This window comes from Pseudomonas sp. NPDC089428, assembly GCF_044749325.1.
In the GTDB taxonomy this organism is placed as follows: Bacteria; Pseudomonadota; Gammaproteobacteria; order Pseudomonadales; family Pseudomonadaceae; genus Aquipseudomonas.
The window spans coordinates 1-112,137 of record NZ_JBIVHT010000005.1 but is presented as its reverse complement, the minus strand read 5'-3'; the positions used below and the strand labels follow the sequence as shown (position 1 = coordinate 112,137).

Sequence of the window (112,137 nt, the reverse complement as noted above, 5' to 3'; positions counted from 1 at the left end):
GCGTGGCGCGAACTTTCAGGTCACGGTTGGTCATCACCGAGAAATCGACAGTGGCCATTCCTTCCTTCAACGCGTACTCCGGCTTCAGGCCATGCAGGTGCATGGTGGCGTCCGGTGGGCTGCCTTCGAAGCTGAACTCGTAGTTGGAAACGCCACTTTCCTGCTTGGCGAAGATGATGTTCGAACCCTGGACCGGCTCGATGTTGCCTTCAGCGTCCTTCTGCCCGGCACTCACCAAAACCTGGGTGTCATTGATCTGCCTGGCGAGCTTGTGCGACCAGTTCGGCGCTGCACCCTCTTCTACGGTGTCGATGGTGACGCTGGCGCTGTACTGCTCGGACTCGGAGCCGCTGATGAAAGCCCTGGCCTTGACCTTGTCGCCCACTTTCAGATCGCGATGTGGGTTGATGGTGCCAACCTGGCGCCATTCGGGCGCAGGGCCACCATCGGCCTGGATATCAACGTCGACGGCTTTGTGGAAGGCCATTGGCGTGTCGTCGACCGTCCAGATACCAAGGATCACGTGATGACCGGAGCGGTCGCTTGGGATCGCACAATTGTGCTTGGGCTGCGACGCATCATCAGCCCTGACCCCGCGTCCCTCTACAGTACAGAATGGCGTGTTATCAAAGGATGAGCGCGCGAGTGCAGCGTTCGGATTCCAGTCCCTTTGGGTGATGAAATACTCCCATTTGGTAGTTCTGTGGGCCTCTGTGTAAGCCCATTTGAACTCGATCTCGTGTTTGTCGAGCGGGATCAGGTGCCATCGGTTAGCGCTTTGCTCATCAAGTACAGGAAAAATGTGGCCGCCGATTATTTTTCCATCAGCAGGGCCACTGGCTGGGAACCCTTTCGGAAACTCACCGGCACTCGGTGGCCAGTCCACACCATTCTGACAGTCGGTGTTTTGACCGATCTTGCACAACTGGTCCCGCGATGGCGGATCCTGGATGTAGCCGTGGGCACTGGCTAACTGCGGCATCAACGCCGCGCCAGCGATCGCAGCGTAGATGCCGCCCGCCAAGAGTCCTTTTCGTAGAACTGCTTGTTTCATACAAAAACCTCCAGACACATCTCATGGCTCTTTGCCTGCCCAGACCGAATTGACGGAGATGCAGTGGCAAAAGGAAGACCGGAGACTAAAGAAGTGCCTGGAGGTGGGCTGTAGGGAAGGTCCTACTCAATACTGGGTTTTCATGGCAACAATTGTCAGGCCCGAAGCCCATTGCGGGCCCGGACCTTCATCACGGCTCACTCAAGCGTGGTATTGAGCCGACAATTCATGAACGGCGTTGATGAACACGCCAGCGTGCTCCGGGTCGACCTCCGGGGTAATGCCATGGCCCAGGTTGAACACATGACCAGTGCCCTGGCCATAGCTGGCAAGGATGCGCGCGACTTCCTGGCGGATGGCTTCGGGCTTGGCGTACAACACGGTCGGGTCCATGTTGCCTTGCAGTGCCACCTTGTCACCGACGCGGCGGCGGGCATCGCCGATCTCGCAGGTCCAGTCCAGGCCCAGCGCATCGGCGCCGGCTTCGGCGATGCTTTCCAGCCACAGGCCGCCATTCTTGGTGAACAGGATCACCGGTACCTTGCGCCCTTCGTGTTCGCGGATCAGGCCGCTGACGATCTTGCGCATGTAGGCCAGAGAGAACTCCTGGTAGGCCGCCGCCGACAGGTTGCCGCCCCAGGTGTCGAAGATCTGCACGGCCTGGGCGCCGGCAAGGATCTGGCCGTTGAGGTAGCTGGTGACCGACTGGGCCAGCTTGTCCAGCAGCAGGTGCAAGGCTTGCGGGTTGTCGTAGGCCATGGCCTTGGTCTTGCGGAAGTCCTTCGACGAGCCGCCTTCGACCATGTAGGTGGCCAGCGTCCAGGGGCTGCCGGAGAAGCCGATCAACGGGACGCGGCCATTGAGCTCGCGGCGGATGGTGCTGACCGCGTCCATCACGTAGCCGAGGTCCTTCTGCGGGTCAGGGATCGGCAGCGCTTCGATATCGGCCGGGGTGCTGATGACCTTCTTGAAACGCGGGCCTTCGCCGGTTTCGAAGTACAGGCCCAGGCCCATGGCGTCAGGGATAGTGAGGATGTCCGAGAACAGGATCGCCGCGTCCAGCGGGTAGCGGTCCAGCGGCTGCAGGGTAACCTCGCAGGCGAACTGGGGGTTCATGCACAGGCTCATGAAATCACCGGCCTTGGCGCGGCTGGCGCGGTACTCCGGCAGGTAACGGCCGGCCTGGCGCATCATCCAGACAGGGGTAACGTCTACGGGTTGCTTGAGCAGTGCACGCAGGAAACGATCGTTCTTCAGGGCAGTCATGTCGGCATCCGGAAAAATAGTGCGGGCATTTTCTCAGACGCCAGCGCAAAAGGCACGGTCAAGACCATGCGTTTTGTCTATTGGGTGCCACAGATCAAACGATTTTGTATACAAAAAAGCTTCGCGGGCAAGCCCCGCTCCCACAGGATATGCACATCATCCTGTGGGAGCGGGGCTTGCCCGCGAATGCGATGGATCAGACTTCGAGGTAGTCCAGGATGCCTTCGGCTGCGTTACGGCCTTCGAAGATCGCCGTCACCACCAGGTCCGAACCGCGCACCATGTCGCCACCGGCGAACACTTTCGGGTTGCTGGTCTGGTGCTTGAACTTGGCTTTCTCTGGTGCCACCACGCGGCCCTGGCTGTCCAGCTGGATGCCATGCTGCTCGAACCACGGTGCCGGGCTCGGGCGGAAGCCGAAGGCGATCACCACGGCGTCGGCCGGCAGGATCTCTTCGGAGCCCGGGATCGGCTCGGGGCTGCGACGGCCACGGGCATCCGGCTCGCCGAGACGGGTCTCGACCACCTTCACGCCTTCGACCTTGTCCTCGCCGACGATTGCGATGGGCTGGCGGTTATAGAGGAACTTCACGCCCTCTTCCTTGGCGTTCTTCACCTCTTTGCGCGAACCCGGCATGTTGGCTTCGTCACGGCGATAGGCGCAGGTCACCGACTTGGCGCCCTGGCGGATCGAGGTGCGGTTGCAGTCCATCGCAGTGTCGCCACCGCCCAGCACCACGACCTTCTTGCCCTGCATGTCGACGAAGTCTTCCGGCGACTTCTCGAAGCCGAGGTTGCGATTGACGTTGGCGATCAGGAAATCCAGCGCGTCGTGCACACCTGGCAGGTCCTCACCCGGGAAACCGCCCTTCATGTAGGTGTAGGTGCCCATGCCCATGAACACCGCGTCGTACTCGGCGAGCAGTTGTTCCATGGTGATGTCCTTGCCCACCTCGGTGTTCAGACGGAACTCGATGCCCATGCCGGTGAAGACTTCGCGACGGTTGCTCAGCACGGTCTTTTCCAGCTTGAACTCGGGGATGCCAAAGGTCAGCAGGCCGCCGATTTCCGGGTTCTTGTCGAACACCACCGGGGTTACGCCACCACGCACCAGCACGTCAGCACAGCCCAGGCCAGCCGGGCCAGCGCCGATGATGGCGACGCGCTTGCCGGTTGGCTTGACCTTGGACATGTCCGGGCGCCAGCCCATGGCGAAGGCGGTGTCGGTGATGTACTTCTCGACCGAGCCGATGGTCACCGCGCCGAAACCGTCGTTCAGGGTGCATGCACCCTCGCACAGACGGTCCTGCGGGCACACGCGGCCGCACACTTCCGGCAGGGTGTTGGTCTGGTGCGACAGTTCGGCCGCCGCCAGGATGTTGCCTTCGGAGACCAGCTTCAGCCAGTTGGGGATGAAGTTGTGTACCGGGCACTTCCATTCGCAGTACGGGTTACCGCAGCCCAGGCAGCGGTGCGCCTGTTCCACGGACTGCTGCGGCTTGAACGGCTCGTAGATTTCCACGAACTCCTTCTTGCGCTGGCGCAGCAGCTTTTTCTTCGGGTCCTTGCGGCCCACTTCGATGAACTGGAAGTCGTTGTTCAGACGTTCAGCCATTTTTCAAAACCTCTTTACCGCAGTTGCCAGCCTCGGGCTGCAAGCTGCAAGACGATCACTTGAGCACGACGGGCCCCGCGCACGGGGCCGTCACTTGCAGCTGTTCTTACTGCGGGTTGGCACGGGTGCTGGACAGCAGTTGCTTGAGGTTGGCCGCCTTCGGCTTGACCAGCCAGAAGCGCCGCACGTAGTCGTCCAGGTTCTCGAAGAGCTCACGCCCCCACTCGCTGCCGGTCTCTTCCACGTATTCGCCAAGGACCCGCGCCAGATGGCTGCGGTAGGCTTCCATCGCCTCACCACTGATGCGCTGGATTTCCACCAGCTCGTGGTTGAGTTTGTCGACGAAGCTGTTGTCCATGTCGAGCACGTAGGCGAAGCCGCCAGTCATGCCAGAACCGAAGTTGTAACCGGTCTTGCCCAGAACGCAGACAAAGCCGCCGGTCATGTATTCACAGCAGTGATCGCCAGTACCCTCGACAACAGCGTGGGCGCCGGAGTTACGCACAGCGAAGCGTTCGCCCGCAGTACCAGCGGCGAACAGCTTGCCACCGGTGGCGCCGTACAGGCAGGTGTTGCCGACGATGGCACTGTGCTGGGTTGCAAACGGGCTGCCGGCTGGCGGCACGATGGTGACCTTGCCACCGGTCATGCCTTTGCCGACGTAGTCGTTGGCGTCGCCTTCCAGATGCAGGTTCAGGCCACCGGCGTTCCATACGCCGAAGCTCTGCCCGGCAGTACCCTTGAAGCGGAAGGTGACCGGCTTGTCAGCCATGCCCTGGTTGCCGTACAGCTTGGCGATTTCGCCAGAGATACGGGCACCGATGGAACGGTCGCAGTTGCAGATGTCGAGGCTGAACTCGCCACCGGCCTGGTCGCGGATCGCCGGCAGGGCCATCTCGACCATCTTCTCGGCCAGCTCGCCCTTGTCGAACGGCGGGTTCTTGTCGACTTCGCAGAACTGCGGCTTGTCGGCCGGGATGTGCGAGCTGCCCAGCAGCGGCGTCAGGTCCAGGTACTGCTGGCGCTCGGTGTCGCCTGGCAGCACGTCGAGCAGGTCGGTACGGCCGATCAGCTCGCCGAGGCTGCGCACGCCCAGCTTGGCCAGCCATTCACGGGTCTCGCTGGCGACGAAGGTGAAGAAGTTGATCACCATGTCGACGGTGCCGATGTAGTGGTCCTTGCGCAGCTTGTCGTTCTGGGTAGCCACGCCGGTGGCGCAGTTGTTCAGGTGGCAGATGCGCAGGTACTTGCAGCCCAGGGCGATCATCGGCGCGGTGCCGAAGCCGAAGCTCTCGGCGCCGAGGATGGCCGCCTTGATCACGTCCAGGCCGGTCTTCAGGCCGCCGTCGGTCTGTACCCGCACCTTGCCGCGCAGGTCGTTGCCGCGCAGGGTCTGGTGGGTTTCGGCCAGGCCCAGTTCCCACGGGGCGCCGGCGTACTTGATCGAGGTCAGCGGTGAAGCGCCGGTGCCACCGTCGTAGCCAGAGATGGTGATCAGGTCAGCATAGGCCTTGGCCACACCTGCGGCGATGGTGCCAACACCCGCCTCAGCCACCAGCTTGACCGACACCAGGGCCTGCGGGTTGACCTGCTTGAGGTCGTAGATCAGCTGGGCCAGGTCTTCGATCGAGTAGATGTCGTGGTGCGGCGGTGGCGAAATCAGGGTCACGCCCGGTACCGCATAGCGCAGCTTGGCGATCAGGCCGTTGACCTTGCCGCCTGGCAGCTGGCCGCCCTCGCCAGGCTTGGCGCCTTGGGCAACCTTGATCTGCAGCACTTCGGCGTTGACCAGGTATTCCGGGGTCACGCCAAAGCGGCCGGTAGCCACCTGCTTGATCTTCGAGCTCTTGATGGTGCCGTAGCGCGACGGGTCTTCACCGCCCTCACCGGAGTTGGAGCGTGCGCCCAGGCGGTTCATCGCCTCGGCCAGGGCTTCGTGTGCTTCCGGCGACAGTGCGCCCAGCGAGATACCGGCGGAGTCGAAGCGCTTGAGGATGGCCTCCAGCGGCTCGATCTGATCCAGCGGCAGGGGCTCGTCGGCCACCTTCACTTTCAGCAGGTCGCGAATCATCGACACCGGGCGCTGGTCAACCAGCGTGGTGTATTCCTTGAACTTGGCGTAGTCGCCCTGCTGTACGGCGGCCTGCAGGGTGTTGACCACATCCGGGTTGTAGGCGTGGTATTCGCCACCGTGGACGAACTTCAGCAGGCCACCTTGCTGGATCGGCTTGCGCGCGCTCCAGGCTTCGGCTGCCAGCAGCTTCTGGTCGCCTTCGAGGTCGACGAAACGCGCACCCTTGATGCGGCTGGACACGCCCTTGAAGCTCAGGCCGACCACTTCCTCGGACAGGCCCACGGCTTCGAACAGCTGGGCGCCACGGTACGAGGCGATGGTGGAGATACCCATCTTCGACAGGATCTTCAGCAGGCCCTTGGAAATACCTTTGCGGTAGTACTTGAAGACTTCGTCCAGATCGCCCAGCACTTCACCGGTACGGATCAGGTCGGCCAGCACTTCGTAGGCCAGGTACGGATACACGGCAGAGGCCCCGAAGCCCAGAAGCACGGCGAAGTGGTGCGGGTCACGGGCAGTAGCAGTCTCGACCAGGATGTTGCTGTCGCAACGCAGGCCCTGCTCGGTCAGGCGGTGGTGCACGGCACCCACGGCCAGCGAAGCGTGCACAGGCAGTTTGCCCGGAGCGATGTAGCGATCGCTCAGCACCAGCTGGGTCTTGCCGCCGCGCACGGCTTCTTCAGCCTGGTCGGCGATGTTGCGGATGGCCGCTTCCAGGCCGACACTCTCGTCATAGTTGAGGTCGATCAGCTGGCGGTCGAAACCTTCACGCTCCAGGTTCATCAGCGAACGCCACTTGGCGGGCGAGATGACCGGCGAGCTGAGGATCACCCGCGAAGCGTGCTCCGGGGATTCCTGGAAGATGTTGCGCTCGGCGCCCAGGCAGATTTCCAGGGACATGACGATCGCTTCGCGCAGTGGGTCGATCGGTGGGTTGGTCACCTGGGCGAACTGCTGGCGGAAGAAGTCGTACGGCGAACGCACGCGCTGCGAAAGCACGGCCATCGGCGTGTCGTCACCCATCGAGCCGACCGCTTCCTGGCCCTGCTCGCCGAGTGGGCGCAGCACCTGGTCACGCTCTTCGAAGGTGACCTGGAACATCTTCATGTACTGCTTGAGCTGGTCAGCGTCGTAGCTGGCCACGCCCTGGTCGTCGGTCAAGGTCGCCTGGATGCGCAGGGCGTGCTGACGCAGCCAGCGCTTGTACGGGTGGCGCGACTTCAGACGGTTGTCGATGGCATCTGTATCGAGGATCTGGCCGGTCTCGGTGTCCACGGCGAGGATCTGGCCCGGGCCGACACGGCCCTTGGCCAGGACTTCCTCAGGCTGGTAGCCCCACACGCCGATTTCCGAGGCAATGGTGATGTAGCCATTGGTGGTCGTCACCCAGCGCGCCGGGCGCAGGCCGTTACGGTCGAGCAGGCACACCGCGTGGCGACCTTCGGTCATGACGATACCGGCCGGGCCATCCCACGGTTCCATGTGCATGGAGTTGTATTCGTAGAAGGCGCGCAGGTCGGCATCCATGGTCTCGACGTTCTGCCAGGCTGGCGGTACCAGCATGCGCACACCGCGGAACAGGTCGATGCCGCCGGTGACCATCAGCTCCAGCATGTTGTCCATGCTCGAGGAGTCGGAACCGACGCGGTTGACCAGCGGGCCGAGCTCTTCGAGGTCGGGGATCAGGTCGTTGGCAAACTTGGTGCGACGGGCCATGGCCCAGTTGCGGTTGCCGGTGATGGTGTTGATCTCGCCGTTGTGGGCGAGGAAGCGGAATGGCTGCGCCAGCGGCCATTTCGGCAGGGTGTTGGTGGAGAAGCGCTGGTGGAACACGCAGATCGCGGTTTGCAGGCGCTCGTCACCGAGGTCTGGATAGAACGCCGCGAGATCGCGCGGCATCATCAGGCCTTTGTAGATGATGGTCTTGTGCGAGAAGCTGCAGATGTAGTGGTCGGCGTCGTGGGCGTTGGCCACGGACGAACGGCGACGGGCACTGAACAGCTTGATGGCGAATTCCTGATCGCTCAGGCCTTCACCGCCGATGAACACCTGCTCGATCTGCGGCAGGCGCTCAAGGGCCAGGCGACCGAGCACGCTGGTGTCGATCGGGACCTTGCGCCAGCCGACCAGCTTCAGGCCGGCGGCGACGATTTCGCGGTCCATGTTGGCACGGGCAGCTTCGGCTTTGACCGGGTCCTGGTTGAAGAACACCATGCCGACGGCGTACTGCTTGGGCAGCTCGACGGCGAAGTGTTCCTGGGCCACGGCACGCAGGAATTGATCAGGCTTCTGCATGAGCAGACCGCAACCGTCACCGGTCTTGCCGTCGGCGTTGATGCCGCCGCGGTGGGTCATGCAGGTCAGTGCCTGCATGGCGGTTTGCAGAAGGTGGTGGCTCGGTTCGCCCGTCATATGGGCGATCAGGCCAAAACCACAGTTGTCCTTGAATTCTTCGGGATGGTACAGACCTGTTTTCATAGACACTTTCTCACCAGGTTCACCTCTCAACCGGAGGTAAATCTCTTTTATGTACAACCACTTACCATCCACGCCGATCAAACGCCAGCTTTTTTGCGGTGGCCATGGAAAACCATTGTTGCACAGCGACAGTCATACCCACAAATTTTCATGTCTCACCATTGAAAATTTATGTCGCAATTTTGAATGTTTTTGCGCCATCCGCCGTGATATCGGCTTGGCTCGAGTCTGAAGCGTTTCAGCCATGACTGCAACAGAGGCTTGTGGCCGGCAGTCTGGGACAGAAAAGCCTGCCGCGTTCAGGCGCAGCAGGCTATTCGAATGTCGTTAATCGCTCAGCAACTGGGCGGCGGGGGTGATGCCGCCCGGCAGGTATCAGCGGGCCGAAGCCAGCTCTTGTTGGACGCTGGCAACGGTACGTGGCCAAGGTTTACCAGCCTGGACCTTCGCTGGCAAGTTCTTGATTGCCGCAACCGCTGCGTCGCGGTTGGCAAAGTTGCCGTAGGTGACCACGTAGAGTGGCTTGCCCTGCAGGTTTTTCTTGAAGTAGCGATAGTCGCCACCCTGCGCCTTGACGAAGGCCTGGGCCGACGCCTCGGAACTGGTGCCGAGAATCTGCACCACATAGTTGCCTGGCTTCTGGCCAGAGTACCAGCTACTGCTGCCGGTGCCGCCGGCTGCCGGTTTTTCCAACGGTTTGGCGGCTGGCTTGGCGGTAGCGACCTGAGTCGGTGCCGGTGCCGGCTTGGCAGGCGCAACCGGTTTGGCAGGCTGGGTAGCGACAGGCTTCGGTGCTGGCGCAACCGGCTGCACTGGCGCGGTAGCCTGGGCCATGCTCGGCGCCGGGCCGGCAGGCACGCCCTGCGGCGGCGCGATGGTGGTCACGGTAGGCGGGTTGCCAGGCTGCAAGGCGGTATTGCCGGCCGGGCCACCCTCTTCGCCGTCACTCATGCCGGCAGCTTGCGCCAGAGGCTCGCGCATGACCGGCTGGGACTGGCCCACCAGCGGCAGTGGCATCGGCTGCGACTGGCCGGAGAACTCGATGGCCGGGTTGCCATTGTTCGATTGGGCGCCGCCTGGCTGGCCCTCGCCCAACGGCAACTGAGCCTGGGCCACAGGCGCCTCGGCAGGGGCCTTGTCGCCTTTCTTTGGCATCAGCACCGCAGCACCTACGGCTACCACGACGACAGCGGACAGCGCGAGCACGTGTTTCTTAGGCATTTTGAACCCCATGGATGGTCGCTTGACCGTGGTACGGCTGGCGATCATGGCTTCGATCAAAGTATCGCGGGCGACCTGGTTGATGTTGCCAGGCCATCCGTCGGAGTTTTCATGAATATCGACTAGCTGTTCACGGCTGAACACCTCGATGCCCCGACCAGCGCCTTCCAGGCGTTGCTCCAGGTACTCGCGGGTTTCTTCCTCGCTGTACGGGGCGAGCTCTATGACGTGGAAGCGCTCTTCCTCGACCTGGATCTCGTCCAACCCGGCAATCAGCGACGGCTCGCCGAACAGGAACACGTGCGGGCGCCCTTCCGGTAGCCCAGCCGCCAGTTCCAGCAACGCTTGGAGTGCCGACTCGTCGAGTTGTTCCGCATCGTCTACCAGCAAATAGACTTCCTGCCCGGTCAGTGCCAGCTGCACCACCTTGTTCAGGATCGCCTGTACCTCAGGCTGGGCCACTTCCAGCGTTTGCGCCACCTGGCCAAGCACACTGGCGGCGTCGCTGGCGCCGCGGGCAGACACCACCACGCTCAGCACCGACTGCTTGTTGGTGCTGGCCACCAGGGCCTGGCGCAACAGGGTCTTGCCGCTGCCCACAGGGCCAGTGACCACCAGCATCAGCTGGCTGTAGCGGGCCAGGTGATGCAACTGGCCCAGTACCGGCTTGCGCTGGGCGGGGAAGAACTTGAAGCCGGGCACACGCGGCGCGAACGGATCGTGGCTCAACTGGTAATGTTCGAGGAACGCCTCATCGGCATGCAAACTGGTCATTACGCTGTCACAACCTCAAAGCTGGGCCACGATCGCGCGGTAATCCGCCGACAGCGTGGCCTGAAGAATCTCTTTCGGATAGTCGTCGGTGATCACGGCCTCGCCCAGCTGGCGCAGCAGCACCAACCGCAGGCGGCCATCGAGCACCTTCTTGTCGACCGCCATATGCTCCATGAAATGCGCCGGGGTCATTTCCTGTGGTGGCACCACCGGCAAACCTGCGTCCTGCAGCAGGCGGATTGCGCGATCACGCTCGGCCTGGTCGATCCAGCCCAGGCGCATGGACATTTCCAGGGCCATTACCGTGCCCGCGGCCACGGCTTCGCCGTGCAGCCATACACCGTAGCCCATGTGGGTTTCGATGGCGTGGCCAAAGGTATGGCCCAGGTTCAGCGTGGCACGCACGCCGGACTCACGTTCGTCGGCGCCGACCACGGCAGCCTTGGCAGCGCAGGAGCGGCTGATCGCTTCGGTCAGCGCAGCGGGCTCCAGGGCACGAAGGGCCTGCATATTGTCTTCGAGCCAGGCCAGGAACGGCTTGTCGCAGATCAGGCCGTACTTGATCACTTCAGCCAGGCCTGCCGACAGCTCGCGCGCGGGCAGGGTCTTGAGGCTGGTGGTGTCGATCAGCACCGCGTTGGGCTGGTAGAAGGCACCGACCATGTTCTTGCCCAACGGGTGGTTGATGCCGGTCTTGCCGCCGACCGAGGAGTCGACCTGGGACAACAGGGTGGTCGGCACCTGGATGAAGTCGACACCACGCTGGTAGCAAGCGGCCGCAAAGCCGGCCATGTCGCCGATCACGCCGCCACCGAGGGCCACCACGGTGGTACGGCGGTCATGCCGCGCCGTCAGCAGGCCGTCGAAGATCAGTTGCAGGGTTTCCCAGTTTTTGTGGGCTTCGCCGTCCGGCAGGATCACCGGCAGCACCGAGTAGGCACCGAGGGTCTTGCTCAGGCGTTCGAGATACAGAGGCGCGACGGTTTCGTTGGAAACGATGGCGACCTGCCGCCCGCGGATATGCGGCGCCAGCAGTTCGGCCTGGTCCAGCAGGCCTTCGCCAATGTAGATCGGGTAGCTACGCTCGCCGAGGTCGACCTTTAGTGTCTGCATGTATCCCCACAATGTACTTGGGCGCGGCGCCGGCTGTGCGACCCGCGCGGTAACGTTGAACCTCGCCTCGGCGCTGGCCGAGAATAGTCCCGGCTTAGCGGGGCGGCAACTGCTGCAGGCGCTCGAGAATATCGAGCACCACCATGCGCGGCGGCCGTTCGTCGGTTTCTACCACCAGGTCGGCGATCTCGCGATAGAGCGGGTCGCGCGCCTCCAGCAAGGCGCGCAGGGTCGCCTCCGGGTTGGCGGTGCGCAACAACGGGCGGTTGCGATCGCGCGCAGTGCGCCCGACCTGCTGCTCCACCGAGGCGTGCAGGTAGATGACCCGGCCACCCGCGTGCAGCGCCTGGCGGTTTTCCGCGCGCATTACCGCGCCGCCGCCGGTCGCCACGACCACGCCATCGAGCGCGCAAAGCTCGGCGATCATCGCCTGCTCACGGTCACGAAAGCCCGGTTCGCCTTCTTTATCGAAGATCCACGGGATGTTGGCGCCGGTTCGCAGTTCGATTTCCTTGTCGGAATCCTTGAACAGCAGGCGCAGCTCTTTGGCCAACAGGCGCCCGATGGTGCTTTTACCAGCGCCCATGGGCCCTACAAGTATCAAATTTCGCACAGAATCAACGACTCACAGCAATCGCCTGGTCACTCATGATACGCGGAGTCAGGAAGACCAGCAGCTCGGATTTTTTCTCTTGTAATGCATCGCGTCGAAACAGCCGCCCAACATACGGCAGATCGCCGAAAAATGGCACCTTGTCGACCACATTGTTTTGCGTGGTCGAGTAGACGCCTCCGATGACAATGGTTTCACCGTCCGCCACACGAACCTTGGCATTGACCTCGTTCTTGCGAATCGGCGGCACGTCGTTCAGGGCATTGACGAAGTCAGGCTCGTCCTTGGTCACCTTGACCGTCATGATGACCTTGCCGTCCGGGGTGATCTGTGGCGTGACCTCCAGCGACAGCGAGGCCTCGCGAAAGGCCACGGAGGTAGCGCCACTCTTGCTGGTTTCCTGGTATGGCACCTCGGTGCCCTTCAGGATCCTTGCGGTTTCCTTGTCGGCCGTGACCACCTTGGGCTGGGAGATGATTTCCCCGTTGCCGCTCTTTTCCATCGCACTGAGCTCCAGATCCAGCAGCACTCCGCCACGTAAAAGCCCTATACCGATGCTGGCACCACCGCGCTCCATGCCCAGGTCGACGAACAGGTCCTTGCCCAATTGCGGCGCTTCTCCATACAGCTGTCGCCCCCAGCGCACGCCCAGGCCTTTTTCATAGTCGACATTGGCCTCCACGATGCGCGCCTCAATCTCCACCTGCTGTACTGGCACATCGAGCTGAGCGACCAACTGCCGCAACTCGGCCAGGCGATCTGCGGGCTGGTGGGCTACCAACGTGTTGGTGCGCGCGTCGACACTCAGGCTGCCACGACCGGTCAGAGTGCCGTCATCCGCCAGCGTTGCCAGCAGCAGCTCTGCAAGGTCCGAGGCCTTGGCGTGATGGATTGGCAGCAGCTCACGCTGCAACGGTTGCAGTTGCGCATCCAGTTCCTGCCCAATACGGGTACTGCGGGATTGCTCAGCCAATTCGCCAGCAGGCGCCACCAGCAGCACATTGCCCTCCTCGCGCCGCGCCAGCCCCTTGCTGCGAAGGACCAATTCCAACGCCTGATCCCACGGGACTTCGTGCAGCCGCAAGGTGACATTGCCCTGCACCGTGTCACTGGCCACCAGGTTTATCCCAGCGTAGTCCGCCAGAACCTGAAGCACCGAACGCACGTCGACATCCTGAAAATTCAGCGATATGGGCTCACCCCGATAGGGCGTCGCCATGCACCATTGGCTGGGTATCAGGGTTACCGCTATCCACATCAACAGCCATCTCATCACCTTCCCTGGCCTCCCTGTTCACGCTCTTCCTGAGCGTCAGCATTACCGTGCGCTCATGCCACACGCCCCCTATGAACAGCCGCTCGCGTACTTCCAGCTGCCTTTCGCCGACCTGCACCACTGCCCCACCTTCACGCCCCAGTCGGTCACCAGGGCGCACGCGATACAAGCGCCCTGCCGAGACCAGCAACGCTTCTCGCTGCTGCCCCCGTTGCAGGCTGCCGACCATCTGCAACTGTGCCAGCGGGACGCTGGCAAGCCCTCCCTGGGCAGCACGCGTAGCCCAGGCGGTAAACGGATCGAGGCCCACAGGCAGCACCCCTGCGCGCGCAGGTGAATCGGCCAGGGATAGCGGTTCGGGCACTGCGCCGTCGGCTTGATAGGCATGGACCCGCATGCCAAGGCGCAACAACCCCGGCTTGCCATCGGCAGGCTCCAGCCACAACGCCTCGGCACGTAGCAGGCGCACCTGACCAAGCCAGTCGTCCAGCCACATTCGCAGCCCCGAGTAACGCCCGACTACCTGCACGTCCAATGGTGTCTGCCAGTAGCCAGGCTGCTCAACTTCATCACGCACATCGAGTTGCTCGAAGTGCAAGCCATGCGCATGCCCCGAGGCTGCCAACTGGTCCAGCAAATCGCTCATGCCAGCCCCTGCAGCAAGGCGCCAGCGAGCGTCCTGCAAAAGCCGCTGCGCATCATCGAGCGCTTCGCGTACCTGGGACAGCGCCAGTGCCTGCGCAGCCTTGGTGTCATGATCTTGAAGCAAGCGGCTCTGCCTGGTCTGCTCTGCCTCCTGCAACTGCAACCATTGCGGCAGGAGCAACAGACAGCCAAGCCCAAACACTATGATGCCTGCGGCGCATGGCAGCGCGAGGCGGGCAAGCCGCGAGCGCTCGACAAGGGCCAGCCACGCCCCTTGCTGCAACAGACTCACGACCAGAACGCCGACAGACGAGCCAGCAACAGAAACTCATCGCCACCCGGCTGGCTCCTGAGGCTTTTGAGTTCCAGATCACGCATCACACCAGAGCGCCCCAGCTCGCGCATGAGCTGTGCTACCACGGCGCCGGAGGCGGCCACACCGACCATGCGCAATCGTGAGCCTTCCAGCTCGAGCTTGCGCAGCTGAATGCCTTCCGGCAGCGCCCGCTCCAGATCGGCAAGCACGGCAGTCACCAGCCCTTGCTCGGCGCGCAAACCAGCCAATACGGCGGCCCGCGCACGCACCACGTCATAGGATTGCCTGATGCGATCATGTTCGGCCACCTGCGCCTCAAGCACATCGATTGCGGCCTGCTGACTATTGTTGACAATGGCCTGCTGCCGAGCGCGTTGGCGGGCCAGCTGATCCATCAACATCACGGCACATAGCGCCACGACTGCCGCCCCCACCACCATCAAGCGCAAACGCCGGAGCGTAGCCAGGCGCTGCTGTTCGCGCCAAGGCATCAGATTCAGACGCAGCATCAGTGCACACTCCCCATCGCCAGGGCAAACGCCAAGGCCATGCAGCCGTCACTGCAATCCACACCTGCTACAGGCGGCAGTGGCCGGCATGGCAAGCCGAGATCCTCACTCATTTGGACGAGCGAACCTTGCCCGATCGCCGGGCCGCCGACGACAAGCATTTCTTCCGGCCCCTTCCCTTCACCGAATAGATCGCCGGCGAGACCCGGCACCGCCCCCGGAAGCAACTCCCGCCGCAATGGCAGCATACCGCCAAGCCAGCCATGCAGCGTCGCACCGCTCGGCTCGACGCGCAGCAGCGCTGCTGCATCCTTGGCATGGCCTGGCATCAGCCGGCGCAAGGCAATGCTGTCTACCTCGACGACCTCCAGCTCCAGCCCCGCAGCCTCGAACGCCTCAGCCAAGGGCTGCAGTGCGCTCTGGCGACTGGCCGCCACCAACACATCCAGGCTACCAGGCTGCAGGTGCGAGGCACCCAGCACCTGAAAGTCCAGCACCATGTCTTCAAGGGGGAAGGGAAACAGCCGATCCGCCTCCGCCAGCAGTTGTGCCTCCATCTGGCTCGGGGCCTGACTGACTGGTAGCTGGCACAGCTTGCAGATCACTTGCGAGGCTGGCAGTGCCACTGCTGCTCGGCGCTGGCGACTGCCTGACTGCCGAAAAGCACTGCGCAAGGCAGCCACGACTCGCTCAGGGTCCTGCCAGCCGTTACCAGGCGAAATCGGCTCGAATGGCTGAAGTACCCAGACCAGCTGCTCATAGCGCCCCCTGCGGCGGCGCACCTGTGCAATACGTATGGAGTCGGAGGCGATTTCCACCCCCAGCAGTGAACTGGCATCCTTGCCAAAACGTGCAAACATCACGACTTCCTTGTTACAACCATGAACCGCCCCATTGCCGGGCCTGAACGGCCAGACGGTGCAGCGGGCCGCCTGGCCGGTCACCCGGCGAGGCGAAAAATGCTTATAATGCCCAGCGTTTTTTCGTCCGCCGGCCCCGTGCGCAATTCACCTCTCAATCTGGACACCGAAAAGCCTTGATACGCCTGCTGAAGTTCTTCTGGTGGTCTTTCGTCGCAGTCATCTGCGCGCTCGTACTCGGTGTGAGCGGTGCGTTTCTGTATCTTAGCCCCAACCTGCCATCGGTCGATTCGCTCAGAAGCATCCAGTTGCAGATCCCCCTGCGGGTGTACAGCAGCGACGGCAAGCTGATTGCCGAGTTCGGCGAAATGCGCCGCTCGCCGATCCGCTTCTCGGAAATTCCCCCACAGTTCATTCAGGCGCTTCTGTCAGCCGAGGACGACAATTTCCTCAATCACTACGGGGTCGACCCAAGCAGCCTGATGCGTGCTGCGACCCAACTGGTGAAGACCGGCCACATCCAGACCGGCGGCAGCACCATCACCATGCAGGTGGCGAAGAACTTCTTCCTCACCAGCGAACGCAGCTTCTCGCGCAAGACCAATGAAATCCTGCTGGCCCTGCAGATCGAGCGCGAACTGACCAAGGACGAGATCCTCGAGCTGTACGTCAACAAGATCTACCTGGGCAACCGTGCCTACGGTATCGATGCTGCCGCGCAGGTCTACTACGGCAAGTCGATCCGTGACGTCAGCCTGGCCCAGATGGCAATGATCGCCGGCCTGCCCAAGGCACCGTCGCGCTTCAACCCGCTGGCCAATCCGGTCCGCGCCAAAGAGCGCCGCGACTGGATCCTCGGCCGCATGTACAAGCTCGGCAAGATCGACGAGGCAAGCTATCAGGCCGCCCTGGCCGAGCCGCTCAATGCCAGCTACCACGTGCCGACTCCTGAAGTGAACGCGCCTTACGTCGCCGAAATGGCCCGCGCCGAGATGGTCGGCCGCTACGGCAGTGACGCCTACACTGAAGGTTTCCGCGTCACCACCACCGTGCCTAGCGACATGCAGGAAATGGCCAACAAAGCCATCCTCACCGGCCTGTCCGAATATGACGAGCGCCACGGCTACCGCGGCCCTGAAGCACGCTTCCCAGGCAAGACCCTGGCCGCCTGGCAGCAGGAGCTGAACAAGCAACGCACCCTCGGCGCACTGGAGCCGGCCATCGTCACCCAGGTCGAAAAACATGGCCTCAAGGTATTGACCCGTGACGGCAAGGAAGAAGACGTCGCCTGGGACACCATGAAGTGGGCGCGCCCGTTCATCAACACCAACTCCCAGGGGCGCGCGCCACAAGCGCCGGCCGATGTCGCTCAGGTCGGCGACCTCGTGCGCCTGCAGCGCCTGGACGACGGCAAGCTCAAGTTCAGCCAGGTGCCTGGCGCGCAGAGTGCGCTGGTCACCCTCGACCCATACAACGGCGCCATCCGCGCCCTGGTGGGGGGCTTCTCGTTCGAGCAGAGCAACTACAACCGCGCCATGCAGGCCAAGCGCCAGCCGGGCTCCAGCTTCAAGCCGTTCATCTATAGCGCGGCCCTGGACAGCGGCTACACCGCCTCCAGCCTGGTCAACGATGCACCGATCGTGTTCGTCGACCAATACCTGGACAAGGAATGGCGGCCGAAGAACGACACCAATACCTTCCTGGGCCCGATCCGCCTGCGCGAAGCGCTGTACAAGTCGCGCAACCTGGTATCGATCCGCCTGCTGCAGGCCATGGGTGTGGACCGCACCATCGATTACATCGCCAAGTTCGGCTTCAACAAGCAGGACCTGCCACGCAACCTGTCGCTGGCCTTGGGTACCGCGACCCTGACCCCGATGGAAATCGCCACCGGCTGGAGCACCTTTGCCAACGGCGGCTACAAGGTCAACCCATACCTGATCGACCGCATCGAAAGCCGCAATGGCGAGACGCTGTTCACCGCCAATCCGGCCCGCGTTCCGCAAGGCGCCGAGGACCATGCCGGGCTGGCCGCGCCGGAACAGCCGATCAGCACCGCCGCCCTGCCAGGCGAGGCGCCCTCGGCCCTCGGCCAGATCGCCCCGCCACCGCAGACCCCGGCCATTGCCGAACAGATCGTCGACGGCCGCACTACCTACATCCTGACCAGCATGCTGCAGGACGTGATCAAGCGCGGCACCGGCCGCCGTGCGCTGGCCTTGGGCCGCGATGACCTGGCGGGCAAGACCGGTACCACCAACGAGTCCAAGGACGCCTGGTTCTCCGGCTACAACGCCGACTACGTGACCACCGTTTGGGTCGGCTTCGACCAGCCGGAAAGCCTCGGCCGCCGTGAATACGGCGGCACTGCGGCACTGCCGATCTGGATGAACTTCATGGGTGCGGCCCTGAAGGGCAAGCCAAGTCATGCACCGGCACAGCCGGAGGGCATCCTCAGCCTGCGGGTTGACCCGGTGAGCGGCCGCGCGGCCTCACCGAGCACACCGGATGCCTACTTCGAGCTGTTCAAGGCCGAGGATTCGCCGCCTTCGGTGGATGAGCTGGGTAACGGCGCAGCGCCTGGCAGCCCGCTGCCGGCCGATGAAGCGGCGCCAATGGATCTGTTCTGACCGCTGCTTTTGGGTGATGCACACATCGAGCGCCGCGCGCGCGGCGCTCGTTCTTGAAACCACCAATGCCCTCCAGCCGAACACAAAAAAAGCCCCGACTCTCACGAGCCGGGGCTTTTTTGTGTCGCTACAGCTGCAATCAGCCGTTGAACACTTCATCCACGCTGTTCAGCGGGTAGTGCTTCGGATACGGCAGGGTAGCCACGCCGGATTCGATGGCAGCCTTGGCCACCGCGTCGGAAACGACGGTGATCAGACGAGCGTCCAGCGGCTTCGGAATGATGTACTCGCGACCGAACTCCAGGCCTTCAACGCCGTAGGCTTCGCAGACTTCCTTCGGTACCGGCAGCTTGGCCAGGTCTTTCAGGGCGATGGCGGCGGCGATCTTCATTTCTTCGTTGATGCGCTTGGCGCGAACGTCCAGGGCACCGCGGAAGATGAACGGGAAGCCCAGCACGTTGTTGACCTGGTTCGGGTAGTCGGAACGACCGGTAGCCATGATCACGTCGCTGCGAGTGGCGTGAGCCAGCTCTGGGGAGATTTCCGGATCCGGGTTCGAGCAGGCGAACACGATCGGGTTGGCCGCCATCGACTTCAGGCCTTCCGGGCTCAGCAGGTTCGGGCCGGACAGGCCAACGAACACGTCTGCACCATCCAGGGCGTCAGCCAAGGTGCGTTTGTCGGTCGCGTGGGCGAACTGAGCCTTGTACTGGTTCAGGTCGTCGCGGCCAGCGTGGATCACGCCGCTGCGGTCGATCATGAAGATGTTCTCGACCTTGGCACCCATGCTGACCAGCAGCTTCATGCAGGAGATCGCGGCAGCGCCAGCACCCAGGCAGACGATCTTGGCGTCTTCCAGTTTCTTGCCGGCGATTTCCAGGGCGTTGATCATGCCGGCCGCGGTAACGATCGCGGTACCGTGCTGGTCATCGTGGAACACCGGAATGTCGCACTGCTCGATCAGGGTGCGCTCGATTTCGAAGCACTCTGGGGCCTTGATGTCTTCGAGGTTGATGCCACCGAAGGTGATCGAGATGCGCTTGACGGTGTCGATGAACGCCTGCGGGCTTTCCGAGTCGACTTCGATGTCGAACACGTCGATACCGGCAAAACGCTTGAACAGAACGCCCTTGCCTTCCATCACTGGCTTGGAAGCCAGTGGGCCGAGGTCACCCAGACCGAGGATGGCGGTGCCATCGGAAATGACCGCGACCAGGTTGCCCTTGCCGGTGTATTTGTAGGCCAGCTCTGGATCACGGCCGATTTCGCGCACGGGCTCTGCAACACCTGGGCTGTAGGCCAGGGCGAGATCGCGGGCGGTGGCGGTGGGCTTGGAGAGCTCGACGCTCAGTTTCCCCGGACGAGGTTGAGCGTGGTATTCGAGAGCGGCGGTTTTCAGGTCTGACATGGTGGGCATTCCGCTATTTACTGTTCTGACGGACCGCCGAGGATACGCAAAGAGCCGGGGAGCCACAAGACTGGTCAGTCACTTGTGTCAAGGCCTTTGGCCTACGACTTTAAGCTATCACGCACGGGGGCATTCGACTAACAGTGTGTACAATCTGACATCGAACTGTCTACATCTTTTCAGCCTCAAGTGCGCTCCAACATGGCCGGATCGGTCAACGGCAACACCCAGCGTCGCTGCCCTGGCTTGAGCCCGCCCTTGCGGGAACGATCCAACACCCAGCCGCGCGCCTCGACCTGACCTCCCTTGAGGTTAACGAAGAAGCTGTCAGGGAAGGTGCGTTGCAGACGAGCGGGAATCTGCAGCACCACGGTGTCGTCCAGCTCCAGCCAGATACCGCCACGATTGCGCTGGATGCCACGGATGGTGCCAGCGACCACGGCAAAGCCTGATTGCTTCACGTTTGCCGCCTTGAGCACTGGCGAGGTGCGCCACAGGCCCGCCTGCGCTGCGCGCGCCACCCGCTCGGCCGCTTGCTGGCAGCCCGCCAGGCGCACATTGGGGGCGATTGCTACGTGATAGCCAAGCCCTTCACTGAGCAGCTGCGCCTCAAGATTGTCGCCATTGCGATCATAGATGTGCGCCAGGGTGCGGCCGTACTTGTCCTTGCGCTCGACACCCGGCACCAACCCGACGCGCCCATCACTGGCCTTGACCAATGCCTGCAGGCGCCGCCTGGCAGCCTCGGCGTAAGGTTCACTGGTGCGTCCCTTGCGCCCGATTTCAGGGGCATTGATGCCGATCATGCGCACACTGCGACCGTCGGTCAGGCGCAGCGTGTCGCCATCCACCACCTGGCGCACCGCCACCGGCTGCGGTTGCTCTGGCAACGGGCACAACGCCAAGGCGGGGAGCTGCCAGATCGCGCCCACAAAAAAGGCGCCCACAAGGGGCGCCTTTTTCAGCAACAACGCGAAGCCCGAAGGATTCGCCATGCGCATGATTACTTCTTGGTACCGAACATACCGAAGCGATCGGCGAACTTCTGTACGCGACCACCGGTGTCCAGGACTTTCTGCTTACCGGTGTAGAACGGGTGGCACAGGTTGCAAACGTCGATCGCCAGGGTGTTGCCCAGGGTCGAACGAGTTTCGAACTTGTTACCGCAGCTGCAGGTGACTGCAACTACTTCGTAGTTCGGGTGGATACCTTCTTTCATGGTCACTTCCTCGAGCTGCGTGCCGCCACCCAACACCTATTGTTGAATACCGCACGTAATTAGGCGGCGAATAATACCAGAGCATCGCGCCAACGCAAGTTGTCGCTTGCACCGACCGTCGTCTGCTAGGCTCGCCAGTCTTTGAAACGCCCTCCGAGATCTGCCGCGTGCCCGACGTCATCCTGCGCCTTGCCCTGCCCTCCCCGTTGCGCCGCCTGTTCGATTACAAGGCGCCAGCGAACATGGCGCGCCAGGTACTGACCCCTGGCATGCGCATCCGCGTACCTTTCGGGCGCCGCGAGATGATCGGCGTGCTGGTGGAGGTATGCGAGCAGAGCGAAGTGCCTGCCGACAAGCTCAAGCCCGCCAGTGCCTTGCTCGACCCGGTTTCACCGATCCCGCCAGCACTGTTCAAGCTGTGCCTGTGGACCGCCCAATATTACCAGCACAGCCTCGGCGACACCCTGAGCTGGGCGCTCCCCACGCTGCTGCGCCAGGGCGAACCTGCCGAAATGCGCCAGGAACGCTTCTGGCACGTGGCCCCTGGCGCACGCCTGGAGGACCCACGCATCGCCCGCGCCCCGCGCCAGCGCGACGCGCTCAAGACCCTGGCCCAGCACCCGCATGGCGTGGCGCACAGCCTGCTGAGCAAGCTCAACCTGAACAAGGACAGCCTCGACCTGCTACTGGCCAAAGAGCTGGTACAGCTGGAAGTACGCCGCCACCTGCCGGCGCATCGCCATGAGCACTGGCTGGCGCAGCCGGAACTGCCCCTCAACGATGAACAACGCGAGGCCTTCGACGCCGTGCGCGAGGGCTTTGGCGGCTTCGGCGCCTTCCTGTTGGCCGGTGTCACCGGCAGCGGCAAGACCGAGGTATACCTGCAACTGATCCGCGAAACCCTAGAAGCCGGCAAGCAGGCGCTGGTGCTGATCCCCGAGATCAACCTCGGCCCGCAGACCCTGGCGCGCTTCGAGCAGCGCTTCAACGCTCGCATCGCCCTGCTGCATTCGGCCGTGAATGACCGCGAGCGCCTCGATGCCTGGCTGGCCGCCCGCGACGGCGAGGCCGACATCATAATCGGCACGCGCTCGGCGCTGTTCACCCCGATGAAGAACCCCGGCCTGATCATCATCGACGAAGAGCACGATGGCTCGTACAAACAACAGGAAGGCCTGCGCTACCACGCCCGCGACCTGGCACTGGTGCGCGCCCACCAGGAGAACATCCCGATCCTGCTCGGCTCCGCCACACCGTCGCTGGAAACCCTGCACAACGCGCTCACCGGCCGCTATCGCCTGCTGCGCATGAACCAGCGCGCCGGTGGCGCCCGCCCACCGCGCATGCTGCGCCTGGATGTGAAAAGCCTGCCGCTGGACAGCGGCATCAGCGGCCCGTTGCAACAGGCCATCCGTCAGACCCTGGAGGCCGGCCAGCAGGTCCTGGTGTTCCTCAACCGCCGCGGCTTCGCCCCGACCTTGCTGTGCCACGACTGTGGCTGGCTGTCCGAATGCCCACGCTGCGATGCCCGCATGACCGTGCACCAGCGCTCTGGCGTGCTGCGCTGCCACCACTGCGGCTACGACGAGCGCCTGCCGCACCAGTGTCCGCAGTGCAATCACGTCGACCTGCGGCCCGTTGGCGCCGGCACCGAACGCGCCGAAGAACGCCTGAAAGTACTCTTCCCGGATTACCCGATCCTGCGCGTGGACCGCGACAGCACGGCGCGCAAGGACGCCATGCACACCTTGTTCAGCACCATCCAGCGCGGCCAGCCGAGCATCCTCGTCGGCACCCAGATGCTGGCCAAGGGGCACCATTTCCCGCGGGTGACCTTGGTTGCCATCCTCGATGCCGATGGCGGGCTGTTCTCCGGCGACTTCCGCGCCAGCGAGCGCATGGCCCAGCTGATCGTCCAGGTCGCTGGCCGCGCCGGGCGCGCCGAAGAGCCCGGCAAGGTGATCATCCAGACCCACCTGGCGGACCACCCGCTGCTGGTGCAACTGACCGAACAGGGTTATTTCGCCTTCGCCGAGCAAGCCCTGGACGAACGCCGCAACGCCGGGCTGCCACCGTTCTCCCACCTGGCCCTGCTGCGCGCCGAAGCGCACAAGCCCGGCCAAGCTGAAGGCTTCCTCGACGAAGCCTGCGCCGCCGCCGAGCGGCTGGTCGCCGAACAGCGCCTGCCCGGCATCGAACTGCTGGGGCCGGTACCTGCGCCGATGGAGCGCCGCGCCGGGCGTTTCCGGGCGCAATTATTGATTCAGGCCAACACCCGAGCCCCCTTGCATCGACTGATCAGCGCCTGGTTGCTAGTGTTGGAGCAACTGCCGAGCGGGCGCCAGGTACGCTGGTCACTGGATGTCGACCCGGTTGACCTTTATTAAGCTTCTGCCCCAAAGGTTGGCAACCCGCCCCCGGCAACGGATAATGCCCAGTTTTTCCACCTGCGCATCCAGGCGCTCCACCGCGCTTGCGGTCGAAAAGAGATCCCCATGAAAGACACCATTCGCCAGCTGCTCCAGCAAGCCCTCACCCAACTCGTCACCGACGGTGTGCTGCCTGAAGGGCTGTCGCCGGCGATCCAGGTGGAAAACGCCCGGGACAAGACCCACGGCGACTTCGCCAGCAACATCGCCATGATGCTGGCCAAGCCGGCCGGCATGAAGCCGCGCGACCTGGCCGAAAAACTGATCAATGCCCTGCCGGCCAGCGCCGACATCAGCAAGGTCGAGATCGCCGGCCCAGGCTTCCTGAACTTCTTCCAGAACACCGACGCCCTGGCCAACCGCCTGGACGCCGCGCTGGCCGACCCCCACCTCGGTGCGCGCAAGGCGGGCCCTGCGCAGAAGGTGGTGATCGACATGTCGGCACCGAACCTGGCCAAGGAGATGCACGTAGGCCACCTGCGTTCGACCATCATCGGTGACAGCGTCGCCCGTGTGCTGGAGTTCCTTGGCGACGAGGTGATCCGCCAGAACCACGTGGGCGACTGGGGCACCCAGTTCGGCATGCTGCTGGCCTACCTGGAAGAAAACCCGATCACCAGCGACGAGCTGTCGGACCTGGAAAACTTCTACCGCGCCGCCAAAAAGCGTTTCGACGAGTCCGAAGAATTCGCCACCCGCGCCCGCGGCCTGGTGGTCAAGCTGCAGGCCGGCGACCCGGAGTGCATGGCGCTGTGGACGCGCTTCAAGGACATCTCGCTGTCGCACTGCCAGAAGACCTACGAGCTGCTCAACGTCAAGCTGACCATGGCCGACGTGATGGGCGAAAGCGCCTACAACGCCGACCTGGCCAACGTGGTCGCCGACCTCAAGGCCAAGGGCCTGCTGGTCGAGGACCAGGGCGCCCAGTGCGTATTCCTCGAAGAATTCAAGAACAGCGAAGGCGAGCCACTGCCGGTGATCGTGCAGAAGGCTGACGGTGGCTACCTGTACGCTACCACCGACCTGGCCGCCGTGCGCTACCGCAGCAACGTGCTCAAGGCCGACCGCGCCCTGTACTTCGTCGACCAGCGCCAGGCCCTGCACTTCAACCAGGTGTTCGAAGTGGCCCGCCGTGCCGGCTTCGTCGGCCACCCGATGCAAATGGAGCACATGGGCTTCGGCACCATGAACGGCGCCGACGGCCGCCCGTTCAAGACCCGCGACGGCGGCACCGTGAAGCTGATCGACCTGCTCACCGAGGCCAAGGAACGCGCCTACGCGCTGGTCAAGGAAAAGAACCCGAGCCTGGCCGAAGACGAACTGCGCCACATCGGTGAAGTGGTGGGTATCGGCGCAGTGAAATATGCCGACCTGTCCAAACACCGCACCAGCGACTACAGCTTCAACTTCGAACTGATGCTCAACTTCGAAGGCAACACTGCGCCTTACCTGCTGTATGCCTATACCCGCGTGGCTGGCGTGTTCCGCAAGCTGGGCAAGGGCTTCGACGAAGTCGAAGGCAACATCGTGCTGCAAGCCGCTCACGAGCAGGACCTGGCCGCACGCCTGGCCCAATTTGGCGAAATCCTCAACAGCGTCGCCGAAAAGGGCACACCGCACGTGCTGTGCAGCTACCTGTACGACCTTGCTGGCCTGTTCTCGAGCTTCTACGAGAACTGCCCGATCCTCGCAGCCGAAACCCCGGAACAGCAGCAGAGCCGCCTGCGCCTGGCTGCCCTGACCGGCCGCACCCTCAAGCAAGGTCTGGAGCTGCTCGGCCTGGAAACCCTGGAGCGCATGTAAGTTGGCTGCCAAGAAAAAACCAGCCCCCAAACGCGGCGCCAGCCGTCAGACGGCCCCAGCCAAGCAGCCGATCCCAGGCTGGGTATGGCTGGCGGTCGGCCTGACGGTCGGTGCATTCATTGTCTTCCTGATGAAGCTCGAACCCGGTGGCGGTGACATCAAGCGCACCAAGCCCGAGCAGCAGAAGCCGGAGAAAGTGGCCGAGGCCAGCAAGTCGACCGCACCGGCAACGCCACAGCCGCCGGTGAAGCCGAAGTACGACTTCTACACGCTGCTGCCAGAGTCCGAGGTGATCGTGCCGCCTGAGGCCGTGCCGGAGAAGACGCCGCCAGTACCCGCGCAGCCAGTGACCCCGGTCACCCCGGCCGAAGCCGCAAAGATCGATACCGCGCGCGCCCAGGCCGCGCTGCTGGGGCAGACACCGCCACCAGCGCCACCGGTGATCAAGCCGGCGGCGACCACGCAGTACTTCCTGCAGGCCGGTTCGTTCCGCAAGCAGGCTGATGCCGACAAGGTCCGCGCGCAGATCATCCTGCTCGGCCAGGTGGTCAAGGTCGAGTCGGGCACCGTCAAGGAAGAGACCTGGTACCGCGTACTGGTCGGCCCGTTCAGCAACCGCGAGCAGCTGACCGTGGCGCAGAAGCAGCTGGCGGGGGCCGGGTTCAGTAACCTGCTGCTACAGCAGCGACAGACCCGCCAGTAACGAGAAAGGCCTTGCCGCACAGCGCGACAAGGCCTTTTTTTGTGGGCGCCTGTCGCCCTATCGGCTGCGGCTGTTGGCTTCGGAAACCTGGCTGTTCAAGGTCCAGAAGTCATACAGCACACCCACCAGGAACAAGCCGCCGGTGAAGAAGTAGATGATCGCCGAGATCCACTTGCCCTGGTACAGGCGGTGCACACCAAAAATGCCCAGGAAGGTCAGCAGGATCCAGGCAATGTTGTAGTCGATACGGCCGGACTGGAAGCGCATGTCCGCCTCGCGGTCCATCGACGGGATCAGGAACAGGTCGATCAGCCAGCCAATGCCGAGCAGGCCCAAGGTGAAGAACCAGATCGTCCCAGTGATCGGCTTGCCGTAGTAGAACCGATGCGAGCCGGTGAAGCCGAAGATCCACAGCAGGTAGCCGATGACCTTGCTGTGGGTGTCGTGATACGGCGCCCCCTGTTGATAACTGTTCATTCATAGCCCTCTTGGGTTATCCGAAAATTTTCTAAATAAAAATGTGACTTTTCCGCCGCAGGCCGACGTACGGCACCATGACAATCGACCAACGGCCCTGAAACGGAGCAAAAAGCTGTTATAAAGTTGCGCGCCAAACACATAAACATTCATAAGAGCTTCATCTATGCCGCCTTTATTCAAGACATGGCTGACCCTCTGCCTATTATTGCCCCTGGCCGCCCACGCCACCAATCGTGAGCAACGTCTTCCCAATGGTTTCACCGGCTATACCAGCAATGCCTCGGTGAAACACGCGCCCGTCAAGCAGACCACGCTGCACGCACGCTCGAGCTATTCGAGCAAGGGCCACAACCTGCCTGCCGTTGCGGCGATGTCGCCGAAGCAGAGCAGCGATGTGCTCAGCCGCGCGGTCAACGTGCTCGGTACCCCTTATGTTTGGGGCGGCAGCAACCCGAAAAAAGGGTTCGACTGCAGTGGGCTGGTCAAGTACGCCTTCAACGACGTGGCAGACGTCGACCTGCCGCGTACCTCCAACGCCATGGCCCAGGGCCACGGCGTGAAGGTGGCCAAGAGCGACCTCAAGCCAGGCGACCTGATCTTCTTCAACATCAAGAGCCGTCGGGTCAACCACGTTGCCATCTACCTGGGTAACGACCGCTTCATCCATGCGCCACGTACCGGCAAGCGGGTAAGCATCGACAGCCTGAGCAAGCCGTACTGGCAGCAGCACTATGTGGTTGCCAAGCGAGTGCTGCCGAAAGAGCAGCAACAGCTGAGCCTGGCCAAGCGCTAGATCGGCATAGGGTTCTTCGCTGGTAAGCCCGCTCCCACAGTTACCGCACCGCCCTCGAGGCTTGTGCCATTTTGTGGGAGCGGGCTTGCCCGCGAAGAGGCCCGATCAGGCACTACATATTACTGATCAAGCCTTTCTCCCTCAGCCTTCGTATCGCCCCTTCCATCGTCCGCATCCCCTCCGCCGCTCCCGCCTGCATCACCGAACACAACTGCGCCATCCGCCCCTCGCGCACCAGGTTGCGCACCGCAGGCGTCGCCACCAGCACCTCGCGCGCCGCCACCCGGCCGCCACCCAGGCGCTTGACCAGCACCTGTGCCACCACCAACCTCAGCGACTCCGCCAGCATCGCTCGCACCAGCGGCTTTTCCTCCGCCGCAAACACTTCGACCAGCCGATCAATGCTGGCGGCCGCCGACCGCGTATGTACCGTGGCCAGCACCAGATGCCCGGTTTCCGCCGCGCGCAACGCCAGGCGGATGCTTTCCAGGTCGCGCAGTTCGCCAATCATGATCACATCCGGGTCCTGGCGCAGGGCGCTGCGCAGCCCTTGGGCAATGTCGCGACAATGCCGGCCAATCTCACGCTGGTTGACCAGGCTGCTGTGGCTGCTGTGGATAACTTCAACAGGGTCTTCGAGGGTAATGATATGCAGCGCCCGCTCACGATTGAGCCGGTCGATCAGTGCCGCCAGGGTACTCGACTTGCCGCTGCCGGTCGGGCCGCCCACCAGCACCAGGCCATCCGAGTGCCGCGCAACGGCTTGATACACTTCTTCAAGATCGAGTTCATCGACACTGGCAATGCGTTTCGCAATCAGACGGAACGTGGCCGCCAGGCCGTTCAACTGCCGAAATAGATTGAGACGAAAACGCCCCAGCGATACCAATTCAACTGCCAGGTCCAGTTCATCGCCCTGCCGCCATTGCCGGCACTGGCCCTCGTCGAGCAACGGCGTCAGTGCATCGCTCAAGGCGGCTGCCGTCACGCCCGGCAGTTGCATGCGCCGCAGTTCGCCATCCACACGCAGCATGGGTATTTCGCCCACGGCCAGATGCAGGTCGCTTGCCCCTGCCTCCACGGCCCGGGCCAACAGGTCGGTCACGTCCATGAGACTCCCCAATAGCCATCAAGCAGGTAGAATGCCGAAGATCTCCAGAGCCGACGGCATTGATCCATGTCCACCATAGCAGACAACCTTTCCGCCCTCGCCGCCCGTATCCACAACGCTGCCCAGGCTGCCGGGCGCGACCCGGCCAGTGTCCAGTTGCTGGCGGTGAGCAAGACCAAACCGGCCGCCGCCATTCGCGAAATCCACGCCGCCGGCGTGTGTGATGTCGGGGAAAACTACCTGCAGGAAGCCTTGGCCAAGCAAGAAGAACTGCGCGACCTGCCCTTGATCTGGCACTTCATCGGCCCCATTCAGTCGAACAAGACCAAAGCCATTGCCGAACATTTCGACTGGGTACACTCCGTGGACCGCCTGAAGATCGCCCAACGCCTGTCCGAACAGCGCCCTGCGGGCCTGCCGCCGCTGAACATCTGCCTGCAGGTGAACGTCAGCGGCGAAGACAGCAAGTCCGGTTGCGCCCCGGCCGACCTGCCAGCGCTGGCCAAGGCCGTGGCCACACTGCCCAACCTGCGCCTGCGCGGGCTGATGGCGATCCCCGAGCCGACCGATGACCGCGCCACTCAAGAGGCCGCCTTCGGCAGCCTGCGCCAGCTTCAGGAGAGCCTGCAGCTCGGCCTGGACACCCTGTCGATGGGCATGAGCCACGACCTGGAGGCGGCCATCGCCCAGGGAGCGACCTGGGTACGTATCGGTACCGCCCTGTTCGGCGCGCGCAATTACGGGCCCACCTGATTCCATGCTTTACTCACTCTTTCCCTCAAGGACCTGACATGAGCAAGACACGTATTGCCTTTATCGGCGCCGGCAACATGGCCGCCAGCCTGATCGGCGGCCTGCGTGCCCAAGGCCTGGACGCGGCGCAGATCCGTGCCAGCGACCCCGGCGCCGAGACCCGCACCCGCGTTCAGGCCGAGCACGGCATCGAGGCGTTCGAAGACAACGCCCAGGCCATTGCAGGTGCCGACGTGGTCGTGCTGGCAGTGAAACCGCAGGTCATGAAGGCCGTGTGCGAGGCGCTGAAGCCGAACCTGGAAGCCGGCCAGCTGATCGTTTCGATTGCCGCTGGCATTACCTGCGCGAGCCTGCAGGCCTGGCTAGGTGCCCGCCCGGTAGTGCGCTGCATGCCCAACACGCCAGCGCTGCTGCGCCAGGGTGTCAGCGGCCTGTACGCGACCGCTGAAGTGTCCGCCGAGCAACGCCAGCAGGCCGAACAACTGCTGTCGGCCGTCGGCACCGCCCTGTGGCTGGAACAGGAGCAGCAACTGGACGCCGTCACCGCGGTTTCCGGCAGTGGCCCGGCCTACTTCTTCCTGCTGATCGAAGCGATGACCGCTGCTGGCGTCAAGCTTGGCCTGCCACGCGAAACCGCCTCGCAACTGACTCTGCAAACCGCTCTGGGCGCCGCGCACATGGCCGTGGCCAGCGATGTCGATGCCGCAGAACTGCGCCGCCGCGTCACCTCGCCAGCCGGCACCACCGAAGCGGCAATCAAGTCGTTCCAGGGCAACAGCTTCGAAGCCATCGTCGAGCAGGCGCTGGAAGCGGCGTCGAAGCGTTCCGCCGAGCTGGCCGAACAACTGGGCAAATAAGGAGCTGTTGATGAATGCACTGTCCGGCGCCGCGATCTTCGTGGTGCAAACCCTGGTCAGCCTGTATCTGGTGATCGTCCTGCTGCGCTTCGTGCTGCAGCTGGTCAAGGCCAACTTCTACAACCCGCTGAGCCAGTTCGCCGTGCGCGCGACCCAGCCGCTGCTCAAGCCGATCCGCCGGGTAATCCCCAGCATCGGTGGCCTGGACACTTCGTCGCTGCTGCTGGCGATCGTCATCCAGGCGCTGCTGATGGGCTTCGTGCTGATGATCACCTACGGCACCTTCGGCGACATCCTGCACCTGCTGATGTGGGCGATCATCGGCATCACCTCGCTGTTCCTGAAAATCTTCTGGGTGGCGATGATTGTCATGGTGATCGTTTCCTGGGTCGCACCAAACAGCCACAACCCGGCTGCCGAGCTGGCCTGGCAGATCAGCGAACCGGTGCTGGCACCTTTCCGCCGCATCGTGCCCAACCTGGGCGGCATGGACATCTCGCCGATTTTCGCCTTCCTGGCGATTCAGGTGATCCAGTCGTTCGTCATGCCACCGCTGGCGGCCTACGCGGGCATGCCACAGGAACTGTGGCGGATGATCTGAGCCGCCAACCCTGCAGGTTGCCCCAGCGGCAAGCCTTTGCTTGCCGCTGGGGGTAGTGCTCTTTAGACTTACGCCTCCGTCAAGCGTGAGCAGGGTCGATGTCCACTGTCCTTCCCGAAGATTCCGTCGGTCTGGTTACACCGCAAATTGCCAGGTTCGAAGAACCGCTGGCCCTGGCCTGTGGCCGTTCGCTGAACAGCTACGAGCTGGTCTTTGAGACCTATGGCACCCTGAATGCCAGCGCGAGCAATGCCGTGCTGATCTGCCATGCCCTGTCCGGCCATCACCATGCTGCTGGCTACCATGCCACCACCGACCGCAAGCCGGGCTGGTGGGACAGCTGCATCGGCCCCGGCAAGCCGATCGATACCAACCGCTTCTTCGTGGTCAGCCTGAACAACCTCGGCGGCTGCAATGGCAGCACCGGCCCGAGCAGCATCAACCCGGCCACCGGCAAGCCTTATGGTGCCGAGTTCCCGGTACTGACCGTGGAAGACTGGGTGCACAGCCAGGCACGCCTGGCCGACCGCCTGGGCATTGCGCAGTGGGCGGCCATCGTCGGTGGCAGCCTGGGGGGCATGCAAGCCCTGCAATGGACCATTACTTACCCCGATCGCGTGCGTCACTGCGTGGACATCGCTTCGGCGCCCAAGCTGTCGGCACAGAACATCGCCTTCAACGAAGTGGCACGCCAGGCCATCCTCACCGACCCCGAATTCCACGGTGGCTCGTTCCAGGACCAAGGCGTGATTCCCAAGCGCGGCCTGATGCTGGCGCGCATGGTCGGCCACATCACTTACCTGTCCGACGACTCGATGGGTGAAAAATTCGGCCGCGAGCTGAAAAGCGACAAGCTCAACTACGACTTCCACAGCGTCGAATTCCAGGTCGAGAGCTACCTGCGCTACCAGGGCGAGGAGTTTTCCGGCCGCTTCGACGCCAATACCTACCTGCTGATGACCAAGGCCCTGGACTATTTCGACCCGGCCGCAGCCAATGGCGGCGACCTGGCGGCCACCCTGGCCAACGTCAAGGCGGATTACTGCATCATGTCGTTCACCACCGACTGGCGCTTCTCGCCGGCCCGCTCGCGAGAGATCGTCGATGCCTTGATGGCGGCACGCAAGAACGTCTGTTATCTGGAGATCGACTCACCTTATGGGCACGATGCCTTCCTGATCCCCACGCCTCGCTACATGCAGGGTTTCGCGAACTACATGAACCGCATCGCCATCTGAGGACACCATGAGAGCCGATCTGGAAATCATCCACGAGTGGATTCCCGCCGGTAGCCGGGTACTCGACCTGGGCTGCGGCAATGGCGAGTTGCTGGCTTCGCTGCGTGACCGCAAGCAAGTCACCGGCTATGGCCTGGAGATCGACGCCGACAACATCGCCGCCTGCGTGGCCAAGGGCGTCAACGTCATCGAGCAGGACCTCGACAAGGGCCTGGGCAACTTTGCCAGCAACAGCTTCGACGTGGTGATCATGACCCAGGCCCTGCAGGCCGTGGAGTACCCTGACCGTATCCTCGACGAGATGCTGCGGGTGGGGCGCCAGTGCATCATCACCTTCCCCAACTTCGGCCATTGGCGCTGCCGCTGGTACCTGGCCACCAAAGGCCGCATGCCGGTGTCGGACTTCATGCCGTACACCTGGTACAACACGCCGAACATCCACTTCTGCACCTTCGCCGACTTCGAAGAGCTGTGCCATGAGCGCCGTGCCAAGGTTCTTGACCGCCTGGCTGTCGACCACTTGCACCGTAACGGGTGGGGTGGGCGGCTTTGGCCTAATCTTCTAGGTGAAATCGGCATCTATCGCGTCAGCAGCCCAGGCCTGCAGGAGCACCAACTGGCAGTCTGACGCCCACCGGAGGATTCGCACCATGCGTCGCCTAGCCCTGCTCCTGATCAGCCTGTGCCTGGCCCTGCCAGTGATGGCAGCCGATGCTGCCAAACCCGAGCGCAAGGAAGTCTTCGGCGACGTGACGGTGCACTACAGCGCCTTCACCTCGAACATGCTGCAACCGAACATCGCCGCTGCCACCGGGCTCATCCGCAGCAAGAATCAAGGCGTGCTCAACATCGCCGTGCTCAAGGCCGACAAACCCGCCATGGCAGTGGTCAGCGGCACTGTGAAAGACCTGACCGGGCGTACCAGCCCGCTGTCGTTCAAGCAGATAACCGATCAGGGCGCCGTGTACTACATCGCCCAGTTCAAGATCGAGCAGGCAGAAACCCTGACCTTCGACCTCAATGTCGAGACCGGCGGGGTCAGCCATCCACTCAGTTTCAACCAGGAAGTGTTCCCAGGCGAATGATGAATTTCCAGCAACTCGTATTGGCCAGCCACAATGCCGGCAAACTCAAGGAACTGCAGGCCATGCTCGGCCAGTCCGTGCAACTACGCTCGATCGGCGAATTCAGCCAGGTGGAGCCTGAGGAAACCGGCCTGTCGTTCGTCGAGAACGCCATCCTCAAGGCCCGCAATGCTGCGCGCATCTCCGGCCTGCCGGCGCTGGCCGACGATTCCGGCCTGGCCGTGGACTTCCTTGGCGGTGCGCCGGGCATCTACTCTGCGCGCTATGCCGACGGCAAGGGTGACGCGGCGAACAACGCCAAGCTGCTCGAAGCCCTTAAAGATGTGCCACAAGAGCAACGCGGCGCTCAGTTCGTCTGCGTGCTGGCCCTTGTGCGCCACGCCGATGACCCGCTGCCGATCCTTTGCGAAGGCCTGTGGCACGGCAGCATTCTGTTCGAGGCCAGCGGCGAGCATGGTTTTGGCTACGACCCGCTGTTCTGGGTACCGGAGCGCAAGTGCTCCAGCGCCGACCTCGCTCCTGTGGATAAGAACCAGCTCAGCCACCGCGCCCGCGCCATGGCCTTGCTGCGTCAACGTCTGGGCCTGGCATGATCGCAACGCCGTCCCAAGCCAGCGTGGTGGCGCTCACCAGCCTGCCGCCGCTGGCGCTGTACATCCACATCCCGTGGTGTGTGCGCAAATGCCCTTACTGCGATTTCAACTCCCATGCCGCCGGGCCTGAGCTGCCGGAAGAGGCCTACGTCGACGCCCTGTTGACCGACCTCGACCTGGAACTGGCCGCCGTGCAGGGCCGGCCCCTGTCATCGATCTTCTTCGGCGGCGGTACGCCCAGCCTGTTCAGCGCCAATGCCCTGGGGCGCCTGCTGCGCGGTGTGGAGCAACGCATCCCGTTCGCGTCGGACATCGAGATCACGCTCGAGGCCAACCCGGGGACCTTCGAGCAGGAGAAGTTCAAGGCCTACCGACAGACCGGCATCAACCGCCTGTCGATCGGCGTGCAAAGCTTCCAGCCAGCCAAGCTGGAGGCGCTGGGGCGCATCCACAATGGCGACGAAGCGATACGTGCCGCCGGCATGGCGCGCGCCGCGGGCTTCGACAACTTCAACATGGACCTGATGCACGGCCTGCCCGAGCAGTCGCTGGACGACGCCCTGGGCGACCTGCGCCAGGCCATCGACCTGGGGCCGACGCACCTGTCGTGGTACCAGCTGACCGTCGAGCCGAACACGGTGTTCTGGAACCAGCCGCCGGAACTGCCCGAGGACGATATCCTCTGGGACATCCAGGAAGCCGGCCAGGCGCTGATGGCGGCCAATGGCTTCAAGCAGTATGAAGTTTCAGCCTATGCCCAGGCCGGGCGTGCCGCCCGGCACAACCTCAACTACTGGCGCTTCGGCGACTTCATCGGTATCGGTGCCGGCGCCCACGGCAAGCTGACCTTTGCCGATGGTCGCATCCTGCGCACCTGGAAGACCCGCCTGCCCAAGGATTACCTGAACCTGGCCAAGCCGTTCAAGGCTGGCGAGAAGGTGCTGCCGGTGGACGAGCTGCCGTTCGAGTTCCTGATGAACGCCCTGCGCCTAACCGATGGCGTGGAAGCCGAGCTGTTCACCCAGCGCACCGGGCTGCCTCTGGCGCAACTGGCCGAAGCTCGTCGCGCAGCCGAACAAAAGGGCCTTTTGCAGGTCGAACCGGATCGACTGCTGGCCACGCCACGCGGCCAGCTGTTCCTCAATGACCTGCTGCAGTACTTCTTGACCTAAGGATGACCCATGGATCTGGTACTTGATCTGCTCGCCACGGTTTCCCGCTGGAGCCGCAGCAACCTGTCGGAGATTTCCCTGGCACTGGTAGGCTGCCTGCTGGTGCTGTTCGGCACTGATATCAAAGGCTGGGTGGACCAGCGCCTGGGTGCCCTGGCAGGCGCGCTGCGCGTGCCGGTGATGGCTGCACTGGTGATGATCGGCAGTGGTGCGGCGCTGATCTATGCCACGCCGTGGGTAGTGAAGGGACTGGGGCAGTTTAACAACTACGCGCTGGCGCCGGTGCTGTTGGTGGTGCTGGTGTTGATTGGCGTGGTAGCTGATCGCCGCGGGTAAGCCTGCTAAAAGCTGCCCCGGGGAACCGGGGCAGCCCTACCACCTGACTAGCCCTTACTGGGCATCGTCGAAGTGATCGCGCATGAAGTCTCGAACGGTCTTGAGTACAGTCAAGATCCGGATGAGCTTCCAGACGCGGCTCAGCGCATCAAGCAAACGCTTCATATGCCTTGGCCTCCGTGTTGGCGGGCCAATCTTCCAGCATCTAACCGGCACTTCGATGCCTTCGAAAACCGTACGGGGGTTTTCGGTGAAGTGGCCAGGTCAATGGCCCTTCGAACTATCCACCGGCACGGTTCTCAGGCCGTGTCGAAGGGGCCGGAAAGCAGAATTCTTCGCCTACCCGACCCATCACCAAAATTGTCGCACAGGAGCAGCGCGATGATACTTGGGATACACGATCGAAGCTGTTAATCGCTTCGACACACATAATGCTGGATATTTCTGATCATTGACCCACCGTCTCGGGGTGCCTATGATCCACTGACCGTACGGGGGTTTTCGGTGAAATCCCGGAGCGGAGGATACTCAGTCCTGTCGCTCACACAAAAAAACCGCTCTTTTCAGAGCGGTTTTTTTTGCCTGCAGTTTGTGCAGACCTCAGCACATCGAAAGGCTCAATCAGCCGATCAATCCACCTTCTCGAACTTCAGATCCCACACCCCATGCCCCAGTCGCTCGCCGCGGCGCTCGAACTTGGTGATCGGGCGCTCTTCCGGGCGCGGCACGTAAGTACCGTCTTCAGCACGGTTACGATAACCCGGGGCTGCGCTCATCACTTCCAGCATGTACTCGGCATACGGTTCCCAGTCGGTTGCCATGTGGAACACGCCACCAGGCTTGAGCTTGCGCCGTACCAGCTCGGCGAACTCCAGCTGGACGATGCGCCGCTTGTGGTGACGCGCCTTGTGCCAAGGGTCAGGGAAGAACAACATCAGGCGGTCGAGGCTGTTGTCGGCCACGCAGCGGTTGAGCACCTCGATGGCGTCGCAGTCGTACACCCGCAGGTTCTTCAGGCCCTGTGTCAGCACACCATTGAGCAGCGCGCCAACACCCGGACGGTGCACTTCGACACCGATGAAGTCCTGCTCAGGCGCGGCAGCGGCCATCTCCAGCAGGGAATGGCCCATGCCGAAGCCGATCTCCAGGGTGCGAGGCGCCGAACGGCCGAACACCTGGTCATAATCCACCGGGCTGTCGGCCAGCGGCAGAATGTACAGCGGGCCGCCCTGGTCGAGGCCGCGTTGCTGGCCTTCGGTCATGCGCCCGGCGCGCATCACGAAACTCTTGATGCGGCGGTGTGGGCGCTGGTCGCCGTCGGCGGTGATCGGCGTATCTTGCGAGTCAGTCATCAGGGGCTCTTACTTGATCAGACCATCCAGCGGCGAAGAGGCGCTGGCGTAAAGTTTTTTCGGCATGCGACCGGCCAGGTAGGCCATGCGGCCGGCGACGATGGCGTGCTTCATGGCTTCGGCCATCAGCACCGGCTGCTGGGCATGGGCGATGGCCGAGTTCATCAGCACGGCTTCACAGCCCATTTCCATGGCGATGGTGGCATCGGAGGCGGTACCCACACCGGCGTCGACCAGTACCGGCACCTTCGACTCTTCGAGGATGATCTGCAGGTTGTACGGGTTGCAGATGCCCAGGCCAGTACCGATCAGGCCGGCCAGCGGCATCACCGCGATGCAGCCGGCTTCTGCCAGCTGGCGGGCGATGATCGGGTCGTCGCTGGTGTAGACCATCACGTCGAAACCGTCCTTGACCAGCACTTCGGCAGCCTTGAGGGTTTCGATCACGTTGGGGAACAGGGTTTTCTGGTCGGCCAGCACTTCCAGTTTCACCAGCGTGCGCGACTCGTGGGACTTGTGGCCATCGAGCAGCTCACGGGCCAGGCGGCAGGTACGTACCGCCTCGACAGCGTCAAAGCAACCTGCCGTGTTTGGCAGGATGGTGTACTTGTCGGGCGACAGCACGTCGAGCAGGTTCGGCTCGCCCGCATTCTGGCCCAGGTTGGTCCGGCGCACGGCCACAGTGACGATCTCGGCACCCGAGGCTTCGGTTGCCAGGCGGGTTTCGTCCATGTCACGGTATTTGCCGGTGCCAACCAGCAGGCGCGACTGGAAAGTGCGCCCGGCCAGGATGAAGGGCTTGTCGCTACGAACGTTGCTCATCGTTGTTCCTCTGAAAAGGTTACGGGGCTATCAGGTGAATCGCCGGTGAATGCTCAACCGCCTCCGATGGCATGGACCACTTCGACCTGGTCGCCTTCGTTAAGCTGGGTGCTGTCGTGCTGGCTGCGCGGCACGATATCCAGGTTGAGCTCCACCGCCACCCGGCGCCCGGTCAGTTCCAGGCGGGCCAGCAGGGCCGCGACGCTTTCGCCAGCGGGCAATTCGTAAGGTTCACCGTTCAGTTGAATGCGCATGCGCACGGCCACCATTGTTCTTTGGGGCCCGCATTCTAGCGCCGATCCACGCACGAACCCAAGGGCGCTGCACGCCATTAGTCGCGATTGTGGACCGTTCGGTCAGCCCAGGCGCCAGGCAGCCAGGCCCAGGCACAGCCAACCGGCGAGGAAGCACAGGCCGCCGACGGGGGTGATCATGCCCAGCTTGCCAAGGCCGCTCAGGGTCAGCAGGTACAGGCTACCGGAGAACAGCACGATCCCCAGGGCGAACAGACCGCCGGCCCAGCCGACCAGACGCCCAGGCAGGTGCGCCGAAAGCACGGCGACACCAAAGATCGCCAGGGCATGCACCAGCTGATAGGTCACCCCCGTATGGAAAATGGCCAGGTAATCGGCCGTCAGGCGGTTCTTCAGCCCATGTGCGGCGAACGCGCCCAAGGCGACGCCGGTAAAGCCGAAAAAGGCGGCAAGCATGAGGAAGCTGCGAAGCATGGGACGACTCCTTGTATCGGGTCTGTATAATGGCCCGTTCCACCGGTCCGGCCAAGCTATCGCCATGCTGTCATCCATTCTCCGCCGCCTCGCCCGCGCCCTGCTCTGGTTCGCTGCCGGCAGCATCGTGCTGGTACTGGTGTTTCGCTGGGTGCCACCGCCGGGCACCGCCTTGATGCTCGAGCGCAAGGTGCAATCGTGGGTGAGTGGCGAACCGATCGACCTGCAACGCGACTGGGAACCGTGGGAAAACATCTCCGACGAGCTCAAGGTGGCAGTCATCGCCGGCGAAGACCAGAAGTTCGCCAGCCATTGGGGCTTCGACATCCCGGCAATCCAGGCGGCACTGGCGTACAACGAGCGTGGCGGCAGTGTTCGTGGCGCCAGCACCCTGACCCAGCAAGTGGCCAAGAACCTGTTCCTGTGGTCGGGCCGCAGCTGGTTCCGCAAGGGGCTGGAAGCCTGGTTCACCGCGCTGATCGAGCTGTTCTGGTCGAAGGAGCGGATTCTCGAGGTCTACCTGAACAGTGCCGAGTGGGGCAAGGGCGTGTTCGGTGCCCAGGCTGCGGCGCGTTATCACTTTGGTGTCGATGCCAGCCGACTGACCCGCCAACAGGCCGCACAACTGGCGGCGGTGCTGCCGAGCCCGATCAAGTGGAGTGCCAGCAGGCCGAGTGCCTATGTGGCGAGCCGGGCGGGGTGGATTCGCCGGCAGATGAGCCAGTTGGGTGGGCCGAGCTACCTGATGCAGCTGGATGCTTCGCGTCGGCCTTGAGCTGATTGGCATGCGAAAGGGCCTGTAAAGCCAAACCCAATGAAAAAGCCGCTCACCCTCTCGGGTCAGCGGCTTTTTAGTGCAGCCAGGCTTGATCAGACGGTGATCAACGCCTTGACCTTGTTCATCGCATTTTTCTCCAGCTGGCGGATCCGCTCAGCCGAAACGCTGTACTTGTCAGCCAGCTCATGCAACGTGGCCTTCTCTTCCGCCAACCAGCGCTGGTAGAGAATATCCCGACTACGATCATCCAGGCCTTGCAGCGCTTCATGCAGGTTGCTGGTGGAGTTGTCGCTCCAGTCTGCATCCTCCAGCTGCACCGCCGGGTCGTAGCGGTGGTCTTCCAGATAATGCGCAGGCGACTGGAAGGCGCTGTCGTCATCCGCTTCGGCTGCCGGGTCGAAGGCCATGTCCTGGCCACTCAGGCGGCTTTCCATTTCGCGCACTTCACGTGGCTCGACGCCGAGGCTTTCCGCCACGCGATGCACTTCGTCGTTGTTCAGCCAGGCCAGACGCTTCTTCTGGCTGCGCAGGTTGAAGAACAGCTTGCGCTGGGCCTTGGTGGTCGCCACCTTGACGATGCGCCAGTTGCGCAGGATGAATTCGTGGATCTCTGCCTTGATCCAGTGCACGGCGAAGGACACCAGGCGCACACCCATTTCCGGGTTGAAGCGCTTCACGGCCTTCATCAGGCCGACGTTGCCTTCCTGGATGAGGTCAGCCTGAGCCAGCCCGTAGCCTGCATAGCTACGTGCGATATGTACAACGAAACGCAGGTGGGCCATCACCATTTGCCGAGCGGCCTCGAGATCCTGCTCGTAGTAGAGACGCTCGGCCAGATCACGCTCCTGCTCGACAGACAACAGCGGGATGCTGTTGACCGTGTGCACGTAGGCTTCCAGGTTTGCACCGGGTACCAGGGCATAGGCAGGTTGCAACGATGTGGTCATTCAAGAACCTCCGACTTACAAAACTCGCGCCTTGTGAGCGCTGCCAACATAGACCCGGAACGACCGTACAAGTTCCATCGTGAAGAAAATGTCAATGCTGGCACGTAAAAACTATCGCGGCGCCAGCTCGTTCAGATGGCGGGCAACGGCGATCCATGCACCGATATACCCCAACAGCACCGCTCCGATCAAGAGCGACAGACCATCGGAAGCTGGCACCCCGCCCAGGGCGAAGTCACTGCCATACAGCCCGGACAGCCCTACCACGGCCTCGTTCAGCCAGTTCAGGCCAAACGCCAGGATCGCCCAGGCCAGCACGCCCGCACCCAGGCCGTACAAGGCGCCCATGTACAGGAAAGGCCGGCGCACGTAGCTGTCGGTGCCGCCTACCAGCTTGATCACTTCGATCTCGATGCGGCGGTTTTCAATATGTAGACGAATTGTGTTACCGATTACTAACAGCAGTGCAGAAATCAGCATCACTGCCAGGCCGAAGACAAACCGGTCGCCCAGCTTGAGGATCGCCGCCAGGCGCTCCACCCATACCAGGTCCAGTTGCGCGTTCTCCACCCTTGGCAGCTCCGCCAGGCGCTGACGCAGGGCTTCCAGGGCCGGCTTGTCGACCTCGGTAGGAGTTACCACCACGACACCGGGCAACGGGTTGTCGGGCAGTTCGCGAAGGGCTTCGCCCAACCCGGACTGCTGCTGGAACTCTTCCAGGGCCTGCCCCGGGCTGACGTACTGGGCGTCGGCGACCCCCGGCATACGCCTGATGTCGTCGCGCAGGGCTTCACCCTGCTGGTTACCCGCATCGAGCTTGAGGTAGAGCGAAATCTGCGCAGCGCGCTGCCAGGAGCCTCCCAGCACCTCGATGTTCTTCAACAGCAGCGACAGGCCCATCGGCATGCTCAGGGCTACGGCCATCACCAGACAGGTGAAGAAGCTGCCGATCGGCTGCTTGCCCAGGCGCCGCAAGCTGTCGGCAAGGCTGGCGCGATGGCTTTCCAGCCAGGCGTGCAGCAGGGTGCGGAAGTCCGGACCATCGTCGTCGTGATCGCCGCCCTTCTTCTTGGCCGGCTGCGGGTCGGCTGCCTTGGGCGCAACGCGTTCGGAAACCTTTGGTGTACGTGTAGTGCTCATTGCCCGGCCTCCCCATCGCCGATCAGACGGCCGCGCTGCAGGGTCAGCATGCGGTGGCGCATACGCGCAATCAGTGCCAGGTCGTGGCTGGCGATCAGAACCGTGGTGCCCAGGCGGTTGATGTCCTCGAAGACGCCCATGATTTCTGCAGCCAGGCGCGGGTCGAGGTTACCGGTGGGTTCGTCGGCCAGCAGCAAGGCCGGCTGATGGACGATGGCGCGGGCGATACCGACCCGCTGCTGCTGGCCAGTGGACAGGTCGGCCGGGAACAGCTCGCCCTTGTCGGACAGCGAAACGCGCTCCAGCGCCGAATCCACACGCTTGGCGATTTCGGCCTTGGACAAGCCGAGAATCTGCAGCGGCAAGGCGATGTTGTTGAACACCGTGCGGTCGAACAGCAGCTGGTGGTTCTGGAACACCACGCCGATCTGCCGGCGCAGGAACGGGATCTGCGCATTGCTGATCTGGCCCAGGTCCTGCCCGGCCAGCATCAGCTTGCCGCTGGTCGGGCGCTCCATGGCCAGCAGCAGGCGCAGCAAGGTGCTCTTGCCCGCGCCCGAGTGCCCGGTGACGAACAGGAACTCGCCCCGGCGCGCGCGGAAACTCAGCTCGTGCAAGCCGACATGGCCGTTAGGGTAGCGCTTGGCAACCTGTTCGAATCGGATCATGGTCAGTCTCGCTCGGCGAACAGAGCCTTGACGAACGGCTCGGCTTCGAAGGTACGCAGGTCGTCGATGCCTTCACCGACACCGATGAAGCGGATCGGGATGTTGAACTGCTTGGCCAGGGCAAAGATCACCCCGCCCTTGGCGGTGCCGTCCAGCTTGGTCAGGGCCAGGCCGGTCAGTTCGACGCTCTGGTTGAAGTACTTGGCCTGGCTGATGGCGTTCTGCCCGGTACCGGCGTCGAGCACCAGCAGCACCTCGTGCGGCGCCTCGGCGTCGAGCTTGCCGATTACCCGGCGAACTTTTTTCAGCTCTTCCATCAGGTTGTCTTTGGTGTGCAAGCGGCCGGCGGTGTCGGCGATCAGCACATCCACACCACGGGCCTTGGCGGCCTGCACGGCGTCGAAGATCACCGAGGCGGAATCGGCACCGGTGTGCTGGGCGATCACCGGAATCTGGTTACGCTCGCCCCAGACCTGCAACTGCTCGACGGCGGCGGCGCGGAAGGTATCACCGGCAGCCAACATGACTTTCTTGCCTTCCAGCTGCAGCTTCTTGGCCAGTTTGCCGATGGTGGTGGTCTTGCCGGCACCGTTCACGCCAACCACCAGAATCACATAGGGCTTGTTCTGCGCTTCGACCTTGAGCGGCTGCTCGACCGGGCGCAGCAGTGCGGCCAGTTCTTCCTGCAGCGACTTGTACAGCGCGTCGGCGTCAGCCAGTTGCTTGCGGGCGACCTTCTGGGTCAGGTTCTGAACGATGGACGATGTGGCTTCGACGCCGACGTCGGCAGTCAGCAGGCGGGTTTCGATCTCGTCGAGCAGGTCGTCATCGATGACCTTCTTGCCCAGGAACAGGCTGGCCATGCCTTCGCCGATGCTGGCGCTGGTCTTCGACAGGCCCTGCTTGAGGCGGGCGAAGAAACCTGGTTTGGACTGCTCGGTGGCCACCGGCGCCGCAACCACTGGCGCAGGCTCAGGTGCCACCGGCGCAGGGGCTGCGACTGGGGCCACCACCGGCTCTGGCGCTGGACGTTCAGGAATCACCGGCGGCGCCTTGGGCTCCAGGTCTGGCACCAGCGCCACGGGCTCTTCGGCAACCGGAAGTACCAGATTGCTGACAGGGGCGGCATGCTCGACCACCGGGGCAGCCTCGACCGGCGCTGCTTGCAGAGGCACGGAAGCGACGGGCTCAGGCGCCGGGGCCACCAGCGGCTCAGAGGCGATTGGCTCAGGCGTCGGCGCTTGCACCGGCTCGACCGGCGCAGGCTGCTGCGCCTCGACAAGCGACTGCTGGGCAGCAGGTTGCGGCGCTACTGGCTCGGCTGGCTGCACCTCGGGCGCTTGTGGCTCAGGCGTTTGAGGCTGTTCGGCGACAGGTTGCTGCGGCTTCTTGCGAAACCAGCTGAACAGGCCTTTTTTCTCGCCAGCCTCGGCCGGCGCTTTTTTGTCGTCGTTGGAACCAAACATGGAAGACGGCTATCTCAGGGTAGCGATGGGCCAGCAGCTGGCGCATCGGGAATTCTCTAAACGCAGAACAGACTATTTTGAATCCGACTGGTTCATGCGCAATGTTTTGTCTTAATGGGCCTGTGGGCCAGAACGGCGACAGGCATGGTCGCCAGGCAACCGGATCAGTATCCTAGCACCTCCTGGCCCGCCGACGCTAAACCAGCGGGCCGCCGAACAGGTTAATCACCGTATGAATGCTCTAGCCCGCCGCGCCGCTGGCCTGTTGCTCAGCACGCTCTGCCTGCCGCTCGTGGCTTTCGCCGCCGACGTGCAACCCACCCACGAATTCATCCTCGACAACGGCCTGAAGGTCGTCGTGCGCGAAGACCATCGCGCCCCGGTGGTGGTGTCGCAGATCTGGTACAAGGTCGGTTCCAGCTACGAGACCCCAGGCCAGACCGGCTTGTCCCATGCCCTGGAGCACATGATGTTCAAGGGCAGCGCCAAGATCGGCCCCGGTGAGGCCTCGCGCATCCTGCGTGACCTCGGTGCGGAAGAGAATGCCTTTACCAGCGACGATTACACCGCCTATTACCAGGTGCTGGCCCGCGACCGCCTGCCGGTGGCCCTGGAGCTGGAAGCCGACCGCCTGGCAAGCTTGCGCCTGCCTGCCGACGAATTCGCCCGCGAAATCGAGGTAATCAAGGAAGAACGCCGCCTGCGCACCGATGACCAGCCAAGCGCCAAGGCTTTCGAGCTGTTCCGTGCCATGGCCTTCCCGGCCAGCGGCTATCACACCCCGACCATCGGCTGGATGGCCGACCTCGAGCGCATGAAGGTCGAGGAACTGCGCCACTGGTACGAATCCTGGTACGCGCCGAACAACGCCACCCTGGTGGTGGTCGGCGATGTCACCGCCGATGAAGTGAAAGGTCTGGCGCAGAAGTATTTCGGCAGCATTCCCAAGCGGGCCGTGCCACCGGCCAAGCTACCGCTGGAGCTCGCCGAGCCCGGCCAGCGCCTGCTGACGCTGCACGTGCGCACCCAGTTGCCCAGCCTGATCTACGGTTTCAACGTCCCGAGCCTGGCAACCGCCAAGGATCCGCGCACCGTGCATGCCCTGCGGCTGATCTCGGCCCTGCTCGACGGCGGCTACAGCGCGCGCATGCCAGCACGCCTGGAACGTGGCCAGGAACTGGTGGCCGGCGCCTCGTCCAGCTACAACGCCTTCACCCGTGGCGACAGCCTGTTCCTGATCTCGGCCACGCCGAACGTGCAGAAGCAAAAGACCCTGGCCGACGTTGAAAAAGGCGTCTGGCAGTTGCTCGACGAGCTCAAGACCACTCCGCCCAGCGCCGAAGAACTGGAGCGCGTGCGTGCCCAGGTCATCGCTGGCCTGGTCTACGACCGCGACTCCATCAGCAGCCAGGCCACCACCATCGGCCAGCTGGAGACGGTCGGACTGTCCTGGAAGCTGATCGACAGCGAGCTGGACGAACTCAAGCGCGTCACCCCGCAAGACGTGCAGAACGCTGCACGCACCTATTTCACCCGCGAACGCCTGAGCGTTGCCCATGTACTGCCCGAGGAGTCCGCTCATGAGTGATCGCAGCGCACCACGCTACACCCTGATCGGCACGGGCATCATCGCGCTGGTGGTGGCCGTGGCCGCCGTACTCGCCCGCCCGGCCCACTCCGAGGCCGAAAGCAGCGCCGCGCGCCCGGCCAACACCTTGCAATCGCTGGCCGAACTGGACGGCAAGGCACCCAGCCGGCGCCAGCTGAACATCCAGCACTGGACCACCGCCGAAGGCGCCCGAGTGCTGTTCGTCGAAGCCCGCGAGCTGCCGATGTTCGACCTGCGCGTGACCTTCGCCGCTGGCAGCAGCCAGGACGGCAACACGCCAGGCCTGGCCACCCTGACCAACGCCATGCTCAACGAAGGTGTTGCCGGCAAGGATGTGACCGCCATCGCCGAAGGGTTCGAAGGCCTTGGCGCCGATTTCGGCAATGGTTCCTACCGTGACATGGCCGTGGCCTCGCTGCGCAGCCTGAGCGCCAAGGACAAACGCGAGCCGGCGCTCAAGCTGTTCGCCGAAGTGACCGGCAAGCCGACCTTCCCCGAAGACGCACTGAAACGCATCAAGAACCAGCTGCTGGCCGGTTTCGAGTATGAGAAGCAGAACCCCGGCAAGATCGCCGGCAAGGCCCTGTTCAGCAAGCTCTACGGCGACCACCCTTACGCCCAGCCAAGCGATGGCAGCGCCGAGAGCGTGCCAGGCATCACCCTTGAGCAACTGCGTGCCTTCCACGCCAAGGCCTATGCCGCTGGCAACGCGGTGATCGCCCTGGTTGGCGACCTCAGCCGCGAGGAAGCCGAAGCGGTTGCCGCCCAAGTGTCCGCTGCCCTGCCCAAAGGCCCGGCGCTGGCCAAACCGGCCCAGCCGGTTGAACCCAAGGCTGGCGTCACCCATATCGACTTCCCGAGCAAGCAGACTCACCTGATGCTGGCCGAGCTCGGTATCGACCGCCAGGACCCGGACTGGCCGGCCCTGTCGCTGGGCAACCAGATCCTCGGTGGCGGCGCCTTCGGCACCCGCCTGATGAGCGAAGTCCGCGAAAAGCGCGGCCTGACCTACGGCGTGTACTCGGTGTTCAGCCCGATGCAGGTGCGTGGCCCGTTCATGATCAACCTGCAGACCCGTGCCGAACTCAGCGAAGGGACCCTCAAGCTGGTGCAGGACATCCTCGCCGACTACCTCAAGAGCGGCCCGACCCAGCAAGAGCTGGACGACGCCAAACGCGAACTGGCCGGCAGCTTCCCGCTGTCCAATGCCAGCAATGCCAGCATCGTCGGCCAACTGGGCGCCATCGGTTTCTACAACCTGCCACTGACCTGGCTGGAAGACTTCATGCAGCAGTCCCAGGCGCTGACCGTCGAACAGGTCAAGACGGCAATGAACAAGCACCTGGCAGCCGATATGCTGGTCATCGTCACCGTTGGCCCGAAAGTGCCACAGAAGCCACTGCCTGCCCCCACTGACAAACCGTCCGAGCAACCGCTCGGCGTACCGGAGCACTAATGCCTAGATCCACCCCTCCCGCCCGCCCGCAGCAGGGCCAAAGCAAGGGCCAGGGTCACCTGCGCATCATCGCCGGCGAGTGGCGCAGCCGCCGCCTGGCGGTACCAGAAGGCGAAGGCCTGCGCCCAACCCCTGACCGTGTGCGCGAAACCGTGTTCAACTGGCTGGCGCCCTACATCGAGGGTGCTCAGGTGCTGGATGCCTTTACCGGCAGCGGTGCCCTGGTGCTGGAAGCACTGTCCCGTGGTGCCGAGGATGCCGTGGCACTGGACAGCAACTCGGCGGCCATCGCCAACCTGAAGAACAACCTCGAGATTCTGCGCTGCCCGCGCGGGCAGATCCTGCAGACCGACGCCCTGCGCTACCTGCAGAACCCGGCCAAGCAGCAGTTCGATCTGGTCTTCCTCGACCCGCCGTTCCACCAGGACCTGCTGGCCACCACCTGTAACCTGCTGGAGCAGAACCAGTGGTTGCGCGAACAGGCGTGGATCTACACCGAAAGCGAAGCAGCCCCCTCGACGCTGCCGATGCCCGGCAACTGGCGCCTGCACCGCGAGAAAAAGACCGGCCAGGTGCACTATGCGCTCTGGCAACGGGGCTGATCCCGTAAGCCGTACTTAGTTACCGCAAACCCGCTGCCAGCATGGTTGAAGCTGCTCCCACGTTCTTGCAGGAGCACTTCAACCATGAGCGAACGCCCCTCTGCGCCCATCCAGGGCAGCACCGTACAATCGTTCACCCTTCCGAACGGCCTGCGTATCTGCCTGCGCGAAGACCATCGCGCACCGCTGGTCAGTGTGCAGCTTTGGTATCACGTCGGTTCGAGCTACGAGCCTGCGGGCCATACCGGTCTTTCCCATGCTTTGGAACATCTGCTGTTCGAAAGCAGCAGCAAGTTGGCAAGCGGCCAATATTCGGCTGTCATGACCCGCCTTGGTGGCGAACCGAATGCCTTCACCGCCACCGACGCCACGGTCTTTCCGCTGACACTGCCGGGCAGCCGGCTGGAGATTGCCCTGGAGGCCATGGCCGACGTCATGGTGAGCGCCACGATCAGCGACACACCTTTTGCTCGCGAACTGAATGTGGTCATGGCCGAGCGCCGAGAGCAAGTCGACAATGCCCCCTTGTCACTGGCGCTGGAACATCACCACTTGCTGGCATACGGTAGCGACGGCTATGGCACGCCAATCATTGGCTACCAGGCTGACCTTGAGCACCTGACCCCTGCTGCTGCCCGAACCTGGTACCAGAGCTGGTACCACCCAAACAATGCCACCCTGGCAGTCGCCGGCGACATCACCCTGCCACAGCTGCAAACCCTGGTAATCAGGCACTTTGCAAGCATTGCGGCCAATCGCCTGCCAGCCCGGAAGACAGCCTCCGCGCCACCACTGCACGCTCGACGCCATCAGACACTGCGCCTACCAGGCCTTTACACAGGCACGATTATCAGTTTCAACCTTCCCAGCCAATGTACCGCCCGGTCTGGCGAGCAAGCCTACGCATTGCGGCTACTGCCCGAACTCCTTGCCAACGGACAAAGCAGCATCCTGCAACGACGGCTGGTTCTGGAAGACCCTGTTTTGCGGAGCCTGAACTCAGCCTACGAACCCTGGCAGCGCGGTGACAGCTTGCTGGTTCTCTACGCATTTTGCAGTCCGCAGGTAACGCCGGAGATCGCAGCCGAAAGGCTGATGCGGGAAATCGATGCATTTCGCCAGTCGGCACCCTCCCGGGAAGACCTGCAACGTGCCAAGGCTCGCCTGCTGGCCAGCCAGGTATTTGAAAGGGACGACATCGACAAGCAAGCACAGGCCATCGGCAAACAGGCTGCCTGTGGCCTGGACCCCGTTGCACTGGACGATGAGCGACAAGCCATCGAAGCCGTGACAGCCGAACACGTCGGCCAGGTAGCCCTTGAGTTCCTGACCGACTCCCGCGCCGCCATCACTTTCATGCACCACAAGGAAAGCGCCCATGCATGACTCGACCCCGATGCCAAAACCCACCGATACCACCAGCCTTTACGGTGGCCTGCTGTCTGCCCAAGGGGTCGACCTGGATCAGTTCGAATCCATCCAGACGCAGGTGCAAGCCTGGACGACGGAGGCAGGTACAGCCGTGAAATTCGTCGAAACCCGCGGGTTGCCGATTGTCGATGTAGTACTGAGGTTCAAGGCCGGCACTGTTCAGGACACTGTGCACGCCGGCCTGGCAGCCTTGACGTTGTACATGCTCGATGAGGGCAGCCAGCAGTACACGGCCGCCCAGCAGGCCGAACACCTCGAGCGCCTGGGAGCGATCATCGAAAAGCAGATACGCCTGGAACATGCGACGCTGAGCCTGCGTAGCCTGAGTACACCCGCTGTGCTAGAGCCGGCCCTGGCGCTTTTCACCGACCTCGTGGCACACCCAGCGTTCCTCTCCTCTGCGCTGGACAAGATCAAGCAGCAACTGCTGCAAAGCAACGCTTCACGCGATCGGCGCCCCACATTGAGGGCGCGTAGCGAAGCCTTCCGCCACCTGTTCAATGGCCATCCTTATGGCTGCCCGCTGGGTAGCACCGAACAGGGTGTAGCGGCGGTTACCACGGACGACTTGCGGGCATTCCACCAACGCGCCTATTCCGCCAGCAACCTGGAGATGGTCGTGGTCGGAGACCTTACCCTCAATGAAGCTCAGGCACTCTCACGCCAGATCAGCCAGGCTCTGCCGCAGGGTTGGTCGGCAGCAGACCTGCCAAGGGTCCCGGCCGCCACCGGCGCGACCCTGCACGTCGAACAGCCTGGCGCGAACAGTGCTGTCCTGCTGGCACTTCCCCTGAATGTGCTCGCCAATGATCCAGAGTTTCCCGCCCTGGTGCTGGCCAGCGATGTGCTGGGAGAAGGGCTCGAATCGCGCCTGATGGTGGAACTGCGCCAACGGCGTGGCCTCACTTACGGCGTGCGCACCCGCGTATCGCCACTACGGGCAGGCGGGTTGCTCAGCGTCGAATGGGAAGTCGCATCCGCGCATGTGCAAGGCTCTCAGGAACTGGTAGTGACCCTGCTGCGCGACTTCATCGAGCAAGGCCCGACCCAGGCCGAATTGCACGTGGCACGCAAACAACTGGAAGGGCAATTGCTGCGCGGTGTTGCTCAGAACAAGCGCCTGGCAGCACTGCTCACTGAGTTGACCCATCAACGTCAACCTGACGATCATCTCAACACCTACATCGAGCGCATCAAACGACTGACCCCGGCAGAGGTTCGCGCCGCCATGCAGCGCCATTTCGACCTAAGCTACAACGTACAGGTCAGTGTCGGCCCAAGCGTCGAGCAACAACCTCTGCCAGCCCCCGACCAATAGCTCAGGTACAGCGGCGGGGTTTCATGGCACTCTACGCAGGCATATCAAGAGTCGCCCAGCATGCCCAGTCTCACCGCCACGTTCCGCCCGGCCATCGGCCTGTCCAACCCTCACCTGCAAACCCTGTGGGGGCCATTGTGGCGCAAGCTGCCGGAGCTGGAACGAAGCCGCGAACGCCTGTGGCTGGCCGATGGCGATTTTCTTGACCTCGACTGGCATGGGCCGCATAGCCCGGATACGCCGCTGGTGCTGGTCCTGCACGGCCTCACCGGCTCGTCCCATTCGCCTTATGTCAAAGGCTTGCAACAATCGCTGCAAGCCCGCGGCTGGGCCAGCGTGGCAGTGAACTGGCGTGGCTGTTCGGGCGAGCCGAACCTGCTGCCGCGCAGCTACCATTCCGGCGCCAGCGAAGACCTCGCCGAAGTGGTCGCACACCTGCATGCCCAACGCCCACTGGCTCCGTTGTATGCCGTCGGCTATTCACTGGGCGGCAATGTGCTGCTCAAATACCTGGGGGAAAGTGGTTCGGCCAGCCAGCTGCAAGCGGCCGTGGCAGTATCGGTGCCGTTTCGCCTGGATCAGTGCGCCGACCGCATCGGCCAGGGCTTTTCCAAGGTGTACCAGGCGCATTTCATGCGCGAGATGATGGCCTATGTGCAGGTGAAACAACGGCACTTCCGGGACCGCGGGCACCACGAGGGCCTGGCCGTGCTCGACCGGCTGGGGCCATTGGGCCGGTTGAAGACGTTCTGGGATTTCGACGGCAAGGTCACCGCACCGCTCAACGGTTTCAACGATGCCCATGATTATTATCGACGCGCATCTAGCCGGTTTTATCTGGGGGAAAACCGCACGCCGACGTTGATCATCCATTCCATCGATGACCCCTTCGTGTTCAACCACAGCCTGCCCGCGGCCAGTGAACTGGCGCCGCAAACACAGTTCGAGTTGCATGAGCGGGGTGGGCATGTCGGATTTGTCGACGGCAGCCTGCGGAATCCGGGCTATTACCTGGAGCGGCGGATTCCGCAGTGGCTCGTCGACGGTCAGTGATTATTCGCCAGTCGCCACGCCATGCTTGGGATCATTGATCCACTCGCTCCACGACCCGGCATACAACTTGCCCAACGGATACCCTGCCAGCGCCAGGGCAAACAGGTTATGGCAGGCCGTCACTCCTGACCCGCAGTAGGCCACCAGTTGCTCTGGCGAGCGCCCCTCCAGTTTCTCGGCGAAACGTTGCTTGAGCTGCTCCGGCGCCAGGAAGCGCCCATCGGCACCGAGATTTTCGTTGAAGGCCACGCACTGGGCACCCGGAATGTGCCCGGCAATCGGGTCGATCGGCTCCACCTCACCGCGAAAGCGCGGCAACGCACGGGCATCGATCAGGGTCAGGTCAGGGCTACCCAGGCGCTTGGCCAGGTGCTCGGCGTCGATCAGCAGCTTGGCATCCGGCTCACCGCTGAACGTCCCCTCGCGCTTGGCTGGCGCATCCAGGCTCAGCGGCAGATGCGCCGCATGCCAGGCCTTGAGGCCACCATCGAGAATCGCCACGTTGCTGCGCTTGCCCAGCCAGACCAGCAACCACCAGGCCCGGGCGGCAAAAGCGCCGGGACCATCGTCGTAGAGCACCACTTCGCTGTCGTTGTCCAGGCCCCACTCGCGCAGGCGCTCGACCAGCCGGTGCGGGTCCGGCAGCGGGTGGCGGCCGGTACGCCCCTTGCTGACCGGCCCGCTCAAGTCACGCTCCAGATCGGCAAAATGCGCGCCGGCGATATGCCCTTCGGCATAACTACGCTGGCCGTAATCCACATCCTCCAGGGCAAAACGACAATCCAGGATCACCAGCTTGGGCGAGTCCAGACGCTCGGCCAGCTGTTGCGGGGTGATCAATTGCGCAAGGGGCATGACAATCTCCTGATCGATGGCACGAAGGCCCCGGCTACTGTTCCAGGGCCTGATTGAAGGGAACGTGGAATTCCTGGCACAGAGCGTCCACGGCGCTGCGGGCGTCAAGGGTGACGAAACCGAGCTCCAGAACCAGCACCTGATACACGCCACGCTTGAAGGCTTCTTCACCCAGATGCGCGGAATGTTCCCGCGTAGTGCTGAGAAAGCGTACCCACGAGGTCAGCACGATCCAGGCATTGATGGTCAGCGATTCGATCTGCGCAGCTTCCATGGCCAGAATCCCGGCATCGACGAAGCCACGGTATATCGCCTGGCCCTGGCGCAGGCAGCGCTCGGAAAAGCGCCGGTAGCGGGCTGCCAGTTCGGGGTCGCTTTCCAGCAGGTGTTCCAGGTCACGGTGCAGGAAGCGGTAGTTCCACATCGCCGCGAGCAGCGCCTTGAGATAGAAGCGCTTGTCCTCGACCGTGGCCCTGCGGCCCTGCGGCGGGCGCAGGAAGCTGTCCACCAGCTCTTCGTACTGGCTGAACAACAGGGCGATGATCGCCTGCTTGTTGGGGAAGTGGTAGTAGAGGTTGCCGGGCGAGATTTCCATGTGCGCGGCAATGTGGTTGGTACTGACGCTGCGTTCGCCCTGCTGGTTGAACAGCTCCAGGCTGTTCTGCACGATGCGCTCTCGGGTCTTCATGCGCGGGGCCATGTTCAGCTCCCAGTCTGCGGGCTTTCGATAATGGGCCATCATACGGTCAATCATGCCGGCGATGCACCGTTTGCGCCGATGAAAAAAGTCGCACCATGGTACGAATTAGAGTATAGGCTCTAGGGACTTCGAGCCCAGACGGGAGACCACCGTGACCTCGCCCATCGCCTTGCCTCCTGTGCATTCCGACACCGACCTGGAAACGACGTTCGCCGCACAGCGCCAAGCCTTTGCCGGCAACCCCATGCCACCGGCAGCACAGCGGCGGCAGTGGCTGAAAAGCCTGCGCGAGGCATTGCTGGCCGACCAGCAGGCACTGATCGGAGCCATCGATGCCGACTTCAGCGGCCGCAGTGCCGACGAAACGCTGTTGGCCGAGCTGCTACCTTCGGTGCAAGGCATTCGCCATGCCGAGCGCCACCTGCAGCGCTGGATGCGCCCGGCCCGACGCGCCGTGGGCCTGGCCTTCCAGCCGGCCAGCGCTCGCGTGCTGTACCAGCCGCTGGGCGTGGTGGGCATCATCGTGCCGTGGAACTACCCGCTGTTTCTCGCCATCGGCCCGCTCACCGGCGCCCTGGCCGCCGGCAACCGGGTCATGTTAAAGCTGAGCGAAGCTACGCCGGCCAGCGGCGCAGCCCTCAAAGCACTCCTTGAACGAGTATTCCCCGAGGACCTGGTCAGCGTGGTACTGGGCGAGGTCGAGGTCGGCCAGGCGTTCGCCCGCCTGCCCTTCGACCACCTGCTGTTCACCGGCGCTACCAGCATCGGCCGCCAGGTCATGTTGGCCGCCGCGCAAAACCTGACCCCGGTGACCCTGGAACTGGGCGGCAAGTCGCCCGCCATTGTCTCGGCCAACGTACCGCTGGACGCAGCTGCCGAGCGCATCGCCTTCGGCAAGACCCTCAATGCCGGCCAGACCTGCGTCGCCCCCGACTACGTGTTGGTACCGCGCGAGCGCCTGAACGACTTCGCCGATGCCTACCGTAACGTCGTCAAGCGCATGTACCCACGCATCGCCGACAACCCCGACTACAGCGCCATCATCAACCCACGGCAGTTGCAGCGCCTGCAGCACCTGCTGGACGATGCCCGTGGCAAGGGCGCCCAGGTGCTTGACCTGTATGCCGACGAGACGCGCCAGGGCCGACGCCTGCCGCCGCACCTGCTGACCAGGGTCAACGACAGCATGCAGGTGATGCAGGACGAGATCTTCGGCCCGCTGCTGCCGCTGGTGCCCTACGACCACCTCGACGATGCCCTGGCCTACATCAATCAGCGCCCACGCCCACTGGCGCTGTACTACTTCGGCTACGACCGTAGCGAGCAGCAGCATGTGCTGCAGCACAGCCACTCCGGCGGCGTGTGCCTGAACGATACCTTGCTGCACGTGGCCCAGGACGACTTGCCGTTCGGCGGGGTCGGCCCCTCAGGCATGGGGCATTACCATGGCCACGAAGGCTTCCAGACCTTCAGCAAGGCCAAGGCGGTATTGGCCAAGCAGCGCCTGAATGCTGCGCGGCTAATCTACCCGCCCTATGGCAAGGCCTTGCAGCGACTGGTCTACAAGCTGTTCATCCGCTGATGCAGCGCCGCGACCTATTGCGCTTCAGTCTCGGCGCCAGCCTTTTCCTGAGCACCGCCAGCCTGGTCGGCTGCAGCGCGCAAACGCCCGCGGCCGGTTACCAGGTGCTGCGTGACGATGACCTGCCAGCCCTGCTTGCGCTGATTCCGGTGGTGCTCGCGGGCACCGCAGCGAGTGACGAAAAGGTGCTGCAAAGCCTCGACCACAAGCTGGCTGCGCTATCGCCAGAAATGCTCAAGCTCACCCGGCAATTGTTCGATGTACTCAACCTGCCGCTGACCCGCGGCCCGCTGACCGGGATCTGGGGGGCCTGGGAACAGGCAAGCGACGCGCAGGTCACGGCATTTCTGCAACGTTGGCAGGACAGCTCGCTGAACCTGCTGCGCATGGGGCATGCCTCACTGCTGCAACTGTTGCAAATGGCCTGGTACGAGCGCCCGGAAGCCTGGGCCGCCTGCGGCTACCCCGGCCCACCCAAGATCTGACAACAAGAGCATCCTCAATGCCTGTAACCGACCCGTTTCGCCAAGGCCTCGAACGTGGCTGGATCACCCATGACGGCTCACGCCTGGAACAGGACCTGACGCTGGAGACCGATATCGCCGTGATCGGCAGCGGTGCTGGTGGCGCCACCAGCGCGCAGATGCTCAGCGCAGCAGGCTACAAGGTGCTGCTGATCGAGGAAGGTCCACTGAAGACCAGCAGCGACTTCCATCTGCTGGAAAACGAGGCCTACGCCAGCCTCTACCAGGAAGGCCTGGGGCGAATGAGCAAGGATGGCGCCATCACCATTCTGCAAGGCCGCGCCGTGGGCGGAACCACCCTGATCAACTGGACATCGAGCTTTCGCACACCACCGCCGACCCTGGCGCACTGGGCAATGGAGCACAACGTCAGCGGGCTGGGGGAAGCACAATTACAGCCCTGGTTCGAGCGTATCGAGCACGATCTGGGTATCACACCCTGGGCAATGCCTGCGAACGCCAACAACGACGTACTGCGGCGCGGCTGTGAAACACTCGGCTACCGCTGGGCGGTGATCCCGCGCAATGTGCGCGGTTGCTGGAACCTCGGCTACTGCGGCATGGGCTGCCCGGTCAACGCCAAGCAGTCAATGCTGGTCACGCGCATACCGGCGACCCTGGAGAATGGCGGCGAGCTGCTGTACCTCGCCCGCGCGGAACGCTTCGAGCACAACGGCGAGCGCATCGCCCGGCTGCAATGCCAGGCCCTGGATGCGCAAGGCATCCACCCCACAGGCCGGCAGATCAGCGTGCGCGCCCGTCACTACATCGTCGCCGGTGGCGGTATCAACAGCCCGGCCCTGCTGCTGCGCTCCAAGGCCCCCGACCCGCATGGGCGGCTGGGCAAACGGACCTTCCTGCACCTGGTCAACTTCAGCGCTGCGCGCTTCGACGCGCGTATCGACCCTTACTACGGTGCTCCGCAATCGATCTACAGCGACCACTTCCAGTGGCAGGGCGGCGTCGATGGGCCGGTGGGCTACAAGCTGGAGGTGCCGCCCTTGCATCCGGCACTGGCCAGCACCCTGCTCGGTGGCCATGGCAGCGAAAATGCCAGGCGCATGGCCGAACTCCCTCACACCCACGTGATGCTGGCGTTGCTGCGGGACGGTTTTCACCCCGAAAGCACCGGTGGCACGGTGGAGTTGCGCGGTGACGGCTCGCCGGTGCTGGATTATCCGGTCACCGACTACCTGCGCGACGGCCTGCGCCGCGCCTTCCACAGCATGGCGCAGATCCAGCTCGCTGCGGGCGCGGCGCAGGTCACCCCGGTACACAGTGACGCCAGCGCCGCTGCCAACCTTGATGAGGCCCGACGGATGATCGACGGCTTGCGCCTGGAGCCATTTCGCACCCGGCTGGGCAGCGCCCATGTCATGGGGGGCTGCACAATGGGTGACGACCCGCGCCAGGCGGTGTGCGACAGTCTCGGTCGTCACCATCAGCTAGCAAACCTGTCGATTCATGACGGTTCGCTGTTCCCCACCAGCATCGGCGCCAACCCGCAGCTGTCGGTCTATGCCATCAGCGCCATGCTCAGCGAAGCCTTGGCCGCCCGCCTGGCACAGAGTGCATGACAACAAATACACGCCCTGTCTATAGTGCCATCAGCCGGCCGCATGACTTGGCCGGGCGCAATCGCTGCGCTACCATCCGACTCCCCAACGCACTCCAGCCAGGATGACGCGATGAACCGAGTGTTGTACCCGGGTACTTTCGACCCCATTACCAAAGGCCATGGCGACCTGGTCGAGCGCGCTTCGCGCCTGTTCGACCACGTGATCATCGCGGTGGCGGCCAGCCCGAAGAAAAACCCCCTGTTCCCGCTGGAACAACGGGTCGAGCTTGCCCGTGAGGTCACCAAGCACCTGCCCAATGTCGAAGTCATCGGCTTCTCCTCGCTGCTGGCGCACTTCGCCAAGGAACAGGGTGCGAACGTGTTCCTGCGTGGCCTGCGCGCAGTGTCGGACTTCGAATACGAGTTCCAGCTGGCAAACATGAACCGGCAACTGGCACCCGACGTCGAGAGTCTGTTCCTAACGCCTTCGGAGCGCTATTCGTTCATTTCCTCGACGTTGGTACGGGAAATAGCCGCATTGGGCGGAGATATCAGCAAGTTCGTCCACCCGGTGGTGGCCGAGGCGCTGACCGAACGCTTCAAGAAGTAACCTTGCACGCCTGATCATCGCGCCCGCGTGCACTGCGGGCGCGAATGCGGCACAATTGTGCCCAAAGCGTTGAACATGCCCGGGCGATGCGCCCCGGCCGGAGTCCCCATGTCCCTGATCATCACCGACGATTGCATCAACTGCGACGTCTGCGAACCCGAGTGCCCGAACGAGGCCATCTCCCAAGGCGAAGAGATCTACGTGATCGACCCGAACCTGTGCACCCAATGCGTCGGTCACTACGACGAGCCGCAGTGTCAGCAGGTCTGCCCGGTCGACTGCATCCCGCTGGATGAAGCGCACCCGGAGACCGAAGACGAACTGATGGCCAAGTATCGCCGGATCACCGGCAAGGCCTGATCGCTGCCTGGCAAAGGCTTCGCCCTTGTTCGCGGGTAAACCCGCTCCCACAGGTACAGCGCAGGCCCCACGGGCATTGCAATACCTGTGGGGCGGGCCGCAGCGGCCTCAGGCTTCAGCGCTGGCAGCGCGGGCAGAACACGCTGGCCCGTTGCCCCAGCTTGACCTCGCGCAGGGCTGTGCCACACAGCTTGCACAGTTCCCCGCCCCGCCCGTAGACGAACAATTCCTGCTGGAAGTAGCCCGGTTGCCCGTCGCCACCGATGAAGTCGCGCAAGGTCGTGCCGCCCTGCTCGATGGCCGCCGCCAGCACCCGTTTGATTTCGATCGCCAGCTTCAGATAACGCGCCCGGGAAATCCCACCCGCCTCGCGGCGCGGGTCGATTCCGGCGGCAAACAGCGCCTCGGTCGCGTAGATGTTGCCCACCCCTACCACCACGGCGTTGTCCATGATGAAGGGTTTGACCGCCATCGAACGCCCGCGCGACAGCTGGAACAGGCGCTCGCCGTCAAACAGATCGGTCAACGGCTCCGGCCCCAGGCGCAACAACAACTCGTGGTTGAACGGGTCGAGACTCCAGAGCATGGCACCGAAGCGTCGCGGGTCGGTGTAACGCAGCATCAGCCCCGACTCCAGTTCGATGTCGACATGTTCATGCTTGGCCGCTGGCAAGCCCAGTTCCACCAGGCGCAGGTTGCCCGACATGCCCAGGTGGCTGATCAAGGTACCCACCTCGGCATTGATCAACAGGTACTTGGCCCGCCGCTCGACGCTGAGGATGCGCTGCCCGGAGAGGCGCACGTCGAGGTCCTCGGGGATTGGCCAGCGCAGGCGCCGGTCTCGCACCACCACACGGCTGACGCGCTGGCCTACCAGATGGGGGGCAATCCCGCGCCGGGTGGTTTCGACTTCAGGTAATTCCGGCATGGATCAGTGCCCGCCCAGCTCGCGAATGTTCTGTTTCAGGGTTTCGAAGTCGTACTCCGACAAACCGATATAGTCCAGCACCAGCGGGCCGACCGCATTCCACTCATGGTCGACGTTCTGGTTGCCCAGCACGCGATACGAGGCGCAGATGTGCTCGGCCATCTTGAGCACGGCCAGCAGGTTCTTCAACTGGCTCTGGGTATTGCGCGACGAGTCTTCGCGGAAGACTGCCAGGGCGTTATGGTGGTTCGCGATGGCCGCGCTGATGTGCTCCGGCAGGCGCCAGGACTTGGCCGTGAAGTAGCCAACCACAGAATGGTTGGTGTTGAAGACGCGGTTCTCGGTATCGACCACGCGCGTTTCCTCAGTGGCCTTGGCATAGGCGTCTTCAAGCACCTGCATGTACTCGGGGAAGCGCTTGAGCATCAGCGGTACGCCGCAGTCGTGGAACAGGCCGAGTGTGTAGGCCTCGTCGGCAGCCTGGATGCCGGTGCGCTTGGCCAGGGTCAGACAGGTCATGGCCACGTCCTGGGCGGTATCCCAGAAGCGGTTGAGGGTGACGATGGTCTCGTCGCTCATCTCGCCCTTGATCGACTGCGCGTTGATCAGGTTGATGATCGAACGGCTGCCCAGCAGGTTCACCGCACGCTGGATCGAGCCGATCTTGTTCGAAAGACCGAAGTGCGGCGAGTTGACCAGCTTGAGCAAGGCACCGGCCAGGCCAGGGTCCTGGGAAATCAGCTTGGCGATGGTTTCCAGGTCCGGGTCAGGCATGTACTGCTCGAACTGCAGATCGACCATGATCTGAGGTTGCGGCGGAATGGTAATGCCTTGCAAGGCTTGCTGGATCTGTTCGGCGCTGAGTTCTTGGGACATACGTACACACTCGTGAAGGACCAGCGAGTTTAACCCCCTGGGGCTCGCCTTGACAGGTGCAGCGCCTGGGAGATCGAGCGCCGCGCGGGCGGCGCTCGATCTCCCAGGCGCCACACCTCTAAAGGCGAAAACAAGGCAGACAGGCTATACTCCCGCTCTTTTTTCCGGAGCGACGTCATGTCCCTGCCCAGCCTTCGCCTCAAAGCCAATGCCGACCGCCGCCTGCGCGCCGGCCACCTGTGGGTCTACAGCAACGAAGTCGACGTTTCCGCGACCCCGCTGCAAGGCTTCCAGGCCGGTCAGCAGGCAGTACTCGAAGCTGCCAACGGCAAGCCGCTGGGCATCGTCGCACTGAGCCCGAACAACCTGATCTGCGCCCGCCTGTTGTCGCGTGACATCAAGCTGCCGCTGGACAAGTCGTTGCTGGTACACCGCTTGAACGTGGCCCTGTCCCTGCGCGAGCGCCTGTTCGACCAACCTTGCTACCGCCTGGTGTACGGTGATTCCGACCTGCTGCCGGGCCTGGTAGTCGATCGTTTCTACGACATCCTCGTGGTGCAACTGGCCTCGGCCACCATGGAAGCGCACAAGGATGACGTGATCGCCGCCCTGATTCAGGTGCTCAAGCCCAGCGGCATCCTGTTCAAGAACGACTCCGCCGCCCGCGACGCCGAAGGCCTGCAGCGCTATGTCGAAACCGTCTACGGCGAAGTGCCGGACTGGGTCCCGCTGGAAGAGAACGGCGTCAAGTTCGAAGCCCCGGTACGCGAAGGCCAGAAGACCGGCTGGTTCTATGACCACCGCATGAACCGCGCGCGCCTGGCCCCCTACGTCAAAGGCAAGCGCGTGCTCGACCTGTTCAGCTACATCGGTGGCTGGGGCGTGCAGGCCGGCGCGTTCGGCGCCAGCGAAGTATTCTGCGTGGATGCTTCGGGCTTTGCCCTGGATGGTGTCGAGCGTAACGCCGCACTGAACGGTATCAGCGAGAAGCTGACCTGCATCGAGGGCGACGTGTTCGAGGCCCTGCGCGAGCTGAAGGCTGCCGAAGAGCGCTTCGACGTGATCATTGCCGACCCACCCGCCTTCATCAAGCGCAAGAAGGACCTGAAAAACGGCGAAGCGGCCTACCGCCGCCTCAATGAACAGGCCATGCGCATGCTGACCAAGGACGGCATCCTGGTCAGCGCCTCGTGCTCGATGCACCTGCCCGAGGACGATCTGCAGAACATCCTGCTGACCAGCGCTCGCCACCTTGACCGCAACTTGCAATTGCTGGAGCGCGGCGGCCAAGGCCCGGACCACCCCGTGCACCCGGCCATTGCCGAAACCCGCTACATCAAGAGCATCACCTGCCGGTTGCTGCCAAACAGCTGACCCGCGCGGTCTGGGGCGCAATGCGCCCCAGGCCGGTATCAGATTTCCAGCACCTGCGACGCGATCCCGAAGTACACCAGCACCCCCGCTGCATCGGCGATCGAAGTCACCAGCGGACCACTGGCAGTCGCCGGGTCGAGCTTCAGGCGTGTGAACAGGAACGGCAGGCTCATGCCGATCAGGCTGCCGACCAACACGATCACCAGCATGCTACTGGCTACGATCAAGGCAACGTCCGCGCCACCCCGCAATGCTCCCAGCGATGCCACCGCCAGGGCCATGGTGCCGCCGAGCGCCAACGCCACCCCGCATTCGCGGCCCAGCATGCGCATCCAGTCACGCATGACCACCTCTCCCGTCGCCAGCGCCCGCACCATCAAGGTGGCCGACTGCGCCCCGGCGTTCCCCCCGCTGTCCACCAACAGAGGCAGGAAGAACACCAGCACGATATGCGCGGCGATGGTTTCTTCAAAGGCGGCTATGCCGGCGCCGGAAAACAGGTTGCCGAACACCAGCAGCACCAGCCACAGCACTCGCTTGCGGTAAAGCAGACCGACAGTGGCATTGCGCAGGTTGCCGACGTGATTGGTGATCGATGCGCCTTTGTGGAAGTCTTCGGTCGCCTCCTGGCGAAGCTTGTCCAGCGCTTCGCTGGCCTGGTCACGCGAGAGTGGTTCTTTACAGCGAATGCAGTTTGCGCAGACAGAGTACATACGAGTCTCCAGGCGCCGACGCAGGCACCCGCAAACCTCGAACTCAGGGGTTCAAGCCTTCGCAAGCCCTGGCAACAACGCGCTCAGTGCCAATTTACAAGTTCGTGGTGAACTGAAACTGGGAAGGTCCATTGAAGTGATTTCTCGTGAAGCCGCACATGCGGCGCGGAGGATGATAACCAGCGCGATTGGCAGGGTCTGCCACGCAGGCAGCGTTTCAGAGGCGTCCTACAAGCAGCCGGGAATCACTCTCAAACCACCGTCCAGGCACATCTTCATTCCCTCGCCGCGCCAGCGGTGTAGAATCGGCCTATTCATCGCCAGTCATCCCCGGCGGGTTTATGAGCTCTGGCCAAGCACGCGGCGATCCCGCGCGGTCTTCGGCCCCATCCGTGCCAGTGGCAACCGGCCTGCGGTACAAAGGACAAGAGAAGCTCACTCCCCTTTTTGTGACCTGATTAAGCCGCCAGGAGTGTTTCATGCCTGATTATCGTTCCAAGACTTCCACCCAAGGCCGCAACATGGCCGGCGCCCGCGCCCTGTGGCGCGCCACCGGGATGAAGGACGAAGACTTCAAGAAACCGATCATCGCCATCGCCAACTCGTTCACCCAGTTCGTCCCGGGCCACGTGCACCTGAAGGACCTGGGCCAGCTGGTCGCCCGCGAAATCGAACGCGCCGGTGGCGTGGCCAAGGAATTCAACACCATCGCGGTCGACGACGGTATCGCCATGGGCCACGACGGCATGCTGTACTCGCTGCCAAGCCGCGAGATCATCGCCGACGCCGTCGAGTACATGGTCAACGCCCACTGCGCCGATGCCATCGTCTGCATCTCCAACTGCGACAAGATCACCCCCGGCATGCTGATGGCTGCCCTGCGCCTGAACATCCCGGTGATCTTCGTTTCCGGCGGCCCGATGGAAGCCGGCAAGACCAAACTGGCCAGCCACGGCCTGGACCTGGTCGACGCCATGGTCATCGCCGCTGACTCCACGGCCTCCGACGAGAAGGTCGCCGAGTACGAGCGCAGCGCCTGCCCGACCTGCGGTTCGTGCTCCGGCATGTTCACTGCCAACTCGATGAACTGCCTGACCGAAGCCTTGGGCCTCGCCCTGCCAGGCAACGGTTCGACCCTGGCCACCCACGCCGACCGCGAGCAGCTGTTCCTCACCGCTGGCCGCACCATCGTCGAACTGTGCAAGCGCTACTACCAGGAAAACGACGAGTCGGTGCTGCCGCGCAGCATCGCCAACTTCAAGGCGTTCGAAAACGCCATGATGCTCGACATCGCCATGGGCGGTTCGACCAACACCATCCTGCACCTGCTGGCTGCAGCCCAGGAAGGTGAAGTCGAGTTCGACCTGCGCGACATTGATCGCCTGTCGCGCAAGGTGCCGCAGCTGTGCAAGGTGGCGCCGAACATCCAGAAGTACCACATGGAAGACGTGCACCGCGCCGGCGGCATCTTCAGCATCCTCGGTTCGCTGGCCCGTGGTGGCCTGCTGCACACCGACCTGCCGACCGTGCACAGCCGCAGCATGGAAGAAGCCATCGCCAAGTGGGACATCACCCAGACCGATGACGAAGCCGTGCACACCTTCTTCAAGGCAGGTCCGGCCGGCATCCCGACCCAGACCGCGTTCAGCCAGTCGACCCGCTGGGAAACCCTCGACGACGACCGTGAAAACGGCTGTATCCGCAGCTTCGAGCACGCCTATTCGCAAGAAGGTGGCCTGGCCGTGCTGTACGGCAACATCGCCCTGGACGGCTGCGTGGTGAAAACCGCCGGCGTCGACGAGTCGATCCACGTGTTCGAAGGCACCGCGAAGATCTTCGAGAGCCAGGACAGCGCCGTGCGCGGCATCCTCGCCGACGAAGTGAAGGCCGGCGACATCGTGATCATCCGTTACGAAGGCCCGAAAGGCGGCCCGGGCATGCAGGAGATGCTCTACCCGACTTCGTACCTGAAGTCCAAAGGCCTGGGCAAGGCCTGCGCCCTGCTCACCGACGGTCGCTTCTCGGGCGGCACCTCGGGCCTGTCGATCGGTCATGCCTCGCCGGAAGCCGCTGCTGGCGGCGCCATCGGCCTGGTGCGCGACGGCGACAAGGTACTGATCGACATCCCTAACCGTTCGATCAACCTGCTGGTCAGCGACGAAGAGCTGGCCCACCGTCGCATCGAGCAGGACAAGAAGGGCTGGAAACCGGCGGAAGTACGCCCGCGCAAGGTAACCACTGCGCTGAAGGCCTACGCCCTGCTGGCGACCAGTGCCGACAAGGGTGCTGTGCGTAACAAGGCGATGCTCGAAGGGCTTTGAGGCTCTGAAAGCGTGAACGAAGAACCGGCGCCCTTGGCGCCGGTTTTTTTATGCCTGTACCGGCCCTTTCGCGGGCTTGCCCGCGAAAGGGCCGGTACAGATATCCCCAGGCTTACTGGATCTGCTCCGGCGTCACGATCACCCAGTTCTTGTCCGCCGTCACCGGTAACCCTTCCTTGGCCTGCGCCGCCGCATTCTTCGCGATCATCCCGTTCAACTGGTCCATGTACTTGGCCTTGCGGTTGATCCACAGGTGGATGCCGCCCTTGTTCACATCCACGCCATGGAACTGCATGTAGCCATCGCTGGTCGGCGTATCGCCTCCCACCAGCACCGGCTTCTTCCATTCATCAATATAGGTCAGGATCGCCGCCTGCTTGCCTGCCATCCAGGTGGCCGGGGTCCACAGGTAAGGCGTCAGCTCAAGCCCTTCGTTGGCCTTGGCGTCATATTGCCCGGCAGTGATCTGCTTGCGTGCCGTGGTCAGCTGGCCACTGGCGCGATCCTTGAGCAACAGACTGACGCCAATCACGTTCTGCGGTTTGACGTTGTAGCCGTACTTAGGATCGGAAGCGACCATGCGCACCAGCTCTTCGGACGCCGCCGAGATCACATAGACCTCGATACCATTCTCCATCAGCTTGTTGTACAGCTCGGCCTGGCCAGTGAAGACCTTCGGCGGCTGCACCTCGATGGTCTTGACCTGGTCGCCTTCGAAATAGGTGCTGGGGATCGGCTTGGTGGAGGCCATCAGCTCGTCGACCTGAGCCTTGAGTTCCTTGAGCGTGAAGCCGGCAAACACCTGTGCCACCCATGGGTAGCAGACCATGTCGTCGATTTCGCACAGCCGGTAGTAGTAGCTGAACAGGCTTTCCTTGTGCTCGGCCGTGTCCTTGAACGGAATCAGCTTGAGCGACGGGTCGAGTTTGTCGCGGGTCAGCAGCCCCTTGTTCTCCATGAACGGCAGCAGCGCTTCTTCGAGGTCGTAGCGGTAGCTGGTGTTGTCCATGTCAAAGACTGCGTAGTTACCTTTATTGGCATTGGCGGCAATCATGGCGTCGAGCTGCCTGGCCGCATCGGCGGGCCAGTGCTTGAGCTCGGTAGCGAAGCTTTCGATACTGAACAGCAGGGACAGGCCGAGGGCGACGGCTTTCGGAGCGAACTTCATGTGCAGATCTCCTGAAATGACCTGCAAACGCTAGTGCAACACTCGCCGCTTGCAGGCCCTCACAGCGACCTGCACGCAGCTGTAAACGTCTTGTTCATTGCTATTTGCGACAGCCTGTTATTCCATAAACGACTAAGCAAATTACCTTTGGGTATAAATTCGTTTGTTTTCAGGCTGTTAGCATTTCCGTTCGCAATCGCTCACCAGAGGCGATGCCTCTTCTGCTTTTTCCTGGAGCTTCAATGAACCTGCCGTTGTCTCTCAACCTGCTGGCGTTCCTGGCCTTGCTGCTGGGCCTGGCGCAAACCCGCCGCACCGACTGGAGCCTGGCCAAGAAGGTCCTGCTGGGCCTGGCACTGGGCGTGGCGTTCGGCCTGGCCCTGCACACCCTTTACGGCGCCGGCCACCCGATACTCAAGGCCACCATCAGCTGGCTCGACCTGGTCGGCAACGGCTACGTCGGGCTGCTGCAGATGATCGTCATGCCGCTGATCTTCGCCTCGATCCTCAGCGCCGTGGCCCGCCTGCACAACGCCTCGTCGCTGGGCCGCATCAGCGTGCTGAGCATCGGCACGCTGTTGCTGACCACCGCCATTGCCGCACTGATCGGCATTGTCCTGACCAACCTGTTCGGCCTGAGCGCCGAAGGGCTGGTGGCCGGCGCTCAGGAAAGCGCGCGCATGCAGGTTATCCACAGCGATTACGTGGGCAAGGTCGCCGACCTGAATATCCCGCAGTTGCTGCTGTCGTTCATCCCGAGCAACCCGGTCGGCGACCTGGCCAGGGCCAAGCCGACCTCGATCATCAGCGTGGTGATCTTCGCCGTGTTCGTCGGCCTGGCCGCGCTGCAGCTGATCAAGGACGACGCCGAGAAAGGCGAGCGCGCCCTGTCGGCCATCGATACCCTGCAAGCCTGGGTGATGCGCCTGGTGCGCGTGGTCATGAAGCTCACCCCTTATGGCGTGCTGGCGCTGATGACCAAGGTGGTGGCCAGTTCGAACCTGGAAGACATCCTCAAGCTCGGCAGTTTCGTGGTGGTGTCGTACCTGGGCCTGGCGTTGATGTTCGTGGTCCACGGCATCATCCTCGCGGCTACCGGCGTGAGCCCGCTGCGTTTCTTCCGCAAGGTCTGGCCGGTGCTGAGCTTTGCCTTCACCAGCCGCTCCAGCGCCGCCAGCATCCCGTTGAACATCGAAGCGCAAACCCGCCGCCTGGGCGTGCCGCAGTCGATTGCCAGCTTCAGTGCCTCGTTCGGCACAACCATTGGCCAGAACGGCTGCGCAGGCCTGTATCCGGCCATGTTGGCAGTGATGGTGGCACCAGCGGTGGGCATCGATACCTTCGACCCGCTGTGGATTGCGACCCTGGTGGCGATTGTGACGCTGAGTTCGGCGGGGGTTGCCGGCGTAGGTGGTGGTGCAACCTTCGCCGCGCTTATCGTGCTGCCGGCCATGGGCCTGCCGGTCGAGCTGGTGGCGCTGCTGATTTCGGTGGAGCCGCTGATCGACATGGGCCGCACGGCGTTGAACGTGAATGGCTCGATGACCGCGGGCGTGGTCACCAGCCAACTGTTGAAAGAGACTGACAAGGGTGTGCTGGCCGGCGACGAGCATGCCGAGCTGAGCCACTCCTGATTGCACCGGGGCCGCTGCGCGGCCCTTCGCGGGCAAGCCCGCTCCCACAAGATCCCTGCTTACACCGTTCAATGTGGGAGCGGGCTTGCCCGCGAAGGGCTGCGAAGCAGCCCCGGCACGTTCAGATCTTGTCCCAAACCTCGAAGTGGTAGGCAGGCTTGCCTTCTTCAGCCTGAGCCTCGCTCGACACCCGCTTCCACTGGCCCTCATCGAATGCTGGGAACCAGGCATCCCCTTTCGGCGCCAACTCGACCCGCGTCAGGTACATCCGGCTGACCAGCCCCTTTTCCAGCGCCTGCCCATACAGCTGCGCCCCGCCAATCAGCATCAGCTCACCAACGCCTTGCTCGCGCGCCCACTGCTCGGCCCGCGCCACTGCTGCCTCCAGCGAGGCGAACACCTCGGCGCCGGCCAGTTCCAGCCCTGCCTGCCGGCTGACCACGATATTCAACCGCCCCGGCAACGGCCGGCCCAGTGAATCCCAGGTCTTGCGCCCCATGATGATCGGCTTGCCCAGGGTGGTGGCCTTGAAGTACTTGAAGTCCCCCGGCAGGTGCCAGGGCATGGAGTTGTCGATGCCGATCACGCGGTTCTCGGCGTGGGCCGCGATCAGGCTGAGGGGGAGTGATGTATTCATGCCAGCGAGGATAGCACCGGGCGCGTGGGTTATGCTTCTGCCCTGAACCACGCAATGGAAGACCTTGTGACTGTACCGACACCACTGGACAAGCGCTGGCTCACCGAAGCGGTACGCCTGCGCGAAGAACACGCAGGCCTCCTGGACGACCAGGAGGCCAACCGCCACGCCCGTCAGCAGGGCGGCGACCTGGCGGCGCGCATCGAAACCCGTGCACTTTGGCTGGCCGAGCGCGATGGCATGACCACGGCCTTGCGCCACTGGAAGCAGGGCGCACGCCTGGCGCTGCTGGCCCTGATGCTGCTGGCCGTGTTCAGCGGTGCGGGCCTGGCCTTCGCCGCCCTCGGTGACGGGCAGCGTCCGGTCAATGTGTTCTGGGCCCTGGGCAGCCTGCTCGGGCTCAACCTGCTGATGTTGCTGGGCTGGGCCGTGGGTTTTGCCTTGAGCGGCGAGCACGGCGCCAGCCTCGGCCGCCTGTGGTTGTGGTTGAGTGAACGCTTCGCCCGCGACGCCAAGGCCGCGCACCTGGCACCGGCACTGCTGGTGCTGCTGCAACGCCAGCGCCTGAACCGCTGGCTGCTTGGCGCCCTTGTGCACAGCCTGTGGCTGCTGGCGATGGTCGCGGCCCTGGTCATGCTGCTGACCCTGCTGGCAACCCGCCGCTACGGCTTCGTCTGGGAAACCACGCTACTTGCCGCCGATCCGTTCATTCACTTGACTCAAGCCCTCGGCGCAGTGCCCGCGCTGCTCGGTTTCGCCGTGCCGGACGAGGCCATGATCCGCGCCAGCGGCGACACCCTCCCCGCCCTGGCTATCGCCCGCCAGGCCTGGGCCAGCTGGCTGCTCGGCGTGGTGCTGGTGTACGGCCTGCTGCCACGCCTGCTGCTGGCCGGGCTGTGCCTGTGGCGCTGGCGCCAGGGCCGCGCCCAGCTGACGCTTGACCTCAGCCTGCCCGGCTACGCGCAATTGCGCGACGCCTTGATGCCACGCAGCGAACGCATCGGCGTGCAGGATGCCGCCCCCGATGCGCTGCCGCAATTCCAGGCTGGCCAGCTGGAAAGCGGCAGCAGCGGCGCGCTGCTGGTGGGCCTGGAACTGGACGACCAGCACCCCTGGCCACCCGCCCTGCCCAAGGTTGTGACCGACGCTGGCGTGCTCGATAGCCGCGAATCACGCAACAAGCTGCTCGAACAGCTCAGCCGTTTTCCGCCGGCACGCCTGGCCATCGCCTGCGACCCACGCCGCTCGCCCGACCGCGGCAGCCTGGCGTTGCTCGCAGAACTGGCTCGCCATGCCGGCGCCACCCGCATCTGGCTGCTGCAGGCAGCCCCCGGCCAAGCCCTGGACGCCGAGCGCCTGGGCGACTGGCACGACGCCCTGGATCGCCTGGGCCTGCCCCATGCCGACACCTCGCCCCTGACCTGGCTGGAGCATGGCCATGACTGAGCCGCTGAAACTGGCCGTGGTCGGCCACACCAACGTCGGCAAGACCTCGCTGCTGCGCACCCTCACCCGCGACGTCGGCTTCGGCGAGGTCTCGCACCGCCCCAGCACCACCCGCCACGTCGAAGGTGCGCGGCTGTCGGTGGACGGCGAACCGCTGCTCGAGCTCTACGACACCCCCGGCCTGGAAGACGCCATCGCCCTGCTCGACTACCTCGATCGCCTGGAACGCCCCGGTGAGCGCCTGGACGGCCCGGCCCGCCTCGCACGCTTCCTGCAGGGCAGCGAGGCGCGCCAGCGCTTCGAGCAGGAAGCCAAGGTGCTGCGTCAGCTGCTGGCGAGCAATGCCGGCCTGTATGTGATCGACGCCCGCGAGCCGGTGCTGGCCAAGTACCGTGACGAGCTGGAAGTGCTGGCCAGCTGCGGCAAACCGCTGTTGCCGGTGCTCAACTTCGTCGCCAGCAGCCAGCACCGCGAGCCGCAATGGCGTGAAGCCCTTGCCCGGCTTGGGCTTCACGCATTGGTGCGGTTCGACAGCGTGGCGCCGCCGGAAGATGGCGAACGCCGGTTGTACGAGAGCCTGGCGCTGCTGCTGGAGGACGCCCGACCGGCCCTGCAACGGCTGATCGAAGACCAACAGGCCCAGCGCCTGGCACGCCAGCACAGCGGCAAGCGGCTGATCGCCGAACTGCTGCTCGACTGCGCCGCCTGCCGGCGCAGCGTCGAGGCCGAACCTGCCGCAGAAGCGCGAGCCATCGAGGCCTTGCGCGAGGATGTACGCCAGCGTGAGCAGCGCTGCGTCGAGGCACTGCTGAAGCTGTATGCCTTCCGCCGCGAGGATGCCAATGCCGGTGATTTGCCGCTGCTGAATGGCCGTTGGGGGGATGACCTGTTCAATCCCGAAACCCTGAAGTTGCTGGGTGTCCGTCTGGGCAGCGGCGTGGCGGCCGGGGCGGCGGCCGGGGCCGGCGTTGACCTGTTGGTTGGCGGCCTGACCCTCGGCGCGGCAGCGTTAGCCGGCGCGATCGCCGGTGGTGCGCTGCAGACTGCGCGCAACTATGGGTCGCGACTCATGGGCAAACTGAAGGGGCAGCGTGAGCTGACGGTGGATGACACGGTGCTGCGGCTGCTGGCATTGCGTCAGCAGCAACTGATGGTGGCGCTGGATAGCCGGGGGCATGCGGCGCAGGACAGCATCAAGCTGGGGGCCGTGGATGAAAAGGCTTGGCGAGAAGGCAAACTGCCAGAGGCCTTGAGCAAGGCGCGGGCGCATCCACAGTGGTCGACCCTTAATCCCGGGGCGAAGCTGAATCAGGCTGAGCGGCAGGAGCAGCTGGAAGCGCTGGTTTCACAGATCTGATTCAGCAGGTCTGGCCCTTTCGCGGGTTTACCCGCGAAAGGGCCGGTACAGGCATCATTCAGAGCAAGGCCAGTGCCTTATCCTTCAGCGTCCCAAGATCCATCACCGGTACCCCAACCTCCTTGGCCATCTCGTCCCATTCGCGCATCCGCAAGCTCACTGCGAACAGCGGATCCCGCTCGAACGCATCCGCCTCGGCCACGCTCATCACACCCCCTTGGTACTCCAGGGTGCGCCGGCTCGCCTCGCTCAACCGCTGGTAATACCCCGGCTGGCGCAAGGTCAGGTAGCGCTTGGCTTCCACGTGATACTGCACCAGCCGCGCCATGCGCTCGCCGAAGCCACAACGGCGCAGGTATTCGGCACCGATGCGCTCATGGCTGACCACGCCATAGCCCCCCATGCTGGCGTCACCGCCGCACAGGTGGCCGATGTCGTGGAAGAATGCCGCCAGTACCACTTCATCGTCGAAGCCCTCAGCCATGGCCAGTTGCGCAGCCTGGGACATGTGTTCGAGCTGATTGATGGCTTCGCCGATGTAGTCGTCGCTGCCATGCTGCTCATACAAGGAGAACAGCGTGTCGATGGTCTGGGTTGGCGTGGGCATGAGCTTCACTCCCGGGCTTATTGTTGCGCCACCTTCTCCGACTTGCCGTCATAGCGCTTGCGCCATTCGCTGAGGATCTCATCGCGGTGCTTCGAGGCCCAGGCAAAGTCGTTCTTGATCAGGCGCTGTTCATAATCGGCCGGCAATTCGGTCTGCGGCTTGGCGATACCTGGCGCGGCCAGTACGGCAAAGTTGTCCTTGTACAGTTCCATGGCCGCCGGGCTTGCCGAAAAATCAGCCAGGCGCTTGGCCGCGTCAGCCTTCGGCGAACCCTTGATCACGGCGGTCGCCTCGATCTCCCAGCCCAGGCCTTCCTTCGGCAGCACGATCTCCAGCGGCGCACCCTGGCGCTTGAGCTGCACGGCCGGGTACTCGAACGAGATGCCGATCGGGAACTCGCCCGCCGCCGCCAGCTTGCACGGCTTGGAGCCAGAGTGCACGTACTGGCCGATGTTCTGGTGCAAAGCGTCCATGTAAGCCCAGCCCTGAGACTCGCCGAAGGTCTGCAGCCAGGCGCTGACGTCGAGGAAGCCGGTGCCGGACGAGGCCGGGTTGGGCATGACGATCTTGCCTTTGTATTCCGGCTTGGTCAGGTCCTGCCAGCTCAGCGGCTTGCTCAGGCCCTGTTTCTCGGCTTCAACGGTGTTGAAGCAGAGGGTCGCGGCCCACACATCCATGCCGACCCAGGCGGGCGGGTTGGCGGCGTCGCGGTAGTTCGCCGAGATCTTGCCCAGGTCTTTCGGCGCGTAGGCTTCGAGCATGCCGTTCTGGTCGAGGATGGCCAGGCTGGAGGCGGCCAGGCCCCAGACTGCGTCAGCCTGCGGGCGGTCCTTTTCGGCCAGCAGCTTGGCGGTGATGATGCCGGTGGAGTCACGCACCCACTTGATCTCGATGTCCGGGTTGGCCTTTTCGAAGGCCTGTTTGTAGCTCTTGAGCTGCTCGGCTTCCAGGGCGGTGTACACGGTCAGCTGGGTGGCGGCGGCCGAAGCCTGCAGGCTGAAGACGGCGGATACGGCAGCGGCAAGTGCAAGGGGCTTGAACATGATGCGTTTCCTATCAGTGTGGGCAGTCGGTCAATGGCCGGAGGCGCGCTGGCGCCAGGCCTGGGAGCGGCGCAGCAGGCCGCGGGAAGCAGCGGCCAGCAGCAGCGAGGCGGCGGCGCTGGTCAGCAGGATCAGGGTCGACATGGCGGCGGCGCCGCCAACGTTGCCGGCATCGTCCATGTTCAACACAGCAACGGCGGCGAGGATGGTGTCGGGGCTGTAGAGGAAGATCGCCGCCGACACCGTGGTCATCGCCGAGACGAACAGGTAGCGAATGATGTCCAGCAGCGCCGGCAGGCAGATCGGCACGGTGACCCGCACGAAGTGCTTGTACAGCGGCGCCTTGAGCGACAACGCGGCGGCCTCGAACTCGCCGTCGAGCTGGCGCAGCGCGGTGGCAGCGGTCATCTGTGCGGTGGTCAGGTAGTGGGCGATGGTGCACAGCACCAGCAGCGCCATGCCGCCATAGAACACGTGCAACGGGTTGCCATTGAGGTTGAAGAAGAACACGTAGCCCAGGCCGAGCACCAACCCAGGCACCGCCATTGGGATGAAGCTGAGCAGACGCAGGGCTTGGTTGAGCAGGCGCTGGCCTTGGGTTTTCTCCATCAGGTAGGCACCGGTGAAGATCACGATGCTGCCGATCAGCGCGGTGCACAGGGCCATGGTCACGCTGTTGCGGTAGGCCAGCCAGCCGCCACCGGCGGTGTCGTCGAACAGGTAGTGCTTGAACGACAGGGTCAGGTTGTACGGCCAGAACGTCACCAGCGACGAGTACACCGCCATGCCAATCACTACCAGCAGCGCCGCGCAGACCAGTAGCACAATGGCCAGGAAGCAGGCATCACGGCAACGTGACGGGGTGGGCTCGAACACCTGGGCACGGCCGCTCATCGCCTGGCCCTGGCGCCGACGCAGCCAGGCATCGACGCCGAAGCTGAACAACGCTGGCAGCAACAGCACCATGCCGATCAGCGCGCCACGGCCGAACTGCTGCTGGCCGACCACCGCCTTGTAGGCTTCCAGCGCCAGTACCTGATAGTCGCCGCCGACCACGACCGGCACGCCGAAGTCGGTGATGGTCAAGGTGAATACCAGGCAGAACGCAGCGAACAGCGACTGACGCGTGGCTGGCCAGGTGATGCTGCAAAACGCCCGCCACGGCCCGGCACCCATGCTCGACGCGGCGTCGAACAGCCGCGCGTCAGCCAGCGACAGCGCCGAGAGCAGGATCATCAGCGCATGGGGGAAGGTGTAGATGGCCTCGCCGAGCACGATGCCCCAGAAGCCATAGATGTTGTCGCTGAACAGGCTGCGCAGCAGGCCTTGGTTGCCGAACAGATAGACCAGGGCAATTGCCGGGAGCATCGACGGCGCCAGCAGCGGCAGCAACGAGATGCCCCGCCACAGGCCTTTGGCCGGGATCAGCGTGCGCTGCAAGGCGTAGGCGAACAGGTAAGCCAGCGGCACCACGAGCACCGCCACGGTGCAGGCCATCGCCAGGCTGTTGCCGAGCAACCAGTGGAAGTTTGCGCTGGCAAACAGCTCGCGGGCGGCCAGCAAGCCACCGCCCTGGCCGGTTTCACCGCTGAAGCCTTTCCAGAAAATGGCCAGCAACGGCATCACCACGGCCAGCAGCAGCAGAACCAGCAGCAGGCTCTTGCCACCGACGACGAACAGGCGGTCACCCAGGGCGACGTCGCCGCGTGGTGCAGGCTTGGTCTGGGTCAGCGGCTGGGACATTGGCGCGGGCATCTCAGGCAAACACCTGCAGACTCTGCGGTGGCAGCGCCACCCAGATATCCTGCGAGCCCAAGCGCGGCATGGCCTCAGGCGCCAGTTCGGCGAGCAGGGCATGGCCGGGCAGGGCCTTGAGCTCGAAGCTCATGCGGCAGCGGTTGCCGAGGAAGGTAATTTCACGAACCTTGGCGGGGAACAGGTTTTCCTCATGCACCAATGGGTTCACGGCGATTGCCTCCGGGCGGCAGAACAGTCGGCCGCTGCGGGCAGTACCCGCGTTGGTCGCCAGGCGCATGCTCATGGCGCCGACCTGGGCATGGCTCTCGCTGCTGCGCTGGAACGGCAGCCAGTTGCCTTGACCGACGAACTCGGCGACGAACGGCGTGGCGGGCTGGTCGTAGATCTCCTGCGCAGTGGCGTATTGCTCCACCTGACCGTTGTTCATCACCGCGATGCGGTCGGCCATGAGCATGGCTTCGTCCTGGTTGTGGGTGACCATCAGCGTGGTGATGCCCAGCTTTCGCTGCAGCTGGCGCAGCTCGGTGCACAGGTGCTCACGCACCCGGGCATCCAGCGCCGACATCGGTTCGTCGAGCAGCAGCAGCGACGGCGACGGCGCCAGCGCACGGGCCAGGGCCACGCGTTGCTGCTGACCGCCGGACAGCTGGCCGGGGTATTTCTTTTCGCTACCCGACAGGCCAACCAGTTCGAGCATTTCTGCCACACGTTGACGGCTCTGGTCGCGGCTGCTGCCGGTCAGGCCGTAGGCGATGTTGGCTTCGACGGAAAGGTTGGGAAACAACGCATAGGACTGGAACAGGATGCCGTAGTCACGGGCCTGGGGCGGCAATTCGGAGATGTCGCGCTCACCGATGTACAGCGTGCCACGGTCCTGGCGTTCGAGTCCGGCGATGCAGCGCAACAGGGTGGTCTTGCCGCAACCGGACGGGCCGAGCAGGCAGACCAGCTCGCCAGCGGCGATGTCCAGAGACACATCGTTGAGCGCCGTGAAGGCACCGAAACGCTTGTGGATACCGCGCACTTTCATCTGTGCGCCTGGGGTTGCGTGGTTCATGGCAAGGCCTCATCGAACAAGTGAGGGCCATGCTAGGCGGGCTGTGCGAAGGTTCTGTGGCTTTCAGGCAAAAGACGCTGATAGTGGTATAGGCAGATTTTGTAGTGGCCTTCAGGCCCCCTTCGCGGGTAAACCCGCTCCCACAGGATCTCTTTAGCGCTTGAAGCCTGCGCGGTACCTGTGGGAGCGGGTTTACCCGCGAAGAAACCAACAATGATTTAGAGGTGCGAACCCACCACTTCCTGCGCCACACCCAGGAAAGCCGCCGGCAACCGGGCCTGGCGCCGTTCCTTCAGGCAATACAGGTACTCATGCATCACCGGCGCATTCTCCAACGCCAGCACCCTCAGTTCGGGGTTGTGCGGCACCTCATGGCGGGCAATAACGCTGATGCCGATGTTGCGCAGCACCGCCTCGCGGATCGACTCGCGGCTGCCAATTTCCAGTAACGCCCCGGCCTTGACCCCGGCATCCAGCATCATCTGCTCGGTCAGCTTGCGCGTGGTAGAGCCCTTTTCGCGCATCAGCAGGCAATGCTCCGCCACCACATCAATGCCTACCGCCTGGCGATGGGCCAGCGGATGATTACGGTGCACCGCCACCACCAGCGGGTCAATGCCGAGCACCCGCCGTACCAGCCGCGCATCCTCCAACAGCTGCGACGAGGCGGCGATATCCACCCGATAGTCCTCGAGCATCTCCAGCACCTGCTGCGAGTTGCCGATCTCCACCGCCACTTCGACCTGGGGCAGGCGCTCGCGAAAGATCTTCACCAGGTCGAGGATGTAGTACGGCGCAGTGGCGGCAATGCGCAAGCTGCCCTGGGCCTGGCCGCTGTTGCGCAACTCGAACTCGATGTCGGCCTCCTGCTGCAGCAGCGCCTTGACCATCGGCAGCAGGCGCACGCCCTCTTCGCTCAACACCAGGCGCCGGCCACCGCGGTAGAACAGCTCCACCGCATAGTGGCTTTCCAGGTTGCGAATCTGCGTGGTCACCGTCGGCTGGCTGAGCCCGAGCTTCTTCGCCGCCAGGGTGATGCTGCCCTGACGGGCCACCATGTAGAAGGCTTTGAGCTCGGCACTCAGCATTGCAGGACCTCATTTGCGCAACAGACGCAGACCGTTGAACACCACCAGCAGGCTCACGCCCATATCGGCGAACACCGCCATCCACATGGTGGCCATGCCGGCAAAGGTGATCGCCAGGAATATCGCCTTGATGCCCAGCGCCAGAACGATGTTCTGCGTCAGGATCGCCGCACTTTGGCGCGACAGCCTGACGAACGCAGGGATTTTGCGCAAGTCGTCGTCCATCAGCGCCACGTCGGCGGTCTCGATCGCCGTGTCGGTACCCGCTGCCGCCATGGCGAAGCCGATTTCGGCACGGGCCAGGGCTGGCGCGTCGTTGATGCCATCTCCGACCATACCCACCCGGTGCCCTTCGGCGTACAGCTGCTCGATGCTCTGCAGCTTGTCGGCCGGCAGCAGATTGCCTTCGGCGCGGTCGATACCCACCTGCGCGGCGATGGCCTGGGCGGTGTGCGGATTGTCGCCGGTCAACATGACGGTCTTGATGCCCAGCGCGTGCAATTCGGCGATCGCCTGGCGGCTGCTGTCCTTGACTGTGTCGGCCACGGCGAACAGTGCCAACGGCCCTGAACGGTCGAGCAGCAGGACGACGGTCTTGCCCTGGCGCTCCAGCGTATCCAGCTGTGCTTCGAGCGCGGCCGAGCACAGGCCCAACTCCTCGACCAGCCGGTGGTTGCCCAGGTGGTAGGTTTCGCCGTCGATATCACCGCGCACGCCGCGGCCGGCCAGGGCAGCGAATTCGCTGACCTCGCTCAGCGGCAAGTTCTGTGCCTTGGCGAATTGGGCGATGGCGCCCGACACCGGGTGATCGGAACGGTCGGCCAGGCTTGCTGCCAGCGCCTGGGCCCGGCTCTCGAACAGGGGCTCAAGCACCTTGGCATCGGTTTGCACCGGTTTGCCGTGGGTGATGGTGCCGGTCTTGTCCAGGGCCAGGAAATCCAGCTTGCGCCCGCCTTCCAGGTAGACCCCGCCCTTGATCAGGATGCCCTTGCGCGCCGCAGTAGCCAAACCGCTGACAATGGTCACCGGGGTCGAGATGACCAGCGCACAGGGGCAGGCAACCACCAGCAGCACCAGCGCACGGTACACCCAGTCGAACCAGGCACCTGCCATGAACAACGGCGGGATCAGCGCCACTGCCAGGGCCACGGCGAACACCACTGGGGTGTAGATGCGTGAGAACTGATCGACGAAACGCTGGGTAGGCGCACGCGCCCCTTGTGCCTCTTCGACGGCCTTGATGATGCGCGCCAGGGTCGACTGCCCGGCGGCTGCCGTCACGCGGTACTCCAAGGCACCGGCCTGGTTGATGGTACCGGCGAACAACTTATCGCCAATTGCCTTTTCCACTGGCAGGCTTTCGCCGGTGATCGGCGCCTGATCGACGCTGGATTGCCCACTGATCACTTGGCCATCCAGGCCGATGCGTTCGCCCGGTCGCACCCGTACCAGGGCGCCGATTGCCACCTCACGCACCTCCATCTCACGCCACTGGCCATCGGTCTGCTGCACCGTGGCCATGTCCGGAGCCAGCTGCATCAACCCACCGATGGCATTGCGTGCACGGTCCAGCGAGCGCGCCTCGATCAGTTCGGCGACGGTGAACAGCACCATGACCATGGCTGCTTCCGGCCACTGGCCAATCAGCACGGCGCCGGTCACGGCAATGCTCATCAGTGCATTGATGTTGAGGTTACGGTTCTTCAGGGCGATCCAGCCCTTCTTGTAGGTACCCAGGCCGCAACCGAGGATTGCCGCCAGCGCGAGCGCGGCAACAACCCACTCCGGCGCGAGGTTGGCGAAGTGCACGATTTCAGCGGTGATCGCGGCGATACCCGACAGGGCCAGCGGCCACCAGCGAGTCTGATGCGGCCGTGCTGCAAGGGTGCTCCCGTCGTCCTCTGCGGCCAGTGGCTCGGCCTTCATGCCCAGGCTGTCGATGGCGCGCTCGATTTCACCCGTGCCGCTCAAGGTATGGCGTACACCGAGCACCCGATTGATCAGGTTGAATTCCAGCTGCTCGATGCCCGCCAACTTGCCCAGCTTGTCCTGGATCAGGGTCTGCTCGGTAGGGCAGTCCATGGCGTCGATGCGAAAGCGGCTGAGTCGAGCATGGCTGCTAGCCTTCTCGCTCAGTTGCACCAGAGCGGGCGTGGCGCTGGAGCCACAGCAGCTGTGACCGTGGACGGCATGGCCATGGTGTTCATCGCCATGGGCATGATCATGTGAATGCTTGTGTTCGTGGCTGACAGGCTGGTTCATGGGGTCATCCTTAAATTGAGCCTGTTGCCAAGTGAACACCCTGTAGCCACTATAGGGTCAAGCCACTTGCTGGAGATTTCGTCATGAAGATCGGAGAACTGGCCAAAGCCACCGATTGCGCCGTGGAGACCATCCGTTATTACGAGCGTGAACAACTGCTGCCGGAGCCAGCCCGGACCGAGGGCAACTACCGGCAGTACACCCAGGCCCACGTCGAGCGGCTGACCTTCATCCGCAACTGCCGAACCCTGGACATGACCCTGGACGAGATCCGCAGCCTGCTACGCCTGCGCGACAGCCCCGACGACGCATGCGGCAGCGTCAATGCACTGATCGACGAGCATATCGAGCATGTGCAGGCGCGGATCGATGGGTTGGTGGCGTTGCAGGAGCAGCTGGTGGAGCTGCGGCGACGCTGCAATGCGCAGGGGGCGGAATGCGCGATCTTGCAGCAACTGGAAACGAACGGGGCGGTTTCCGTGCCGGAAACCGAGCATTCCCATGTAGGCCGAAGCCACGGGCATTGAGCCGAAATCATTCGTGGGCAAGCCCGCTCCCACAGGGATCACCACAAGCCTGAGATTGTGATGTACCTGTGGGAGCGGGCTTGCCCGCGAAAAGGCCAGCTCAGGCAAACCTGAACTATCAGACGGCCATCGGTGCGGTCATAGGCGCATGGTGCTCATAGCCTTCGAGGCTGAAATCGCTCGGCTCGATCTTCTCCAGCCACTCCGGCTCGTACTTGCCGGTCTTGGCAAACTCCGGCACACGGTCACTGATCACCAGCTTCGGCGCTTCCAGCGGCTCGCGCTTGAGCTGCTCGTTGAGCATGTCCAGGTGATTCTCATACACATGGGCATCGCCGATGAAGTAGGTGAACCAGCGCGGGGTATAGCCGGTCAGGCGGCCGAACAGCGACAGCAGCGCCGCGCCCTCGGTGAGGTTGAACGGCGTGCCCAGGCCCAGGTCGTTGGAGCGGATGTAGAGGGTCAGGGAAATCTCCTTGGTCTCGACATTCGGGTGGAACTGGTACAGCAGGTGACAAGGCGGCAGGGCCATTTCGTCGAGCTGGGCGCAGTTCCAGCCATGGAACAGGATGCGCCGGCTGCCTGGGTCGTTGGCGATGGTGTCCAGGCACTGGCGCACCTGGTCTATGGCTTTGTACAGGATGGCGAACGCCACGCCGTCCTCTTCGTCCTGGGCGATGCGGCGGAAGCCTGCCTTCTCGGCCATTTCGATGGCCGCCGGGTTGCTCAGCGGGATGCGCTTGTAGCCCGGCCACTGGCGCCATTGCACGCCGTAGATCTCACCCAGGTCGTCATGCCCCTGGCGGAACGGGTTGGCCAGCCACTGGGCGTTCTCGTTGGCGTTCTGGTCCCAGACCTTGCAGCCCAGCTCACGGAACTCACCGGCGTTCTTCACGCCACGCAGGAAGCCGACCATCTCGCCAATCGCCGACTTGAATGCCAGCTTGCGCGTGGTGATGGCCGGAAAGCCCTTCTGCAGGTCGAAACGCAGCATGGCGCCCGGCAGGCTGATGGTGCGGATGCCGGTGCGATTGCCTTGCAGCGTACCGTTCTCGATAACGTCGCGGACCAGGTCCAGATACTGTTTCATGGCTTACCTGTAACAAAAACGGCAGGGGGATCACCCCTGCCGTGGGAATAATCAGGCGGGTTTCGCCGTGGGTTTGCGATTATAAGCCCACCAGATCAGGCCAAGGCCAGCCAGGATCATCGGCACGCAGAGAATCTGACCCATGGTCAGCCAGCCCCAGGCGATGTAACCGAGCTGCGCGTCCGGCACACGGACGAATTCAACGATGAAGCGGAAGATGCCGTAGAACAGCGCAAACATGCCGGAAACCGCCATGGTTGGCCGCGGCTTACGCGAGAACAGCCAGAGGATGACGAACAACGCCACGCCTTCAAGGGCAAACTGGTAAAGCTGCGACGGGTGGCGCGGCAGCTGGGCCGGGTCGCTGAACGGCGGGAAGATCATCGCCCAAGGCACATCGGTAGGCTTGCCCCACAGCTCGGCGTTGATGAAGTTGCCGATACGCCCGGCACCCAGACCGATCGGCACCAGCGGCGCGACGAAGTCCATCAGCTCGAAGAACGACTTGTTGTTGCGCTTGCCGAACCAGAGCGCGGCCAGCATCACACCGATGAAGCCACCGTGGAACGACATGCCACCCTTCCACACTTCGAAGATCAGCGTCGGGTTGGCCAGGTAGGCATGCAGGTCATAGAACAGCACGTAACCCAGGCGCCCACCGACGATGACGCCCATCGACAGCCAGAACACCAGGTCGGAGAGTTTCTCGCGGGTCCAGGTCGGGTCGAAGCGGTTGAGCCGGCGCGAGGCCAGCAGCCAGGCGCCGCCGATGCCGACCAGGTACATCAGGCCGTACCAGTGGATTTTCAGTGGCCCGAGGGCTACGGCCACGGGGTCTATCTGCGGGTAAGGCAGCATGGAACTTCCTCTTGATTCAAATCAGAAAGCTGAGGCCGACGCAGAACAGCAAGGCTGCGAACAGGCGTTTCAACAGGCGTGGCGACAGCTTGTGCGCCAGACGCGCGCCGAAGCGCGCGAAAAACATGCTGGTCACGGCAATGCCAACCAGCGCCGGCAGGTAGACGAAACCCAGGCTGTGGGGCGGCAGGTGTTGCTCATGCCAGCCCAGCAGCATGAAGCTCAGGGCACTGGCCAGGGCGATCGGCAGACCACAGGCCGAAGAGGTCGCCACGGCCCTTTGCATCGGCAAACCCCGCCAGGTAAGGAACGGCACGGTCAGCGAGCCGCCGCCGATGCCGAAGATTGCCGAGGCCCAGCCGATCACCCCGCCGGCGCCGATCAATGCCGGCTTGCCAGGGATGTCATGGCTGGCCTTGGGCTTGAGGTCCAGGGCCATCTGCGCGGCGATGATCAGGGCGAAAACGCCGATGATCTTCTGCAACTGCGGACCCTGGATCAGGGAAGCGGTCTTGGCCCCGATGCCTGCGCCAATGAGGATGCCGAGGGTCATCCAGGCGAAGATAGGCCACTGCACCGCACCCTTGCGGTGGTGTTCGAGCACGGCGTTGATCGAGGTGAAGACGATGGTCGCCAGCGAGGTACCGACAGCAAGGTGGGTCAGCACCGACGCGTCGAAACCTTGCAGGGTGAAGCTGAACACCAGCACCGGCACGATGATGATGCCGCCGCCCACGCCGAACAGCCCAGCCAGCACACCAGCGCAGGCGCCCAACAGCAGATAGAGCACGAATTCCATTCGTCTTCCCCGAGAAAACAATCCGGCATGGTAACGGAAGCTGGGCTCGTGGCTCTAGTGAACTCTGTGACAGGATGGATCGACACCCATGCAGTGGGTACAGTGGGCAAAAACACAGAGGTCCAACCGATGTGCCTGATCGTATTCGCCTGGCGGCCAGGGCATGCCCTGCCGCTGATCGTCGCGGCCAACCGTGACGAGTTCTATGCCCGGCCGACCCAGGCACTGGCAGCCTGGGACGATGCCCCGGGGGTGCATGCCGGGCGCGACCTGGAGGCCGGTGGCACCTGGCTTGGCGTCGGCCCGCAGGGGCGCTTCGCGGCGCTGACCAACATTCGCGACCCTGGGCAGGCGCTGGGGCCACGCTCGCGGGGCGAATTGGTAGCGGCATATCTGCAGGGTGAACTGGGGGTGGAGGCCTACCTCGACCAGGTGGCCAGCCGCAGTGGGCAGTACTCAGGCTTCAACCTGTTGGTGGGAGATGGCCGCCAGCTGGGCTACCTGCATGCCCGGGACGTGGCGCCGCGCTTGCTGGAGGCCGGGGTGTACGGGCTTTCCAATGCCGGGCTGGATACGCCATGGCCGAAGCTGGTGAAAGCACGCACGGGGTTACAGGGGCTGCTGGACATGGCCGACCCCCAGCAATTGCTGGCGTTGCTGGCGGATAACGAGCCGGCAGCAGACGCTGAGCTACCAGAGACCGGCGTGGGGGTGGCGACCGAGAAGTTGCTGTCGAGCGTGTTCATTGCCAGCCAGAACTATGGCACGCGGGCGAGCACCGTATTGATCGTGGATGATCGAGGGAGAAGGCGGCTGGTGGAGCGCAGTTTCGGGCCCTTTGGCGGGCATCTGGGGGAAATCAGCCTGGAAGTGTGATGTTGTTTGCACCGGCCTCTTCGCGGGCTTGCCCGCGAAGAAGCCAACGCTGATCAAAGGGTTTTGTTCGCCCCTGGACCGATCATGCGCGCCAGCCCGAGGTTCTTCAGGGCCAGTTGCAATGAGCTGTGGATAACCTGCGGGTTGTCGTGGTTCAAGGCTTCGACCAGCAACTCCTTGGCCTTGCTCATGTTCACCTGGCGCAGCATCCACTTCACCTTCGGCAGGTTGGTGGCGTTCATCGACAGGCTGTCAAAGCCCATGGCCATCAACAGGATTGCCGCCGCCGGGTCACCGGCCATCTCGCCGCAGATGCTCACTGGTTTGCCTTCGCCATGGGCATCACGCACCACGGTATTGAGCGCCTGCAGCACTGCCGGGTGCAGGTAATCGTAAAGGTCGGCGACCCGCGGGTTGTTGCGGTCCACTGCCAGCAGGTACTGGGTCAGGTCGTTGGAACCGACCGAGAGGAAGTCCACCTGCCGCGCCAGCTCCTTGGTCTGGTAAACCGCCGCCGGGATTTCCACCATCACGCCCACCGGCGGCATCGGCACATCTGTGCCTTCGTCACGCACCTCGCCCCAGGCACGGTGGATCAGGTGCAGTGCTTCTTCCAGCTCGTGAATGCCGGAAATCATCGGCAGCAGAATGCGCAGGTTGTTCAGGCCCTCGCTGGCCTTGAGCATGGCACGGGTCTGGACCAGGAAGATTTCCGGGTGGTCGAGGGTGACGCGGATGCCGCGCCAGCCAAGGAACGGGTTTTCTTCCTTGATCGGGAAGTACGACAGCGCCTTGTCACCACCAATATCGAGGGTGCGCATGGTCACCGGCAGCGGGTGGAAGGCCGCCAGCTGCTCACGGTAGATCGCCAACTGCTCCTTTTCGCTGGGGAAGCGCTGGTTGATCATGAACGGTACTTCGGTACGGTACAGGCCAACGCCCTCGGCACCGCGCTGCTGGGCACGCGCCACATCGGCGAGCAGGCCGGTGTTGACCCACAGCGGCATGCGGTGGCCATCAGGAGTGACACACGGCAGCTCGCGCAGGGCGTCGAGGCCCTGGGCCAGTTGACGTTCTTCCTCGACCACTTCGCTGTATTGCTTGCGCAGTACGTCGCTGGGGTTGGTAAACACCTCGCCCTTGTAGCCGTCGACGATCATCTCGATGCCATCGACCTTGGAATACGGCAGGTCGACCAGGCCCATCACCGTCGGAATGCCCATGGCGCGGGCGAGGATGGCGACGTGGGAGTTGCCCGAACCCAATACCGAGACCAGGCCTGCCAGCTTGCCTTCCGGCACTTCACCGAGCATCGCCGGGGTCAGTTCTTCACTGACCAGGATGGTGTTGTCGGCATACACCAGCGACTGCGAGCGGGCTTCCTGCAGATAGGCCAGCAGACGCCGGCCAAGGTCCTTCACGTCCGAGGCGCGCTCGCGCAGGTAATCGTCGTCCATCAGTTCGAAGCGGTTGACGTGCTCGCCAACCACCTGGCGCAAGGCGCCCTGGGCCCACTGGCCAGTCTTGATGACCTCGATCACCTCACCACCGAGGGCGGCGTCTTCGAGCATCATCAGGTACACGTCGAACAACGCGCGCTCTTCCGGGCGCAGCTGGGTGGCCAGCTTGGCCGACAGCTTGCGCATGTCTTCGCGCACGCCTTCGAGGGCGTTCTGGAACAGCTTCAGCTCGGCGTCGATGTCATCGACGGTCTTGTCCGGCACCACTTCCAGGTCGGCTGGCGGCAGCATGACCACGGCCCGCCCGACAGCGGCGCCCGGCGAGCCCGGCACGCCGACGAAGCGGGCTTCCTGAATGCCTTTGCCCTGGCGGCCCAGGCCACGGATCGAGCCGGTGGCTTCGGCGTGGGCGATAACCCCGGCGAGCTGGGCGCTCATGGTGACGAGGAAGGCTTCTTCGCCTTCATCGAACTGGCGGCGCTCCTTCTGCTGGATGACCAGTACCCCGACCACGCGACGGTGGTGGATGATCGGCGCACCGAGGAAGGAGGCGAATTTCTCCTCACCGGTTTCGGCAAAGTAGCGATAGCGCGGGTGATCGGCGGCGTTTTCCAGGTTCAGCGGCTCTTCCCGGGTACCGACCAGGCCGACCAGGCCTTCGTTGGGGGCCATGCTGACCTTGCCGATGGAGCGCTTGTTCAGGCCTTCGGTAGCCATCAGCACGAAGCGGTTGGTTTCCGGGTCGAGCAGGTACACCGAGCAGACTTGGCTGCCCATGGCCTCCTTGACGCGCAAGACAATGATCCCCAACGCCGTCTTGAGATCTTTGGCGGAGTTCACTTCCTGGACGATCTTGCGCAGCGTATTGAGCATGGCTCGGGGTCGAACTCCGTCGTCAGTCGCGCGTCAGCAGACGCGGTGCAAGCTCTTTCAGGGCGCGGCGGTAGACTTCACGCTTGAACGTCACCACCTGGCCCAGCGGGTACCAATAGCTGACCCAGCGCCAGCCGTCGAATTCCGGCTTGCCGGTCAGGTCCATCCGCACCCGTTGTTCATTGCTCACCAGGCGCAGTAAAAACCACTTTTGCTTCTGGCCGATACACAGCGGTTGGCTGTGGGTGCGGACCAGCCGCTGGGGTAAACGATAACGCAACCAGCCGCGGGTGCAGGCAAGAATTTCCACATCGTCGCGTTCAAGGCCAACTTCTTCGTTCAGCTCGCGGTACAGGGCATCTTCCGGCGTCTCGTCAGGGTTGATGCCACCCTGCGGGAATTGCCAGGCATCCTGGTTGATCCGTCGAGCCCATAGCACCTGCCCGGCATCATTCGTCAGAATGATCCCAACATTGGGGCGAAAACCATCCGGGTCGATCACGGCAGCAACCTCGCAAACGCATGTCACCGCATTGTTCCACAAAGCCTGCGAGCGCAGCAACGCGCCCGCCAAGCTTATGTGCAGTGCGGTGAAAACTCCGTATTCTGCGGGCCTACCCTGTGGCTGAGACGAGTGACCGCGATGCGCCTGGCTTTATTCGACCTGGACAATACCCTCCTCGGTGGTGACAGTGACCACGCCTGGGGTGACTACCTGTGCGAACGGGGCATTCTCGACCCGGTCGCGTACAAGAAACGCAACGATGCTTTCTACCAGGACTACCTGAACGGCACCCTGGACCTGCAGGCCTACCTGGCCTTTTCCATGGAGATCCTGGCCGCCACCGAGCCGGCCCAGCTCGACGAATGGCACCGCGACTTCATGCGTGACTGCATCGAGCCGATCATCCTGCCCAAGGCCCTGGCGTTGCTGCAGCAGCACCGCGAGGCTGGCGACCAGCTGGTGATCATCACGGCCACCAACCGCTTCGTCACCGCGCCCATCGCCCGGCGCCTGGGTGTGCGGGTGCTGCTGGCAACCGAATGCGAGACCCAGGACGGCCGCTATACCGGGCGTAGTACCGATATAGCGTGTTTCCGTGAAGGCAAGGTGACGCGGCTGGAGCGCTGGATGCTGGAGAACGGCCTTGATCTCGAGGACAGCTATTTCTATAGCGACTCGATGAATGACCTACCGTTGCTGGAGCGGGTAACGCATGCGGTGGCGGTGGACCCGGACCCGAATCTGCGGGCCGAGGCCGAGAAGCGCGGCTGGCCGGTGATTTCTCTCAGGGATTGAGCATTCCTGTTCCGGCCTCTTCGCGGGTTAAACCTACAGGAATATCACTGCCCTTCAGAGCACCGCAGTACCTGTGGGAGCGGGTTCACCCGCGAAGAGGCCGGCTTTGGTAAAACAGGGCTTTCAGACTGGCTTGGCGCCCATGAGCCCGGCAATGGACAGGAAGCACACCCCACTGAACACAGCCAGCACCAGGGTAAACCGCAGCCCCACCACTTCAGCCTTGCGCAGCCGGTTCAGCCGCACCAGCAGCCACCAGCCGGCAAACGCGCCAAGCGTATAGATGACGCTGGACGCCAGCACCCAGGTCTGCCCCAGCGGCCAGCCCACCAGGTGCACCAGCCACCAGCCGGTGAACGGCATGCTCACCAGGCACACCCCCATCAGCAGCCAGACGAACACCAGCGGCCGGCGCAGCAGCTTGGCATAGGCCTCGGCATCACCCTGGCGACGAGCGCGCACGGTCCAGATTGCCAGACCGAGGGCGCCCAGCAGCAACAGCGCGGTGGCGATGATGTGCAGGATCTTGAGTGTGGTCAGGTGTTCCATTTCCCAGTTGTCCTTCAGCAGGCCATTTTTTCGTTAGCCTCTTCGCGGGCAAGCCCGCTCCCACAGGTACTGCGCAGGCTCTGAATTGCTCGGAGCGCCTGTGGGTGCGGGCTTGCCCACGAAAAGGCCATCAGCCCTAGCTTAGCTTCTCAGCCCAGGAACAGCTTGTACGCCGGGTTATCGGTCTCGTCCCAATACGGGTAGCCGATCTTGGCCAGCGCCGCTGGCACCAGGTGGCGCTCATCCTCCGGCACCTGCAGGCCAGCGACCACACGCCCGTCAGCCGCACCGTGGTTGCGGTAGTGGAACATCGAGATATTCCAGCGCCCGCCCAGCTTGGTGAGGAAGTTGAACAACGCCCCCGGCCGCTCGGGGAACTCGAAGCGCAGCACGATCTCGTCGCTGGCGCCCGCCGAATGGCCACCGACCATATGGCGGATGTGCAGCTTGGCCAGTTCGTTGTCGGTAAGGTCGGTCACCGGGAAGCCCTGATCGATCAGGTGCTGCACCAGCGCCGCACGCGGGTCGTTTTCCGGGTGGGTCTGCACGCCGACAAAGATGTGCGCCTCATCGGACGTGTGCTTGCGGTAGTTGAATTCGGTGATCTGGCGCTTGCCGATGGCCTCGCAGAAAGCCTTGAAGCTACCCGGGCGCTCAGGGATGGTCACGGCGATGATGGCTTCGCGCTTCTCGCCCAGCTCGGCGCGCTCGGCGACATGGCGCAGGCGGTCGAAGTTGACGTTGGCGCCCGAGTCGATGGCAACCAGGGTCTGCCCGGTCACGCCCTTGAGCTCGACATACTTCTTGATGCCCGCGACACCCAGCGCACCAGCAGGTTCGGTGATCGAGCGGGTATCGTCGTAGATATCCTTGATTGCCGCACAGATCTCGTCGGTACTTACCGTCACCACCTCATCCACATGGTGGCGGCAGATGTCGAAGGTGTGCTGGCCGATCTGCGCCACCGCCACACCATCAGCGAACAGCCCGACCTGCGGCAGCACCACGCGCTCGCCAGCCGCCATCGCTGCTTGCAGGCAGTTGGAGTCGTCCGGCTCGACACCAATCACCTTGATTTCCGGGCGCAGGTATTTCACATAGGCCGCGATACCGGCAATCAGGCCACCGCCGCCCACCGGAACGAAGATCGCGTCCAGCTGGCCCGGGTGCTGACGGAGAATTTCCATCGCCACGGTGCCCTGGCCGGCGATGGTGTGCGGGTCGTCGTAGGGGTGGATATAGACGAAGCCTTTCTCGTCGACCAGTTTCAGCGAGTAGGCCAGCGCTTCGGGGAACGAATCGCCATGCAGCACCACCTTGCCGCCGCGCGAGCGCACACCTTCGACCTTGATCTCCGGGGTGGTCTTGGGCATCACGATGGTGGCTTTGATGCCCAGCTCGCGGGCCGCCAGGGCCACGCCCTGGGCATGGTTGCCGGCCGAGGCGGTGACCACGCCACGGGCCAGCTCTTCCTGGGTCAACTGCGCCAGCTTGTTGTACGCCCCTCGGATCTTGAACGAGAACACCGGCTGCAAGTCTTCGCGCTTGAGCAAGATCTGGTTGCCCAGGCGCTTGCTCAGTTGCCCGGCGCTCTGCAACGGGGTTTCGACAGCGACGTCGTAGACGCGCGAGGTGAGGATCTTCTTGACGTACTGTTCGAGCATCGGAAAGCATCACTGGCCGCGGGACAAGGGCTGCGAGTCTACCCCAGCGCTGCGTCGGGCGACCACAGCAAAGCCGCCCGAGCCGTTATACTAGGCTTCTTTCATTACCGCCCTGCCCCTTTCCGGAGCCCGCATGACCCAGGACCAACTCAAACAGGCCGTCGCACAGGCCGCTGTCGACTTCATTCTGCCGAAGCTGGATGAAAAGAGCGTCGTCGGCGTCGGCACCGGTTCGACCGCCAACTTCTTCATTGACGCCCTGGCCCAGCACAAGACCGCCTTCGATGGCGCGGTCGCCAGCTCCGAGGCCACTGCCCAGCGTCTGAAGGGCCATGGTATCCCGGTCTACGAGCTGAATAGCGTCAGCGAGCTGGAGTTCTATGTCGACGGCGCCGACGAAAGCGACGCACACCTGAACCTGATCAAGGGCGGTGGCGCGGCCCTGACCCGCGAGAAGATCGTCGCGGCCGTGGCCAAGACCTTCATCTGCATCGCCGACGGCAGCAAGCTGGTGCCCGTGCTGGGTGCCTTCCCGCTGCCGGTCGAGGTCATTCCGATGGCCCGCAGCCACGTGGCGCGTCAGCTGGTGAAACTGGGCGGCGACCCGGTGTACCGGGAAGGCGTGGTGACCGACAACGGCAACGTGATCCTCGATGTGCACAACCTGCAGATCACCAACCCGGTGGAGCTGGAAGCACAGATCAACGCCATCGTCGGCGTGGTGACCAACGGCCTGTTCGCGGCGCGCCCTGCCGACCTGCTGCTGCTGGGTACCGCTGAAGGCGTGAAGACCCTCAAGGCCGAGTAAAGGTATTCGCGGGTAAACCCGCTTCCACCAGGGACTCCACAAGCCTCGCAATCTGTGGAGAACCCTGTGGCAACGGGTTTACCCGCGAAGTGGCCATCACAGGCAATCAATCTGCCTGCTGCTTGAACACATAAAAGAGGTTCGGCTCGCTGACCAGATAGAGGGTCCCTGCCTCATCCATCGCAATCCCCTCCGCCTGTGGCACCGTTGCCTTCAACCCCTGATACCCCTTGCGCAGCGACAAGGTGCTCAGCGGCTTCCCCTCGACATCCAGCTCCAGCACCAGCCGCGACTCATCGGAAAGCGCCAGCAGGTGCCCACTGCGCTCATCGAACTGCAAGCTCGACAGGTCGCGCACGAACAGCCGCGCGTCGCGCTTGCGGTCCTGCACCACATGCACCGCATAAGGCTGGTCCGGATTCTGATGCGGGAAACCACGTACTTCATAGATCAGCATCGGGTCGCGCTCCTTGGCCACGAACAGGCGCTGGCCCGCCGAGTCGTAGGCCAGCCCCTCGAACCCCTTGTTGCCATTGAGGCCGATGCCCAGGCTCAGTTGCTCGGCATCCGCTGCGTCGAGAAACAGTGTGTCATCGTCCAGGCGCACACGAATCAGCCGCTGCTGGCGCTCATCGGTAATCACATAGTTGTTGGGCCCGACATATTCGATGGCCTCTGGGTCACCGAAGCCGGTCAGTGGCACCCGGCGCAGGATGCGACCATCCAGTGACAGCTCGATCAGTTCCGAACGGGCATTGGTAACGGTGAAAAGCGTCTTGCGGTCGGGGTCGTAGGTCAGTGCCGAAAGGTCGTCGTCCAGCCCTTCGACCGGCTGCGCCTCTACCACCACCTGGTAGCGATCGAGGCCCATGCCTTGCTCAGCCGGCTGCCACCAGGTCTTGAGGTTGAACCAGCCACGCTCGAACAGGCGATATTCCTGCCCAGCCAAACCCAAGAACAGCAGCCCGACAAAAGCCAGGAACAGCGGCGGACGAACAAAGCGACGCATAACAACAGACTCGACATGAAGGAGGCGAATCCAAGCATGGCAAACTGAAGTGAAACTTAATGTCCGAACGGGCTGATAGAGCTACTGGCTTTTCTTGAAGCGATAGAACAGGTTCGGCTCGCTGACCATGTACAGGTTGCCCTGATCGTCCATGGCAACGCCTTCGGCACGCGGGATGGTGTGCTCCAGACCGTTGAAGCCACCCAGCAAGGTCATGAAGCTGACCTGTTGGCCTTGCTCGTCAAGCTCCAGCAGCATGTTGGAGTCGGCCGACAGCACCAGCAGATGCCCGGTGCGCGGATCTACCCCCAGGGCCGACAGGTTGCGCAGGTCGAGCTCGTCGCTGACCAGTGCCTGCTTGTCATCTTTGAGCGGGCTGCGCCCGTCGCTGCTCCAGGTGTACAGCTTCGGCGGCCGCTCCTCGCCGATTACCAGACGCTGACGCATCGGGTCCCAGGCCACGCCTTCGAAGCCCTTGTTGCGCTTCACCGACTCGCCCAGGTCGTGGCTCTGGAAGTCCGCGTGGTTCAGCGAGGTGGTTTGTGCGTCCACCTTGACCACGGTCAGGTCGTGCAGGCGTTCATCAGTGATCGCCACATTGCCATCTTCCATCACGGCGACGCCTTCCGGGTTGCTCCAGCCTACCAGTGGAATCTTGCGCAGCACGTCGCCGTCGAGGCTGAGCTCGACCAGGAACGGGTTTTTGCCCATCACCGCGAACAGTGTGCGGGTACGCGGGTTGAAGGCAACGTCCGAGGCTTCGTCATCTTCCATACCCGGCAACACCTTGGCGTCGATATCGACCTGATAGTCCGGCAGCCACACGCTCTCGCTGCGCTCGGCGCTGGTTTCGAAGCTTTCCTTGACCCACAGCATGCCGCGGTCATCCCAGTGCATGGCAACCGCCACGCCGTAACCGATCACCGCTGCAACGGCCAGGCCGAAGGGCCAGCGCAAGTAGAAGCGGCGCTTGGGGGATGCGGGGGCGCTGGTGGATGCTGGCATGCAAAAGTCCTGGGGAAATGGGCGAAGATCCGCGCATTATCCGGATCAGGTGTGAAAAATCGGTAAACCGCGTCGCCTGCTTCGCGGGTAAACCCGCTCCCACAGCAACCTCACAAGGCTTGAGGCTTATGATTTTCCTGTGGGAGCGGGTTTACTCGCGAAGAAGGCCAGCGCGGTATCGGCTCAGAGCACCCGGCTCTCGAAACGGCAGACGCCCGGCAGCTCCAGCACCAGCTCGTCACCAACATTGAATGGACCGACACCGGCCGGGGTGCCGGTCAGGATCACATCCCCCGCCTGCAGCGAGAAATGCGCCGCCATGTACTGGATGATCGGCACGATCGGGTTGAGCATCATCGCGCTGTTGCCGTCCTGGCGCACTTCGCCATTGATGGTCAGGCGCACCGGAATGTCGGTCACGTCTTCAAAGGATGCAGCGGAAACGAACGGTGGCAGCACGCAAGCGCCATCAAAGCTCTTGCACAGCTCCCAGGGCAGGCCCTTTTCCTTGAGCTTGGCCTGCACGTCGCGCAGGGTCAGGTCCAGCGCCGGGGCGTAACCGGAGATGGCATCCAGCACCTCTTCCTCGGAGGCACTGGACGACAGCGGCTTGCCCAGCAGCACGGCAATTTCGGCCTCGTAGTGAACCGAGCCACGGTCGGTCGGGATCTTGAACCCGCCCTCCAGCGGCACCACGCAACTGCCCGGCTTGATGAACAGCAGCGGCTCGGAAGGAATGGGGTTGTCCAGTTCCTTGGCGTGTTCGGCATAGTTGCGGCCGATGCACACCACCTTGCCCAGCGGGAAATGAATGCGCGTACCGTCTACGTACTGGTGCTGGTAACTCATGGCCGACTCCTTTGCTTACTGCTTTTATTCAGGAGCAAAGATCTTACCCGGATTCATGATGCCGTTAGGGTCGAAGACGGCCTTTATTGCCTTCATGCAGGCAATTTCCTCTGGCGAACGGCTGTAGCCCAGGTAGTCGCGCTTGGTCATGCCCACGCCGTGCTCGGCCGAGATCGAGCCGTCGTAGCGCTCGACGATCTCGAACACCCATTTGTTGACCTTGGTGCATGAGGCAAAGAAGTCATCCTTGCTCATGTGCTCGGGCTTGAGGATGTTCAGGTGCAGGTTGCCGTCGCCGATGTGGCCGTACCAGACCACTTCATAGTCCGGGTAATGGGTGCTGACGATGGCATCGATGTCGCGCAGGAACCCCGGCACCTTGGAAACGGTCACGGAAATGTCGTTCTTGTAGGGTGTCCAGTGGGAGATGGTCTCGGACAGGTATTCGCGCAGCTTCCACAGGTTCTTCAGCTGGGCTTCGCTCTGGCTCATCACCCCATCCAGCACCCAGCCCTGCTCGACGCAGTGCTCGAAGGTTGCCAGCGCCTGGTTGGCCACGTCGTCGGTGCTGGCCTCGAACTCCAGCAAGGCATAGAACGGGCAGTCGGTAGCGAACGGGGCCGGCACATCACCACGGGCCATGATCTTGGCCAGGCCCTTGTCGGAAAAGAACTCGAAAGCGGTCAGGTCGAGCTTGCCCTGGAAGGCATGCAGCACCGGCATGATCGAGTCGAAGTCCGGCGTGCCCAACACCATGGCCGTGAGGTTGCACGGGGCGCGGTCAAGGCGCATGGTCGCTTCGACCACGAAGCCAAGGGTGCCTTCGGCCCCGATGAACAGCTGGCGCAGATCATAGCCGGTGGCGTTCTTGATCAGGCCCTTGTTCAACTCCAGCAGTTCGCCCTTGCCGGTGACGACTTTCAGGCCAGCCACCCAGTTGCGGGTCATGCCGTAGCGGATGACCTTGATACCGCCGGCATTGGTGCCGATGTTGCCGCCAATCTGGCTGGAGCCGCTGGAAGCGAAGTCCACAGGGTAATAAAGGCCCTGTTCCTCGGCAAAGGCCTGCAGTTGGCGAGTGATCACGCCCGGCTGGCACACCACGGTGCGGTCGAAGGCACTGAAGTCAAGAATCTGGTTCATGTAGTCGAAGGCGACGACGACTTCGCCATTGGCCGCCACGGCTCCGGCAGACAGCCCGGTACGCCCGCCGGACGGCACCAGCGCCACCTGATGCTGGTTGGCCCAGCGGACGATGGCTTGCACCTGCGCTACTGACTTGGGGAACACGATGGCTGTGGGCGCTGGCGGGAAATGCTTGGTCCAGTCCTTGCCATAGGCCTCCAGGGAAGCGGGGTCGGTCAGGACCTTGCCAGGTTCGACAAGGGTCTTCAGCTCATCAATTACCGCAGGGTGGGTCATCGCAGGAACTCTCGACTTATTCATAGTCACCCTGAGCACTCTTCACCTGTCGGGATAAGCTCAGATTGTGTCGCGTATGCTAGCATAGCGCTCCCGCTGTTCATGCTAAGGCTGCCCAAGCGCCTGGCATCAGTCCTCGCCATTTTTTCTCCGGGATACAGGTTTACGCAGATGAGCAAGACTTCTCTCGACAAGAGCAAGATCCGGTTCCTTCTTCTTGAAGGTGTGCACCAGAACGCGGTCGATACCCTCAAGGCCGCCGGCTACACCAACATCGAATACCTCACTGGTTCCTTGCCGGATGCCGAGCTGAAGGAAAAGATCGCCGATGCCCACTTCATCGGCATTCGTTCGCGCACCCAACTGACCGAAGAAATCTTCGACTGTGCCAAGAAACTGGTCGCCGTCGGCTGCTTCTGCATCGGCACCAACCAGGTCGACCTGGCTGCAGCCCGCGAGCGTGGTATCGCCGTCTTCAACGCCCCCTACTCCAACACCCGTTCGGTGGCCGAGCTGGTGCTGGCCGAAGCCATCCTGCTGCTGCGCGGCATCCCGGAGAAGAACGCTTCCTGCCACCGTGGCGGCTGGATCAAGAGCGCGGCCAACTCGTTCGAGATCCGCGGCAAGAAGCTGGGCATCGTCGGCTACGGCTCGATCGGCACCCAACTGTCGGTCCTGGCGGAAAACCTGGGCATGCAGGTGTACTTCTACGATCCGCTGACCAAGCTGCCGCTGGGCAACGCCGTGCAGGTCACCAGCCTCAACGAACTGCTGGGCCTGGCCGACATCGTTTCGCTGCACGTGCCTGAGCTGCCGTCCACCCAGTGGATGATCGGCGAGAAAGAGATCCGTGCGATGAAGAAGGGCTCGATCCTGATCAACGCCGCCCGTGGCACCGTGGTCGAGCTGGACCACCTGGCCGCTGCGATCAAGGACAAGCACCTGATCGGCGCCGCCATCGACGTGTTCCCGGTCGAGCCGCGCTCCAACGACGAAGAGTTCGAAAGCCCGCTGCGCGGCCTGGACAACGTGATCCTGACCCCGCACATCGGCGGTTCCACTGCCGAAGCCCAGGCCAACATCGGCCTGGAAGTGGCAGAGAAGCTGGTCAAGTACAGCGACAACGGTACCTCGGTATCGTCGGTCAACTTCCCTGAAGTTGCCCTGCCGGCGCACCCAGGCAAGCACCGCCTGCTGCACATCCACGAAAACATCCCGGGCGTGCTCAGCGAGATCAACAAGGTCTTCGCCGAGAACGGCATCAACATCTCCGGTCAGTTCCTGCAGACCAACGAGAAAGTGGGTTACGTGGTAATCGACGTTGACGCCGAGTACTCCGACCTGGCGCAGGAAAAGCTGCAGCAGGTCAAAGGCACCATCCGTTCGCGCGTCCTGTTCTAAGTTGCGGCATGAAAAAAGGGAGGCCCTGGTGGCCTCCCTTTTTTGTCTGTGGCAGCGGGCTTGACCGCGAAGGGCCCTGCGCCTATTTCACAGTGACCGTGATCTTTTTCGATTGGACGCTCGGCTTGAACGGCACATGGTACTGGTCACCCAGCACCAGCTGAAGGGTGTGCTTGCCCGGTGTCAGGGTGATGGTCGCTTCGGTCTGTGCCTTGCCAAAGTGCAGCACCTGCGGCCCCGCCGGCAACGCGGTGCCGGCTGCCGGCATCAGACTGGCCGGCAGCGGCACGTCGGCCACTGGCGCTTTGTCCACATCCACCAGCAGATGGTGATGGCCCGTATGCGGCGTCTGGTCACCCGCTGGCTTGAGCTCCATGCCCTCGATGCCGAACTTGACGGTGAAGGTCTTGTCGACCGTGGCGCCATTGGCCGGGGAAACGATGAAGACCTTGGCATCCTTGGGCGGTTCCTGGCTCTTCAGGGCATCCGCGGCGCCGGCAAAAACCGAAGCCCCCATCAGCAGACCGGCAACGGCAGCACGCGAAAATAGGCTGTTCATTCACTTCTCCTGTGATTCACTTGAAAACGCAGCGCCATAAAACCCATGGCGGCGATGATTCACCATAGTTGAAATATGCATCCGGGGTAATTGTGGCCCCCAGCAATAAATTTTTCAGTTAGGGTTAAACCTCGCCAAGGCTTCAAGGTCATAGGCTGCGCTCGACCGCGACGGGGAAGAAAGTCGCGGCGAAAGTTACTCATCTGCTGAAGAAAAAGGGGCTTTACATGCGTTCGACCATAGGCGTACTGCTGGCAGTACTGATCACTCCGTTGGCTCAGGCCGAGCTGATAGACGAAATCGCCGACCGGGGCGAATTGCGCATTGCCGTGCAGGCCGATAACAAGCCGTACTCGTTCAAGGAAGACGACCGCCTGACCGGCTTTGAAATCGAATTTGGCCAGGATCTGGCCCGTGAGCTGGACCTGCGCGCCGAATTTGTCGAAACCACGGCGGCGGAGGTGCTGCCGGGTGTGGAAAGCGGCAAGTATGACGTCTCGTTGATCCCATCGAGCGAGTCGCCCGAGGCTGATGGCCCATTCGATGTAAGCCAGGCGTTCGGCGACAAGAAACTGGTGATCCCGTTCCAGAAGGACAACCCGGCGTTCGAGACTGCGGTGAACAATGCTCTGCAAAGGCTGAAGGACAGCGGTCGCACAGCCGAGCTTGAACAGAAGTGGTTCAAGGGCCCGCAAGAGACTGCCGCCGGGAAGTGAGATTTTTGTAGCCTGTGTCGGCGTCTTCGCGGGACAAGCCCGCTCCCACAGGTACTCCACAAGCCTCAGGGTCTGTGGCGAACCTGTGGGAGCGGGCTTGTCCCGCGAAGAGGCCGGCACAGGATTAAACCAAGTGGTCGGCTAACGCCAACCGGGCCTCTCCCAGTTCCAGCTCACTGAACACTTGCACCCCCTCACGCCGCAGCAAGGCTGCGGTCACACCTTCACCCGGCACCTTCACCCCGCTGAAAGTGCCATCGTAGGTCAAGCGGTTGCCACACGAAGGGCTGCCCGCCTTCAGCACCGCCACCCGGATGCCATGAAGCCGCACCAGTGCCAGTGCTTGCTGCGCCCCGGCCAGGAACTCGGCACTGACATCCTCACCGGTCACCGTCAGCACCTGCATCCCGCCATCGAGCACCTTTGCGCCCTGCCCTCCCTGGATCTCCGCCGGCGGCCGCGGTGTTGGCAAGCCGCCAGCCACCTCGGGGCACAATGGCACTACACGCCCTTCGGCCTGCCACTGCTGCAATAAGTCAGGATACCCGCTGGCCCGGCCGTCATAGCGCACCGGCTGCCCCAGCAGACAGGCACTCACCAGTACCTTGGGCAGATCAGAACGGGTCATTGCCACGACGCCGGAACCAACCGGTCAACGACAGGCGCTCGCGCCTGGCCGGCAGCACCTCGTGCGGCACCTCACCGGAAAGGAAGATCGCCAGGCAACCCGCCACAGGCTGCACATCGTGCTCGACATCATCCGCCAGGAACATGCGCAGTTGCCCGCCATCCTCCGGCTGCCAGTCTTCGTTGAGGTAAAGCACCGCCGAAACCATGCGTCGGTCATCGTCGCGGAAGCGGTCCAGGTGCCGGCGGTAGAACGCCCCCGGTGGGTACAAGGCGAAGTGGCATTCGAAGTCTTCCAGGCCCAGGAACAGGCCCTGGTTGATGGCCTGACGCAACTGATCCATGGCCGCCAGATACTGGTCGCAGGCCTCGGCCTGGCCAGGGTCGATCCACTGGATCTGGTCACCGCGAATGCTCTCGCGCACCTCCTGGGCATCACCGCGCCCGACCCCGGCCGGGTTGAGTTCGCCTTCGGCATCACGGCGCCGGCATTCGGCCGCCAGCGCGCGCACCAGGTCGGCAGGCAAAAAGAGCGCCTGCTGCGACCAGCCATGGGTGGCCAGATCGTCGACGACGGCCGCAAACATCGGGTTTTCAGGGGAGATGTGCATGGCGCGCATCATATCCATTCGCCCTGTCGGCGCACAGCGCCACTTGGCTGAGAAGCGTTCGGATTGCTCGACAAAATGGCGCCGGGGCAAGGACAATAGCCACCTGCCGACAGGAGTCCTGAATGCGCCGTCTGTTTTCCCTGCTTCTGCTGATGATCTGCACCATGCCTGTCTGGGCAGACAGCCTCGATCAACTGTACAAGGCCGCCGGCTGGCCCGACCAGCGCGCCCACTTTTCCGATGCCGTGAGCGCCGCCCAGCAGCGCTACCGCAACAGCCTGCCGCCTGCGGTTTACCAGGCACTGGTCAACAACAGCAACCAGCGCTTCCAGGCCCAGGCGATGGACAACCGTGCCTTGGCCAAACTGCGCAGCACCTTGCCCAACCCGGCCCCGGCTTTGGCCTTCTTCCAGTCGCCACTGGGGCGCAAGATCGTCGCCGCCGAACTGCTGGCCACGCGCAAGGACCAACTGGCCAAGAATGCCAAGGGCCTGCCGAAGATGCAGGCCAGCGATAACCGCCTGCTGATCATTGGTCACCTGGCCCAGGCCCTGCCAGCCCGGGAAGCCGGCGCAGAGGTCAGCCTGGCGATTGCCGGGGTGGCCGCCGACAGCCTGAGCTCGATGATCCCCGGCCTGTTCGGCGCCGGCCAGGCCCAGGGCCTGCTCGACGGCCAGCGCCAGCGTCTTATGGGGCAGATCGGCGAAGACCTGAACAACACCCTGCTGTATGTCTACCGCGACCTGTCCGACGACGAGCTGGAAGCATTCGCCACCTTCGCCGAGTCGACGGACGGCAAGGCCTATTATCAGGCTGCCGTGGCCGCCGTGCGTGCCGGCTTGGCGGTGGGCCAGAACAGCGCCGACCTCAAGTGATCAGCTCAGGCGCTGCTGGATGAAATCGAAGTAGCGCCGGCGAATTTCCGGTAGCTCGTTGGCCAGGTGATGGCGAGCTTCGGGCAGCATCAGGATCTGCGGCTCGTTGAATTTGGCCTTGAGCACTTCGAGGTTATGCGGCCAATCCACCGTACCGTCCGCCTCCCCCTGCACGATAAGCGGCCGCCGCGCGCAGTGCGGCGCCGCCTCGATGCGCTTGACCCAGGCGATCAAGGCACCGACCCAGGCCGTGGGCAAGCGCCGCGGTTGCAGTGGGTCGGCTTCGAGGAAGGGCAGGAACGTCGGGTCGTTGGTGTTCTCGCTGAAGCGCCGCTCGATGCCGTTGACGAAGTGGCGCAGCACCCGATAACTGAACTTCGACCAGCGCCAGGAGCGCGGCCTTACCAGCGGCGCAAGCAGGATCACCTCGCCATCGATCGGGCTGCGCGCCCCCTGGTGCAGCAGGTGATCCACGGCGATGGCGCCGCCGGTGCTCTGCCCGCAGAGATGCCAGGGGCGTGGCAACTCAAGGCTGCGAGCCTGTTCGAACAAGGCTTCCAGCACCTGCTGGTACACCGCGAAGTCACTGATGTTGGCGCGCTCGCCACTGGACAGGCCGTGGCCTGGCAGGTCGCAGCTGATTACCGCGTAACCGAGCTTCAACGCCCATTCGATCACGTGCCGATACAACCCCATGTGATCGTAGTAGCCGTGCAGCAGGAACAATGTCGCAACCGGCTTTTCAGGCAGCCAGGCTTGCCCGACCAGCTCGAAACCCGCCGCCTGGAAGCCGCCCAGCCAGCTTTGCGCCGGCAGGTTCAAGCCATAAAAGCGTTGATAGGCCTGCGCCTGCGGGGACAACGGCTGGCGCTTGGCCAGCGGCGCGAGGCTGGCACGTAGGGTATCGGGGTGAAAGGCAGCAGGCATCAGGTACATCCAAGGCGAAGCGACTATTGATCTCAGATATTCAGCTGTTGGCCGCATCGTGGCAAGCTAGCTGCTCTCGAACAGCTCCACCGATTCCGTTGCAGGAGCGGCCTTGCCGGGGATCGCGGAAACTTCATGAAGATTCGAAACATCAAACAGATATCGGCGGGCCTCGCATTGGTGCTCTGCGCCATTGTGCTCTGGCAGGCCTACTCCACCTTCCAGTCCCGCTACCTGCGTCCGTTCGACAACCAGGCCACGCTGTTCGACGGCAGCCAGCTGCGCCTGCCTGCCGAGCTGGCCGGCCCTGGGCCGATCCGCGTGGTGCACTTCTGGGACCCGGCCTGCCCGTGCAACGTCGGCAACCAGCAGCACCTTGGCGACCTGATTACCCAGTTTGCAGGCCAAAGCGTGACCTTCCATGTGGTGCAGAAGGCTGACAGCCACGGCCAGTTACCCGCCAACCTCGCCAGCCTGCAACCCATTGCCCACTTGCCCGGCAGCGAATACCTGCCCGCCTCCCCCGCCGTGGCGATCTGGGACCGCCAAGGTAACTTGGCCTACTTCGGCCCTTACAGCGAAGGCGCTGTGTGCAACGCCAGCAACAGCTTCATCGAGCCGATCATCAAGGCCTTGCTCGCAGGGCGGCCCGTTCAGGCCACCAATACCTTGGCCATAGGGTGTTATTGCCCCTGGTAGATAGCGGGTGCCCGATAGATATCTACAGCGTTGCCCCGGAGGACAATTTTTAGCCTGAAGACATACAGATCAATGGAGAAACTGTATGTCACGCCAAGGATTCACCGAACTACCCACCAGCCATGTAATCAGTACCCACCTTCCTTACCTGGGCCCTCAGATACTCTGGGGCCATAACCACATCCCCCCGCATCACCTGGTATCCACCTTCCGCCCGGGCAGCCTGGTCATCGACCTGGTTCCGCAGATCGAAAACGACAAGAAAACGGTCAAGCAAGAGCACGAACAGCGCCAGGCCACTCTTGAGCCGGACCTGGATCAGGCGATTCTCGTGCAGGCAGGCTCGCTGGCCGGCCTGAGCGAGTCCCAGGCCATCGAGCGAAGAATCGCGGCGGTCAATCAGCTACAGGCACAACTCGGCCCACGCCTGGACGCTGCGCGCCAGCAAGCCAGTCGCTTCTTTGGCACAGACCCGGAGCATCGCACCTTTCGCGAGTTCCTGACCGCTGCCCGTGCGCTGGGTGCTCAGGCTGATCCCCGCCAGGCCTGGCTCGCTTCCTACCGGGCAGCGTTCGAGGTCAAGTACCTTGAACAGCAACAAAGCCTGCTGATCAAGCGCCAGCATCTTCTGCGCAGCCAGTTGTCCAGTGCCAAAACCAGGGAACAGAGTAACGAAGCGATTGCCAGAGCGCTGGACAAGGTAGAGCAAGCGGTAGTCCGCACTCTCACCACCCATCACGAGCTACAAATGGCCACCAGCACGATACAGCGCGTGCTCACGGCCTTCGAACGGCACCAGCATGAGGACATTGCCGAAGAAACGGCGCTGGAGCATAGCCACGAGCTTGAGCGAGAAACATCCGACCTGCTCAAGATGCGCGAACATCTGCGCGCCACAGTCTCCAACAAGCGCGTGCAGTATCGCCGATTGGCATCGGAGATTGGCTTGCTCGACTTCGACCGGAAGTTTCATGGCCCCACAGCCACTGAAGCTCACAGGGCGCAAGCCGCTGACTTGAAAGCTCAGGCATCTGCCCACGCCGCCGAGCATGCAAACACTTCAGCACTTGAAGAGGCCGCAGGGGAACAACTGCATCTACAGGCAAACCGTGCCGTCGAAGCAGCCTTCGATGAGCAGTGTCTGCTCAGCGCTCTGTCAGGCCGTACGCCAAGCAACACCCCCGTCACCTTCAACGCCTGGGTCGCCAGCACCCTACACCCGCTGATTTTGGCTACTTCACGCGGCGGCACTGCGCATTTCGAGCCAATCTGGCGTGCGCTGGGCACGGCCATCAACAGCGCTGCTGCTCGGCTGCTGGCCCGTGCGGCCGGACACCTGCCGCTGATGCTCTATGCCGCCCGACTGGGCGATGGCGAACGCATGGGGGTCACTGTTCCGCTTGCCCTGATGACACCCGGTGCAGACCTCACCCAAGAGGCGAACCGCAAGGTTGGTCAGACCCTTGAGTTGCCGCTACGGATGAATGCAGTACCCGAGGGGAATCAGACCGAGGTGTACCTGGCCGCCACGGACGGCAGCGGCATCCTGCGGGACGTACGGGTGCGCCAAGCACAGTGGGATACGACTCTGGGGGCCTATCGCTTCACCGCCGAAGGGCCGGGCGGCGCAACACTGCTGTGGCATCCGGCAACGCCGCCATCGACCCTGAGCACCTACAACCCCAATGACGCAAGCTTCACCACGGGCTTCCCCATCGTCGAAGACCTGCAAAAGCACTTGCCGGGCAACATCATCGTTCCCCCACAACCTGATATTCGTACCTTTCCTGAACTGCCCGACCTGCATATCGATGACTACGTCATCATCTTCCCCGCAGACTCAGGGCTGGCGCCGATCTATGTGATGCTGCGCAACCCACGGAATTTGCCGGGGGTTGCCAGTGGCAACGGCGTTATCACACCGGACAGGGTGCTGGATGCAGCCACCACTGCGGTGGGGGCGCCGATTCCTACACGCATTGCGGAAAGGCTGAAGGGGCGGAGGTTTAGCCGGTTCGATAGACTTCGAGAAGCTATCTGGATGGAGATTGCGGCAGATGAAGTGTTCAGAAAGCACCTTACTCGCGTAGACATTCAGAACATGGAGAATGGAACCGCACCCTATTCGAGAAAAGAGGACCGGGTGGGAAAACGCATAAAGTTAGAAATACATCATAAACATGAGATCGCCAGTGGCGGGGCCGTGTATGACCTGGATAATCTCGTCCTCATGACTCCCAAGGTCCATATCAACGAGCACAGGGGGAGCAATTGATGATTTTCAAGGACAAGCTTGAGGATTACACGGAGCATGAGTTTGTCATGCTGGTGTCAGTACTTTTTGAAAACCGCACCGGACTCCATGGTCTCGAACTGGAACAGCTTCGAGACAAGGTTGTTCATCATTTCGAAAAGATCACAGAACACCCTGATGGTCTGGACGTCATCTGCTATCCGCCTCCGGGATCGGAAGACAGCCCCAGTGGTGTGCTAGATCGTATCAAAGCCTGGCGCTCCGCCAACGGCAAACCCGGCTTCAAACCCGCCTGACCCAAAGCCCTGCGGCCAACTCCGCAGGGCTTTTCATATCACCCATGCACCCGCGCCGGGTTACCCACCACCGTCGTTTAATGCGCCCCATTCCTAAGACGAACGCCAACCGCGGATAAATTTCGCGCCGCAAGGTACGCAGACCAAGCTGTACCTGGCAGCCACCGATGGCAGCGGCCTGTTGCGCGATGTTCATGTACGCCAGGCGCAGTGGGATGCCGACGAGAGCGCCTACCGCTTCACCGCCGAAGGCCCAGGTGGCACCACGCTGCTGTGGCACCCGGCTACACCGCCCTCAAAAGCTGTCCGCCACGGACGAGAACGGCAACAGCGTCCCCGGTCTACCCATCGTCCCGCTGGAAGCGGATATCCTCACCTTCCCCAAACTGCCCGACCTGCATATCGATGACTACGTCATCATCTTCCCCGCAGACTCAGGGCTGGCGCCGATCTATGTGATGCTGCGCAACCCACGGAATTTGCCGGGGGTTGCCAGTGGCAACGGCGTTATCACACCGGACAGGGTGCTGGATGCAGCCACCACTGCGGTGGGGGCGCCGATTCCTACACGCATTGCGCAAAGGCTGAGGGGACGGCGGTTTAGCAGGTTCGATAAGCTCAAGGAAGCGATATGAAGAGAGATAGCTGCGGATGAAGTTCTAAGACAGCACATTTTGCCGCAGAGCATCGACGACATGATGCACGGGAAAGCACCATATGCCCCAAAAACCCACTGGGTCGGCAAACGAGCCAAATTAGAGATACATCACAAGATCGAGATCTCGAAGGGTGGCGCTGTCTATGACTTCGACAATCTCGTATTCATGACCCCAAGAGTACACATAGAACACCATAAGGAGAGCAACTAGTGATCATAAAAGAAAGACTTGAAGATTACACGGAAGCTGAGTTTCTTATGCTAATCAAAGAGCTCTATCACAATATCGATGGACTCAACAGCAATGAGCTTGAACGACGACGCGATTCAATAGTGTTAAATTTTGAAAAATTAACTGAGCACCCTGACGGATCAGATGTCATTTACTATCCCCCCGAAGGGGCAGATTCAAGCCCGCAGGGCGTCGTCAAACGCATAAAAGAATGGCGCGCCGCCAACGGCAAACCTGGCTTCAAACCCGCCTGACCCCAAGCCCTGCGGCCCACGTCGCAGGGCTTTTCATATCACCCTCGCACCCGCGCCGGGTTACCTACAACGGTTGCCCCCGCGGGCACATCACGGGTCACCACACTGCCGGCACCCACAATGGCATTGTCACCAATGGTCACCCCCGGCAGGATGATCGCCGCACCGCCGATCCACACATTGTTGCCAATGGTCACCGGCCGCCCGCTTTCCAGCCCGCTGCGGCGGACCTCGGGGTCGAGCGGATGGTCAGCCGCGTAGATCTGCACATTGGGGCTGATCTGGCAGTCATCACCGATGCGCACCGGCACCACATCGAGAATCACGCAATTGAAGTTCATGAACGTGTTGCGCCCGACGCTGATGTTGTAACCGTAGTCGCAGAAGAACGGCGGGCGGATCACCGCGCCTTCGCCGACATGGCCGAAGTGCTCGGCCAGCAGGCCATTGCGCGCCTCATTGAGTAGCTCGACGCTGTTGTTGTAACGGTGCATCCAGTGCTTGTTGGCGATCTGCTCGGCCTGCAGCTCGGGGCAGCCAGCGTGATAGAGCTGACCAGTAAGCATTTTCTGTTTTTCGCTGAGGGACATGGAAACTCCTTTCAGGGGGCTATGCTCTGTTCGCGAATCCGTCGATGATCGGACCACAGTTTCCGCTCGAATGCACAAGGAGTTTCGATGAAGCGCAGCCTGACTCTGTTGGCCGTGGTGGTTGCCGTGGCCGCTGGCGCCGGTTACTGGTACGTGCACGGCAAGCTGCCGCAGCGCGAGGGCGAGGTGGCCATGGCCGGGCTGCAGGCGCCGGTCAGCGTGCGCTACGACGCCCGTGGCGTGCCCCACCTGCAAGCGCAAAACCAAGCAGACCTGTACCGCGCCCTGGGATACGTGCATGCGCAGGACCGGCTTTTCCAGATGGAGATCATGCGCCGCCTGGCCCGTGGCGAACTGGCGGAAATACTGGGCGACAAGCTGCTGCCCACCGATACCTTGTTCCGCAGCCTGCGTATCCGTGAACAAGCCGCCCTGATGGCCCAGCGCCAGGACCACCAATCGCCCGCCTGGCAAGCGCTGCAGGTCTACCTCGAGGGCGTCAACGCCTGGCAGGCCAGTCATCCCAAACCGATGGAGTTCGACCTGATCGGCATCACGCCGCGGCCATTCACTGCCGAAGACACCCTGAGCATCGCCGGCTACCTGGCCTACAGCTTCGCTGCGGCCTTTCGCACCGAACCTGCGCTGACCTACATCCGCGACCAGCTTGGCCCGCAATACCTGAAAATTTTCGACCTCGCCTGGCAGCCGCAGGGCGCCCTGGGCACACCTCTGGCCGCTGCCGACTGGCAAAGCCTCGAAGCCATGGCCCGCGCCAGCCACGAAGCCCTGGTCGAAGCCGGCATCCCCCAGTTCGAAGGCAGCAATGCCTGGGCCGTTTCCGGCAGCCGCACCCGCAGCGGCAAACCCTTGCTGGCCGGCGACCCGCACATCAGTTTTGCGGTACCCGCGGTCTGGTACGAAGCCGAGCTGTCGGCCCCGGATTTCAACCTGTACGGCTACTTCCAGGCGCTGAACCCGTTCGCGATGCTGGGGCACAACCGTGATTTCGGCTGGAGCCTGACCATGTTCCAGAACGATGACGTCGACCTCATCGCCGAAAAGACCAACCCTGCCAATGCCGACCAGGTGATGATCGACGGCCAGTGGCAGACGCTGGAAAAAACCGAGCAGACGATTGCGGTCAAAGGCGAGCAACCGGTCACCATCAGCCTGCGCCGCTCAGCCCATGGGCCAATCGTCAACGAGGTCCTCGGCGCGACGGCCGGGACCACGCCGATTGCCATGTGGTGGGCATTCCTCGAAACCGAGAATCCGATCCTCGAAGGGTTCTACCAGCTGAACCGCGCTGACACCCTGGGCAAGATGCGCGAAGCGGCTGCCAAGGTGCAGGCGCCAGGCCTGAACTTCGTCTGGGCCAATGCCCGCGGCGATATCGGTTGGTGGGCGGCGGCGAAGCTGCCGATACGCCCCGACGGGGTGAACCCGGCGTTCATCCTCGATGGCGCCAGCGGCCAGGCCGACAAACCCGGCTTCTACCCGTTCAGCGTCAACCCACAGCAGGAGAACCCGGCCAGCGGCTATATCGTCTCGGCCAACTACCAACCACCGGCCGTGGTGCCGATACCCGGCTACTACAACCTCGCCGACCGCGGCCGTCAGCTCGATCGCCAGCTGGCCAACCCTGAGGTGAAATGGGACACGCAGAACAGCCAGGCGCTGCAACTCGATACGACCAGCGATTACGGCCCGCGCACCTTGGCCCCCCTGCTGGCGACCTTGCGCCAGATCGCCCAGGGTGACGAGGAGAAGGAGTTGGTCGAACAGCTGGCGGCCTGGCGCGGTGACTATCCGCTGGACTCCACCAGCGCCACGCTGTTCAACCAGTTCCTCTACGAGCTGGCCCATGCCGCGTTGCATGACGAGCTGGGCGACACTTGGTTCCCGGTGCTGCTCAGCACCCGCGCCATCGATGCCGCGCTGCCACGCCTGGCCGCCGACGCCGATTCGCCCTGGTGGAACACACGCGGTGGCAACCAGCGCACCGACCGTACTGCCGTCGTGCGCAGCGCTTGGCAGAACAGCCTGAAACACCTGCGCGACAGCCTGGGCAGCGACCCGGCCAGCTGGCAGTGGGGCAAGGCCCATACCCTGACCCACAACCACCCGCTTGGGGTGAAAAAGCCGCTGAACCTGCTGTTCAACGTTGGGCCCTTCGCCGCGCCTGGTACCCATGAAGTGCCGAACAACCTCTCGGCGAAGATTGGCCCGGCGCCGTGGCCAGTGACCTATGGGCCATCAACCCGGCGTCTGATCGATTTCGCCGATGCCGGGCAGGCACTGACCAGCAACCCGGTCGGGCAGAGTGGCGTGCCGTTCGACCGACACTTCTCGGATCAGGCCGAGGGGTATATAGACGGTAAGTACCAGCGGGCACAGATGGGAATGATTCCGGCGCAGAGCACTTTGAGATTGGTGCCTGGCGGATGATCCCTGGGCTGCTTTGCAGCCTTGTGTCGCGATGGGCCACACAGCGGCCCCAACGAGTTCGAATACTCTACAACGCTCTCAACCGAGACCCTTTCAATGCAAAAACACTTCATCGAAATCGACGGCTCACGCATGAGCTATGTCGACCAGGGCCAGGGCTTCCCGGTGCTGCTCGGCCACAGCTACCTGTGGTCGGCAGACATGTGGCAGCCACAGATCGAGGCGCTTTCGCAGCACTTTCGCGTCATCGTCCCCGAACTCTGGGGCCACGGCGACTCCGATGCTCCGCCCGCCACCACCACCGACATGAGCGCCCTGGCCCGTCAGCACCTGGCATTGCTGGATGCGCTGGACATCCCCCAGTGCCACCTGGTCGGCCTGTCCGTCGGTGGCATGTGGGGCGCGCAACTGGCCATCGAGCACCCCGAGCGGGTCGACCGCCTGGTGTTGATAGACACCTACCTCGGCGCCGAGCCAGAAGCGACCCGGCTGAAGTACTTCGCCCTGCTGGACGCAGCAAGCGCGGCAGGTTACTTCAGCGATGCGCTACTGGACATCATCGTGCCGATCTTCTTCCATGCCGGTGGGCAGACGGTCCCGGAGGTTCGCGAGCAGTTTCGCGCCGACCTCAAGGCGAGCACTGCCGAAACCATTCGGCAAAGCCTTGACCCCATGGGGCGAGTCATTTTCGGCAGGCCGGATCTGTTGCCGCAGTTATGCGCGATTGCCGGTGAGCGGGCCATCGTGATCTGCGGTGACCAGGACATACCGCGGCCGCCCGAAGAGTCCAACGAGATGGCGCGGATCATTGGCTGCCTGGCAGCGCAGATTCCGTTTGCGGGGCATATCTCCAGCCTGGAGAACCCCAAGGTGGTCAATGAGTTCCTGTTGAACTGGCTGCCGCGCAACCCCTGAGATTGCTGGGGGCCGCGTTGCGCGCCCATCGCCGGCAAGCGCGGCTCCCACAAGGGCGGCGCTGTACCTGTGGGAGCCGCGCTTGCCGGCGATGGGCTGCAAAGCAGCCCCAATGGTCGGGTTCAACCCTGCCACTTGCCGCCTTCGACGATCACGCTCTCCGGCTTGGTGTCATCGCTCAGTTCCTTGCGCACATACTGGTCATACAGCTTCAGCAGGAACTTCTCCTCCCCCAGCTTGGCCAGTTCTGCATTCACCCAGTCGCGCAATTCGGTATTGCCCTTCTTCACCGCTGGCGCAATCGGAGCTTCCTCGCCCAGCAACTGCGGCAGCACGCGGTAACCAGGGTTCTGCTTGGCCCAGCTGAACAGGATCAGGTTGTCCTGGGCATAGGCATCGCCACGGCCATTGGCCAGCGCTTGCAACGACTCGCTGTTCTTCTCGAACTTGAGCAGTTTCCAGTCCGGGTGATTTTTGCTCAGCCAGATATCGGCCGTGGTACCGGTGGTGACGATGATGGTCTTGTCTGCCAGGTCATCAAGTTTCTGCACCGGGCTACCGTCGGCAACGATGGCCTGCACGGCCACGCGCAGGTTGGGGTTGGTGAAGTCCACCACCTCCTTGCGCTCCGGGGTCACGGTCATGTTGGCGAGAATCAGGTCAACCTTGTCGCTCTGCAGGAACGGGATACGGCTGGCCGGTTCCACGGCAACGAACTCCACCTTGTTTTCATCGCCCAGCAGGTCCTTGGCCAGGCGCCGGCCTATGTCGGTATCAAAGCCCACGTAGCGGCCGCTGGCGTCGACGAAGCCGAACGGCGGCTTATCAGTGAACACGCCGACGATCAGCTTGTCGCGCGCCTTGATGGTTTCCAGGTAGCTGGTGGCCGGCGAGGCAGCTGCCGGTTTGGGCGGTTCCTCGGCCTTGTTGCAGCCGGCCAGCAGGGCCAGACCGAATAACGGTGCCAACAGTTTGGTGAGCGGGGCAGTTTTCATGACAGTTCCTTTTGCGTTGTCTTCGGCAGGCTTTCGACAAAGGAGAATTTGTCCAGGAACTGCTGCGCGCGTGCGGTCCGCGGTTGGCTGAAGAAGCTCTCAGGGTCGCTTTGTTCAAGGATCCTGCCGGCCTCCATGAACACGATACGGTCGGCCACCGCGCGAGCGAAGGCCATTTCGTGGGTAACGATGAGCAAGGTCATGCCGTCGCGGGCCAGGCCCTGGATCACTTGCAGCACCTCCTTGACCATTTCCGGGTCGAGCGCTGCGGTGACTTCGTCGAACAGCATCACCTGCGGGTTCATGCACAGCGAGCGGACAATGGCGATGCGCTGCTGCTGGCCACCGGACAACTGCCGCGGGTAGGCGTCCCGCTTGTCCAGCAGGCCCACCCGCGCCAACAGCGCTTCAGCCTGGGCCTGGGCTTCGGCCCGTTCGCGCTTCTGCACCTTGAGCGGGCCGAGCAACAGGTTGTCCATGACGCTCATGTGGCCGAACAGGTGGTAGCTCTGGAACACCATGCCCACCCGCTGGCGTACCCGGCGCCAGTCGGTATCGGCGCTCAGCAGCTCTTCGCCCTCCAGGCGCAGGTGCCCGCTGTGCGCCTCTTCCAGGCCATTGAGGCAACGCAGCAAGGTGCTCTTGCCGCAGCCACTGGGACCAAGGATCACCACCACCTCGCCGGTGCGGACCTTGAGGTCGACGTTGTCCAGCACCTGGTGGGCGCCGAAGTACTTGTTGAAACCCTGGAATTCGATCAGTGCGGTCATGAGTGAGCCCAGCGGCGCTCCAGCACGCGCGAGGCGGCAGACAGCGGATAGCAGACGATGAAGAAGAACAGGAACAGCACGGCATAGATCAGCAGCGATTCGTAGGTGCGCTCGATGATCTGCTGGCCGGCCTTGATCACTTCGACCACGCCGATCAGCACCGCCAGCGAGCTGGTCTTGATGATCCGCGTATAGATATTGATGGTCGGTGGCGTCATGCGCTTGAGGGCCTGGGGCAGCAGCACATAGCCGTAAAGCTGGCCTGTAGAAAGCCCGATCGACAGCCCGGCCTCACGCTGCCCTCGCGGCAGTGATTGCAACGCCCCACGGACCACCTCGCCGACCTCGCTGGCACCCCACAGGCCCAGCACCAGCACGGCGCACCAGAAACCGGGAATGCTCAGGGCGAAGAAAATCGGCAAGCCGAAAAACACCAGATACAGCCAGACCAGCACCGGGATCGCGCGAAACAACTCCAGGTAGACCTGCAAGGCGATGTTCAGCAGCCGGTTGCCCAGCGTTGCCAAGGTGCCATACAGCACGCCGCCTAGCGTTGCGAAGACAATCCCCAATGCCGAGATGGCCAGTGTCTGCGCCGCGCCCTTGGCCAGCAGCGGCAATGACGTCAGAAGCAGTTCAGTGACCGAACTGGCCATGTTGCAGCCTCCTTTCCAGGTAACGCAGCAGCAGCGACAGCGGCAGGAACAGCAGCACACAGAGCAGCGTCAGCACCGCGAGCATCTCGTAGGTCTTGTAGTAGAGGGCGATGTAGTTCTTGGTGGTGTAGAGGATTTCAGGCACCGCCACGGCCGAGACCACAGTGGTCTCCTTGAGCAGGAAGACGAAGTTGGCGAACAGTGCCGGCAAGCTGAGGATGCCGGCCTGGGGCAGGATCACATGGCGCAGCAGCTGGCCCTCCGACAACCCGATGGAGCGCCCCGATTCCAGTTGCGCACGCGGTACTGCCTCGACACCGGCGCGCAGCACTTCGGTGAGGTAGGCACCGCCCATGAAGGTCATGGTGATGATTGCCGCGGCAAAGCCAGAGATCTTCAGGCCCAGGCTGGGCAAGGCGAAATAGACGAAGAACAGCTGTATCAGCAGTGGGGTGTTGCGTGCGAGTTCCACGTAGCCTTTGACCAGGTGGCGCAAGTAAGGCGTACGCAGTACCAGCACCGCAGCATTGAGCAGCGCCACCAGCAGTGAGGTGGCGATGGCGATCAGCCCGACCTGCAGGGTCACGCCGACGGCCTTGAAGAACGCTGGCAACGTGCTGAGAATGAAAGCGGTGTCGAAGGTCATGGATATTGCCTCGACACCCGGTTTGCAGAGAACGGCATAGAGAAGTCTGAACGATGCGCCAAGCGCGATCAGTAGACTCTAAAGGTATAAAAAAGTTTTTATAAATACCTTTATTGCATATTGATATCACTTGCCGGGCTATCGAAACTTTCCTGCAACACACCTCTCAAACAGCTTCAGACAGCAAGGCAATCACCCACAAGGACGATAACGATGACTAGCCCCTGCTCACCTGATTCGAACGAACAACTGCTGTGGCTGCTGGCACTGCGCCGGGCCTTGGGTGGACTGCCTTCGGCATAAGCCTGTCCTGGCTTCTTCGCGGCGGTTCGACGCGAAGAGGCCAGTGAAGCCAGCCCCAAACAAAAATGCCGACGCAAATGCGTCGGCATTTTCATACACCGATCAAGCAATCAGAACGCAGGCAGCACCGCACCCTGGTACTTCTTGGCGATGAATTCCTTCACCTCAGGGCTGGTCAGCGCCTTGGCCAGCTTCTGGATGGCCTCGCTGTTCTTGTTGTCCGGGCGGGCTACCAGGAAGTTCACGTACGGCGAGTCGCTGCCCTCGATCACCAGCGCATCCTTGGCCGGGTTCAGGCCGGCTTCCAGGGCGTAGTTGGTGTTGATCATGTCCAGGTCGACCTGGTCCAGCACGCGCGGCAGCATGGCCGACTCAAGCTCGCGGAACTTCAGCTTCTTCGGGTTCTCGGCGATGTCTTTCGGGGTCGCCAGGGCGTTCTTCGGGTCTTTCAGGGTGATCAGGCCTGCCTTCTGCAGCAGCAGCAGGGCGCGACCGCTGTTGCTGCCCTCGTTAGGGATGGCAACGCTTGCGCCTTCTTTGAGCTCGCTCAGGCTCTTGACCTTCTTCGAGTAGCCACCGAACGGCTCGACGTGCACACCGACCACGGTTTCCAGGTGGGTACCTTTGCCTTCGTTGAAGTTCTGCAGGTACGGCAGGGTCTGGAAGTAGTTGGCGTCCAGACGCTTCTGGTCAACCTGCACGTTCGGCTGAACGTAGTCGGTGAAGACCTTGATCTGCAGGTCCACACCTTCCTTGGCCAGGGTCGGCTTGATCAGCTCGAGGATCTCGGCGTGGGGTACCGGGGTCGCGGCAACGACCAGTTTCTCGGCGGCGGATGCCAGGCCAGCGAACGACAGGGCGGCGGCCAGGGCAGTGGTCAGCAGGGTCTTCTTCATGGTGTTCCTTGTTCTGGATCTGGGCCATCGCGGATGGCGAAGTCGGGTGCCCAACCGTTTCACTGGCGGGCGTGAGGCGGACGATACCGAGATTTTTTATTCCGTAACAATACCTTTTAATTCGCTGCTTATTCCAAAATCAAACTGCCACCATCCCGTTTGCTTATTAGCTCGTCTAGCGCGCGGGGTTGGCCAGGTCGAGGTCCTCCGGCAGCAACTCGTCCCCGTCGTTGACCAGCAGGGCGAAGTGGATCACGTTCTCCAGTTCGCGGGTGTTACCCGGCCAGGCATGCGCTTCCAACACCCGCTGCGCAGCCTCGCTGATCAACGCCAGCGGGCGCTGCAGGCGCACGCTGTAGATGCCCACGAAATACTCGGCCAGCGGCAGGATATCGCCCGGGCGTTCACGCAGCGGCGGCAACTCCAGCGCGCCCTCGCGCAGGTACTGATACAGGCGCTCGTTGAAGCGCCCGGCCTTCACCACCCGCGCCAGGTCGATGCTGGTCGCAGCCACCAGGCGCACGTCCACAGGCTGTGGTTGCTGCGCGCCGACACGGGTGACCTCACGGTTTTCCAAAGCCGCCAGCAGCTTGCCCTGGATCGCCAACGGCAAGTCGGCGATCTCGTCCAGGTACAAGGTGCCGCCATTGGCCGAGCCGAACCAGCCGGCGCGGCTGCTGGCCGTGCCGCCCTGGCTGCCGGCGCTGTAGCCGAACAGCTCGGCATCGGCATAGGTCGGGCTGATGGCGGCGCAGTTGACCGAGACGAACAGGCCGGGGCGGTCGCTGGCCCGGTGGATCTGCCGCGCCAGCAATTCTTTGCCGGTACCGGTCTCGCCGCGGATCAGCACCGGCACCGGTTGCGGCGCCAGTTGCTCCAGCGCCTGGCGCAACTGCTGCGAGCGCGGGTCGATGAACACCAGCGCCTTGGCACGGATGCTCAGGGGGCTCTTGTCCAGCTCAGGGAAGGTCAGCAGCGGCTGACCGAACGGGTTTTGAAAAGTCATGACAAACTCCCGCCCCAGGCCATGGGCGGCCGGGCGTCAGGCAAACGGTAAACGGTCGGGGCCGATCAGGCGCGGCGCAATGCGCGCTGTTCGACCCGGCTTTGCAGGCGATACAGGTAAGCGAAACCTTGTTCCCAGCGCTCGTGGCCAGACTTGACGTTGATGTGCCCGGCATTGCTCAGCAAGCCCGCCTCCGCCCCCCAGGCCTGGGCCAGGTACAACGCCCTTGGCACGCTCACCGCCGGGTCGTTGTCGGAGCTGACCACCTGGCTGGGAAACGGCAGCGCCTGCAGCGGGATCGGCGCGAAGTTGCGCAGGGCCGGCGCGCAGGTGGGCCGCTCGACATCCGCCGGTGCCACCAGCAATGCGCCACGCACCCGGCGCAGCAGGGCCGGGCTGGCCTCTGCGGCCCAGTGGGCGACGGTGACGCAGCCCAGGCTGTGCGCGATGAGAATCACTGGCGAGCGTTCGGCGGCAATCGCCTGCTCCAGCGCTTGCACCCAGTCGCGGCGCTGTGGGGTGAGCCAATCATGCTGCTCGACCCGGGCGCTGTTGGGCAGCGTGCGTTGCCAGTGACTTTGCCAATGGTTGTCTGGCGATCCTTGCCAGCCCGGCACAATCAGGTAACGAATCGACTCATTGCGCATGGGGACGCCTCCAGTAAGTTTGCGTGCTTGAAGACAAGTATAGGGGGGCAGTTATATTCGTAAAGGAATAAGAAGCTATTTATTAATAACCTAAATGTCAGTCACGAAATATTTGCCGCCTGTGAGATCGAGCGCCGCCCGCGCGGCGCATCGCGGATAAATCCGCTCCTTGTATGTTGTGTCTGGCCTAACGAGAGAGGTTATGCTCGTT

Annotated in this window: 104 protein-coding genes and 1 pseudogene (1 of these 105 only partly in view); 45 read left to right on the top strand and 60 right to left on the bottom strand. The window is 63.1% G+C overall.

Going from position 1 to position 112,137, the window contains the following annotated elements:
* The 11 genes from gbpA to pilM form a co-directional block, all read right to left on the bottom strand.
* A protein-coding gene (gene gbpA / locus ACIPZ5_RS11665; RefSeq protein ID WP_400808740.1) for an N-acetylglucosamine-binding protein GbpA crosses the window boundary here: on the bottom strand, positions 1-1,054 show its 5' portion. Its footprint begins 383 nt before the window's first position; only the first 1,054 of its 1,437 coding nucleotides appear in the window; the start codon lies at positions 1,052-1,054; its stop codon lies beyond the left edge, outside the window.
* Between the two features lie 201 nt (positions 1,055-1,255).
* Positions 1,256-2,320, bottom strand: coding sequence for a uroporphyrinogen decarboxylase (hemE, locus tag ACIPZ5_RS11660; RefSeq protein WP_343597615.1), 1,065 nt, complete (start codon positions 2,318-2,320; stop codon positions 1,256-1,258).
* A 196-nt stretch (positions 2,321-2,516) separates the two neighbouring features.
* Positions 2,517-3,935, bottom strand: a complete 1,419-nt coding sequence (locus tag ACIPZ5_RS11655; protein WP_060484277.1) for an FAD-dependent oxidoreductase — start codon at positions 3,933-3,935, stop codon at positions 2,517-2,519.
* Between the two features lie 106 nt (positions 3,936-4,041).
* Complete coding sequence (gene gltB / locus ACIPZ5_RS11650; RefSeq protein WP_261942330.1) at positions 4,042-8,487, bottom strand: glutamate synthase large subunit; 4,446 nt, start codon at positions 8,485-8,487, stop codon at positions 4,042-4,044.
* A gap of 375 nt (positions 8,488-8,862) precedes the next feature.
* Positions 8,863-10,482 (bottom strand): AAA family ATPase, encoded by a 1,620-nt coding sequence (locus tag ACIPZ5_RS11645; RefSeq protein ID WP_400808737.1) that lies wholly within the window; start codon positions 10,480-10,482, stop codon positions 8,863-8,865.
* Between the two features lie 15 nt (positions 10,483-10,497).
* Positions 10,498-11,595 carry a 3-dehydroquinate synthase gene (gene aroB, locus ACIPZ5_RS11640; RefSeq protein WP_085677950.1) on the bottom strand — a complete coding sequence of 366 codons (1,098 nt, stop codon included), beginning with the start codon at positions 11,593-11,595 and terminating at the stop codon, positions 10,498-10,500.
* A gap of 94 nt (positions 11,596-11,689) precedes the next feature.
* Positions 11,690-12,208, bottom strand: coding sequence for a shikimate kinase AroK (gene aroK, locus ACIPZ5_RS11635; RefSeq protein WP_043273297.1), 519 nt, complete (start codon positions 12,206-12,208; stop codon positions 11,690-11,692).
* Between the two features lie 4 nt (positions 12,209-12,212).
* The gene (locus tag ACIPZ5_RS11630; RefSeq protein ID WP_400808733.1) at positions 12,213-13,427 is read right to left on the bottom strand and encodes a type IV pilus secretin PilQ; all 1,215 of its coding nucleotides are present in this window, start codon (positions 13,425-13,427) and stop codon (positions 12,213-12,215) included.
* Positions 13,405-14,421 carry a pilus assembly protein PilP gene (locus ACIPZ5_RS11625; protein ID WP_343597605.1) on the bottom strand — a complete coding sequence of 339 codons (1,017 nt, stop codon included), beginning with the start codon at positions 14,419-14,421 and terminating at the stop codon, positions 13,405-13,407. Before ACIPZ5_RS11625 ends, ACIPZ5_RS11630 begins: the two co-directional genes overlap by 23 nt.
* Positions 14,418-14,954 carry a PilN domain-containing protein gene (locus ACIPZ5_RS11620; protein WP_400808730.1) on the bottom strand — a complete coding sequence of 179 codons (537 nt, stop codon included), beginning with the start codon at positions 14,952-14,954 and terminating at the stop codon, positions 14,418-14,420. Before ACIPZ5_RS11620 ends, ACIPZ5_RS11625 begins: the two co-directional genes overlap by 4 nt.
* Positions 14,954-15,814 (bottom strand): pilus assembly protein PilM, encoded by an 861-nt coding sequence (gene pilM / locus ACIPZ5_RS11615; RefSeq protein ID WP_343597776.1) that lies wholly within the window; start codon positions 15,812-15,814, stop codon positions 14,954-14,956. The genes ACIPZ5_RS11620 and pilM overlap by 1 nt, the downstream gene beginning before the upstream one ends.
* A gap of 176 nt (positions 15,815-15,990) precedes the next feature.
* Here pilM and ACIPZ5_RS11610 point away from each other — a divergent pair, with 176 nt between their 5' ends.
* Positions 15,991-18,444: a penicillin-binding protein 1A gene (locus ACIPZ5_RS11610; protein ID WP_343597601.1), complete on the top strand. Its 2,454-nt coding sequence runs from the start codon at positions 15,991-15,993 to the stop codon at positions 18,442-18,444.
* Between the two features lie 139 nt (positions 18,445-18,583).
* On the opposite strand, the gene ACIPZ5_RS11605 is transcribed toward ACIPZ5_RS11610, so the two are convergent.
* The 3 genes from ACIPZ5_RS11605 to rpmE form a co-directional block, all read right to left on the bottom strand.
* Positions 18,584-19,852, bottom strand: coding sequence for a malic enzyme-like NAD(P)-binding protein (locus ACIPZ5_RS11605; protein WP_085677944.1), 1,269 nt, complete (start codon positions 19,850-19,852; stop codon positions 18,584-18,586).
* A gap of 185 nt (positions 19,853-20,037) precedes the next feature.
* On the bottom strand, positions 20,038-20,853 hold the full coding sequence (locus ACIPZ5_RS11600; protein ID WP_400808725.1) for a thermonuclease family protein: 816 nt from the start codon (positions 20,851-20,853) through the stop codon (positions 20,038-20,040).
* 2 nt (positions 20,854-20,855) lie between these two features.
* Positions 20,856-21,071, bottom strand: coding sequence for a 50S ribosomal protein L31 (gene rpmE / locus ACIPZ5_RS11595; RefSeq protein ID WP_027920990.1), 216 nt, complete (start codon positions 21,069-21,071; stop codon positions 20,856-20,858).
* 167 nt (positions 21,072-21,238) lie between these two features.
* Between rpmE and ACIPZ5_RS11590 the strand changes: the two genes are divergently transcribed.
* The 3 genes from ACIPZ5_RS11590 to ACIPZ5_RS11580 all read left to right on the top strand — a co-directional run bounded on the left by ACIPZ5_RS11590 (position 21,239) and on the right by ACIPZ5_RS11580 (position 26,006).
* The gene (locus tag ACIPZ5_RS11590) at positions 21,239-23,458 is read left to right on the top strand and encodes a primosomal protein N' (protein WP_400808723.1); all 2,220 of its coding nucleotides are present in this window, start codon (positions 21,239-21,241) and stop codon (positions 23,456-23,458) included.
* Positions 23,459-23,566: 108 nt separating this feature from the next.
* Positions 23,567-25,303, top strand: a complete 1,737-nt coding sequence (gene argS / locus ACIPZ5_RS11585) for an arginine--tRNA ligase (protein WP_313711766.1) — start codon at positions 23,567-23,569, stop codon at positions 25,301-25,303.
* Between the two features lies 1 nt (position 25,304).
* Entirely contained in the window at positions 25,305-26,006 is a 702-nt protein-coding gene (locus ACIPZ5_RS11580) for an SPOR domain-containing protein (RefSeq protein ID WP_400808720.1), read from the top strand.
* A gap of 57 nt (positions 26,007-26,063) precedes the next feature.
* Here ACIPZ5_RS11580 and ACIPZ5_RS11575 read toward each other — a convergent pair whose 3' ends face one another.
* Positions 26,064-26,483, bottom strand: a complete 420-nt coding sequence (locus ACIPZ5_RS11575) for a TM2 domain-containing protein (protein WP_261942320.1) — start codon at positions 26,481-26,483, stop codon at positions 26,064-26,066.
* Between the two features lie 166 nt (positions 26,484-26,649).
* Here ACIPZ5_RS11575 and ACIPZ5_RS11570 point away from each other — a divergent pair, with 166 nt between their 5' ends.
* The gene (locus ACIPZ5_RS11570) at positions 26,650-27,279 is read left to right on the top strand and encodes a C40 family peptidase (protein ID WP_261942319.1); all 630 of its coding nucleotides are present in this window, start codon (positions 26,650-26,652) and stop codon (positions 27,277-27,279) included.
* 112 nt (positions 27,280-27,391) lie between these two features.
* On the opposite strand, the gene ACIPZ5_RS11565 is transcribed toward ACIPZ5_RS11570, so the two are convergent.
* Positions 27,392-28,390, bottom strand: coding sequence for a PilT/PilU family type 4a pilus ATPase (locus ACIPZ5_RS11565; protein ID WP_343597589.1), 999 nt, complete (start codon positions 28,388-28,390; stop codon positions 27,392-27,394).
* 66 nt (positions 28,391-28,456) lie between these two features.
* Between ACIPZ5_RS11565 and ACIPZ5_RS11560 the strand changes: the two genes are divergently transcribed.
* From ACIPZ5_RS11560 to ACIPZ5_RS11520, 9 genes are all read left to right on the top strand, one after another.
* Positions 28,457-29,143, top strand: coding sequence for a YggS family pyridoxal phosphate-dependent enzyme (locus tag ACIPZ5_RS11560; RefSeq protein WP_400808717.1), 687 nt, complete (start codon positions 28,457-28,459; stop codon positions 29,141-29,143).
* Between the two features lie 38 nt (positions 29,144-29,181).
* The gene (proC, locus tag ACIPZ5_RS11555) at positions 29,182-30,000 is read left to right on the top strand and encodes a pyrroline-5-carboxylate reductase (RefSeq protein ID WP_343597585.1); all 819 of its coding nucleotides are present in this window, start codon (positions 29,182-29,184) and stop codon (positions 29,998-30,000) included.
* A gap of 10 nt (positions 30,001-30,010) precedes the next feature.
* A complete protein-coding gene (locus ACIPZ5_RS11550; protein ID WP_085677934.1) occupies positions 30,011-30,601 on the top strand; it encodes a YggT family protein in 591 nt (196 codons plus the stop codon).
* Positions 30,602-30,699: 98 nt separating this feature from the next.
* Positions 30,700-31,839: a homoserine O-acetyltransferase gene (locus tag ACIPZ5_RS11545; RefSeq protein ID WP_400808714.1), complete on the top strand. Its 1,140-nt coding sequence runs from the start codon at positions 30,700-30,702 to the stop codon at positions 31,837-31,839.
* A gap of 7 nt (positions 31,840-31,846) precedes the next feature.
* Positions 31,847-32,467 (top strand): methionine biosynthesis protein MetW, encoded by a 621-nt coding sequence (gene metW / locus ACIPZ5_RS11540; RefSeq protein ID WP_027920979.1) that lies wholly within the window; start codon positions 31,847-31,849, stop codon positions 32,465-32,467.
* A 22-nt stretch (positions 32,468-32,489) separates the two neighbouring features.
* On the top strand, positions 32,490-32,924 hold the full coding sequence (locus ACIPZ5_RS11535) for a DUF4426 domain-containing protein (RefSeq protein WP_261942314.1): 435 nt from the start codon (positions 32,490-32,492) through the stop codon (positions 32,922-32,924).
* Positions 32,921-33,517 (top strand): RdgB/HAM1 family non-canonical purine NTP pyrophosphatase, encoded by a 597-nt coding sequence (gene rdgB, locus ACIPZ5_RS11530; protein WP_085677931.1) that lies wholly within the window; start codon positions 32,921-32,923, stop codon positions 33,515-33,517. The genes ACIPZ5_RS11535 and rdgB overlap by 4 nt, the downstream gene beginning before the upstream one ends.
* Positions 33,514-34,689, top strand: coding sequence for a radical SAM family heme chaperone HemW (hemW, locus tag ACIPZ5_RS11525; protein WP_400808712.1), 1,176 nt, complete (start codon positions 33,514-33,516; stop codon positions 34,687-34,689). Before rdgB ends, hemW begins: the two co-directional genes overlap by 4 nt.
* A 9-nt stretch (positions 34,690-34,698) precedes the next feature.
* Entirely contained in the window at positions 34,699-35,025 is a 327-nt protein-coding gene (locus tag ACIPZ5_RS11520; RefSeq protein ID WP_027920975.1) for a DUF3392 family protein, read from the top strand.
* A 629-nt stretch (positions 35,026-35,654) separates the two neighbouring features.
* Here the strand turns inward: ACIPZ5_RS11520 and trmB are convergent.
* From trmB to ACIPZ5_RS11500, 4 genes are all read right to left on the bottom strand, one after another.
* On the bottom strand, positions 35,655-36,377 hold the full coding sequence (trmB, locus tag ACIPZ5_RS11515) for a tRNA (guanosine(46)-N7)-methyltransferase TrmB (RefSeq protein ID WP_261942312.1): 723 nt from the start codon (positions 36,375-36,377) through the stop codon (positions 35,655-35,657).
* Positions 36,378-36,386: 9 nt separating this feature from the next.
* The gene (locus ACIPZ5_RS11510) at positions 36,387-37,199 is read right to left on the bottom strand and encodes a thiazole synthase (protein ID WP_261942311.1); all 813 of its coding nucleotides are present in this window, start codon (positions 37,197-37,199) and stop codon (positions 36,387-36,389) included.
* A gap of 53 nt (positions 37,200-37,252) precedes the next feature.
* Positions 37,253-37,453, bottom strand: a complete 201-nt coding sequence (gene thiS, locus ACIPZ5_RS11505; protein WP_085677998.1) for a sulfur carrier protein ThiS — start codon at positions 37,451-37,453, stop codon at positions 37,253-37,255.
* A 102-nt stretch (positions 37,454-37,555) separates the two neighbouring features.
* A complete protein-coding gene (locus ACIPZ5_RS11500; protein ID WP_261942310.1) occupies positions 37,556-37,927 on the bottom strand; it encodes a DUF423 domain-containing protein in 372 nt (123 codons plus the stop codon).
* 64 nt (positions 37,928-37,991) lie between these two features.
* On the opposite strand from ACIPZ5_RS11500, the gene mtgA reads away from it, so the two are divergent.
* Positions 37,992-38,702 carry a monofunctional biosynthetic peptidoglycan transglycosylase gene (gene mtgA / locus ACIPZ5_RS11495; RefSeq protein WP_343597572.1) on the top strand — a complete coding sequence of 237 codons (711 nt, stop codon included), beginning with the start codon at positions 37,992-37,994 and terminating at the stop codon, positions 38,700-38,702.
* Between the two features lie 95 nt (positions 38,703-38,797).
* On the opposite strand, the gene rpoH is transcribed toward mtgA, so the two are convergent.
* The 4 genes from rpoH to ftsY form a co-directional block, all read right to left on the bottom strand.
* Positions 38,798-39,652, bottom strand: a complete 855-nt coding sequence (gene rpoH, locus ACIPZ5_RS11490) for an RNA polymerase sigma factor RpoH (protein WP_054884203.1) — start codon at positions 39,650-39,652, stop codon at positions 38,798-38,800.
* 111 nt (positions 39,653-39,763) lie between these two features.
* Positions 39,764-40,792, bottom strand: a complete 1,029-nt coding sequence (gene ftsX, locus ACIPZ5_RS11485) for a permease-like cell division protein FtsX (protein ID WP_261942308.1) — start codon at positions 40,790-40,792, stop codon at positions 39,764-39,766.
* The gene (gene ftsE, locus ACIPZ5_RS11480; protein ID WP_012274659.1) at positions 40,789-41,460 is read right to left on the bottom strand and encodes a cell division ATP-binding protein FtsE; all 672 of its coding nucleotides are present in this window, start codon (positions 41,458-41,460) and stop codon (positions 40,789-40,791) included. Before ftsE ends, ftsX begins: the two co-directional genes overlap by 4 nt.
* A 2-nt stretch (positions 41,461-41,462) precedes the next feature.
* Positions 41,463-42,926 carry a signal recognition particle-docking protein FtsY gene (ftsY, locus tag ACIPZ5_RS11475; RefSeq protein ID WP_400808704.1) on the bottom strand — a complete coding sequence of 488 codons (1,464 nt, stop codon included), beginning with the start codon at positions 42,924-42,926 and terminating at the stop codon, positions 41,463-41,465.
* 232 nt (positions 42,927-43,158) lie between these two features.
* On the opposite strand from ftsY, the gene ACIPZ5_RS11470 reads away from it, so the two are divergent.
* The 6 genes from ACIPZ5_RS11470 to ACIPZ5_RS11445 all read left to right on the top strand — a co-directional run bounded on the left by ACIPZ5_RS11470 (position 43,159) and on the right by ACIPZ5_RS11445 (position 50,395).
* A complete protein-coding gene (locus ACIPZ5_RS11470) occupies positions 43,159-44,514 on the top strand; it encodes a pitrilysin family protein (protein ID WP_343597565.1) in 1,356 nt (451 codons plus the stop codon).
* Positions 44,507-45,991 (top strand): M16 family metallopeptidase, encoded by a 1,485-nt coding sequence (locus ACIPZ5_RS11465; protein ID WP_400808700.1) that lies wholly within the window; start codon positions 44,507-44,509, stop codon positions 45,989-45,991. The genes ACIPZ5_RS11470 and ACIPZ5_RS11465 overlap by 8 nt, the downstream gene beginning before the upstream one ends.
* Complete coding sequence (gene rsmD, locus ACIPZ5_RS11460; RefSeq protein ID WP_343597560.1) at positions 45,991-46,593, top strand: 16S rRNA (guanine(966)-N(2))-methyltransferase RsmD; 603 nt, start codon at positions 45,991-45,993, stop codon at positions 46,591-46,593. The genes ACIPZ5_RS11465 and rsmD overlap by 1 nt, the downstream gene beginning before the upstream one ends.
* A gap of 84 nt (positions 46,594-46,677) precedes the next feature.
* Positions 46,678-47,979, top strand: a complete 1,302-nt coding sequence (locus tag ACIPZ5_RS11455) for a M16 family metallopeptidase (RefSeq protein WP_400808697.1) — start codon at positions 46,678-46,680, stop codon at positions 47,977-47,979.
* Entirely contained in the window at positions 47,972-49,342 is a 1,371-nt protein-coding gene (locus ACIPZ5_RS11450; RefSeq protein WP_400808695.1) for a M16 family metallopeptidase, read from the top strand. The genes ACIPZ5_RS11455 and ACIPZ5_RS11450 overlap by 8 nt, the downstream gene beginning before the upstream one ends.
* A 60-nt stretch (positions 49,343-49,402) precedes the next feature.
* Positions 49,403-50,395: a hydrolase gene (locus ACIPZ5_RS11445; RefSeq protein ID WP_343597554.1), complete on the top strand. Its 993-nt coding sequence runs from the start codon at positions 49,403-49,405 to the stop codon at positions 50,393-50,395.
* Here the strand turns inward: ACIPZ5_RS11445 and ACIPZ5_RS11440 are convergent, their stop codons facing one another.
* Both ACIPZ5_RS11440 and ACIPZ5_RS11435 read right to left on the bottom strand, forming a co-directional pair.
* Positions 50,396-51,250 carry a sulfurtransferase gene (locus ACIPZ5_RS11440; protein ID WP_343597552.1) on the bottom strand — a complete coding sequence of 285 codons (855 nt, stop codon included), beginning with the start codon at positions 51,248-51,250 and terminating at the stop codon, positions 50,396-50,398.
* 34 nt (positions 51,251-51,284) lie between these two features.
* Complete coding sequence (locus tag ACIPZ5_RS11435) at positions 51,285-51,950, bottom strand: TetR/AcrR family transcriptional regulator (RefSeq protein WP_085677997.1); 666 nt, start codon at positions 51,948-51,950, stop codon at positions 51,285-51,287.
* Between the two features lie 151 nt (positions 51,951-52,101).
* On the opposite strand from ACIPZ5_RS11435, the gene ACIPZ5_RS11430 reads away from it, so the two are divergent.
* From ACIPZ5_RS11430 to ACIPZ5_RS11410, 5 genes are all read left to right on the top strand, one after another.
* Positions 52,102-53,532: a coniferyl aldehyde dehydrogenase gene (locus tag ACIPZ5_RS11430; protein ID WP_400808691.1), complete on the top strand. Its 1,431-nt coding sequence runs from the start codon at positions 52,102-52,104 to the stop codon at positions 53,530-53,532.
* Positions 53,532-54,017 (top strand): twin-arginine translocation pathway signal protein, encoded by a 486-nt coding sequence (locus tag ACIPZ5_RS11425; RefSeq protein WP_343597548.1) that lies wholly within the window; start codon positions 53,532-53,534, stop codon positions 54,015-54,017. The genes ACIPZ5_RS11430 and ACIPZ5_RS11425 overlap by 1 nt, the downstream gene beginning before the upstream one ends.
* 17 nt (positions 54,018-54,034) lie before the next feature.
* Positions 54,035-55,633: a GMC family oxidoreductase N-terminal domain-containing protein gene (locus ACIPZ5_RS11420; RefSeq protein ID WP_400808686.1), complete on the top strand. Its 1,599-nt coding sequence runs from the start codon at positions 54,035-54,037 to the stop codon at positions 55,631-55,633.
* A 111-nt stretch (positions 55,634-55,744) separates the two neighbouring features.
* Positions 55,745-56,224 (top strand): pantetheine-phosphate adenylyltransferase, encoded by a 480-nt coding sequence (gene coaD / locus ACIPZ5_RS11415; RefSeq protein ID WP_014861498.1) that lies wholly within the window; start codon positions 55,745-55,747, stop codon positions 56,222-56,224.
* Between the two features lie 108 nt (positions 56,225-56,332).
* Positions 56,333-56,584, top strand: coding sequence for a YfhL family 4Fe-4S dicluster ferredoxin (locus ACIPZ5_RS11410; RefSeq protein WP_008095804.1), 252 nt, complete (start codon positions 56,333-56,335; stop codon positions 56,582-56,584).
* A gap of 115 nt (positions 56,585-56,699) precedes the next feature.
* Here ACIPZ5_RS11410 and mutM read toward each other — a convergent pair whose 3' ends face one another.
* Positions 56,700-57,512 carry a bifunctional DNA-formamidopyrimidine glycosylase/DNA-(apurinic or apyrimidinic site) lyase gene (mutM, locus tag ACIPZ5_RS11405; RefSeq protein ID WP_400808684.1) on the bottom strand — a complete coding sequence of 271 codons (813 nt, stop codon included), beginning with the start codon at positions 57,510-57,512 and terminating at the stop codon, positions 56,700-56,702.
* 3 nt (positions 57,513-57,515) lie between these two features.
* The gene (locus ACIPZ5_RS11400; protein ID WP_343597774.1) at positions 57,516-58,334 is read right to left on the bottom strand and encodes an HDOD domain-containing protein; all 819 of its coding nucleotides are present in this window, start codon (positions 58,332-58,334) and stop codon (positions 57,516-57,518) included.
* 231 nt (positions 58,335-58,565) lie between these two features.
* Here ACIPZ5_RS11400 and ACIPZ5_RS11395 point away from each other — a divergent pair, with 231 nt between their 5' ends.
* A complete protein-coding gene (locus ACIPZ5_RS11395) occupies positions 58,566-59,762 on the top strand; it encodes a class I SAM-dependent rRNA methyltransferase (protein WP_261942295.1) in 1,197 nt (398 codons plus the stop codon).
* A gap of 38 nt (positions 59,763-59,800) precedes the next feature.
* Here the strand turns inward: ACIPZ5_RS11395 and ACIPZ5_RS11390 are convergent, their stop codons facing one another.
* Positions 59,801-60,475 carry a magnesium transporter gene (locus tag ACIPZ5_RS11390; RefSeq protein ID WP_343597540.1) on the bottom strand — a complete coding sequence of 225 codons (675 nt, stop codon included), beginning with the start codon at positions 60,473-60,475 and terminating at the stop codon, positions 59,801-59,803.
* 479 nt (positions 60,476-60,954) lie between these two features.
* Here ACIPZ5_RS11390 and ilvD point away from each other — a divergent pair, with 479 nt between their 5' ends.
* Positions 60,955-62,796, top strand: a complete 1,842-nt coding sequence (gene ilvD, locus ACIPZ5_RS11385; RefSeq protein ID WP_054885517.1) for a dihydroxy-acid dehydratase — start codon at positions 60,955-60,957, stop codon at positions 62,794-62,796.
* Positions 62,797-62,908: 112 nt separating this feature from the next.
* Here ilvD and ACIPZ5_RS11380 read toward each other — a convergent pair whose 3' ends face one another.
* Positions 62,909-63,964 carry a haloacid dehalogenase-like hydrolase gene (locus ACIPZ5_RS11380; RefSeq protein WP_343597536.1) on the bottom strand — a complete coding sequence of 352 codons (1,056 nt, stop codon included), beginning with the start codon at positions 63,962-63,964 and terminating at the stop codon, positions 62,909-62,911.
* 242 nt (positions 63,965-64,206) lie between these two features.
* Here ACIPZ5_RS11380 and ACIPZ5_RS11375 point away from each other — a divergent pair, with 242 nt between their 5' ends.
* The gene (locus ACIPZ5_RS11375) at positions 64,207-65,598 is read left to right on the top strand and encodes an L-cystine transporter (protein WP_400808680.1); all 1,392 of its coding nucleotides are present in this window, start codon (positions 64,207-64,209) and stop codon (positions 65,596-65,598) included.
* A gap of 121 nt (positions 65,599-65,719) precedes the next feature.
* Here the strand turns inward: ACIPZ5_RS11375 and ACIPZ5_RS11370 are convergent, their stop codons facing one another.
* The gene (locus tag ACIPZ5_RS11370; RefSeq protein ID WP_261942291.1) at positions 65,720-66,235 is read right to left on the bottom strand and encodes a dihydrofolate reductase; all 516 of its coding nucleotides are present in this window, start codon (positions 66,233-66,235) and stop codon (positions 65,720-65,722) included.
* Between the two features lie 54 nt (positions 66,236-66,289).
* Here ACIPZ5_RS11370 and ACIPZ5_RS11365 point away from each other — a divergent pair, with 54 nt between their 5' ends.
* Complete coding sequence (locus ACIPZ5_RS11365) at positions 66,290-67,681, top strand: DUF2868 domain-containing protein (RefSeq protein WP_400808677.1); 1,392 nt, start codon at positions 66,290-66,292, stop codon at positions 67,679-67,681.
* The gene (locus ACIPZ5_RS11360; RefSeq protein ID WP_400808674.1) at positions 67,674-69,038 is read left to right on the top strand and encodes a GTPase/DUF3482 domain-containing protein; all 1,365 of its coding nucleotides are present in this window, start codon (positions 67,674-67,676) and stop codon (positions 69,036-69,038) included. The genes ACIPZ5_RS11365 and ACIPZ5_RS11360 overlap by 8 nt, the downstream gene beginning before the upstream one ends.
* A gap of 58 nt (positions 69,039-69,096) precedes the next feature.
* On the opposite strand, the gene ACIPZ5_RS11355 is transcribed toward ACIPZ5_RS11360, so the two are convergent.
* The 6 genes from ACIPZ5_RS11355 to ACIPZ5_RS11330 all read right to left on the bottom strand — a co-directional run bounded on the left by ACIPZ5_RS11355 (position 69,097) and on the right by ACIPZ5_RS11330 (position 76,853).
* Positions 69,097-69,645, bottom strand: a complete 549-nt coding sequence (locus ACIPZ5_RS11355) for a phosphonate degradation HD-domain oxygenase (RefSeq protein WP_343597527.1) — start codon at positions 69,643-69,645, stop codon at positions 69,097-69,099.
* Positions 69,646-69,662: 17 nt separating this feature from the next.
* On the bottom strand, positions 69,663-70,688 hold the full coding sequence (locus ACIPZ5_RS11350; RefSeq protein WP_343597525.1) for a putative 2-aminoethylphosphonate ABC transporter substrate-binding protein: 1,026 nt from the start codon (positions 70,686-70,688) through the stop codon (positions 69,663-69,665).
* Positions 70,689-70,718: 30 nt separating this feature from the next.
* On the bottom strand, positions 70,719-72,443 hold the full coding sequence (locus tag ACIPZ5_RS11345; RefSeq protein ID WP_400808671.1) for a putative 2-aminoethylphosphonate ABC transporter permease subunit: 1,725 nt from the start codon (positions 72,441-72,443) through the stop codon (positions 70,719-70,721).
* 1 nt (position 72,444) lies between these two features.
* Positions 72,445-73,503, bottom strand: a complete 1,059-nt coding sequence (locus tag ACIPZ5_RS11340; protein WP_400808669.1) for a putative 2-aminoethylphosphonate ABC transporter ATP-binding protein — start codon at positions 73,501-73,503, stop codon at positions 72,445-72,447.
* Positions 73,504-73,721: 218 nt separating this feature from the next.
* Positions 73,722-74,591 (bottom strand): LysR family transcriptional regulator, encoded by an 870-nt coding sequence (locus ACIPZ5_RS11335; protein WP_343597520.1) that lies wholly within the window; start codon positions 74,589-74,591, stop codon positions 73,722-73,724.
* Between the two features lie 9 nt (positions 74,592-74,600).
* On the bottom strand, positions 74,601-76,853 hold the full coding sequence (locus tag ACIPZ5_RS11330; RefSeq protein ID WP_400808667.1) for a heavy metal translocating P-type ATPase: 2,253 nt from the start codon (positions 76,851-76,853) through the stop codon (positions 74,601-74,603).
* Between the two features lie 83 nt (positions 76,854-76,936).
* Between ACIPZ5_RS11330 and cadR the strand changes: the two genes are divergently transcribed.
* A complete protein-coding gene (cadR, locus tag ACIPZ5_RS11325; RefSeq protein ID WP_261942282.1) occupies positions 76,937-77,380 on the top strand; it encodes a cadmium resistance transcriptional regulator CadR in 444 nt (147 codons plus the stop codon).
* Positions 77,381-77,498: 118 nt separating this feature from the next.
* Here the strand turns inward: cadR and ACIPZ5_RS11320 are convergent, their stop codons facing one another.
* Genes ACIPZ5_RS11320 through ACIPZ5_RS11310 form a run of 3 tightly spaced genes read right to left on the bottom strand, consistent with a single transcriptional unit; the run spans position 77,499 to position 80,127 of the window.
* Entirely contained in the window at positions 77,499-78,470 is a 972-nt protein-coding gene (locus tag ACIPZ5_RS11320; RefSeq protein WP_313711710.1) for a thymidylate synthase, read from the bottom strand.
* A gap of 51 nt (positions 78,471-78,521) precedes the next feature.
* Positions 78,522-79,328, bottom strand: coding sequence for a prolipoprotein diacylglyceryl transferase (gene lgt / locus ACIPZ5_RS11315; RefSeq protein ID WP_079230092.1), 807 nt, complete (start codon positions 79,326-79,328; stop codon positions 78,522-78,524).
* A gap of 16 nt (positions 79,329-79,344) precedes the next feature.
* Entirely contained in the window at positions 79,345-80,127 is a 783-nt protein-coding gene (locus ACIPZ5_RS11310; protein ID WP_343597512.1) for a sulfite exporter TauE/SafE family protein, read from the bottom strand.
* Between the two features lie 129 nt (positions 80,128-80,256).
* On the opposite strand from ACIPZ5_RS11310, the gene ACIPZ5_RS11305 reads away from it, so the two are divergent.
* A complete protein-coding gene (locus ACIPZ5_RS11305) occupies positions 80,257-81,003 on the top strand; it encodes an NRDE family protein (RefSeq protein WP_343597510.1) in 747 nt (248 codons plus the stop codon).
* Between the two features lie 53 nt (positions 81,004-81,056).
* On the opposite strand, the gene ptsP is transcribed toward ACIPZ5_RS11305, so the two are convergent.
* Together ptsP and ACIPZ5_RS11295 are read right to left on the bottom strand one after the other, a co-directional pair.
* A complete protein-coding gene (gene ptsP / locus ACIPZ5_RS11300) occupies positions 81,057-83,336 on the bottom strand; it encodes a phosphoenolpyruvate--protein phosphotransferase (protein ID WP_343597508.1) in 2,280 nt (759 codons plus the stop codon).
* A 22-nt stretch (positions 83,337-83,358) separates the two neighbouring features.
* Positions 83,359-83,838, bottom strand: a complete 480-nt coding sequence (locus ACIPZ5_RS11295) for an RNA pyrophosphohydrolase (RefSeq protein ID WP_003249017.1) — start codon at positions 83,836-83,838, stop codon at positions 83,359-83,361.
* Between the two features lie 141 nt (positions 83,839-83,979).
* On the opposite strand from ACIPZ5_RS11295, the gene ACIPZ5_RS11290 reads away from it, so the two are divergent.
* On the top strand, positions 83,980-84,636 hold the full coding sequence (locus ACIPZ5_RS11290; RefSeq protein WP_400808662.1) for an HAD family hydrolase: 657 nt from the start codon (positions 83,980-83,982) through the stop codon (positions 84,634-84,636).
* A gap of 123 nt (positions 84,637-84,759) precedes the next feature.
* On the opposite strand, the gene ACIPZ5_RS11285 is transcribed toward ACIPZ5_RS11290, so the two are convergent.
* Together ACIPZ5_RS11285 and ilvA are read right to left on the bottom strand one after the other, a co-directional pair.
* Positions 84,760-85,185 carry a DUF2269 domain-containing protein gene (locus ACIPZ5_RS11285; protein WP_343597503.1) on the bottom strand — a complete coding sequence of 142 codons (426 nt, stop codon included), beginning with the start codon at positions 85,183-85,185 and terminating at the stop codon, positions 84,760-84,762.
* Between the two features lie 149 nt (positions 85,186-85,334).
* Positions 85,335-86,849, bottom strand: a complete 1,515-nt coding sequence (ilvA, locus tag ACIPZ5_RS11280) for a threonine ammonia-lyase, biosynthetic (RefSeq protein ID WP_085676351.1) — start codon at positions 86,847-86,849, stop codon at positions 85,335-85,337.
* 133 nt (positions 86,850-86,982) lie between these two features.
* On the opposite strand from ilvA, the gene rpiA reads away from it, so the two are divergent.
* Complete coding sequence (rpiA, locus tag ACIPZ5_RS11275) at positions 86,983-87,657, top strand: ribose-5-phosphate isomerase RpiA (RefSeq protein ID WP_060485716.1); 675 nt, start codon at positions 86,983-86,985, stop codon at positions 87,655-87,657.
* A gap of 106 nt (positions 87,658-87,763) precedes the next feature.
* Here the strand turns inward: rpiA and ACIPZ5_RS11270 are convergent, their stop codons facing one another.
* The 4 genes from ACIPZ5_RS11270 to ACIPZ5_RS11255 form a co-directional block, all read right to left on the bottom strand.
* Positions 87,764-88,666, bottom strand: coding sequence for an SdiA-regulated domain-containing protein (locus ACIPZ5_RS11270; protein WP_343597500.1), 903 nt, complete (start codon positions 88,664-88,666; stop codon positions 87,764-87,766).
* An 81-nt stretch (positions 88,667-88,747) separates the two neighbouring features.
* Complete coding sequence (locus ACIPZ5_RS11265) at positions 88,748-89,671, bottom strand: SdiA-regulated domain-containing protein (protein ID WP_400808660.1); 924 nt, start codon at positions 89,669-89,671, stop codon at positions 88,748-88,750.
* Positions 89,672-89,854: 183 nt separating this feature from the next.
* Positions 89,855-90,520, bottom strand: a complete 666-nt coding sequence (locus ACIPZ5_RS11260) for a fumarylacetoacetate hydrolase family protein (protein ID WP_027920927.1) — start codon at positions 90,518-90,520, stop codon at positions 89,855-89,857.
* A 24-nt stretch (positions 90,521-90,544) separates the two neighbouring features.
* Complete coding sequence (locus ACIPZ5_RS11255; protein WP_400808658.1) at positions 90,545-91,942, bottom strand: FAD-binding oxidoreductase; 1,398 nt, start codon at positions 91,940-91,942, stop codon at positions 90,545-90,547.
* Between the two features lie 171 nt (positions 91,943-92,113).
* Here ACIPZ5_RS11255 and serA point away from each other — a divergent pair, with 171 nt between their 5' ends.
* Entirely contained in the window at positions 92,114-93,343 is a 1,230-nt protein-coding gene (gene serA, locus ACIPZ5_RS11250) for a phosphoglycerate dehydrogenase (RefSeq protein ID WP_054885495.1), read from the top strand.
* An 82-nt stretch (positions 93,344-93,425) separates the two neighbouring features.
* On the opposite strand, the gene ACIPZ5_RS11245 is transcribed toward serA, so the two are convergent.
* Positions 93,426-93,902 carry a DUF4399 domain-containing protein gene (locus ACIPZ5_RS11245; RefSeq protein ID WP_261942272.1) on the bottom strand — a complete coding sequence of 159 codons (477 nt, stop codon included), beginning with the start codon at positions 93,900-93,902 and terminating at the stop codon, positions 93,426-93,428.
* Positions 93,903-94,129: 227 nt separating this feature from the next.
* Between ACIPZ5_RS11245 and ACIPZ5_RS11240 the strand changes: the two genes are divergently transcribed.
* On the top strand, positions 94,130-94,618 hold the full coding sequence (locus ACIPZ5_RS11240) for a transporter substrate-binding domain-containing protein (protein ID WP_400808654.1): 489 nt from the start codon (positions 94,130-94,132) through the stop codon (positions 94,616-94,618).
* Positions 94,619-94,742: 124 nt separating this feature from the next.
* On the opposite strand, the gene ACIPZ5_RS11235 is transcribed toward ACIPZ5_RS11240, so the two are convergent.
* A complete protein-coding gene (locus tag ACIPZ5_RS11235) occupies positions 94,743-95,246 on the bottom strand; it encodes a DUF523 domain-containing protein (protein ID WP_343597491.1) in 504 nt (167 codons plus the stop codon).
* Positions 95,233-95,865, bottom strand: a complete 633-nt coding sequence (locus ACIPZ5_RS11230) for a 2OG-Fe(II) oxygenase (RefSeq protein WP_152955673.1) — start codon at positions 95,863-95,865, stop codon at positions 95,233-95,235. The genes ACIPZ5_RS11235 and ACIPZ5_RS11230 overlap by 14 nt, the downstream gene beginning before the upstream one ends.
* 113 nt (positions 95,866-95,978) lie before the next feature.
* Here ACIPZ5_RS11230 and ACIPZ5_RS11225 point away from each other — a divergent pair, with 113 nt between their 5' ends.
* The gene (locus ACIPZ5_RS11225; RefSeq protein WP_261942269.1) at positions 95,979-96,731 is read left to right on the top strand and encodes a DUF2059 domain-containing protein; all 753 of its coding nucleotides are present in this window, start codon (positions 95,979-95,981) and stop codon (positions 96,729-96,731) included.
* On the opposite strand, the gene ACIPZ5_RS11220 is transcribed toward ACIPZ5_RS11225, so the two are convergent.
* Entirely contained in the window at positions 96,732-97,658 is a 927-nt protein-coding gene (locus tag ACIPZ5_RS11220) for an alpha/beta hydrolase (protein ID WP_400808651.1), read from the bottom strand.
* A gap of 135 nt (positions 97,659-97,793) precedes the next feature.
* Here ACIPZ5_RS11220 and ACIPZ5_RS11215 point away from each other — a divergent pair, with 135 nt between their 5' ends.
* The 5 genes and pseudogenes from ACIPZ5_RS11215 to ACIPZ5_RS11195 all read left to right on the top strand — a co-directional run bounded on the left by ACIPZ5_RS11215 (position 97,794) and on the right by ACIPZ5_RS11195 (position 102,051).
* Entirely contained in the window at positions 97,794-98,357 is a 564-nt protein-coding gene (locus tag ACIPZ5_RS11215; RefSeq protein WP_400808648.1) for a DUF6436 domain-containing protein, read from the top strand.
* Between the two features lie 85 nt (positions 98,358-98,442).
* Positions 98,443-100,632, top strand: coding sequence for an S-type pyocin domain-containing protein (locus ACIPZ5_RS11210; protein ID WP_400808646.1), 2,190 nt, complete (start codon positions 98,443-98,445; stop codon positions 100,630-100,632).
* Positions 100,632-100,907: a bacteriocin immunity protein gene (locus ACIPZ5_RS11205; protein WP_313711687.1), complete on the top strand. Its 276-nt coding sequence runs from the start codon at positions 100,632-100,634 to the stop codon at positions 100,905-100,907. The genes ACIPZ5_RS11210 and ACIPZ5_RS11205 overlap by 1 nt, the downstream gene beginning before the upstream one ends.
* Before the next feature lie 115 nt (positions 100,908-101,022).
* Positions 101,023-101,776, top strand: a pseudogene (locus ACIPZ5_RS11200) (S-type pyocin domain-containing protein).
* Positions 101,776-102,051: a bacteriocin immunity protein gene (locus ACIPZ5_RS11195; RefSeq protein WP_400808644.1), complete on the top strand. Its 276-nt coding sequence runs from the start codon at positions 101,776-101,778 to the stop codon at positions 102,049-102,051. Before ACIPZ5_RS11200 ends, ACIPZ5_RS11195 begins: the two are co-directional and overlap by 1 nt.
* 38 nt (positions 102,052-102,089) lie before the next feature.
* On the opposite strand, the gene ACIPZ5_RS11190 is transcribed toward ACIPZ5_RS11195, so the two are convergent.
* Positions 102,090-102,641: a sugar O-acetyltransferase gene (locus tag ACIPZ5_RS11190; RefSeq protein WP_400808641.1), complete on the bottom strand. Its 552-nt coding sequence runs from the start codon at positions 102,639-102,641 to the stop codon at positions 102,090-102,092.
* A gap of 87 nt (positions 102,642-102,728) precedes the next feature.
* Between ACIPZ5_RS11190 and ACIPZ5_RS11185 the strand changes: the two genes are divergently transcribed.
* A complete protein-coding gene (locus ACIPZ5_RS11185) occupies positions 102,729-105,092 on the top strand; it encodes a penicillin acylase family protein (protein WP_400808640.1) in 2,364 nt (787 codons plus the stop codon).
* A gap of 96 nt (positions 105,093-105,188) precedes the next feature.
* The gene (locus tag ACIPZ5_RS11180) at positions 105,189-106,007 is read left to right on the top strand and encodes an alpha/beta fold hydrolase (RefSeq protein WP_400808637.1); all 819 of its coding nucleotides are present in this window, start codon (positions 105,189-105,191) and stop codon (positions 106,005-106,007) included.
* Positions 106,008-106,129: 122 nt separating this feature from the next.
* Here the strand turns inward: ACIPZ5_RS11180 and ACIPZ5_RS11175 are convergent, their stop codons facing one another.
* The 7 genes from ACIPZ5_RS11175 to ACIPZ5_RS11145 all read right to left on the bottom strand — a co-directional run bounded on the left by ACIPZ5_RS11175 (position 106,130) and on the right by ACIPZ5_RS11145 (position 111,926).
* A complete protein-coding gene (locus tag ACIPZ5_RS11175) occupies positions 106,130-107,002 on the bottom strand; it encodes a transporter substrate-binding domain-containing protein (protein WP_261942263.1) in 873 nt (290 codons plus the stop codon).
* Positions 106,999-107,772: an amino acid ABC transporter ATP-binding protein gene (locus ACIPZ5_RS11170; protein ID WP_343599032.1), complete on the bottom strand. Its 774-nt coding sequence runs from the start codon at positions 107,770-107,772 to the stop codon at positions 106,999-107,001. Before ACIPZ5_RS11170 ends, ACIPZ5_RS11175 begins: the two co-directional genes overlap by 4 nt.
* Positions 107,769-108,428, bottom strand: a complete 660-nt coding sequence (locus tag ACIPZ5_RS11165; protein ID WP_261942261.1) for an amino acid ABC transporter permease — start codon at positions 108,426-108,428, stop codon at positions 107,769-107,771. The genes ACIPZ5_RS11170 and ACIPZ5_RS11165 overlap by 4 nt, the downstream gene beginning before the upstream one ends.
* Positions 108,409-109,074 carry an amino acid ABC transporter permease gene (locus tag ACIPZ5_RS11160; RefSeq protein ID WP_261942260.1) on the bottom strand — a complete coding sequence of 222 codons (666 nt, stop codon included), beginning with the start codon at positions 109,072-109,074 and terminating at the stop codon, positions 108,409-108,411. Before ACIPZ5_RS11160 ends, ACIPZ5_RS11165 begins: the two co-directional genes overlap by 20 nt.
* A gap of 413 nt (positions 109,075-109,487) precedes the next feature.
* On the bottom strand, positions 109,488-110,273 hold the full coding sequence (locus tag ACIPZ5_RS11155; protein WP_027920911.1) for a MetQ/NlpA family ABC transporter substrate-binding protein: 786 nt from the start codon (positions 110,271-110,273) through the stop codon (positions 109,488-109,490).
* Positions 110,274-110,448: 175 nt separating this feature from the next.
* Complete coding sequence (locus ACIPZ5_RS11150) at positions 110,449-111,279, bottom strand: sigma 54-interacting transcriptional regulator (RefSeq protein WP_261942259.1); 831 nt, start codon at positions 111,277-111,279, stop codon at positions 110,449-110,451.
* 65 nt (positions 111,280-111,344) lie between these two features.
* Complete coding sequence (locus tag ACIPZ5_RS11145) at positions 111,345-111,926, bottom strand: alpha/beta hydrolase (RefSeq protein WP_343599037.1); 582 nt, start codon at positions 111,924-111,926, stop codon at positions 111,345-111,347.
* Positions 111,927-112,137 lie beyond the last annotated feature (211 nt).

What these genes read in the sequence shown, in the direction of transcription:
- hemE (WP_343597615.1), bottom strand. Translation starts at nt 2,320, where the DNA reads ATGACTGCCCTGAAGAACGATCGTTTCCTGCGTGCACTGCTCAAGCAA.
- ACIPZ5_RS11655 (WP_060484277.1), bottom strand. Translation starts at nt 3,935, where the DNA reads ATGGCTGAACGTCTGAACAACGACTTCCAGTTCATCGAAGTGGGCCGC.
- gltB (WP_261942330.1), bottom strand. Translation starts at nt 8,487, where the DNA reads ATGAAAACAGGTCTGTACCATCCCGAAGAATTCAAGGACAACTGTGGT.
- ACIPZ5_RS11645 (WP_400808737.1), bottom strand. Translation starts at nt 10,482, where the DNA reads ATGACCAGTTTGCATGCCGATGAGGCGTTCCTCGAACATTACCAGTTG.
- aroB (WP_085677950.1), bottom strand. Translation starts at nt 11,595, where the DNA reads ATGCAGACACTAAAGGTCGACCTCGGCGAGCGTAGCTACCCGATCTAC.
- ACIPZ5_RS11630 (WP_400808733.1), bottom strand. Translation starts at nt 13,427, where the DNA reads ATGGCGACGCCCTATCGGGGTGAGCCCATATCGCTGAATTTTCAGGAT.
- ACIPZ5_RS11620 (WP_400808730.1), bottom strand. Translation starts at nt 14,954, where the DNA reads ATGCTGCGTCTGAATCTGATGCCTTGGCGCGAACAGCAGCGCCTGGCT.
- pilM (WP_343597776.1), bottom strand. Translation starts at nt 15,814, where the DNA reads ATGTTTGCACGTTTTGGCAAGGATGCCAGTTCACTGCTGGGGGTGGAA.
- ACIPZ5_RS11605 (WP_085677944.1), bottom strand. Translation starts at nt 19,852, where the DNA reads ATGTCAGACCTGAAAACCGCCGCTCTCGAATACCACGCTCAACCTCGT.
- ACIPZ5_RS11600 (WP_400808725.1), bottom strand. Translation starts at nt 20,853, where the DNA reads ATGCGCATGGCGAATCCTTCGGGCTTCGCGTTGTTGCTGAAAAAGGCG.
- rpmE (WP_027920990.1), bottom strand. Translation starts at nt 21,071, where the DNA reads ATGAAAGAAGGTATCCACCCGAACTACGAAGTAGTTGCAGTCACCTGC.
- argS (WP_313711766.1), top strand. Translation starts at nt 23,567, where the DNA reads ATGAAAGACACCATTCGCCAGCTGCTCCAGCAAGCCCTCACCCAACTC.
- ACIPZ5_RS11575 (WP_261942320.1), bottom strand. Translation starts at nt 26,483, where the DNA reads ATGAACAGTTATCAACAGGGGGCGCCGTATCACGACACCCACAGCAAG.
- ACIPZ5_RS11570 (WP_261942319.1), top strand. Translation starts at nt 26,650, where the DNA reads ATGCCGCCTTTATTCAAGACATGGCTGACCCTCTGCCTATTATTGCCC.
- ACIPZ5_RS11565 (WP_343597589.1), bottom strand. Translation starts at nt 28,390, where the DNA reads ATGGACGTGACCGACCTGTTGGCCCGGGCCGTGGAGGCAGGGGCAAGC.
- ACIPZ5_RS11560 (WP_400808717.1), top strand. Translation starts at nt 28,457, where the DNA reads ATGTCCACCATAGCAGACAACCTTTCCGCCCTCGCCGCCCGTATCCAC.
- proC (WP_343597585.1), top strand. Translation starts at nt 29,182, where the DNA reads ATGAGCAAGACACGTATTGCCTTTATCGGCGCCGGCAACATGGCCGCC.
- ACIPZ5_RS11550 (WP_085677934.1), top strand. Translation starts at nt 30,011, where the DNA reads ATGAATGCACTGTCCGGCGCCGCGATCTTCGTGGTGCAAACCCTGGTC.
- ACIPZ5_RS11545 (WP_400808714.1), top strand. Translation starts at nt 30,700, where the DNA reads ATGTCCACTGTCCTTCCCGAAGATTCCGTCGGTCTGGTTACACCGCAA.
- metW (WP_027920979.1), top strand. Translation starts at nt 31,847, where the DNA reads ATGAGAGCCGATCTGGAAATCATCCACGAGTGGATTCCCGCCGGTAGC.
- ACIPZ5_RS11535 (WP_261942314.1), top strand. Translation starts at nt 32,490, where the DNA reads ATGCGTCGCCTAGCCCTGCTCCTGATCAGCCTGTGCCTGGCCCTGCCA.
- rdgB (WP_085677931.1), top strand. Translation starts at nt 32,921, where the DNA reads ATGATGAATTTCCAGCAACTCGTATTGGCCAGCCACAATGCCGGCAAA.
- hemW (WP_400808712.1), top strand. Translation starts at nt 33,514, where the DNA reads ATGATCGCAACGCCGTCCCAAGCCAGCGTGGTGGCGCTCACCAGCCTG.
- ACIPZ5_RS11520 (WP_027920975.1), top strand. Translation starts at nt 34,699, where the DNA reads ATGGATCTGGTACTTGATCTGCTCGCCACGGTTTCCCGCTGGAGCCGC.
- trmB (WP_261942312.1), bottom strand. Translation starts at nt 36,377, where the DNA reads ATGACTGACTCGCAAGATACGCCGATCACCGCCGACGGCGACCAGCGC.
- ACIPZ5_RS11510 (WP_261942311.1), bottom strand. Translation starts at nt 37,199, where the DNA reads ATGAGCAACGTTCGTAGCGACAAGCCCTTCATCCTGGCCGGGCGCACT.
- thiS (WP_085677998.1), bottom strand. Translation starts at nt 37,453, where the DNA reads ATGCGCATTCAACTGAACGGTGAACCTTACGAATTGCCCGCTGGCGAA.
- ACIPZ5_RS11500 (WP_261942310.1), bottom strand. Translation starts at nt 37,927, where the DNA reads ATGCTTCGCAGCTTCCTCATGCTTGCCGCCTTTTTCGGCTTTACCGGC.
- mtgA (WP_343597572.1), top strand. Translation starts at nt 37,992, where the DNA reads ATGCTGTCATCCATTCTCCGCCGCCTCGCCCGCGCCCTGCTCTGGTTC.
- rpoH (WP_054884203.1), bottom strand. Translation starts at nt 39,652, where the DNA reads ATGACCACATCGTTGCAACCTGCCTATGCCCTGGTACCCGGTGCAAAC.
- ftsX (WP_261942308.1), bottom strand. Translation starts at nt 40,792, where the DNA reads ATGAGCACTACACGTACACCAAAGGTTTCCGAACGCGTTGCGCCCAAG.
- ftsE (WP_012274659.1), bottom strand. Translation starts at nt 41,460, where the DNA reads ATGATCCGATTCGAACAGGTTGCCAAGCGCTACCCTAACGGCCATGTC.
- ftsY (WP_400808704.1), bottom strand. Translation starts at nt 42,926, where the DNA reads ATGTTTGGTTCCAACGACGACAAAAAAGCGCCGGCCGAGGCTGGCGAG.
- ACIPZ5_RS11470 (WP_343597565.1), top strand. Translation starts at nt 43,159, where the DNA reads ATGAATGCTCTAGCCCGCCGCGCCGCTGGCCTGTTGCTCAGCACGCTC.
- ACIPZ5_RS11465 (WP_400808700.1), top strand. Translation starts at nt 44,507, where the DNA reads ATGAGTGATCGCAGCGCACCACGCTACACCCTGATCGGCACGGGCATC.
- rsmD (WP_343597560.1), top strand. Translation starts at nt 45,991, where the DNA reads ATGCCTAGATCCACCCCTCCCGCCCGCCCGCAGCAGGGCCAAAGCAAG.
- ACIPZ5_RS11455 (WP_400808697.1), top strand. Translation starts at nt 46,678, where the DNA reads ATGAGCGAACGCCCCTCTGCGCCCATCCAGGGCAGCACCGTACAATCG.
- ACIPZ5_RS11450 (WP_400808695.1), top strand. Translation starts at nt 47,972, where the DNA reads ATGCATGACTCGACCCCGATGCCAAAACCCACCGATACCACCAGCCTT.
- ACIPZ5_RS11445 (WP_343597554.1), top strand. Translation starts at nt 49,403, where the DNA reads ATGCCCAGTCTCACCGCCACGTTCCGCCCGGCCATCGGCCTGTCCAAC.
- ACIPZ5_RS11440 (WP_343597552.1), bottom strand. Translation starts at nt 51,250, where the DNA reads ATGCCCCTTGCGCAATTGATCACCCCGCAACAGCTGGCCGAGCGTCTG.
- ACIPZ5_RS11435 (WP_085677997.1), bottom strand. Translation starts at nt 51,950, where the DNA reads ATGGCCCCGCGCATGAAGACCCGAGAGCGCATCGTGCAGAACAGCCTG.
- ACIPZ5_RS11425 (WP_343597548.1), top strand. Translation starts at nt 53,532, where the DNA reads ATGCAGCGCCGCGACCTATTGCGCTTCAGTCTCGGCGCCAGCCTTTTC.
- ACIPZ5_RS11420 (WP_400808686.1), top strand. Translation starts at nt 54,035, where the DNA reads ATGCCTGTAACCGACCCGTTTCGCCAAGGCCTCGAACGTGGCTGGATC.
- coaD (WP_014861498.1), top strand. Translation starts at nt 55,745, where the DNA reads ATGAACCGAGTGTTGTACCCGGGTACTTTCGACCCCATTACCAAAGGC.
- ACIPZ5_RS11410 (WP_008095804.1), top strand. Translation starts at nt 56,333, where the DNA reads ATGTCCCTGATCATCACCGACGATTGCATCAACTGCGACGTCTGCGAA.
- mutM (WP_400808684.1), bottom strand. Translation starts at nt 57,512, where the DNA reads ATGCCGGAATTACCTGAAGTCGAAACCACCCGGCGCGGGATTGCCCCC.
- ACIPZ5_RS11395 (WP_261942295.1), top strand. Translation starts at nt 58,566, where the DNA reads ATGTCCCTGCCCAGCCTTCGCCTCAAAGCCAATGCCGACCGCCGCCTG.
- ACIPZ5_RS11390 (WP_343597540.1), bottom strand. Translation starts at nt 60,475, where the DNA reads ATGTACTCTGTCTGCGCAAACTGCATTCGCTGTAAAGAACCACTCTCG.
- ilvD (WP_054885517.1), top strand. Translation starts at nt 60,955, where the DNA reads ATGCCTGATTATCGTTCCAAGACTTCCACCCAAGGCCGCAACATGGCC.
- ACIPZ5_RS11380 (WP_343597536.1), bottom strand. Translation starts at nt 63,964, where the DNA reads ATGAAGTTCGCTCCGAAAGCCGTCGCCCTCGGCCTGTCCCTGCTGTTC.
- ACIPZ5_RS11375 (WP_400808680.1), top strand. Translation starts at nt 64,207, where the DNA reads ATGAACCTGCCGTTGTCTCTCAACCTGCTGGCGTTCCTGGCCTTGCTG.
- ACIPZ5_RS11370 (WP_261942291.1), bottom strand. Translation starts at nt 66,235, where the DNA reads ATGAATACATCACTCCCCCTCAGCCTGATCGCGGCCCACGCCGAGAAC.
- ACIPZ5_RS11365 (WP_400808677.1), top strand. Translation starts at nt 66,290, where the DNA reads ATGGAAGACCTTGTGACTGTACCGACACCACTGGACAAGCGCTGGCTC.
- ACIPZ5_RS11360 (WP_400808674.1), top strand. Translation starts at nt 67,674, where the DNA reads ATGACTGAGCCGCTGAAACTGGCCGTGGTCGGCCACACCAACGTCGGC.
- ACIPZ5_RS11355 (WP_343597527.1), bottom strand. Translation starts at nt 69,645, where the DNA reads ATGCCCACGCCAACCCAGACCATCGACACGCTGTTCTCCTTGTATGAG.
- ACIPZ5_RS11350 (WP_343597525.1), bottom strand. Translation starts at nt 70,688, where the DNA reads ATGTTCAAGCCCCTTGCACTTGCCGCTGCCGTATCCGCCGTCTTCAGC.
- ACIPZ5_RS11345 (WP_400808671.1), bottom strand. Translation starts at nt 72,443, where the DNA reads ATGCCCGCGCCAATGTCCCAGCCGCTGACCCAGACCAAGCCTGCACCA.
- ACIPZ5_RS11340 (WP_400808669.1), bottom strand. Translation starts at nt 73,503, where the DNA reads ATGAACCACGCAACCCCAGGCGCACAGATGAAAGTGCGCGGTATCCAC.
- ACIPZ5_RS11335 (WP_343597520.1), bottom strand. Translation starts at nt 74,591, where the DNA reads ATGCTGAGTGCCGAGCTCAAAGCCTTCTACATGGTGGCCCGTCAGGGC.
- ACIPZ5_RS11330 (WP_400808667.1), bottom strand. Translation starts at nt 76,853, where the DNA reads ATGAACCAGCCTGTCAGCCACGAACACAAGCATTCACATGATCATGCC.
- cadR (WP_261942282.1), top strand. Translation starts at nt 76,937, where the DNA reads ATGAAGATCGGAGAACTGGCCAAAGCCACCGATTGCGCCGTGGAGACC.
- ACIPZ5_RS11320 (WP_313711710.1), bottom strand. Translation starts at nt 78,470, where the DNA reads ATGAAACAGTATCTGGACCTGGTCCGCGACGTTATCGAGAACGGTACG.
- lgt (WP_079230092.1), bottom strand. Translation starts at nt 79,328, where the DNA reads ATGCTGCCTTACCCGCAGATAGACCCCGTGGCCGTAGCCCTCGGGCCA.
- ACIPZ5_RS11310 (WP_343597512.1), bottom strand. Translation starts at nt 80,127, where the DNA reads ATGGAATTCGTGCTCTATCTGCTGTTGGGCGCCTGCGCTGGTGTGCTG.
- ACIPZ5_RS11305 (WP_343597510.1), top strand. Translation starts at nt 80,257, where the DNA reads ATGTGCCTGATCGTATTCGCCTGGCGGCCAGGGCATGCCCTGCCGCTG.
- ptsP (WP_343597508.1), bottom strand. Translation starts at nt 83,336, where the DNA reads ATGCTCAATACGCTGCGCAAGATCGTCCAGGAAGTGAACTCCGCCAAA.
- ACIPZ5_RS11290 (WP_400808662.1), top strand. Translation starts at nt 83,980, where the DNA reads ATGCGCCTGGCTTTATTCGACCTGGACAATACCCTCCTCGGTGGTGAC.
- ACIPZ5_RS11285 (WP_343597503.1), bottom strand. Translation starts at nt 85,185, where the DNA reads ATGGAACACCTGACCACACTCAAGATCCTGCACATCATCGCCACCGCG.
- ilvA (WP_085676351.1), bottom strand. Translation starts at nt 86,849, where the DNA reads ATGCTCGAACAGTACGTCAAGAAGATCCTCACCTCGCGCGTCTACGAC.
- rpiA (WP_060485716.1), top strand. Translation starts at nt 86,983, where the DNA reads ATGACCCAGGACCAACTCAAACAGGCCGTCGCACAGGCCGCTGTCGAC.
- ACIPZ5_RS11270 (WP_343597500.1), bottom strand. Translation starts at nt 88,666, where the DNA reads ATGCGTCGCTTTGTTCGTCCGCCGCTGTTCCTGGCTTTTGTCGGGCTG.
- ACIPZ5_RS11265 (WP_400808660.1), bottom strand. Translation starts at nt 89,671, where the DNA reads ATGCCAGCATCCACCAGCGCCCCCGCATCCCCCAAGCGCCGCTTCTAC.
- ACIPZ5_RS11260 (WP_027920927.1), bottom strand. Translation starts at nt 90,520, where the DNA reads ATGAGTTACCAGCACCAGTACGTAGACGGTACGCGCATTCATTTCCCG.
- ACIPZ5_RS11255 (WP_400808658.1), bottom strand. Translation starts at nt 91,942, where the DNA reads ATGACCCACCCTGCGGTAATTGATGAGCTGAAGACCCTTGTCGAACCT.
- serA (WP_054885495.1), top strand. Translation starts at nt 92,114, where the DNA reads ATGAGCAAGACTTCTCTCGACAAGAGCAAGATCCGGTTCCTTCTTCTT.
- ACIPZ5_RS11245 (WP_261942272.1), bottom strand. Translation starts at nt 93,902, where the DNA reads ATGAACAGCCTATTTTCGCGTGCTGCCGTTGCCGGTCTGCTGATGGGG.
- ACIPZ5_RS11240 (WP_400808654.1), top strand. Translation starts at nt 94,130, where the DNA reads ATGCGTTCGACCATAGGCGTACTGCTGGCAGTACTGATCACTCCGTTG.
- ACIPZ5_RS11235 (WP_343597491.1), bottom strand. Translation starts at nt 95,246, where the DNA reads ATGACCCGTTCTGATCTGCCCAAGGTACTGGTGAGTGCCTGTCTGCTG.
- ACIPZ5_RS11230 (WP_152955673.1), bottom strand. Translation starts at nt 95,865, where the DNA reads ATGCGCGCCATGCACATCTCCCCTGAAAACCCGATGTTTGCGGCCGTC.
- ACIPZ5_RS11225 (WP_261942269.1), top strand. Translation starts at nt 95,979, where the DNA reads ATGCGCCGTCTGTTTTCCCTGCTTCTGCTGATGATCTGCACCATGCCT.
- ACIPZ5_RS11220 (WP_400808651.1), bottom strand. Translation starts at nt 97,658, where the DNA reads ATGCCTGCTGCCTTTCACCCCGATACCCTACGTGCCAGCCTCGCGCCG.
- ACIPZ5_RS11215 (WP_400808648.1), top strand. Translation starts at nt 97,794, where the DNA reads ATGAAGATTCGAAACATCAAACAGATATCGGCGGGCCTCGCATTGGTG.
- ACIPZ5_RS11210 (WP_400808646.1), top strand. Translation starts at nt 98,443, where the DNA reads ATGTCACGCCAAGGATTCACCGAACTACCCACCAGCCATGTAATCAGT.
- ACIPZ5_RS11205 (WP_313711687.1), top strand. Translation starts at nt 100,632, where the DNA reads ATGATTTTCAAGGACAAGCTTGAGGATTACACGGAGCATGAGTTTGTC.
- ACIPZ5_RS11190 (WP_400808641.1), bottom strand. Translation starts at nt 102,641, where the DNA reads ATGTCCCTCAGCGAAAAACAGAAAATGCTTACTGGTCAGCTCTATCAC.
- ACIPZ5_RS11185 (WP_400808640.1), top strand. Translation starts at nt 102,729, where the DNA reads ATGAAGCGCAGCCTGACTCTGTTGGCCGTGGTGGTTGCCGTGGCCGCT.
- ACIPZ5_RS11180 (WP_400808637.1), top strand. Translation starts at nt 105,189, where the DNA reads ATGCAAAAACACTTCATCGAAATCGACGGCTCACGCATGAGCTATGTC.
- ACIPZ5_RS11175 (WP_261942263.1), bottom strand. Translation starts at nt 107,002, where the DNA reads ATGAAAACTGCCCCGCTCACCAAACTGTTGGCACCGTTATTCGGTCTG.
- ACIPZ5_RS11170 (WP_343599032.1), bottom strand. Translation starts at nt 107,772, where the DNA reads ATGACCGCACTGATCGAATTCCAGGGTTTCAACAAGTACTTCGGCGCC.
- ACIPZ5_RS11165 (WP_261942261.1), bottom strand. Translation starts at nt 108,428, where the DNA reads ATGGCCAGTTCGGTCACTGAACTGCTTCTGACGTCATTGCCGCTGCTG.
- ACIPZ5_RS11160 (WP_261942260.1), bottom strand. Translation starts at nt 109,074, where the DNA reads ATGACCTTCGACACCGCTTTCATTCTCAGCACGTTGCCAGCGTTCTTC.
- ACIPZ5_RS11155 (WP_027920911.1), bottom strand. Translation starts at nt 110,273, where the DNA reads ATGAAGAAGACCCTGCTGACCACTGCCCTGGCCGCCGCCCTGTCGTTC.
- ACIPZ5_RS11150 (WP_261942259.1), bottom strand. Translation starts at nt 111,279, where the DNA reads ATGACTTTTCAAAACCCGTTCGGTCAGCCGCTGCTGACCTTCCCTGAG.
- ACIPZ5_RS11145 (WP_343599037.1), bottom strand. Translation starts at nt 111,926, where the DNA reads ATGCGCAATGAGTCGATTCGTTACCTGATTGTGCCGGGCTGGCAAGGA.